We start from the raw sequence: 90,366 nt of genomic DNA on the forward strand, positions 1-90,366 counted from the left end.
CAGCGACCGCCAGGCGCTTGCCGCCTGCATCGCCACGTCGCGGGAATTGCTTGGTGAGGACGACATCGCCCGCATCGCACAGCCGACGCTGATCGCGGTCGGTACCATCGACGACATTGGTGGATCGCCGGACGAGCTCGCGGCGCTGATGCCCAACGCCAGGGCCTTCTACATCGAGAGCCGCGACCATATGCTGGCCGTCGGGGACAAGACCTTCAAGCAGCGGGTGCTGGAGTTCTACGCCGAAAATCCGCTTTGAGGCGCCGGTTCCTGGGACGAGCGCCTCGGATTCCGAAACTAAGCTAGGTCAAGGCCTGCAGCGAACGCGCCATGTTCAGCCTTGCCTGCGGCTCGAAGCGCTGCTGGAACTCCTGCGTGTGGAAGATATGCGGTCGGGCAAGGAAGGTCTTAAGCACCGCGCCGCGGCCAGCACGCCACATCGGCTCTTCAACCCAGCCATATTCACGGCGAACCGCCAATTCATAGGCATCGAACGCAACTGCGTCAGCGCCCAGGATCGACAGGTCCATATCGAGGAACAGGCTGGCGTCGCGCGTCGCCGCTGCGTCGTCGAACAGCGGCAACTGGTGCGTGGCGGTGGCGAGGATCATCGCGCTGACGCGGCTCAGGCGCCCGGCATCGGTGCGGCCGGCGAGCTTTTGCTCCGCAAGCGCGGCACTTTGCGCCTCATTGTCCTTGGCTCTGCTGTCGTAGATGACGTCGTGGAACCAGATCGCCGCTTCGACGGCTTCGGGGTCGTCCAGAAGCGTTCGATAGTCGCCGGCCAGCGTTAGCATCGCTTCGATATGGGCGAGGTTGTGGTAATGGCGGCCGGCGGCATGGTAGAGGACAGAAAGCTCGGTTTTCAGGGCGTCGTCGATCAAGGGTTCGTTTTCCATGGCTGCTTGAATTCCTGCGAACCAAATCCATTTGACACAGCACTAAGGAAAATTGAGTTCAATCGTGCTATGATCTGGCTTATATGTGCGGCCGGACAAGCAGGCAGACTAGCAGGACGCAGGATAAGACGTCGATGAACAGCATCAGCATTTCCCGCCACGGCGCGTTGCAGCCGGTCGATCCGATCTGGCGTTCGATCCGCGACGAAGCGATGGAAGCGGTCAACCGCGACCCGCTGCTGGCCGCGTTCCTCTATTCGACGATCCTCAACCAGGAAAGCCTGGAAGAGGCGGTCATTCACAGGATCGCGGAGCGGCTTGCCCATCAGGATATCGGCTCCGATCTCATCCGCCAGACCTTCAAGTCGATGCTTGCCGACGACAAGGACTGGCCAACCACGGTGCGCGTCGACATCCAGGCCTATTATGACCGCGACCCGGCTTGCGACCGGTTCATCATGCCGGTGCTCTACTTCAAGGGCTTTCACGCCATCCAGACCCATCGGCTGGCGCATTGGCTGTGGAACCACGGGCGCAAGGATTTCGCGCTCTACCTGCAGAGCCGTTCGTCCGCTGTCTTCCAGACCGATATCAATCCGGCCGCGCGCATCGGCAAGGGCATCTTTATCGATCACGCCACCGGCCTCGTCGTCGGCGAGACTGCGGTCATCGAGGACGACGTGTCGATCCTGCATGGCGTGACGCTGGGCGGTACTGGCAAGGCCGGCGGCGACCGCCATCCCAAGATCCGCTACGGCGTGCTGATTGGCGCCGGCGCCAAGATTCTCGGTAACATCGAAATCGGCCATTGCTCCAAGATTGCCGCCGGATCGGTGGTGCTGTCGCCTGTGCCGCACAACAAGACGGTCGCCGGCGTGCCGGCCCGCGTGGTCGGTGAGACCGGCTGCGACCAGCCTTCGCGCCAGATGGACCAGCTTCTGCCGTCGCAGAAGATGGATCACGTGATCAGTTTCGATATCTGATTTGCTGGCAGTGCCCGCATGATTGCGATTTGCCCGGCGGCATTGCCGCTTCCGGTGCAATAAGACCGGCTTGCCTTTACATCGCCATTGTCGACGTGCCAGAAGCGCCGTTCAAACGAGCAAGCCCGATGATCGGAGAAGACTGTTGAAGCCGGACGAAATCAGAAAGCTGGACGCCTATTTCAAGCGCGTCTTCCAGAACCCCAAGCTTGAGGTCAAGGCAAGGCCACGCAAGGAAGATTCGGCCGAGGTCTATGTCGGCGACGAATTCCTCGGCATCGTCTTCAAGGACGAGGACGACGGCGACTATAATTTCTCGATGGCGATCCTGGACATCGACCTGGCCTGAGCCCGCAATGCCACGGCAGGCCGCGTCGAGCGCGGCCGGCCCGCTTTCAGCCGTTCAATGTCTGGCCTTGAGGAGCAGCCCTGCCTCGGCCGTGATCGCCGCGTCCAGCGTCTGCCAGTCGCCGAGGAATTCCCTTGGGAAGCGGTAGGTAAGGCTGAGATCATCCCCGACATGGATGTCCCGCTCGCAGGGAGCCAGCGATTCGCTGGCGCTAGGACCGCTGAGGCAGCGGGCCACGAAGGGGTCCTTGCCCGCGCGCTTGCCGACGACCAGCACCTCGTTCATGTAGCCTGATTTTTCATTGAACCCATAGACCGTCGTGCCGCCAAGCCCTGGAATGCCGGGCTGGACGATCAACGCGCTGTAGATTGGCGCGAACCGGCCACTCATGTCGCGCGACATCATCTGCTGCTCGAAGGACAGGAAGATGATGTTCCTGTTGGCTCCGGCGTGATTGAAATCATCGCGCGACGCCTCGCTGTAGCCGTCCATCTGGGGATAGCGCAGATAGAGGTCGAGGCGCGAGGCGATGCCGTCGCGCCGGGCTGGCTCGAACCTGATGAAATTGGCCGGCACGGTGATGATGTTGTGGCCGATCACCACCTCGCGCACGGTCGCGTCGTCGGTGTATCCGGCCATGGCAATGGAACGGCCGAACCATTTACCGCCAAGGCTGATGGCTATCGACAGCAAGGCCAGAGCCGCGAACGCGTAGAACACCCGCTTCATCAGCTTGGAATCGACCACGGTGAGTTCTGGGCCGTCGGCGATCGCTGCCTGCTTCATCTCGGTCCTCGTCCATCACCATCCGGGTGCCCCGCGGCGGCACACATCGCACGGCACGGCTCTTGCAGCCTTCCTGAAACGACTGTGCGATTTCATGGTAAATGGAGGGTTAATATGGCCCAGATGGAACTCCTGCTGTTCGCTTTTGTCGTCGGGCTGACGGTTTGCGGCCTGACGGGCTCGACAATGGAACTGGTATCGGGTCGCAAGGTCGCCTTCGCTGAGCCTTATGTGTCGCCCTCGCATGTGCTGCGCTCGCTGGCTGTCACTGCCGGTGCCGGGCCGTTCATGCTGGTCAACGAAGCCCTCGATGCGCGGCGCCAGGACCGCATTTCGACAGTGGCGCTCCTGTCATGTGGCTGCACCGCTATTGCCTGGTCGCTGGCCCTGGGCAACGTCGTGCTCGCCATTGCTTCCTGGGCGGTCCGTCTCCTAGGGTTTCCAGCCTGAGACGATTCGGAGACCGACAATGCCGCTTTATGCGATCGATGGAACCGAGCCCAGCTTCGCCGATGCGGATTCGAACTGGATCGCGCCCGACGCCACGCTGATTGGCGACGTCAGGATCGGCCGCAATGCCGGCTTCTGGTTCGGCGTCGTCATCAGGGGCGACAACGAGCCCATCGTCATCGGCGCCGGCACCAATGTGCAGGAACACACGGTTATGCACACCGATCCCGGCTTTCCGCTGACCATCGGCGAAGGATGCACCATCGGCCATCGCGCCATGCTGCATGGCTGCACGATTGGTGACAACAGCCTGATCGGCATGGGCGCCATCGTGCTGAACGGCGCCAGGATCGGCAAGAATTCACTGGTCGGCGCCGGCGCCCTGATCACCGAAGGCAAGGAATTCCCGGACAATTCGCTGATCGTCGGTTCACCGGCAAAGGCGATCAGGGTGCTGGACGACGCGGCGGTCGAGCGGCTGCGTGGCTCCGCCGCGCACTACGTCGCCAACGCCGGGCGCTTCAAGGCGGGGCTGAAAAAGGTCTGAAGCCGGCTTTGGCGATGGGTGTCGCCCGGTTCGTCGCTGCAACTCATCGTCCCTTGGAGCGTCGCTTGGCCGTCGCATCGCGCAGCAACGAAGCTCCGGCTTCAAAGCCGGCTTTGTCGGCCTCCTCAAGGGCCGTCGTGTAGTCATCGATACGGGTTTCGAGCGTCGGGTCCGCGCCGGCGGCGAGAAGCAGGCGGATCGCCTCGACGCTGCGGATGGCCACCGCATAGTGAAGCGGCGTCCAGTCGTTGACGCCCCGCATGTTGGGATCGGCGCCGCCGTCGAGCAGCACCTGCATGATGTCCGTCCTGTCGGCCCGCTCGGTGGACAACGCCGCGATCAGTGCCGGAAACCCGCCATGATCCCGGTAGTTCGGATCCGTGCCGGCATCGAGCAAAGTCGAGATGAAGCCGACCGGGCTCCAGTAGATCGCATACTCCAGCGGATGCCCGAGCCCCAGTTCGAACGGCATGCGCTCGTCGAACCAGCGGGGCGAGTTGCCCAAGGCCTTGCCAAGAGCATTGAAGTCACCGGCCTTGAAGGCATCGTCGATGGCCTTGAACAGCCGAGGAAGCTCGCATCGATCTTCCGGGATTTCCAACATCGCCGTGATCCAGAGCGCAAACTAACCGGTCTATACTGCGCCGATCGCCATTGCGTCGGAAGCGGGAGCAGTGGACAATCTGATTGAAATTTAGACTACAGCACTGAGCCCATCGGCATTGCTGGCCGCGCACCTCATTACTGTTATAGTGTCTATCTGGTGCCAAAGAGGTGCCTTTCTGCATGCCACGAGAGCTTAGTGAGCAGGTGCAGCAAATGTTTTTGCTATTTGGCATTCTTTTGGCGGGTGTCCTCGCTGGGATGGGGTTGGAGCGTTTCCTATCGAGGAAGCGGAGGCAGGCATTGAGAGAAAGGAACCGCTTGCGCTGGGCGAGAGAGCGCAGTGGAGGCGACATCCTTGGCGGCCTGTGGGCCGAACCGAAGCCTGTTTCCCCGCCGCCGAAACCAACCGATCCCGCGGATCAGTTGCGGATTGTTATGGGGGCGACCTTCACGGTCCAGGCGCTCCTCAACAAAAGCGAGGCTCGCGTCTTCAAGGCGCTTGACCGTATGGTCATCGCTTGCAATCCTGGATGGCAGGTGATGGCGCAAGTGTCATTGGGCGAAATTCTGCGCAGCGCGGATGCCGACGCCTACAGTTGCATCAATTCGAAACGGGTGGACCTCCTTCTCGTAGACGAGAACTGTCAGCCTCGACATGCGCTCGAATACCAGGGCCATGCGCACCATCAGGGTTCAGCCGCCGCGCGTGATGCGGTGAAAAAGGAGGCCCTGCGTCGAGCTGGCATTAGCTATCATGAGATCGTCGGCGGCCATACGACGCCTTCCGAACTCAGGCGGCTAGTCGAGAAGCTGGTGGAAAGGCCCGCATCGGCCCAATAGCTGTCTTGCAGCTTCCTTGATCCCAGAAATGGCGGAGCCGGCCCGGGGACGGGGCCGGCTCCTTTGACCCGGTCGTTGGGGACGGGGAGGGTGGGGACTCGACCGGGTTTCTCGTTGAGCGCGTCGCAGCCGTGCAACGCGCCTGACCTTGTTGGCGTCCTCAGCGGACGCTGGCGACCGCATCGGAACGGCCGTCGTTGATCGTCACCCAAACGCCGGAGTTTTCCGTCGATTGACGCTTCAGATAGGTGTAGTCGGTGTCCGTCCAGGACAGCACCTTGGTTTCCAGATTGTCGAGGATGAACTCGCCGAGGCTGGTGCGCACGGTCAGCACCGCATGGCCGTCGCCGTTCGGCTGGCGTGCAACCGTCATCAAAAGGTCGCCGGCGGGCACGCCCACATTCATCAGCTCGCGCCGCTTTTCCAGCGCGTAGTCCTCGCAATCGCCATAGCCACTGTCCGGGTAGGCCCAGTATTCCTCGACACCGTAGTTTTCCATGTCGGTGCGCGGCTTGACGCGGGTGTTGACCGAATTGTTGATGCTGACGATCGACGCCCAGAGCTTGCGGGTCAGGTCGACCGGTTCTCCCTTGGGGGTCTTTTCGTTGCATTCGCCCGGGATGCGTTGGCAGAATTCATAGTGGCCAACAGGCTGCGTGGTGCGTCCGCCGGTATGCATGTAGGCCGGTCCCGCGGCATATGCTGATCCCCAGGCGGAAAGCTGCATCGCCATTGCCACCAGCAACAGCTTGCCCCTCGTTCTTTTCATTATTCAGTCTCCCCGTTCGAAGGAGACATTGCCACATGTGGATTTATTTGACGCAAAAGCGCGAAGTAGATTTTAAGTAAAACGCCCGTAGAATAAACATAAAATTTGAATCATTTGAGTATTGAATTGTTCGGATTGCGGGATTGGTTTTCGGCGAATTCGGCCGCGCGCGGACCATTCCTGACTATGGCGACCTGTCGCCCGAGGACGTATCGATCGTCGCACCCCGGAATCAAAAAGCCGGCCGTGAGGGCCGGCTTGACGGGCGTGCTTTGCGGCCTGATCAGGCGCGCGGCGTGTTGAATTCCGAATCGAGCGTTTCGGGGCGCTGGATGACGGCGAATTCGATGGCGACGCCATCTTCGAAATGCCGAACGATCTGGCCGCGCATCGTGCCGAGCATGACCTGGACGCCGATCGCCGGTTTGACCTCGATCTCGATCGCGGCGCCGGACAACGACAGATCGATGATCCGGCACTGATACTGACGGCCGTCGGTGAGCTGCAGCACGCTGGTCGGGTTGCGTGGCGAGACGCGCTCGTGTCGGCGGTCTTCCGGCAGGTCGAGCTCGTGCTTGTTGGCGAGCCATGTCAATTGCGCCGCGAGCTTGTCCTTCTTGCGGTCGGACGCAATCACCGTCATTGCGAAGCCGTCCGGCAACGTGCGCGTCAAGACACCTTCGATGCGACCGATATGATCGATATAGGCGATGACTTTCTCGCCGGGCATGCCGATGCGGTCGGTGCGAAGCGCGACGTTGCCAGGCGACATGTCCACGACCTGGCAGGGGTGCTCGGTGCGGTCCTCCAGCATGAAACGTCCGTATATCTTGACCCGGACGCGCTGAAAGTTACGCCTTTCAGCTTGGGACGGCGCATAGTCGACCGCCGCTGACCTCATGACTGCCTACACCCCGTTTGGCATCCCGCGCCTTAATGCGAGGGACTTCATCAGAGAAGTACAACAAAGCGGGTTAACAAAGGGGAAAAACAGGCCCGCGGGACTGTGTGATCATCAACTATCTTCGCGCCCGCCGTCGAAGACGACGAGGTGGCGGATGCGGCGCGCCCGGCCGAGCGCCGAGATCGTGTCGGGCGCCCCGATCTCGTCGGGAACGAGCGAGGGAACGTCGATCGCCGGACGGTTGTTCAGCAGCTCTTTCTCCGGGTCGATGACGCGTATTGAATCGATTAAGGCGTCCGTGATCGGATCCGCGCCTAGCCAGAACGGCTTCTCCGCGGCGCTGATCACGCCGAGGCAGCGCGGATTTTCAATGCCGCCATCGAGCGGCAGGGCGAGCAATTCGAACTTGTTGGAGCGGCCGTTGCGGCTGAAGCCCTCGAAAATGATCAGCACGACCGATTTCTGGTCGAAAACCCCGTGGATCAGCCGCGAAACCAGCCGCTGATCCTTTTCGCGCCACAGCGACGGGAAGGAAAACCCCTTGAGTTCGCGGCCGTAGCAGGCGCAGAGCCTGGTGCCGGCCAGACGAAACACGGGCTGACCACGCGTGTCCCTTTCCAGGATGAACGTATCGGCCAGCAGCGACTTGATGTCGGCCGGCTCGACTTCCGATCGCTTCGGAGCGGGGCGTCCGTCACGCAGGCGGTTCCAATAGTGGAACAGCGTGATCGATCCGTTTTGGTTCATACTAAAAAGCTCCGCGCATTCTGTCGTCTGATGTCCCATCGGTGAACAGAAGGGCGCCCTCCGATGACCTACATGCGTTCCGGAGCAGGAAGCGTGCCAGCGTCGTTAACACTTGTTCACGGGTCGGGGCCGTTAAGGTTAACAAGTGGTTTACGTTGCGGCCTGGCGAGCCGCGTGGCACACCAAAACCACTCCAGAAGCGGTCGTTTCGCGACGATCGGCAGCACTTCAGTCAAGAGTTTTAGGGGAGCAGGGGGCTCGACCGGCCGTTCAAGGGAAACCTTGGACGGCTTCTTTTTTGATTCGCACCTGTGATTCGGAGCGGGACGATTCGCCATTTGCGGTTCCATCGGCGGTGATCTAGATGCTGGCCAGACCGAACCAGCCCCAGACCGAACCGGCCCCGGACTGAACCAGCATCGAGTGCGATTGCAGATGAATGAACCGCAAAATCCGTCCCAGCCCGAACCGGCCGAAGCCATGCCGCCGCCGGCGCGTGAGCCGGTGTTCAACCTGCCGCCGATCGTGCTGGCGGTGATCGGCATCTGCGCGATCGTCTATCTGCTGCAGCAATATGTGCTGAACGACGCCCAGCAAATGACGCTGCTCTATGACGGGGCGTTCATTCCGGTCCTCTATACCGGCCAATACGGCTTCGACTGGTTCTCTTTCACCCGGCCTTTCACTTACGCTTTCATGCATGGCGGCTTTGCCCATATCGCCATCAATATGGTCTGGCTCGCCGCCTTTGGCTCGCCGCTGGCCAATCGTCTCGGCGCGCTCCGGTTCGCATTGTTCTTTGCCGCCACCGGACTGGCTTCGGTGGCGCTCTTCTGGGCCATGCATCCATACGGAGAAGCGCCGCTGGTCGGCGCATCGGGCGCCATATCGGGCATGACGGGGGCCGCGGCGCGCTTTGGCTTCCACACCGACCGCTCGGCCGGCAAGGCTGCTTTCGCCGGCCCGGTGCTGCCGGTCGCGATCGTGTTGCGCTCGCGCGGCGTCGTCATTTTCCTGGCCATGTGGATGATCATCAATCTCGCCACCGGCCTTCTCGGTTTCGCGCCGGGCGTGGACGGCCAGATCGCCTGGGAGGCCCATATAGGCGGCTTTGTCGCGGGCTTCTTCGGCCTGCGCTGGTTCGACAGGGGATGGCAAGCGCCTGAATGGGAAGCGCCCGACCACACTTGAAATGCAACCCATCACGGCGCACGATGTTCACTCTTATGCGAAAACCGGTCAGGTCAGGAACCGGTTGGCAAAGTAGAGGAGGACGCCATGACGGTTAAGGCAATTCTCGAGAGCAAGGGCCATGACGTGCTGACGCTCGGGCCCAACGAAAAACTCAGCGAAGCCATTCGCATCCTGACAGAACACAAGATCGGCGCACTGGTCATCACCAATGGCGATCGCAAGATCGTCGGCATCCTCTCCGAGCGCGACATCGTGCGGGTGATCGCCAAGGAAGGAGCCGCCGCGCTCGACATCGCGGTGCGCTCGGCCATGACGCCGAAGGTGAAGATCTGCAATGAGAACCACACCGTCAACGAGGTGATGGAGATCATGACCCGGGGCCGCTTCCGCCATCTGCCGGTGGAAAAGGACGGCCTGCTGGATGGCATCGTGTCCATCGGTGACGTGGTCAAGCGCCGCATCGAGGACGTCGAGCGCGAGGCAGAGGAAATCCGGGCCTACATCGCCACCGCCTGAGCGGTGACGGCTGCCGCCGACCGAATGCCGGCCGGCGGCACCAGGACTACCTGTTGTCGAGTTCAGAGCGGACGAGTGCGAGCCCGCGCCTTGTGATGCGGTAGGGCCCGCCGCCCGACGACGAAACCGCCTTCTTGCGTTTCAATTTTCGAAACAGGTCGAGATCGACGTCAGGATAATGCCAGCCGTCGCGGGTCAGGCATTTGACGGAAGCGATCCTTTTCTTGTCGTTCTTTTCGATTTCAATGCGTCCGCCCTGTGCGAGCAGGTGCAGGATGCGCTGTTCAGTACGCGAAATATCCATGTGAAGAGTTTCCGGGAAAACGAAAAATGCCGCCGCCGCGAAGCTTCGCGGCACGGGGTTTCAGGTTTTCTGCCCTGCCTCATCGAGAGGTCAGGGCCTTACCGGGACTGAGCGTAAGTGGACATCCACTCTCCATTGGGATGAGCGTCCTATAGGCAAAAATGGCTGGGAAGGCCAGACCGAGGCTTTGCGCTTGTCTCTTCTGGCGGTTTGCACTAGCGAAGCGGGTACGATTTGTACCTGCTGAATGTGCAGCGCATTCGGCAATCATCCGGAATTTGACGGCAGGCCATGAGCATCATCGATACCCGTACACCCGACGCAAAACGCCTGATATCAGGTGCCACCGGCGACTGGGAGATCATTATCGGCCTTGAGGTTCACGCTCAGGTCATCTCGGAGGCAAAGCTCTTCTCCGGCGCCTCGACCGCATTCGGGGCTGCGCCCAATGCCAATGTCAGCCTAGTCGATGCGGCAATGCCCGGCATGCTGCCCGTCATCAACGAGGAATGCGTCAAGCAGGCGATCCGCACCGGCCTGGGGCTGAAGGCGGCGATCAACCACAAGTCGGTCTTCGACCGGAAGAACTATTTCTATCCGGACCTGCCGCAGGGCTACCAGATCTCGCAGTTCAAACAGCCGATCGTCGGCGAGGGCACGGTCATCGTCTCGGTCGGTCCCGACCGCAAGGGCGAGTTCGAGGACATCGAGGTTGGCATCGAGCGCCTGCACCTGGAGCAGGATGCCGGCAAGTCGATTCACGACCAGCACCCGACCATGTCCTATGTCGACCTCAACCGCTCCGGCGTGGCGCTGATGGAGATCGTGTCGAAACCCGACCTGCGCTCCGGCGACGAGGCCAAGGCCTATGTGACCAAGCTGCGCACCATCATGCGCTATCTCGGCACCTGCGACGGCAACATGGACGAAGGCTCGCTGCGTGCCGACGTCAACGTCTCGGTGCGCCGGCCAGGGGGCGAATTCGGCACCCGCTGCGAAATCAAGAACATGAATTCGATCCGCTTCATCGGCCAGGCCATTGACTACGAGGCGCGCCGGCAGATCGCTATCCTCGAGGACGGCGGCAAGATCGATCAGGAAACGCGGCTGTTCGATGCCGTCAAGGGCGAGACGCGCTCGATGCGCTCCAAGGAAGAGGCGCACGACTACCGCTACTTCCCCGATCCCGATCTTCTGCCGCTGGAATTCGACCAGGCCTATGTCGACGCCCTGGCCAAGGCATTGCCGGAACTGCCCGACGACAAGAAGGCGCGGCTGATCTCCTCGCTCGGCCTCTCGACCTACGACGCAGCGATCCTGGTGTCGGAAAAGCCGATCGCCGATTATTTCGAGAAGGTAGCGGCCGGGCGCGACGGCAAGCTCGCCGCGAACTGGGTCATCAACGATCTGCTGGGCGCTCTCAACAAAGCCGGCAAGGACATTGAATCCGCTCCGGTTTCGCCCGACCAACTCGGTGCGGTCATCGACCTGATCAAGGAAGGCACCATCTCCGGCAAGATCGCCAAGGACCTGTTCGAGATCGTCTGGAGCGAGGGTGGTGATCCTCGCCAACTGGTCGAAAGCCGTGGCATGAAGCAGGTCACCGACACCGGCGCCATCGAGAAGGCGGTCGACGACGTGATCGCGGCCAATCCCGACAAGGTCGAGCAGGCACGCGCCAAGCCGACCATGGCCGGCTGGTTCGTCGGCCAGGTGATGAAGGCGACCGGCGGCAAGGCCAATCCGCAGGCCGTCAACGATCTCGTCAAGGCCAAGCTGGGTATCGAGTAAAGGCATGTTCGTCCGCACCGCCGGGGATCGCGACCTCGCAGCCGTCCGGGCGTTGCTGGTCGAGACTTGGCATGCCAGCTATGACGCGATCTACGGTGCCGAACGGGTCACCGAGATCACCAATGAATGGCACTCCATCGCTTCGTTGAAGGCCAGGCTGGTCAAGCCGAGCAGTGAGTTCCTCGTTGCCGATGACGGCAAGCGCATTGGCGGTATGGCGTTTGCCGAAGCCGTCGGCGACGGCGGCGTGGTTATGCTCAGGCAGCTCTATGTGCTTCCTGCGCTGCAGGGCCGAGGTATCGGCGGCATGCTGCTCGACGAAATCATCGAGAGTTTTCCGGAAGCCCATGGGATTCGGCTCGAAGTGGAAGAGAAGAACACCCGCGCCGTAGCCTTCTATCGGGCCAATGGCTTCGTCCAGGCCGGCCGCACCGACAATTGCGGCTCCGCCGGTTCGGCCATCCCGGCGTTGATCTATGAACGGGTACTTGCTGCCTGACCACCGTGGCGGCGTGATCACCTTCGCGCGAGTGCCCGTCCCGGGCTCCGTTTTCGTTTGACGGCCCTGATGTCCGCCACCAAAGGTGCTTAGGCCGACCCGCTCGAAGCCGGAATAAACCGACGCGCGCGGGACGGCTTGGGGGGAACCATGCCAAGCCTGCCGGAACTGATGCCGACCGAGGTGTCGGACGAAACCTTTGGCGGCGTCACCTATCACATAGCGGGCGAACTGGTGCCTGTGCTTTCCGTCGACGTGACGCGGATGCCTGTCTATTTCGAGCACCACATCCTGCTGTGGAAGAATTCCACGATCACCATCGGCCTGAAATCGCTGAAGGGTGCGCTGAAGCGCATGATGGCCGGCATGCAGATCTTCGTCACCGAGGCGTCGGGAGCGGGCATCATCGCCTTCAGCCGCGACGGACCGGGTCACATCGTGCCGATTCACCTGCGGCAAGGCGAGGAGATCCAGGTGCGCGAGCACCAGTTCCTCGCCGCCACAGGCAATGTCGACTACACGTTCGAGCGTGTACGCGGCCTGGCGACGATGCTGTTCGGCCAAAGCGGCTTCTTCATCGACCGGTTTCGCGGCGATAGCGGGGACGGCATCGTCTGGCTGCACGGTTACGGCAACGTTTTTGAAAAGACGCTCGCTCCGGGCGAAACCATCGACATCGAACCCGGCGGCTGGCTGTTCAAGGATGCCTCGGTCAGGATGGAAACCAAGATCGACCGGCTGTCGAGCGGCTTCTTCGGCGCCAACATGAATTTCATCGTCAACCGCTTCACGGGTCCGGGCAGGGTCGGCATCCAGTCAATGTACCTGCATATGCCGACCGAGGAGTAGGCTGGGAAAGCCGCAAGCGGGACGGGTGAAGGCCAGGATCAGCGCGACCGCAGCGGTGGCGACAGTTCGCGTATCAGCAATTCGAGTTCCCGCTGTGTGCTTCGCGCTGGCAGCGTTGAGACTGCAAACAGCAATCGAGAGTGCAGCCGATCAGGCGGTGGAAACGTCCACATTGTCGATCAGCCTGGTTTTTCCCAGCCAGGCGGCGGCGAGGACGCGGCCCATTCGGTCGTGCCGCCATGGCGCAAGGGTCAGGCTTTCGCGGGCTTCGACATAATCGACTTTCTGGAAGCCGGCGACGATCAGGGCTCGGCTTGCTTCGGCGATCGTTTCTTCCTGACCTGCGCCCGCCGCCAGCGCCGTTGCCGCCTTGCGCAGGATAAGGTTGAACTGGCGGGCGGTCTGGAGTTCGGCTTCATCGAGATAGGCGTTGCGTGACGACATGGCGAGGCCATGCGCGTCGCGAATGGTCGGTGCGCCGATGATCTCGACGGGCAGGTCGAGGTCGCGGCAAAGCTGCTTGACGACGCAAAGCTGCTGATAATCCTTTTCGCCAAAGATGGCGAAGTCGGGTACGGCCTGCAGGAGAAGCTTGGCCACCACTGTGGCGACGCCATCGAAAAAGGTGGGTCGAAAGTCCGTTTCGAGCCCGGCTGACGGGCCGCCGACCGAGATTTTCGTCGCAAAACCGGGGGGATACATCTCGTTGACATCAGGCGTGAAGGCGAGATCGGCCTTGGCCATCGTCAGCATATAGAGGTCGCGGGCCAACTGGCGCGGGTATTTGTCGAGATCCTCGCTCGGCGCGAACTGCGTCGGATTGACGAAGATCGACACCACGCATCGATCGGCTCTTTCGAGGGCGATCTTGATCAGCGAAAGATGCCCGTCATGCAATGCGCCCATGGTTGGCACCAAGGCGATGCGCTGCCCATCGCGCCGCCAGTCGCGGATGCGTGCGCGAAGCTCGGCAACGCTGTCGACGACGTCGGGCCGGCTCATGCTTCATCCCCGCCATTTGTTTTTGAAAAGACATGGGCACGGCCGGGGAATTCGCGGTCCCGTACCTCCGATGCGTAGCGCTCGGCGGCATGCGCGATCACGCTGCGCAGATCGGCGTATTGCTTGACGAATTTAGGCACCCGGTCGACGGTCAGCCCGACCATGTCGTCGATGACCAGGATCTGGCCGTCGCACTCGCTGCTGGCGCCGATGCCGATGGTTGGAATGGCGATGCGGCCGGTGATGTCCGCGGCGACCGTCTCGATCGTTCCTTCAATGACCAGGGAAAACGCACCGGCCTTCTCGACCGCGAGCGCGTCGGCGATCAGGGCGGCAACATTCTCGTCCGTCCGGCCCTTGATCTTGTAGCCGCCGTCTTTCTCGACCGATTGCGGCTGCAGGCCGATATGGCCCATGACCGGGATACCGGCGGCCACGATCGCCGCGATCTGAGCGGCCATGTCGACGCCTCCCTCGAGTTTCACCGCCTGGCAACCGGTCTCGCCAACGATGCGCCGCGCCGAGGCCACGGCTTGCGCGGCTGAATCCTCATAGGTGCCGGCCGGCATGTCGACGACGACGCAGGCCCTGGCCGAGCCCCGCATCACGGCTTGGCCGTGCGCGATCATCATCTCCAGCGAGGCGCCCAGCGTCGTCTCATGGCCATGCAGGACCATGGCGACGCTGTCGCCGACCAGGAGCAGGTCGACATGGGGATCGAGCAGGCGGGCGATCGGGTACGTGTAGGCGGTGAGGCAGACGATCGGCGTGCCGCCCTTGCGGCGGCGAATCAGGTCGGCACCGATGCGAATGTCGGTGGTCGGCAATTGCGTGGCCAATCGTCGCCTCCTTTAGTCCCCGAGGCGGAGAGGATTTCCGCCTGGGCGCGCAGAGCTTTAGAAAGAGCGGCAAGGCTTGGCAAGCGTGCATCCGGCCACCCCAGGGATCACAGGCCCAGGGATCACAGGCTTGTGTCGGGTCCCTGGCGCGCCATTTGCGCGCTCCCGCGGCAAAACCCTTGCCTTCCCGAGGGCCTGACGCCATAAGCAGGAAACGGGCGCCACCAGCGCGAGGGTTCTGAGATGAAGACTTTCCTGACGCAGTTTTTCACCTGGTGGAACAGCCAGACGCTGGGAACGCGCCTGCACACCTGGCGGTACGGCAAGAGGGTCGGCCAGGACGAGGCCGGCAATGTCTACTATGAAGGCGGTATCGATTCGGAAGGCCGTACGCGCCGTTGGGTCATCTACCGCAACTATTCGGAAGCGTCGGCCATTCCGCCGGGCTGGCACGGCTGGATTCACCATCGTGTCGATGTCGTTCCCCCCAGCGACGACTACCGGCCGCGCGACTGGCAAAAGCCGCACCTGCCCAATCTGACCGGCACGCCCGCGGCCTATCGCCCGAAGGGCTCGGTGCTGACCAACCAACATCGCCCGCAGGTCACCGGCGACTACGACGCCTGGACGCCGGGGTCGTAACGGCGCGGGTTTGTAACCGTAAGGTGCAGGCCGGTCCTTTATCGCCACAATTGGTGTTTAGCTGCTTGCTGATCAGAAAACGGCGACTAGCCTTGGCGATCGATGGAATCACCTGGGCGCGAACCACCGGTACCCCTGCATGAGCTTTTTCAACCTGATATCGACAGGCGGTCTGACGCTAGCCGCCAGCCTCGCCGTCAGCACCGTCGCCTTTGCGGCTTCACCCACACCTGCCGCCCCGGCGCCGCCAGCGGCAGCGGGATCGGATCGCATTGCCAACCCGGTCGCCGAGTTCGCCGGTATCGACAAGATCACCGGCCGCATCATCACCTTCGATGTCTATATCGACGAGACGGTGCAGTTCGGCGCCCTGCAGGTGACGCCACGCGTCTGCTATTCCCGGCCGGAGAACGAGGAGCCGAAGACCGATTCCTTCGTCGAGGTCGACGAGATCACGCTCGACCGCAAGATCCGCCGCATCTTCACCGGCTGGATGTTTGCCGAAAGCCCTGGCCTCAATGCCGTCGAGCACGCCGTCTATGACGTCTGGCTGAAGGAATGCAAGCAGAAGTCGGATGTACCGGCGCCTGATGCTGGCAAGGCCGACGGAGCGAAAGCCGACGCCTCGAAGCCGGCCGCGACCAAGCCCGCCTCGGCCAGGCCCAAGCCCCCGGTCACTCCGGACGCGGCACAGCCGGACGACGCCGCGGAACCGGACACGACCACCGCCAACTGATCTCTTGGAACCGCCATGGCGGGCGCGCGTTGGAGCACCAAGACGTGCCCGGAGGATATGCTATGTCGGACAGCAAGCGGATCATGGCCAACAAGGCCGAGTTGTTGGAACTCGAAAAGGGGTTCTGGACGGGTGACAGTGCCTACTACGCCGCCAACGCGGACACCGAATGCCTGGTGGCGTTTCCGCGGATGGCCAAGGCGATGGATAATGCCGATCTGGCCGAGACCGCGACCAAGCCCAACCGCTGGCGCGATCTCGACATCGAGCTCAAGGGCATAATCGAGCCGGGCAGCGACATCGTCATGCTGACCTACGAGGCGCATGCGACGCGCGAGAATGGCGAACCCTACGCCGCACTGGTCAGCACCGGCTATGTCCACCGCGTCAACGGTTGGAAGATGATGTTCCATGCGCAGACGCCGATCGAGGCTGCGCCCAAGTAGGGCTTGATCCCTACGGAAAGAAGATCGCTTCACCCTTGAGCGCGTCGGCCAGCATCTTTTCATACTTGCCGCGCGGCACGTCGACAGCGCCAAAGCGCTTGAGGTGCTCGGTGGTGAACTGCGTATCGAGGAGCGCGAAGCCGCGAGCCTTCAGGCGCTCGACGAGATGCACGAGACAGATCTTCGACGCGTCCGTCTCTTTGGAAAACATGCTTTCCCCGAAAAACACCCGCCCGAGCGAGACCCCATAGAGCCCGCCGACCAGACGCCCCCCCCGCCATGCCTCGACCGAATGGCAGTGTCCCATCCGGTGCAGTTGCACATAGGCTTCGCGGATCGGCGCGTTGATCCAGGTCGAGCGGCGCTCCTCGCGCTTTTCGGCGCAGCCGTCGATCGTCGCCTCGAAGTCGAAGTCGAAACGGATGTCGAACGGGTGCCTGCGGATCGTCTTCTGCAGGCTTTTGGGCGTGTGAAAGCCCTCGAGCGGAATGATGCCGCGCTTTTCCGGGCGCACCCAGAACACTTCCGGGTCACCAGCACTTTCGGCCATCGGGAACACGCCCGAGGCGTATGCCTTGAGCAGAAGGTCGGTGGGGATGCGATAGCCTGGCGCGTATGGACGGGTCATCGCGTCCCCGCGCTATTCGCCCTTGGCCAGATATTTTTCCAGCCAATGGATGTCGTAGTCGCCGTTGGCGATGTCGGCATTGCCGACGAGATCGCGAAACAGCGGCAACGTCGTCTTGATGCCGTCGACGACGAATTCGTCGAGCGCCCGGCGCAGCCGCATCATGCATTCGACTCGGTTGCGCCCATGCACGATCAGCTTGCCGATCAGGCTGTCATAGTAGGGCGGGATCTTGTAGCCGGAGTAGACACCGGAATCGACGCGGATTCCGAGGCCGCCGGGCGTATGAAAATGGGTGATCGTGCCGGGCGAGGGGGTGAAGGTGCGCGGATCCTCGGCATTGATGCGGCATTCGATGGCGTGGCCGTTGAACTTGATGTCTTCCTGCTTGACCGAAAGGCCGCCGCCGGAAGCGACGCGGATCTGCTCGTGGACCAGATCGATGCCGGTGATCGCTTCCGTCACCGGATGCTCGACCTGGAGACGCGTGTTCATCTCGATGAAATAGAACTCGCCGTTCTCGTACAGGAACTCGATCGTTCCGGCGCCCGAATAGCCGAGATCGGCAATCGCCTTGGCGCAGATGCCGCCGATGCGCGACCGTTCCTCGGCGTTGAGCGCCGGCGAATTGGCCTCTTCCCAGACTTTCTGGTGGCGCCGCTGCAGCGAGCAGTCGCGCTCGCCAAAGTGCACGCCGCCGCCGAAGCCGTCGCCAAACACCTGCACCTCGATGTGGCGCGGCTTCTCCAGGTATTTCTCGATGTAGACCGCGTCGTCGCCAAAGGCCGCGCCGGCCTCCGAGCGCGCCGTCTGCAGGGCGATTTCGAGGTCCGCCTCGGTATGCGCCACTTTCATGCCGCGTCCGCCGCCGCCGGCCGACGCCTTGATGATGACGGGATAGCCGATCTCGGCGGCGATCCGCCTGGCTTCCTTTTCCTCGGTCACCGCACCGTCGGAGCCGGGCACCACCGGAATGCCAAGGCGCTTTGCGGTGCGCTTGGCCTCGATCTTGTCGCCCATGACGCGGATATGGTCGCCGGACGGACCGATGAAGGTGATGTTGTGCGCCGCCAGGATGTCGGCGAACTTGGCGTTCTCCGACAGGAAACCGTAGCCCGGATGCACAGCGTCGGCGCCGGTGATCTCGCAGGCCGCGACGATCTGGTGGATGTTGAGATAGCTGTCGCGCGACGGCGGCGGACCGATGCACACGCTTTCGTCGGCCAGCCGCACATGCATGGCGTCGGCATCGGCGGTCGAATGCACCACCACCGTCTGGATGCCGAGTTCCTTGCAGGCGCGCAGCACCCGAAGTGCGATTTCGCCGCGATTGGCGATGAGGATCTTCTGGAACATCCGGCTCGCTCTACTCGATCACGACAAGCGGCATGCCGTATTCGACCGGCGTCGCGTCCTCGAACAGGATCGCCGTCACCGTGCCGGCGCGCGGCGAGGGAATCTGGTTCATCGTCTTCATCGCCTCGATGATCAAGAGCGTCTGTCCTTCCTTGACCTTCTGGCCGACCTCGATGAACGGCTTGGCGTCCGGCGACGGCGCCAGGTAGGCAGTACCGACCATGGGCGAAGGGACGGCGTTCTTGGACACGTCGACCGCGGCCGGGGCAGCCACGGCGGCAGATTGGGATGCCGCTGCCGGCGCGTAGGCCGGTTGCGGTGCGGCGATCGCATGGACGGTGGGCGCCTGCCGTGACACCCGTACCTTCAGGTCGCCGAGTTCAACCTCGATCTCGGTCAGGTTGGTGTCGTTCAGTATGCCCGCCAGATCGCGGATCAGTTGCTGGTCAACACCGGTCTTCTTTATCGACATTTTCGAGCCTTCTGTTTGTTGGCCGGTCATAGGCGTGCGGCCAGCGCTTGCAGCGCCAGCGTGTAGCCGAGCGGCCCAAAGCCACAGATCATGCCGACCGCGACCGGCGCGACCATCGAGACGTGGCGGAACGGTTCCCGCGCGTGGATGTTGGAAAGGTGAACTTCGGCGACCGGCAGCGGCGCGATCGAGCGGATGGCGTCGTGGATGGCAATCGAGGTATGGCTGTAGGCGCCTGGATTGATGACGATGCCGGCGGCCTTGTCGCCGGCTTCCTGGATCCAGTCGACAAGATCGCCTTCATGGTTCGACTGGCGGAAATCGATCTCGATCCCGAGCGCTTTGCCTGCCTGCTTGCAGTCGTCGGCGATGGCCGCGAGCGTCTTGCCGCCATAGATGCCCGGCTCGCGCTTGCCGAGCGCGTTGAGATTGGGACCGTTCAGGACGAAAACCGTTTTCAAAAAAGTCGACCTTTTCCGGCGCCGACGTCAAGCCGGCGCGCTGGGCCTCTATACCGGGCATAGTCGCCCGCGGAAAGAGCGCAAGTGCGTTCTTTCACTGTCCACAACAGGCCGAAACGTGCCCGTGAAGAAAACCACTCGCCGGTCAAAGCGCGGCTTTCGCCGCCTCGATCTTTTCGGCAAGCACTTCCTGCCCGAGCGCCCCGAACACGACCTCGTTGCCGACGACGTAGGAAGGGGTTCCGGTGATCTGAAGCTTGTTGGCAAGGTCGTAAGTCTTGGAGAAGGCCTCGGGGATCGACGCGTCCTTCATCTTCTCGCGCAGCGTCGCCTCGTCGGCGCCGAGCGAAAGTGCGATCTTGATCGCGGTTGCCTCGGTGGCGCGCCCCTGGCCGCCGAGCAGCGCATTGTGGAACTCGCCGTACTTCTCCGGCATCATCAGGTGGAACGCCATCGAAACGACGCTGGCCTTCTGCGAATCCGGGCCGAGGATCGGGAATTCCTTGAGCACGAAACGCAGATCCGGATCTGACTTGGTCAGGGCCCGCATATCCTCGATGGCGCGTTTGCAGAAGCCGCAATTGTAGTCGTAGAACTCGACGATCGTTACCTTGCCGTTCGGGTTGCCGACGACGCCGTCGAAGGTGGAGTTGAAGATCTGGTCCTTGGCGTTCTTGATGACGCCGAGCGCCGCGAGCCGCTGCTCCTCCTTCTGCTTGGCCTCGAGTGCGTCCTGCACTTCGAGCAGCACTTCCGGATTCTTCAGGAGATAGTCGCGGATGATTCCCTCGACCTCGGCGCGGTCGATTTTGGTATCGGCCACGGCCGACTGGGCAGGCTGCGCCGTCTGGACAGGCTGCGCCGTCTGGACAGGCTGCGCCGTCTGGGCAGGCTGCGCCGTTCCGGCCTTCGCAACCTGCGGATTGCCGGCCACGAAACCGAAAGCCAGCATGGCAAGGGCGACCGCAACCCCCGTGGTGCACAGCAGCAGTGCCTTCTTCATCGTTCTCGTTCCTTCTGCCTGTTTTCCGGTCTGGCTGTGTCGCAGCACACGGCCGGAGGGTTCATGAGTTTACTGGCTCTTGCCTGATGATTTGTAGTTTATGATGTCCTGGGCGCGTATCCAGCGCGGCTCGCCGCGCTTCATCTGCTGTTGCGCCCGCATGGCGAAGATCTTCGCATCCTTGTAGTTACCGGAATAGAAATGGCCTTCGGCGGTGGCAAGCTCGGCGCCCGGTATGTCTCCCAGCTCGCCGTAAGCCTGCGCCAGATAACGATAGCCGGTGGAGTTTTCCTTGTCGCGCCCCAGGCCATTGTTGATCTGCACGACAGCTTTCTTGAGCGAGTCGGGCGTGCCGACCGCCATCAGCGCCTGGCCAAGCGAGACAGGCAGCAGGCCGGACCGTGCCGGATCGAGGCTGACAGCCTTGGCGTAGGCGTCGGCCGCATCCCCAGGCTTGTTCGCCTTCATCAATATATCGCCGCGCAGTTCCTGGAAGTAGGCATTCTTGGGCTGCGCCTTGATCAGGGCGTTGGTCTTGGCGAGCGCCGCGTCGAGGTTGCCGTAGAGATAGGTCGACTGGGCATCGCCGTATAGCGCCGCCATGCCGCCGCGCATCTTTTGTATCAGCCGCGCCGCGGCGGCCTGGCCTTCCATGTAGACGGCAATCTTCACCCGCATCATGTCATGGCGCTGCTGCAGCGTCGGCGCGTCGAGCTTGTCGACATTGGGGCTCTGCTTGACCAGCACCTCGAGATTGGCGATGCGGTCCTGCGGCATCGGATGGCTGATCCGGTAGGGATCGACCTGCGCGCCCGACAGCGACAGCGCGGTCTGGAAGCGGTGGAAGGTCTTCAGCATGCCCATGCCGGACTGGCCGGTGGCATTGAGATAGGTGATAGCCGAGCGGTCGGCCGTGATTTCCTCGGTGCGCTGATAGGCGAGGATGCTGCGCTGCGCCATCTCGCCGCCGCCAGCCGCCACGCCCATGCCGGCCCCGGCAAGGCCGCGGCTGTTTGTCGTCGCGCCGGCGACCATGGCGCCGGCACCGAGCAAGGTGGCGATGATGGCCATGGTCTTGGCGCGTTCGAGTTGGTCTCGCAGTTTCTGCTGGTGGCCGCCGGCGATATGCCCGGCTTCGTGCGCGATGACACCAATGATTTCATTCGGTGTTTCAGCCGTCATCAGCGCGCCGGTGTTGATGAACAGCCGGCGCCCGGTGACGAAGGCGTTGAAGCTGGAATCATTGACCAGCACGATGTCGATGCCGTCATTCGCCAGCCCGGCCGCCTTGAAGATCGGCCGTGCATAATCGCGTACCAGAGCTTCGATCTCGGCGTCGCGTACCACTGGCACGCCCTGGGCGAAGGCGGTCACCGAACCGGCCACTGCAACCGCGGCGGCAAGCGAGATCGTCGCGAAGACACGCGCTGCCCGGGCAATCGTCGATCTGGGTCGGCTCAACATAATGTGTCCACTGGTAGACGAGCGGGCGAAAGATGAAAAGTCGGCGCCTGAAAAACTTCCTCAACTTGTGATCCTCACATCAATCGGGCATTTGTGCGGCGCATGCGTCAGGACCTGGCGCGCTCAATCCTCGCAACAGGGGTAAAAATGGTCATTTCGCTCTCCCATCGCGGCAATGTCGAGCCGTTCCACGCCATGGATGTGCTGGCCGAAGCGAACCGGCTGAAGGCACAGGGCGTGCCGGTGATTTCCATGGCGGTCGGCCAGCCATCCGATCCGGCGCCTGTCGGGGTTCGCGCCGCCGCGGCCAAGGCGCTGGAGGTTGGACGCATCGGCTATACCGACACCTTGGGCCTGGCCCCGCTGCGCAAAGCGATCGCGGGGCATTACGCGGATCACTACGGCCTCGATGTCGACCCTGGCCGGATCGCGGTGACCACGGGATCGTCGGCGGCCTTCAATCTCGCTTTCCTGGCGATGTTCGATCCCGGCGACCGGGTCGCCATCGCCGCGCCCGGCTATCCCGCCTATCGCAACATCATGGCAGCCCTTGGCATCGACGTGGTCGAAATCGAGCTCGGCGACGCGGCTTATTTGCATGCCGGCCATCTACAGGCCGCGCATCGGGAGAAGCCTCTGAAGGGCGTGCTGTTTGCAAGTCCGGCCAATCCGACCGGCGCCGTCATACCGGCCGATGAACTGGCGGCCCTGGTCACCACGGCGGAATCCCTCGGCATCGCCGTCATTTCCGATGAGATCTATCATCGGCTGGCCTATGGCGCCCCAGACACCACGGCACTCGCCTTTAGCAACAGCGTGACGGTGATCAACTCGTTCTCGAAATACTATTGCATGACCGGCTGGCGCATCGGCTGGATGGTGTTGCCGGAAGACCTCGTGCGGCCGGTAGAGCGCATCGCCCAGAGCCTCTACATCTCGCCGCCGGAGCTGTCGCAGATCGCGGCGATCGAGGCCTTTGCCGCAACCGAGGAATTGCAAGCGGTGAAGCGGCGCTATGCCTGGAATCGCGAGCTTCTGATGAAGCGCCTGCCGGAGCTGGGTTTTCCCCTGGCGGCGCCCATGGATGGCGCCTTCTATGCCTTTTGCGATGTCACCCGGCACAGCAATGACAGCATGGCCTTTGCCCGCAAGATGCTGGCCGAGGCGCATGTGGCGGCGACGCCCGGCCGTGACTTCGACACCCGGGCGGGCCACCGCACGATGCGGTTTTCCTATGCCGGCAGCCACGACGACATGGTCGAGGCGATGGCGCGCATCGAACGCTGGTTGAGGTAGCGCCATGCCGGAGCTCGAACAGGCGCTGGCGGAAGTCGCGGCGGAAATGGCTGAACGCACCGATCGCGGCGATGTCGCGACCTACATTCCCCAACTGGGCAAGATCGATCCAAAGAAATTCGGTATCGCGGCCGTCACCAATGACGGCGGCGTGCTGGTGGCTGGCGATGCCGACCAGGCTTTTTCGATCCAGAGCATCTCGAAGGTGTTTACCCTGACGCTGGCGCTCGGCAATGTCGGCGACGCGCTGTGGAAGCGGGTCGGGCGCGAGCCGTCCGGCAACCCGTTCAACTCGATTGTCCAGCTCGAGCATGAGAACGGCATTCCGCGCAATCCGTTCATCAATGCCGGCGCTATCGTCATTTCCGACATCCTCCTTGCCGGCCACCAGCCGCGCGAGGCGATCGGCGAGATCCTGCGCTTCATCCAGTTCCTCTGCGACGACGAGACCATCATCATCGACCGCGAGGTCGCGGCTTCCGAACGGGCCACCGGCTACCGCAACTTCGCACTCGCCAATTACATGAAATCCTTCGGCAATCTCCATCATGCGCCGGAATTGGCGCTGGGCGTCTATTTCCATCATTGCGCCATCGCCATGAGCTGCCGGCAACTAGCAATGGCCGGTCGCTTCCTCGCCAATGGCGGCAAGAACCCGGCGACCGGGTATCAGGTGGTGTCGGCGGAGCGGGCGCGGCGCATCGGCGCCATGATGCTGACCTGCGGCCACTATGACGGCTCCGGCGATTTCGCCTTCCGCGTCGGTATTCCCGGCAAGAGCGGCGTTGGCGGCGGTATATTGGGTATCGTGCCGGGGGTCGCCTCGCTTGCCGTTTGGTCGCCCGGCCTCAACGCCAACGGCAATTCCAAGCTGGGTTCGATCGCGCTGGAAAAGCTCGCCAGGATGATGAACTGGTCGATCTTCGCGCCATAGCGATCACGACCTGCCGGCTATGAAAAATCCCGCGCCGTTCGTTTCGATCGGCGCGGGATTCTTTTTGTCAGAAAATCAATTCAAGAATTTGAAAAGCCTAGAAAAAGCCTTTCCGCTGCCACCAGCCGGCACGCTTGGGCTTTTCTTCGGATTCGGCTTTGGCTTCCGGCTCATCGGCGACGGTCGAGGAAACCACCGGTACGACAGGTGTATCGGCGGCTGCCGCCTTGCGGCGTGATGGCCGGGCCTTCGGTGTCTCCCCGGCGACCGCTGCCTCGTCCGATGCCGTGGCTGGCGTCGCGGCGGCTGCCTGAACGGCTGCTTCCGCGGTCGGCTCCTCGGCCACAGCCTCGGCGGCTGCCTTCTTGGGCTTGGCTGCGCGCCGCGGCTTCTTTGGCTTTTCGGTGCTAGGCACCTCGTCGCTCACAGTAGCCGCCGGCTCTTCGGCGGCCGCCGCAGCCACCGGCTCGATCGACACAGGCTCGCTTAGCGAAGCGTCAGCCTCGGCAGGCTCGGTCGTTTCGCCGGCTGCCGCCTCCGTCTCGCCTTCACCGTCTTCGCGACGGTTGCGCTTGCCGCCGCGCTTGCCGCGCCGGCGCTTCTTGCCTTGGCCATCGTCGGATGCTTCCGCCGTTTCGACGGTCTCCGTTGCGGCGACCGCAGCTTCGTTGTCCAGCTCGGCATCGTCATGGTCCGCTGCGCTTTCCGACGCAGAGAGGCCGTCCTCCGAGGTGGAATGGGGCGCGCCGTCGGTCGGGGCTCCATGCTCGCGGTCGCGATCCTTGCCGCCGCGCCGCCTGCGACGCTTGCGGCGCTTGCGGTCGCGGCCTTCGCCTTCCTCGCCGGATCTGGGCTGCTGATGCTGCGCCGGCTGGGCGTGCCGTGGCTGCTCGGCCTGTACCGGCGCTTCGTCCTCCTCCTCGGCGACGACGATCTCGTCCTCGGGCTCTTCCGGCTCGACATAGGCCGGCAGGCTGCGCGCCTCGACGAAACCTTCCGGCTTTTCGGCCAGCGCGCCGCGGAAGATCGCGTAGTGCTGGGCACCAACCGTATCGTCGGCCTCGATGGTGACGGTCAGGCCGAAGCGGCTTTCCAGTTCCACCAGCGTGCCGCGCTTGTGGTTGAGCACGTAGAGCGCGGTCGCGGCCGGCGTGCGCACCGTGATGTGGCTGCGCGAATCCTTGAGCAGGAACTCCTCGATCGCCCTTACCACCATCAGCGCCACCGACGAATCGGAGCGCACATGGCCGGTGCCGCCGCAATGCGGGCATGGCTTCATGGTCGATTCCAGCACGCTGGCGCGGATGCGCTGACGCGACATCTCCATCAGGCCGAAATGCGAGATGCGGCCGACCTGGATGCGGGCGCGGTCGTTCTTGAGGTGATCCTTCAGCCGCTTCTCGACGGAGCGGTTGTTGCGGTTCTCCTCCATGTCGATGAAGTCGATGACGATCAGGCCGGCAAGATCGCGCAGCCGGAGCTGGCGGGCGACTTCCTCGGCCGCTTCCAGATTGGTGTGGAGCGCGGTGTCCTCGATCGAGTGCTCCTTGGTGGAGCGTCCCGAATTGACGTCGATGGCGACCAGCGCTTCGGTCTGGTTGATGATGATGTAGCCGCCGCTCTTCAGCGTCACTTGCGGCTGCAGCATGCGGTCGAGCTGCGCCTCGATGCCGTTGCGCACGAAGATCGGCGTCGTATCGCGGAACGGCTGAACCACCTTGGCGTGGCTCGGCATCAGCATGCGCATGAAGTCCTTGGCTTCGCGGTAGCCCTCGTCGCCGGAAACCAGGATCTCGTCGATATCCTTGTTGTAGAGATCGCGCACCGAACGCTTGATCAGGCTGCCTTCCTCATAGACGAGGGCAGGGGCGGTGGACTGGAGCGTGAGATTGCGCACGTTCTCCCACAGCCGCATCAGATATTCGTAATCGCGCTTGATCTCCGCCTTGGTGCGGCTCTCGCCGGCGGTCCGCAGGATGACGCCCATGCCTTGCGGCACTTCGAGATCGGCGACGACCTCCTTGAGGCGCTTGCGGTCGACCGCGCTGGTGATCTTGCGCGAAATGCCGCCGCCGCGCGCCGTGTTCGGCATCAACACCGAATAGCGGCCCGCAAGCGACAGATAGGTGGTGAGCGCTGCACCCTTGTTGCCGCGCTCTTCCTTGACGACCTGCACCAGCAGGATCTGCCGGCGCTTGATCACTTCCTGGATCTTGTATTGACGGCGCACCGGCTTGCGGCGGTTGCGCACTTCCTCGAGCGCATCCTCGGCGCCAACCGATTCGATCTCATGATCGTCCGGATGGGAAGAGGATACTTCCTCGAGCATCCCGCGGTCATTGTCGGCGGAAGTGGCTTCGCTGCCCTGTTCCGCCTGCGGCACGGGTTCGGAAATCACGTCGCCTTCGACGGAGGCGGCGATCGACTTGGGGCCACCGTCGCTGGTTTCGCCTTCATCCTGTTCGGAAGAACCCCCGTTATCTTCGGATGCCCCGTTAGCTTCGGATGCACCGTCACGTTCGGATGCACCGGCGTGTTCCGAGGCATCGGGTTCCATGGTTCCCGAAACGTTGGACATGTCCTCGGCGACGGCATCCGCGCCATTGTCGTTGTTTTCGTCTGTCTCGCCGGCGGCCTCGTTTGCCTCGCCGGAATCGGCCGTGCCGGCATCGCGCCTGTTTTCACCACGGTCGCGGCTCTTGCCGCCGCGCCGGCGACCGCGCCGCCCGCGATCCCGGCTCTGGCGATCGTCGCCTTCGCCGTCCTCGTTCTCTTCGTCCTCGGCCTCCTGCGCTTCCGCGCGCAGCAGTGCCTGACGGTCGGCGACCGGAATCTGGTAGTAGTCGGGGTGTATTTCACTGAAGGCGAGAAAACCGTGACGGTTGCCGCCATATTCGACAAAGGCTGCCTGAAGGGAGGGTTCGACGCGCGTTACGCGGGCGAGGTAGATATTTCCTTTGAGCTGCTTCTTGTCCTGCGATTCAAAGTCGAATTCTTCGATACGGTTACCGCGTACGACGACAACGCGTGTTTCCTCCGGGTGGGAGGCGTCTATCAGCATTTTGTTGGGCATTATTTCGTTTCCCCCCGGCAGCCGTCAGCCGCAGCTGGCGGGGCAAAGCCCGCTGCTGTGTGTCTGGATGAGAGTGGGTGCCGGATAATTGAACGTCCGCCGGACGGTGCCTGCGTGTCATGGCGGTGCCGCCCGCAGCCATATTGGCGCGGTTTGATGCGGACGTTTCCATGATTGCGCTTGAAGCCATCGTCACCAGCAGAACCTTTTGAACCAAAGCCCGGAAACCGGACCAGCTTGTTTGCTCATACAGAGCCGGCGCGGGAACAACCCGGCCGTTTTCCTCACGCAGGCGATTCCCCCGCCACGGGAGCACACCTGCGAAATTCGTCGCAATCACCTGAAGCCTTTTCGCGTGAAGCGAAAGGAGCCGCCTTTCATCTGACCCTGTAGCAGGAAGCTGCGGAGGAGGGCGGTTCCAGGATTGCAGTGATCCACCATCGCTTTTATGATTTGGCGGGTTGGAAGGCAACCCCGATTTCCGATGCCGGCAAAAAGTGGTTCCGTAGCGTAAGCCTGGTCCGAACCTTGCATGAAAAGGCTTGGTTAACCTTCTCTGGATACCAATCGTTAATCGAATTCGCGGCCTGACCGGCGCGTCGATAAAATGAACGGGCGCCGGGCGCCAAACCGGGAGCGACTGGAAGAGAGATGGGACTGGCGGACTTCACAGACAAGGGATGTCGTGTTGGCGGCCAGAGTCTCCGTGTTTTCTGCCTCGTGTTATTGGTGGTGTTTTCGTCTGCCTTTTCCACGCTTGCCAGCGCCGCCGACACGACGCTTGTGGCGAGGGGCTACAAAATGGCCGGCGATGCCACCAAGATGCGCATCGTCATGGATTTCGATCGCGAGCCTGACGTCAAATGGTTCCTGCTGCGCGGGCCCAATCGCCTTGTCATCGATCTTGCGAACACCCGATTTGCCGTAGATGCCAAGGATTTGAAGCCGCGTGGCCTGGTCAAGGGTGTGCGGCTGGGCGAACTCGGCGAGGGCGTCGCGCGGCTGATTCTGACCGGCAAGGGACCGTTCGCCGTCGACAAGCTCGATGTGCTCAAGAATGAGGACGGAACCGGCTTCCGCATTGCCGTCGACATGTCGGCGGCCTCCGAACGTGAATTTGATGCCGCCCTTGCCAACCAGGCGCTGACCACCGGTTCCACGGTTTCGACCGACAAGGGCGGCCGGGTCGGCACCGGACCTGTCTCCAATCCGGGCCACCGGTTCACCGTCGTCATCGACCCCGGCCATGGCGGCGTGGACGGCGGTGCCGAAGGCCTGAACGGCACCATCGAGAAGAACGTCACGCTGGCCTTTGCCACGGAACTGCGCGACAAGCTCGCGGCGGTCGGCAGATACGATGTCTTCATGACCCGTGATACCGATGAATACCTGCGCCTGGACGACCGCGTGCGCATCGCCCGCCAGCATGAGGCCGATCTGCTGATTTCGATCCATGCCGACACGATCAGCGTCAAGGGCATCCGCGGCGCCACTGTCTATACGGTCTCCGACAAGGCTTCCGATCCGGAAGCACAGGCGCTTGCCGACCGTGAAAACCTGTCCGACCAGTTCGCCGGCATGGTCATCAAGGACGACAACAAGGAAGTGACCGACATCCTGATCGACCTGATCCGGCGCGAGACGCACACTTTCTCGATGAGTTTTGCCCATACTTTGGTCGGTCAGCTCTCGACAAGCGTCGGCCTTATCAACAATCCGCAGCGTTCGGCCGGGTTCAAGGTGCTGAAGGCCCCGGACGTGCCGTCCGTGCTGGTCGAGCTCGGCTATCTCTCCAACGCCAAGGACGAGGCGCAACTGCTCGACACCGAGTGGCGCGGCAAGGCAGCGCAAAGCATCACCAACGCCGTCGCATTGTTCGCTTCCGCGCGCGCCGGGCCTGGAACCGGAGGTTGACGATGCCCGCGGCGCCTGCAACCAGAGGCGGCCTTGCGGGATGATAACACCCGGTGCTTTTATTTCAGGCTTGCGGCCTCGAAACGCGGCCCTGCCGTATTTTGTCCACATGGTGGCGACATGGGTTTTCGATTACGGATTGGGACCGGCTCGAAAGCTTGCGTGGAAGGCGGCTTCGTTTAGGAAATTCCCGAACCAAGGACTGGAGCGGGTATGATTCGTCTCATTGGCTATTTCTTCGGCATCGGCACGACGCTGGCCCTCCTGGCCGCGGCGGGCGTTGCCCTCTACATCGGCCATGTGGCAAAGGATCTGCCCGACTACGAAGTGCTGGCCAAGTACGAGCCTCCAGTGACCACCCGTATCCATGCCTCGGATGGCGCGCTGATGGCGGAGTATGCACGAGAAAGGCGCCTGTATTTGCCAATCCAGGCCATCCCGGATCGCGTCAAGGCTGCCTTCCTGTCCGCGGAGGACAAGAACTTCTACAGCCACCCTGGTGTCGACATTACCGGGTTGGGCAGAGCGGTGATGACTTACGTTTCGGGTGGCCCCATGCAGGGCGGCTCGACGATCACCCAACAGGTTGCCAAGAACTTCCTGCTCACCAACGAGCGCTCCCTGGAGCGCAAGGCCAAGGAAGCCATCCTTTCGTTTCGCATCGAGCAGGCCTATTCCAAGGATCGTATCCTTGAGCTCTATCTCAATGAGATTTTCTTCGGCTTCAACGCCTATGGCGTTGCCGGTGCGGCACTGACCTACTTCGATAAATCGGTGAACGAGCTGACCGTGGCCGAGGCCGCCTATCTGGCATCGCTCCCGAAAGGTCCGGCCAACTACAATCCCTTCAAGCACGCCGACCGGGCAATTGAACGGCGAAACTGGGTGATCGGCCAGATGGTCGAAAACGGTTACGTTACGCCCGAAGAGGGCGCGAAGGCGAAGGCCGAGCCGCTTGGCGTTGCTCCGCGCCGCACCGGCTCCTACCTTTTCGCCGGCGAGTATTTCACGGAGGAGGTTCGTCGGCAGATCATCGCCCGCTATGGCGAGAACGCGCTCTATGAGGGCGGGCTGTCGATTCGCACCACCCTTGACCCGAAGGTCCAGCTTATTGCCCGCAAGGCGATGCAGAACGGATTGATGAAATACGATACTCTGCGCGGCTATCGCGGGCCGGTGAAGACGATCGACGTCTCCGGCGACTGGGGTGTGCCATTGGGTGCCGTCAAGGGACTGGAAGACGTTCCCGAGTGGTCGCTTGCCGTCGTGCTCGACAGTTCGGCATCCGGCCTGTCGATCGGCCTCCAGCCCGCGCGCCAGGCGTCGGGCGACATCGTCAAGGACCGCGTCGAAGGCACCGTCAGCAAGGATGACATGGGTTTCGCCATGCGCCATCTGGTCGATGGCAAGACGGTCAAGGCAAAATCGCCGGCCGACGTGCTGAAGCCCGGCGACGTCATCTTCGTCCAGAAGAACGACGGTTCCGACAATGCCTACAGCTTGCGCCAGGTTCCCGAGGTGGAAGGCGGCCTGATCGCGATGGATCCGCACACCGGCCGCGTGCTGGCCATGGTCGGAGGTTTCTCTTATTCGCAGTCCGAATTCAACCGCGCCACCCAGGCCATGCGCCAGCCGGGCTCCTCGTTCAAGCCGATCGTCTATTCGGCCGCGCTCGACAATGGCTATACCCCGGCCTCCGTGATCATGGACGGACCGATCACCATCCAGAGCGGCAACACCACCTGGACGCCGAAGAACTATGACGGCACGGTCGCCGGTCCGGCAACGCTGCGCTCCGGTATCGAGAAGTCGCGCAACCTGATGACGGTGCGCCTTGCCAATGACATGGGCATGAAGCTGGTCGTCGAATATGCCGAGCGCTTCGGCGTCTATGATCATCTGGCGCCATATCTGCCGATGGCGCTGGGTTCGGGCGAGACGACCGTCATGCGCATGGTTTCGGCCTATTCGATCATGGCCAATGGCGGCAAGTCGATCAAACCGTCGCTGATCGATCGCATCCAGGACCGCTACGGCAAGACGGTGTTCAAGCAGGATGAGCGTGGCTGCGAAGGCTGCAACGCGCCTGAATGGAAGAACCAGCCGGAGCCGGAACTGGTCGACAATTCCGAGCAGGTGCTCGATCCGATGACCGCCTACCAGATCACCTCGATGATGGAAGGTGTCGTCCAGCGCGGCACCGGCGCCACCATCGGCGAGCTTGGCCGTCACATCGCCGGCAAGACCGGCACCACCAACGACGAGAAGGACGCCTGGTTCATCGGTTTCACGCCGAACCTCGTGGTCGGCCTCTACATGGGCTACGACACGCCGCGCGGCCTTGGCCATGGCGCCACCGGCGGTGGTCTTGCGGCCCCGATCTTCAAGGATTTCATGCGCGTGGCGCTGGACGGCACGCCCAATGTCGACTTCAAGGTGCCTGACGGCATGAACCTGATCGCCATCAACCGCAAGACCGGCATGCGCGCATCCTCGGGCGATCCCGGCACCATCATCGAGGCCTTCAAACCGGGCACCGGCCCCGCCGACAGCTACTGGGTGATCGGCATGGGCGCCGATGGCTCCAACGCTTCCGGCGGCGCCCTGTCGCCGCAGGCCAACCAGGCCATCCAGGACGGCGGCGGCGGCCTTTACTGACGAATTCAAACGTCCAAATGGGTCAGCCTCGGGCTGGCCCATTTCGCTTTACACATGGCGGCACCGTCCCTATGTATCGCGCCGACCGAAGCGTCATTCAGCAACAGGACAAAATATCAGGCCATGCGCGCGGAAACGCAGAATATTGTCGACGAGATCAGGCAGGCGATAACCCTGCTGAGGAGGCATCTTTGACTGGGATCAGGCCATAAAGCGGCTTGAATACCTGAACGTGCGAGCCGAGGACGCCAGCCTCTGGAACGAACCGCTGGAAGCGCAGAAGCTAATGCGCGAACGCCAGGGCCTCGAGGAAGGCATCGCGGCGGTCAAGGGCCTGACGCAGGCGCTGGAAGACAATATCGGCCTGATCGAGCTCGGCGAGGAAGAGGGCGACGAAGGCGTCATCGCCGAGGCTGAGGCCGCGATCCGTTCGATGCAGGGCGAGGCCAAGGCCCGCCAGGTCGAGACGTTGCTCTCGGGCGAGGCCGACGCCAACGACACCTATCTCGAAATCCATGCCGGCGCCGGCGGTACCGAAAGCCAGGACTGGGCCTCGATGCTGTTGCGCATGTATACGCGCTGGGCCGAGCGCCGCCGCTTCAAGGTCGAGGTGCTGGAAGTGCATGACGGCGAAGAGGCGGGCATCAAGTCCGCCACCTTGCTGATCAAAGGGCACAATGCCTATGGCTGGTTGAAGACCGAATCCGGTGTCCATCGCCTGGTGCGTATTTCGCCCTATGACAGCAATGCGCGCCGCCATACGTCCTTCTCCAGCGTCTGGGTCTATCCTGTCGTCGACGACAGGATAGAGATCGACGTCTCCGAATCCGACGTGCGCATCGATACCTATCGTTCGTCCGGCTCGGGCGGCCAGCACGTCAACACCACCGATTCGGCCGTGCGCATCACCCATATCGCCACCGGCATTGCCGTCGCATGCCAGGCCGAACGCTCGCAGCACAAGAACAAGGCCAAGGCCTGGGAGATGCTGCGCTCGCGCCTCTACGAGGAAGAGCTGAAGAAGCGCGAAGCGGTCGCCAACGCGACCGAGGCCTCGAAAAGCGATATCGGCTGGGGTCACCAGATCCGTTCCTACGTGCTGCAGCCCTATCAGCTGGTCAAGGATCTGCGCACCGGCGTCGAAAGCACAAGCCCGTCGAGTGTGCTCGACGGCGACCTCGACGACTTCATGGAAGCCTCGCTTTCGCAACGCATCGAGGGCGGCGCGGGAGAAGCGGTGGCGGATCTGGACTAGAATCCGGCATATCTTGAGGCGGGGATCGAACGGGATAAGTGCACCCTTGCCGAAGGGCCCCACAGGCTGATCCATTTCGGCGACGAGAGCAGCCATGATACGCATTGCAGCCGTTCCGGCTTGTTGCTCTATTCGCTCGTCTGCGACGGCGCCTATGTCCACGTCGCCATGGGCACGCTGGCTGACGATCCAACGATTCGGCCGACGGCGCATATTTAGTCGGCTCCAAGGCGCCGTGGTTCACCATCGCCGACGACCCGCCGCAATAGGAAGAGCACGCCGTCCCGGACGCATAGCCGGAACCAATCAGTCCCGGAATTCGTTGACTGCCATCTTGCAGACCCGGCGATGTCAACCTTCTGTTTACCAAGCCGGCGCACCCTTTAGAGCTGACTTATCGGCGCTCGGCTGCACCGTAGCCGAAGCAATTTCTTGCGCCGACCAAGGAATCAGCCCAGCATTCGGGCTGTAACAGAAGCATTTATGGCCGGACGCGGCATATCTGCGAGCTGACGATACGGCCACTGGGAAGACACGTTCCGGGAACGGGCAAGCGCAACGCTTGATGCTCGAAAGGAATGTTTCGATGTCTGCTGCCTCGTCTAGATCGGCCCAAGCCGTTCATCCGGCCGGCCGGCTGCTGTTTTCCTTGTTTGCGATGGCGGCGCTGACGGCGCCTGCCTTGGCCCACGATGCCAAGCCCAGCCCGGTCCTGCCGCAGGGCTGGAGTTATCCCTTTGCTTGCTGTGCAAACTACGATTGCCGCACGACCCATTCGGGCGAGGTGCTGGAGAAACCCGAAGGCTATGTGATCGCCGGGACAGGGGAGGTGGTCCCGATGACCGACAGGCGCGTGAAGGACAGCCCCGACGGCGAATTCCACTGGTGCGCGCATCAGGCGGGTCTCGACGCGGGCAAGACCATCTGCCTGTTCGTGCCGCCACGCTCGTACTGACAAAGCAAGTGCATCGTCGCTTCGAACGATGACGATGCTCAGTCGCGATGGAGCATGCTGACAGGCAGTTGCCAGGAGCGCTTCTTTATGTTGCCCTGCCGCATGGGCGGTGGACAATGGAGAAGACTTCATGGCCATCAAGGGAAGCTGCCACTGCAAGGCGACGATATTCGAGGTCTCGGAGGCGCCGCAAACGGTGACGCAATGCACCTGTTCGTTCTGCTCGAAACGCGGCTCGCTTTGGGCCTACTATACGCCATCGCAGTTCAAGCTCATCACGCCGCAGAAGAACGTTTCCTTCTACCAATGGGGTTCAAAGACCATAAAGCATGGGTTTTGCGCCACCTGCGGCTGCGGCACCTTCACCGAAACGCCGGACTGGTCGACCGGCGAGCCGGATTTCGACAATCCGAAGATCAGCGTCAACTCGCGGCTGTTCGACGATTTCGATCTCGACCAGGTCGAAGTGGTGGTCATCGACGGCAAGAATCTCTGGTAGCCCGTGATGGCGCTTCGTCACGCAACTGGCTCCGGGGAAAAGCTGCAACGGCCACTTTTCCCGTTCCGTTTTTCGCCGCATTTCATGGTACAAGTCGCGCCAAGGGCTGATTTGGCGCCATCGTAAGGCGTGACTTGGAGAGGGACCATTCTATGAAAAAGACCGTGCTCGTCGTTATGGCGACGGCTCTGCTCGTGACTGCCTGCACCACCACCGATCCGTATACAGGCGACCAGAAGATTTCCAACACCGCCGCGGGCGCCGGTCTTGGCGCTCTTGCAGGCGCCAGCCTTGGTCTGCTTGCCGGCGGCAATGATCGCCGCAATGCGCTGATCGGCGCCGGCATCGGCGCGCTGGCCGGCGGTGCGATCGGCGCCACTATGGACCAGAACGAGGCGGAACTGCGCCGGCAGCTCGAAGGCACCGGCGTCAGCGTTACCCGCAGCGGCGACCAGATCATCCTCAACATGCCATCGGATATCACCTTCAACACCGACCAGGACGCGGTGAAGCCCGGCTTCTACCAGGTGCTTAATTCCGTCGCCCTGGTGCTGAAGAAGTTCAAGCAGACCACGGTCGATGTTTTCGGCCACACCGATTCGACCGGTGGCGACCAGCACAATTTCGATCTGTCGCAGCGCCGCGCACTGGCGGTCGCCAACTACCTGTCCGGTCAGGGCGTCGATCAGCGTCGCTTCGCCGTCACCGGTTTCGGCAAGACGCGACCCGTCGCCTCCAATGCCACGGCCGAGGGCCGGGCCCAGAACCGACGCGTCGAGATCCAGCTTTCGCCGCTTACCTGATTGTTCGGCAAGAAATGCGAAGCGGCCCCACATGGGGCCGTTTTTTGTTGCGCGGACTCGACCCCCTTCAGTGTGGTACTGGAAAATTAGCTAATTCTAAATAATAGCTTTCCCGCGGTCATGGAAAGGAATAGCATCGATGCTGTTCCAGAGGGGATGAGGCGGTACAACTGGCCGCGAAATCAGCACTTTCCGCCTCGGTCTTGCACGGCCAGATCATGAAATCTGGGAGGAATGCATGACAAGAACAATCAGCCTTGGACGCTACGGCGTCCTCGCTTTGACAAGTGTTGTAGGTGCCTGGTTGAGCCTCGCTGCGGCTCATGCCGAGGACGCCAACAAGGCCGACATCGAGGCCTTGAAGAAATCGCTTGTCAAATATCAGGACTACACCGCCGCCGTCCGCGATCTCTATCTGTCGACCGTCGGCTGCGTCTACTACAGCGGCGAAAAGATACCTGGCTCCATGGACTATCCGAAGGGCGCCATGGGCATCCATTTCGTCAACGTCCCGAGCGTCGGCCAGAAACTCGACCCGATGAAGCCCAACGTCCTGATCTATGAGCCGACCAAGAAAGGCCTGAAGCTGGTCGGCGTGGAATGGCTGGTGCCGCTAACCCCGGACATCAAGGCGCCGCCGAAGCTGTTTGGCCAAACCTTCATGGGTCCGATGGAGGGACACTATCCGCTTATTCCAAGGGAGTTCGTACACTACGATCTTCACGCCTGGCTCGACGACAATCCGAACGGCATGTTCAGCCCGACGAATCCGAAGGTGAAATGCAACAAGGCCGAGTTTCCGATGCTGGAGAAACCGACCAAGATGATGCCCGGACCGATGTGACCTGGAGCGGACCAGCGTCCAAAAGAATCGCTGGCCCCCCAAAGCTTCGTTTCCAAGCAATTCACGACGGGAAAGCACCATACGGCTTTTCCTCGATTGCTCTTGGCTGCAGGGCGAAAAGGAAGGCAAGCCGGCTAGGCGGCTTGCTGGCTGGCGTCAGACCTTGGCGACGATGCGCATGAAGGCCGGCATGTCGTCGCCGAAGCCGACGGTGGTGTCATTGTCTTCCTGATGGTGGCGGGCAGGGCGGCTGTTGCCGCGCTGCGGCCTGGTGTCACCGCGCTCAGGTGCGCGCGGCTCATTGCGGTCGGACGATTTGCGCTCGGTGTTTTCCGAGCGGATCGCATCCTTGCGCGCGCGCCGTTCGACAATATCGGCCGTCTCGGCCACATCCGGCTGCGGTTGAGCAACCGCGGTCGCGGCATCTTCCTCGCTGCGTCTGCCGCGACGCTCGCCGCCCTTGTTGCGCGCGCCCCTGTCGTTGCGGTCCTCGTCCTTGCGGCCGGCGCGGCGCGGCGCGCCTTTGCCACGGCGCGGAGCATCGTCCTCGCCTTCGCTGGCAACCACTGTCGACAGGTCGCCGTCATGCCACTCGATCTTGTTGCCGATCAGCCGCTCGATGGCGTCGATATATTTGGTGTCGGACTTGGTCGCGATGGTGAAGGACTTGCCTGAGCGGCCGGCGCGGCCGGTGCGGCCGATGCGGTGGACATAGTCCTCGGCATGGATAGGCACGTCGTAGTTGAAGACATGGCTGACGTCGGGAATGTCGAGGCCGCGCGCGGCGACATCGGAGGCGACGAGATAACGCAGCTTGCCGTCACGGAAATTGGCCAGCATCTGCATGCGGGCGCGCTGGTCCATGTCGCCATGCAGTGCGCCGGCGTCGAAATCATATTTCAGCAGCGAGCGGAACAGCTCCGAAACCTCGATCTTGCGATTGCAGAAGATGATTGCGTTCTTCAGCTCCGCATCCTCGGCCTTGATCAGGTTGCGCAGCGTTTCGCGCTTGTCCCAAGGCTTGGATCCCGATTTGACCAGCCGCTGGATGATGTTGGTGGCCGCCGACGCCGCCTTGGAGACCTCGACGCGCACCGGCGCATGCAGGAATTTTTCCGTCAGCTTGGTGATCTCGGGCGGCATGGTCGCCGAGAAGAACAGCGTCTGCCGGGTGAACGGAATCATCTCGCAGATGCGTTCGATGTCGGGAATGAAACCCATGTCGAGCATGCGGTCGGCCTCGTCGATGACGAGGATCTCGACGCCGTTGAGTAGCAATTTGCCGCGCTCGCGGTGGTCGAGCAGACGGCCCGGCGTCGCGATCAGCACATCGGCGCCGCGCTCCAGTTTCTTGTCCTGCTCGTCGAACGACACGCCGCCGATCAGCAGCGCGATGTTGAGCTTGTGGTTCTTGCCGTATTTGGCGAAGTTTTCTTCGACCTGCGCGGCAAGCTCACGCGTCGGCTCGAGGATCAGCGTGCGCGGCATGCGGGCGCGGGCGCGGCCCTTTTCCAGCCGGGTCAGCATCGGCAGCACGAAGGAGGCGGTCTTGCCGGTGCCGGTCTGGGCAATACCCAGCACGTCCTTGCCGAGCAAGGCGTGCGGGATCGCACCAGCCTGGATCGGGGTCGGCTGGGTGTAGCCGGCATCGGTGACTGCGGAAAGCACCTTCGGCGACAGGCCGAGGTCTGAAAAGGTCAACGCTTCTTGAGCGATCGTCATGTCTGAGGACAAGTGTTGCTGTCTTTGGCTGGTTCGGGGAAGCGCAACGTCATTCGTCGCGGCAAGCGCCACGCGCCTGCAAGATTGGTATTGCGATTAGGCGCAAGCCCGCGATTTGTCAACAGAAACGGGCAGGGTTGGCGCGATTGTGAAGTTGTAACCTTAATCGCGATGCTTAATCCGGCCGCTTGTCTGTGTGCCGGCTCAGTAACGGAACTGTTCGGCCAGGATGCGCTCGTTCCAGGAGTGATTGGGATCGAACAGCAAAGTCGCCGTGGCCGTCGGCGATTCCCGCACCGTAACCGAGGTCACCGCCTTGACCTCCGTGTGGTCGGCGGCAGCGTTCACCGGCCGCTTTTCCGGCTCCAGAATGTCGAAGCGCACGCTCGCCTTGTTGGAAAGCAATGCGCCGCGCCAGCGTCGCGGACGAAACGGGCTGACCGGCGTGAGAGCCAGAAGTGGCGCATCGAGCGGCAGGATCGGGCCGTGCGCGGAAAGATTGTACGCGGTCGATCCGGCCGGCGTCGCGATCATGACGCCGTCGCAGCTCAATTCCTCCAGCCGCACCTGGTCATCGACGCTGATTCGGATCTTGGCCGTCTGATAGGATTGGCGCCACAGCGCAACTTCGTTGATCGCCACCGCCGTGAGGTGTTCGCCGTCCGAGGTGGTTGCCAGCATCTCCAGCGGGCGGATCGTTTCGGCGACCGCGGCCGCGATGCGCTCGGTGAGCCCGCCGGACCGATACTCATTCATCAGGAAGCCGATCGTGCCACGGTTCATGCCGTAGACTTTCTTTCCCGTACCCATCGTTTCGCGCAAGGTCTGCAGCAGGAAGCCGTCACCGCCCAGCGCCACCACGACAGTCGCTTCGGCGACAGAACATTGGCCGTAGCGCGCCGACAGGCTCTCCAGCGCCGCCTTGGCGTCCGTTGTGTCGGACGAGACGAAAGCGATGCTGTTGGCGGCTGTGCTCATGGCTTCCCGATCGCGACCGATTGGCGCCGGCAGGTTCTGGCCGCGCCAGCGCCGGGGTAGCATGGGGCGGGCGGGTCTGCAAAGAGACCCTCTGCCAGTTCACGAAGCGACGCGCGGCAGTGACGCCGCACCGGGCGGTCGCGGTTGATGTCGTGGCGCGATCGAATGTGATGGTTAAGGCCGGGCTTAAGGTCTCGTAAAGCCGGATCGATCATGTTAGCCGGCATGGGTGGCGTGGGGCGCCCGCGGCACCGCCTTATCCTTCGGGACGCAAAGGACGCTGCGGCACGTTAGATTTGTGTGCATGATCCCGCGGATCCTGATGCCAGGGGGACATGCGCCAGCCAGACGAGGCCGACATATTGCCGGTAGCACGCCTGATCATCGTCTTTGTCATGTTGGGAAGTTTCGCGCTTGTCTTCGCCGAACTGGTGCGCCAGTCGGAACAAATGAGCGCCAGACCGGTTCCCACCGCGTCACGCTGCGGTGATGCCGCCGGGATGCCTTGCCCGCAAAGGGCCCTGTAGGCCGCCAGATACGCTGACCGATCGCCACCATCCGAGTATCGCCGAGCTCGACAGGCACGCGCCGTTATCCTGAGGTGGCCGATCATCGGCTGGCGCAAGACCAGTTTATTTCGCTCCCCGGCCGCCCCGCTGGGTGATCGGCGCTGCTGTACCCCATTGTTCGCCTCGTACCTCCGCCGGCGTCGCGTCCACCATCACCTGCACGTTGGCGCTGCCGCAAAATGTACTATCTGGCCGAGTCGTCACAAAGATATTGACTGTACGTTTAGTTATAATTATCGCTTGTAACGAAAACAGAGTTGGCCAGCCGGTATGCGCCGGTGAATGGCTACGAAACAAAGGGGAATATCTTGGCAGTCATCCGGCAGGTTCCGGTGCGTCGAGGTGCTGTGCGCCGATGGTTCCGCCAGACCCTTGAGGTTGCGGTCGGCGGATACGGCTTTCTTTCGTCAGCAGGAATGGACCCGAGGCGACGCCGCCGCTGGTCCCAACAATGGGAGCAACTCGCATGAACTGGAAACTGACCGCGGCTGCCGTCGGGCTGTCGCTGTTCGCCGTAACCGGCGTTGCCCGCGCCGATGGCGAACTCAACATCTATAATTGGGGCAATTACACCAGCCCGGACCTCATCAAGAAGTTCGAGGAGACCTACAAGATCAAGGTCACCGTGACCGACTACGACTCCAACGACACCGCGTTGGCCAAGGTCCGCCAGGGTGCTTCCGGCTATGACATCGTCGTGCCCTCCGCCAGTGTCGTGCCGATCTGGATCAGTGAAGGCCTGCTGCTGGAAACCGACCCCAACGCAATGGAGAATTTCAGGAATGTCGATCCCAGGTGGGTCGACGTTCCTTTTGATCCGGGCCGCAAATACACCGTTCCCTGGCAGTGGGGAACGACAGGCATTTCGGTGAACAAGTCGGTCTATGCCGGGGACCCCAACACGTCGGCGCTGTTCCTCGACCCGCCGGCCGAGCTCGTCGGCAAGATCAATGTCGTGCCCGAAATGGGGGACATCATGTTCCTCGCCATCGCCTATGAAGGCGGCCAGTACTGCACCAACGACATGCAGGTGCTGAAGAAGGTGCACGACAAGCTGGTCGAGGCGAAGGCGAAATGGCTTTCGCTCGACTATGCGGCTGTCGATGGCCTGGGCAGGGGCGATATCGCCGCCGGCGTCAACTGGAACGGCATATCGCTGCGCCAGCGGCTTCAGAACGACAAGATCGTCTACGGCTATCCGAAGGAAGGCTTTCCCATCTGGATGGACAATGTCGCCGTCCTCAAGGATGCCAAGAACGTCGAGAACGCCAAGCTCTTCCAGAATTTCATCATGGATCCGAAGAACGCCGCGCTGATCTCGGGTTTCGCTCGCTACGCCAACGGCATCAAGGGCTCCGAGGCTTTCATGCCGGACGATATGAAGACCGCGCCTGAGGTGAATATCCCGGCGGAATTCGCCGCCAAGGGCCAGTTCATGCCGGCCTGCCCGCCGGATGTGCAGGCGCTTTACACGAAAATCTGGACCGACCTCCAGAAGTAGCGCCACCAGCCAAACCCAACAAAGAGGCACCGGGCCGCGATGCGCGGTCCGGTCACCTTCACGCCAAGTGCGATCACGTGATCGCGGGAGATTTTCGATGTCCGATCTCGACCTTTGCTACATGCCCGCCAGCGAGGCGTTGCGGCTGTTCAAGGCCAGGAAACTCTCGCCCGTCGAACTGATGCAGGCCACCATCCGCCGCGCCGAGGTCACCAAATCGGCGATCAACTGCTTCACCTTCACGCATTTCGAGGAGGCGATGAAGCTGGCCGCGAAAGCGGAGGCGAGATACGCCAAGGGCGCCAGGACCGGCGCGCTCGAGGGCCTGCCGATCGGCATCAAGGACGAGAGCTATATCAAGGGCAAGCCGACGTCGCATGGCTCGCTGCTGTCCAGGGATGCCATAAGCGGCCACACCTCGACGATGAATGAGCGCATCATCAAGGCCGGCGGCATCGTCCATGCGCGCACGGCTACGCCCGAATTCAGCTGCGCCGGTTATACCTGGTCGAAGCGGTGGGGCGTCACCCGCAACCCCTGGAACCGCGACTTCACGCCGGGTGGCTCGTCGGGAGGTTCGGCGGCAACGCTGGCTTCGGGCACTTCGTCGATCGCCACCGGCTCCGACATTGCCGGATCGATCCGCATTCCGGCGTCGGCCTGCGGTCTCGTCGGCTACAAGCCGCCTTATGGGCGCAACCCGGACGAGCCGCCCTTCAACCTCGATTTCTATTGCCACACCGGGCCGCTGGCCCGGAACGTCCGGGATGCGATCCTGCTGCAGAATGTCATGGCGGGGCCGAGTCCACTCGACATCGCCACGCTTCGCCCGAAGCTGCGGCTGCCGCTCGATTACCAGCCGATCAAGGGCTGGAAGATTGCCTTCTCGATGGACCTGGGCTCTTTCGAGGTCGACGCCGACGTCCGCGGCAACATGCTTGCCGCCTGCGACGTGTTCCGCTCGCTTGGGGCAACGGTCGAGGAAGTCGATCTCGGCTGGGATGACGGGGTGCTCAAGGCAGGAATGGCCTATCTGGAACATCTTTTCGGCGCTTCGCTGTCGCAACTGCTTGCCGAGCACGGCAGCGACATGACCAGCTATGCCAGGCGGTTTGCCGAGGATGGGCAAAAATCCAAGGCCACCGACTTCGTCGCGACACTGGATGTGGCAGCACGGATGTATCAGACGCTGGGTCCGCTGCTGGAGACCTACAATGTGCTGATCTGCCCGACGAACGCGCTTCCCGCGGTGCCGGCGGAGTTCGACCAGACCACGGGAACCGTCGAGATCAACGGTAGAGAGGTGAACCCTTCGCTGGGCTGGGTGATGACGACGCCGTTCAACATGATGAGCCGCTGTCCGGTGCTTTCCATGCCGTCGGGGCGGGCGGCAAGCGGCGTGCCGACGGGCTTCCAGATCGTCGGCCGCACCTATAGCGATGCCGATGTCTTCCGGGCCGCGATGGCCTATGAAACGGCACAGGGGCAATGGTACACAAGCGCCGGGACGCGCCCATCGCTTTGATCTGGCGATGCAAGGGAAATTGACGAAGATGGTGCAACGCAAAGCGACGGCAAAGCGCACGGTCGCGACAGCCAAGGGCAGGGCTTCGGCCAATGACGCCGCGCCCAAGGACCGCCGCCGCGAGCGCGGCGAAGCCAGCGTGCAGCGCATTCTCGACGCCACAATCGAGCTCATCGCTGAGGAGGGGCTGGCGAGCGTCACCATGCAGCGCATCGCCGAGCATGTCGGCTCGTCCAACGCCCTGGTGGTCTTTCACTTCCGCAGCAAGGAGAATTTGTTCAGGGCAGTGCTTCAGTATCTCAGCGATCAATATGACGCGCTGTGGCTCGCCCTGGTGCGGGCGCCCGGCCTGACGCCGGTCGAAAGGCTGCTGGGAGCAGTAGACTGCGCGCAACGCTTTGCCCGGCAGCATCCGAAATGGGTGTCGGTCTTTGTCGTGTTCTCCAGCGACCGCAAGAGCATGCAGATTTACAATGAAATCGGCCTGCCCAGCGATCTCGCCTACACCGCCGAAGCGCGGGAACTGCTGGTCGAGATTGCGCGCGACGGGGGTTACGGCGGCGTCGACATCCACACGCTGTCGGAGAGCCTGAATTACCTCGTTCACGGAGCATGGTACTGGGATCACCTCAACCCGTCCGGCCGCGACACCGACGTGCTGCGCAAGACCATGCTGCTGCTGCTGCATCAGGCCTTTCCACGGCATTTCGACTTGCTGCGGTAAACTCGCCCCTCAAGGGCTCTGCCGCAGATGGCAGCCGGCCTGCCGCTTCCGCGCCAGGTATTCGTCGATCAACTGGAGGTAGCGCACCTTGCCGAAGCTCGGGAAATGGCCGCCATGCACGACTGAGACGTCGAGATCGCGCATGGCGAGCAGTGTCGCCATGTAGTCGGAAATATCCGAGTGGTAGACATCATCGATCAGTGGGCCGTCATAGATGATGTCGCCGGACAGCAGGATGCCGGTCTTCTTCTCGTACAGCGCAATGCCGCCGGGCGAATGGCCTGGCGTGTGGACGACCTCGAAGGCGCGGTCGCCGAGATCGATGATGTCGCCATGCGCGAGCAGACGGCCGGCCGGCGCGGGCTGGATGCGGTAGCGTGCTGTTTCCCAGCCTTTTGGCTGGCGGTCGAACATGTCGTCGGTCGCATAGGTACCTGCAGCGGTCCATTCGTTGCGCGGATCGGCCAGGATTGCCGCTTCAGCCCCATGCACGCAGCGATCGGGGAATTCATGGTGGCAGCCGATATGGTCGAAATGCGTGTGGCTGGCGACGCAGGTCAGCTTGCGCTCGCTCACCAGGGGCACATGGGTGCGCAGGCTGAAATGGCCGAGACCACTGTCGAACAGGAGATCGCGGTCGCGGCCACGCACATGCCACATGTTGCAGCGGAAGAACGGCTTGATCCAGGGCTCGTGGATCAGCGTGATGCCGTCGGCTATGCGCATCGTCTCGTACCAGTCCGGTGCGTCGATGACCGCGAGCATGCCCATGTTCAATCCGCCAGCAGGATGATCTGGTCGGTATCGCACGAAATCGCCACCGTGTCGCCCGGCCGGACAGTGGCGGTAGCGGGCAGCTTGGCGATGAACTGCAAGGAGGGTTCTTCGACGGACGTCGCAAGCATGCGCTTGAAACTGCCCTGGAAGACGACGTCGCTCACGTCCGCCTTGCCGAGCTTCGTGCCACCCGAAGTCGTGCCCAGCACGAGGTGCTCAGGCCGTATGGCCAATGCGGCCGCCGACCCCAACGGCAACGCACTGGGCAGCAACACCGGTCCGACCGGCGTCGCGACGGTGCTCGTCCGGTCCCCGGTCTCCACGACCGTGCCGGCGAGGATCGTGCTCTCGCCCATGAAGGTCGCGGAAAAGCGGGTCGCCGGCCTGGCATAGACGCGCTCGGGCGGGCCTTCGTCCTCGATGCGGCCATCATTCATCACCACGCAATGGTCGGCCAGCGCCATCGCTTCTTCCTGGTCGTGGGTGACATGAATGAAGGCGGTGCCGACGCGCTTCTGGATCGCCTTCAATTCGTCCTGCATCTGGCGGCGCAGTTTGAGGTCGAGCGCGCCGAGCGGCTCATCGAGCAGGAGCACTGCCGGCTCGATGACCAGCGCGCGTGCCAGCGCGACGCGCTGGCGCTGGCCGCCGGAAAGCTGGTGCGGCTTCTTGTCGAAGGCGGCGGCCAGCCCCACGAGCGCCAGTGCTTCGTGTGCTTTTGCCGCCCGCGTCGCGCCGTCGACCCCCTGCATGCGCAGGCCGAAGCCGACATTGCCGCCGACGCTCATATGCGGGAACAGCGCATAATCCTGGAAGACCGTCGTCGTCGGGCGCTTGGCCGGCGGCACGTAGGTACAGTCCTGGCCGCGGATGAGAACCTTGCCTTCGCTGGGGTTGACGAACCCGCCGAGAATGGAGAGCAGCGTCGTCTTGCCGGAACCGGATGGTCCGAGCAGGATCGTATAGCTGCCGGAATCGATCGTCAGCGAGACGTTTTTCAGCACGGGATGCTGGCCGAAGCGGTGCGAGACGTCGCGGATATCGACCAGGGGCGCGTTCATGCCGGCTTTCTCCGCCGCAGCAAGGTCAGTTCGAACAACACCACCAGCACGATCGAGACGGCAAAGACCAGCGACCCGACGGCGTTGGTCTTGGGGTTGAGGCCGGAGCGCAGCAGGTTCCAGATTTCCACCGGCAGCGTGGTGTCGAAGCGGGTGAGCAGGAAGGAGATAACGAACTCATCCCAGGAGAAGGTCATCGACAGGAAGAAGCCGGCGAAAATGGCCGGCGCCATCACCGGCACGCTGATCAGCAGCAGCACCTTCCATTCAGGCGCGCCAAGATCGCGTGCGGCGCGCTCGATGTTGATCTGGTGGTCGCCCATCTGGCTGTAGATGATGGCAAAGCACAGCGGCAGGTTGATCACGACATGGCCGATGCCGGCGGCAAGCAGCGACTTCGGCACGCCGGCCCAGTTGAACAGCACCAAAAGCCCCATGCCGATGATGAGGTAGCTCACCGTCAACGGCAGTGTGATCAGCCCGCGCAGCAGACCCGAGCCGGGCAGCACAAAACGCGCGAAACCCCAGGCCGAAAGGAAGCCGAGCGTGACGGCCGTGGCCGAGGAAAGCACCGCGACCGACAGCGAATTGACGAGTGCCGACGTCAGCCGCCTATCTGAGAGAACAGCCTCGTACCAGCGCAGCGACGGGCCGGTGAACGGCGGAATCGGGAAGGAGGTCGATTGCAGCGAGAACAGCACCAGCACGACGACCGGCAGGAAGATGAAGCCATAGACGGCAAGCGCGTAAATCCACGAAGCGATGCGGACAATCCTGTGCATGCTCAGGCCCGCTCGATCTTCAGCCAGCGGGCGCAGGCGAGGTAGGCAATGGTGACGACCGCCATCAGGATGATCGACAGCGCCGAGGCCAGCGGAAAGTCGCCGCGACGGCCGATCTGCATCATCACCAACTGCGGCATCAGAAGCTCGTTGTTGCCGCCGAGGATTTGCGGTGTGATGTAGTCGCCGATGCACAGCACGAAGGTGAGGAACGCGCCCACCATGATGCCCGGCAAGGTCAGCGGCAGGATGACATGCAGGAAGGTGCGCACCGGCCCGGCGCCGAGATCGGCGGCGGCCTTGCGGTAGCTTGGGCTGAGCTGCTTCAGATTGGCGAAGATGGTCAGCGTCAAGAGCATGACGAAGAAATGCACGAAGCCGGTGACGGTGGCCAAGCGCGTATTGGCGAGTTGCAGCGGCTCGCTGATCAGGCCTGAGCCGGTCAGCGCGCGGTTGATGACGCCGTTCTGCGCCAGCACCAGCAGCCACGAATAGGAGCGCACGACATAGGAGGTCCAGAACGGCAGCACGGCCAGCATCAGCGCCAGCCGCTGCCAGCGCTCCGGCACCTGCTCGGCCAGGATCCAGGCGAAGGGATAGGCGAGCAGCACGGAGACCACGGTGACAATGGCGGTAACCTGCAGCGAGTTCACCATCGCCTGCCAGTAGGAGGGATTGCTGAAGAACTGGCTGTAGTTGGCAAGCGTGAAGCCGCCGTTCTCATGCGACGTGAGGCTCGAAAACCCCATGGCCACGAACGGGAGCACGAAGAACAGCAGCGTCCAGCCAAGTGCCGGCGTGACCAGCGCCCAGGGCAGGGCGCGTCCCGCCCGGTGCAGGGTACGCCCGCTGTTTCCCGCAGAGTTCATGAGCCGCGGTCGCTCATTTCGCCTGCAGCATTTCGGTCCACATGTCCTGCATCTTCTTGTCGAGGTCGGCATTGGGCGCCGGATAGGCCTGCGCACGGGCGAGGAAGCCAGGCTGCTCGTCGAAGCGCAAGACCTTCTTCTGGTCGTCGGTCAGTGTGGCCTTGGTGTTGGACGGCATGCCCCAATAGCAGGAAGAGGTGGCAAGCCGCGCCTGGCCTTCCGGGCTCATGATGTACTGGATGAATTTCAGCGCCATGTCCTTGTTCTTGGAATCCTTGAACATGGCGAGCGACTGCGACCACAGCACCGCACCCTCTTTCGGAATGGAGAAGTCCAGCGCCGGGTTTTCCTTCGCAAGGCCAGCCGTCACCCATTCGCCGCCGCCGACCAATATGTCGACCTCGCCGGTCGCCAGCGCCGTCTGGCTGGCGGTCACTTCACCGACCAGCTTCGCATTGGCCTTCATCTTGAGAAGCTCTGCCTTGAGGGCGGGCAGATCGGCTTCGCCGAGGTCGGCCGTCTTCTTGCCGATGGCGAGAGCGGCCATGCCGATCACGGGAAGATAGTAGTCGTAGATGGCGACCTTGCCCTTGTATTTGTCACTGCTCAGCGACGCCAAGGACTGCATGTCGGCCGGGTCGACCTTGGTCTTGTTGAAGCCGATCGTATTGTAGCCGAATTTTTCGGTGATGCCGTAGCGCTTGCCGCCGACGACGGTCGATCCGTCCATCTTCACCTGCGGGAAGAGGTCGGCGAAGGGCAGCTTGTCTTCCGGCAGCGGCTCGAACAGGCCCTTTTCGACGCCGCGCGGCACGTCGATGCTGTCGATCACCATCACGTCCCAATCGCCCGGCTGCGACTGCTCGACGATGGCGAGGCCGGCGCCGGTGCCTTCGAATTCCTTGACGTTGACCTTGACGTCGTTGGCGTCTTCGAACGGCTGCAGCAGCGCCGGATCGGAATGATCGCACCAGATCAGCGCGTTGAGATCGGCGGCCTCGGCAAGGCTGCCGGCCGCAAGCAGCAATGCCGTGGCGGCGCACGCGGCCTGCAGCCGGCGCTTCAGGACGGAAAGCGGATTTCCGGATTTGACGGACATCGAGTGTTCTCCCTTGCCTTTATGGCTTCTTGCAAAAAATTGAACCAATTCTAAAATTGAGTCAATTCGATTTTTGTGGCAAGAGGCTGATATGAGCGGATTGCGGGCACGGCAAAAGGCGGACCGTCACCGGCGCATCATCGATGCTGCTGCGGCACTTTTCCGCGAGGCCGGCTATGAGGGCGCCAAGATCGAGGCGATCGCCGCGCAGGCCGAAGTGTCGATCGGCACCATCTACAATTACTACCAGAACAAGGGCGACATCCTCGGCGCCATCGTCTCGCTGGAGGTCAATGAGGTGCTCAATGCCGGGCGCGGCGTGGTCGCCCGGCCGCCGGCCAATGTCGGCGACGCGCTGGACACGCTGATCGGCATCTATATCGAGCACTCGCTGCACTATCTCAGCAAGGAGATGTGGCGGCAGGCAATGGCGATCTCGACGCAACTGCCCGACAGCCCGTTCGGCCAGGCCTACACCGGCCTCGATCGCTCGCTCACCGAACAGATCCGCGCGCTGATCGCCCGGCTGCAGGAGATTGGCCTGGTGCGGCAGGACATCGACGGCACGGCGCTTGGCGAACTGATCTTCAACAACATGAACATGATGTTCATCGAATTCGTGAAACGCGAAGAGGCTAGGATACCGGAGCTGAGGGCGGCGATACGCAGGCAGAACAGGATATTGGTGGCGGCGATCGGAGTGTGAGGGAGTCATGAGCAGGCAGGAGAAGTCGTCGCTTCGGCGTCACACGTCGTCTTACCCAAAGCTTGGCCCTTGAGTTGAGCTTGAAATCTGATACAACTTAGAGGGGCATAAAAGGGAGGGGTAAATGGGGGCGTTTTCCATCTGGCATTGGGCGATCGTGCTGCTGTTGATCGGCGTGCCTGTTTTCTTTGCTGTTCGATCAGCCGCGAAGCCGTCACAGAATCCTGAGGCTCTTGTGGGCTTCGGCGGCTGGCTGATGCTGCTGGCTATCGGTCAGACATTGTCACCGCTGCGCACACTCGCCGACTTCGCCAGCTCGGCCGACGGCTACCAGCAACTCATGATCCTCCCGAATGGCTCCCTGGCCGTGTATGGCGAGGTTGCTCTTAATCTGGCATTCCTGGCGCTTCAGCTGGTTGTGCTGGTGGCAATGCTGCGGCGAAGCCGACGGTTCCCGCAATTGTTTCTGCTTCAGTGGCTTGCGATCCCCGTCGTTTTTATCCTGGACACGATCTGGATCGCATCAATTCTGGGGGTCCCGGTGAACCAGGTGCTCGCAGGCGATGCACTGGCGGCACCCGTGGCCTCGTTTGCGGGAACCGGACTCTGGGTTGCTTATCTCTATAAGTCTATGAGGGTGAGGAATACGTTCACCAGGACGAACGTGTCGGCCCAAATCGCGAGCGCCTCGTAAGGGTGCCCGCAATCGCGCTCGCAAGTCTTTGGCTCTCGGGGTAATCGTTGGTCAGAACTGGTGCCCCCGGACGGAATCGAACCGCCGACCTTCGGTTTACAAAACCGCTGCTCTACCAGCTGAGCTACAAGGGCACGGCGCTCCGGTTAGCATATTTGTTGCGCCAGTAAAGACAAAACTCCGTTTTTGGACCTCAGCCGTGGTGGATGATGCTCCGAGCCTGCGTGCTGAAATCCGCGAAGGCGCTTCCTACATAACGGGGCAGGTGCAAATGCGCTGAACGGAGTGTCGCATGATACGGCTTGTCATCATTCTCCCTATCGTTGTCGTGGCATGGATGCTGCTGGTGAAGCTCATCAGTGACGTGAAGAAGGCCAATGTTGACTGGACCGGCGTCACCACGATCATCGGCTTCATCGCGCTCGCTTTCTGGCTGCGCCATATCACCGGCATGGGGTGAGAAAATAGGGAATAGGGAATGGGGGTTGCATCGTTCGGATGCGCATGGTGCCGTTTCGCTACTGCCTACTGCCTACTGCCTACTGCCTACTGCCTACTGCCACAAAAAATCTCCTGATCCTGTCGAACCTTTCGCTGCCCAACGCCGACTGATCCTCAGAGGCGAATGGTCGCCTCGATCAGAGATCCAGGAGATCATCATGTTCAAGCGCAGTTTCGTTTCCGGCCTCCTCGCCATCGTCGTTGCAACCGGCGCGCTCGCCAGCACCGTTCAGTCTTCGTCGGCTCATGGCATGCATCGCCATCATCATTACGACGACTACCTCTACTACCAGGATTACCCGGACTACCCGGATTACTGGTGGGTCTATGGCCACCATCACCATCACCATCATCATCGCCACCACATCATCATCTACTGAGCGCAGTCTCGCGGCGTGATTGAAGACACCAGTGCAGGAAAGGGCGGCTTCGGCCGCCCTTTTGCATGGATACGGCGCTTCCTGTCGCCGCCACGGGCGATGACGCGATTGGCGCAATGTGCCGAAGCGCACGGGTCTCGATGATCAACGCCGGCGAGGGCCGCCGCGCCTTTTCAGGCAGCGGATTCCTGCTTGTTCGAAAAAAATCAAAACCCCGTCGAACCTTTTTCAATGCCGCGGCGACAGATGATCAAGAGGCGGATGGATCGCCTCGGTCAACGAAGCAAGGAGATCGTCATGTTCAAGCGCACACTCGTTTCCGGCCTCATCGCCACCACCGTCGCCGCCGCCGCTTTGGTCGGCACCGTCCAGCCCTCGGCGGCTCACTCGCATCACCACGACCTCGGCATCGGCATCGCCGCCGGCGTCGGCGGTTTCGTCCTGGGCAGCCTGCTTGCCCAGCAGCAGCCGCGCACTGTCTATGTCGACGAAGATGGCGGTTCCTGGCACGTCCGCCGCTGCTTCGAGCGCTACGCGAGCTACGATCCGGATTCCGACACCTATATCGGCCATGATGGCTACAGCCACTATTGCCGGCTCTGAGGGGAGGCAGACGACAGGAAAGTGGACCAACGACAGGAAAGAGGGGTTGCTAGGCAGCCCCTCTTTGTCGTTTGAACACCGTCTTTCTAGAGGTGCGTCTTCGTGTCGGTGTCGAGGGTCGGCAAACCGGCCGCGCGGCAGGAGCCGCCAATTTGAAGCCGGGCAGCCTCCGCCTCGTCGCCCATCGCCACCAGTTCAAAGCTGCTTGCGGCTTCCGGATAGACCTTGGCGATGAATGGCTTGTCGCCATGGACGCCGGGCGAGGCCTTGGCGCTGACGGTGCCGCAGACCACGATTTCCTGGCGGCCGTCCAGCGTTCGCTCGCCGGCGAGCATCGTCCCGAACTTGGCGGAGGCCGGATCCGGCAGGTGTTGGCGGACACCGGACGTGATGATCTCCTCCAGCGCCAGCGAGATCGGAATGGGATTGACGCGTTGGTCGCCGGCATCGGGTCGAGGTGCCGCCGCCACGCACCCGTAAAGTGAAGTCACAAGCAAAAGCTGAACCGGTTTCCTCATTCGCGCCCTTTCGCATGCATCCAGGCGCCACGGCAAGACGGTCAAATCCCATGCGGCCGGCGGTATACAGCGATTTTCGGAGCGTCTAGTCTTATCCCGGTGCCAACTGAGGGGAGGGTGGCTTGGACGAGCAGGACCCGAAAGAAGACCTGATCGAAACGGTTTTCCGCAACGGCACGGTCACCACTGTCGGCATCCTGCTGGCATTTTCGTTGGGCTTCATAACCCATTGGGCCGCCAACCCGATCCCGTGGCAGACCTACCACCTTGTCGCCGTTCTGCCGATCCTGGTCGGCATCGCCTTGCAGATGCGGGCACTGTCGCTGCTGCTCGACACAAGATCCCTGCAGCGGCGGGTCTATGAGCGTGCCAACCGCATCTTCATGGCCGGCCTCGTCTTCACCGCCTGCGGTGTCGGCATGGCGATCCTGCTCGATTTCTTCGACATAGCGGCCAAAAGCGCGCTGCCCGGCGCGGGTTGATCAGCCGGCTTGCACGCCGCCGATCATCCGCGTCACTTCGGTTGCCGCATTGCGCACCAACGGTCCGATCTCGGCCAGCCGCTCCGGCGTCACCCGGACCGTCGGCCCCGACACCGAAACCCCGCCGATCGGTTCGCCATACTCGTTGAAGATGGCGGCGGCGACGCAACGCATGCCGGGGTGGCGCTCCTCGTCGTCGACCGACCAACCGCGATGCTTGATAACAGCCAGATCGTGGGCGAGGGCGGAGATGTCGGACAGGGTCTTGTCCGTATAGCGCTGCAGGCCCGCCTTGCGCAGGATGGTTCCGACGCGCTCCGGTTCGAGATGCGCCAGCACCGCCTTGCCGATGCCGGAGGCATGGAAGGGGCTGCGCGTGCCGGGCCGGAAGAAGGCGCGGATCGCCTGATGCGTCTCGACCTGGCTGACGAAGACCACGCAGTCATCTTCGGCGACGCCGAGATTGGCGGTCTCGCCGGTATTCTCCATCAATTCCTGCATGACGACGCGGGCGCGGTCGACCAGCTTGCGGCGGCGCAGGAACGCCGCGCCCATGCGGTAGGTCTCGACACCGATCGACCAGAGCTGGTCTGACGTATCGAACTCGACCATGCTGTGGTTTTCGAGTGTCGTCAGCATGCGGTAGGCCGTGGAAGCGGCGAGCCCGCTTTGCGCCGATATCTCGCTCAGCGACAGGCCGCTGCCTTCCGCGACAATGGCCAGGATACGCAAGGCCCGGTCGAGCGATTGCACCGAGGAAGCTTCGGCTGGACCGTTGAAGGAGCGCGGGCGCCCGCGCTGACGTTTTTCGCTGGTTTCCATGGTCGGCATTTTCGGCTGTTTCTCCAAAGATGCAATGAAAAAGTTTTTCATGAAATTTCGGTGCAAATCCTGGAAAAGGGAAAAGGAAACAAAATCAGTTGGTAGAAGCTGTTTTCTAGAAATGAAAAAATATTCTGGAAAAATTGAAAAATTACCCGCCCGGTGACATCCTTAGCCATCCAACAATCATCTCGTGGAGGCTGGAAATGGCCAGGATGCGCGCTGTCGATGCCGCTGTTCTCGTTCTCGAAAAGGAAGGCATTTCCTGCGCCTTCGGCGTGCCGGGCGCGGCGATCAATCCGCTGTATTCCGCGATGAAGGCGAGGGGCACCATCCGCCATGTCCTTGCCCGTCACGTCGAGGGCGCCTCGCATATGGCCGAAGGCTATACCCGCGCCAAGACGGGCAATATCGGTCTTTGTATCGGCACTTCGGGGCCGGCCGGCACCGACATGATCACCGGGCTCTATTCGGCCGCGGCCGATTCCATTCCGATCCTGTGCATCACCGGACAGGCGCCGCGCGCGCGCCTCAACAAGGAGGATTTCCAGGCCGTCGACATCGCCGCCATCGCTGCGCCCGTCGCCAAATGGGCGGTGACGGTGATGGAGCCCTATCTGGTGCCGATGGCGCTGCAGAAGGCGTTCCACTTGATGCGCTCGTCGCGCCCAGGTCCGGTGCTGATCGACCTGCCGGTCGACGTCCAGCTGGCCGAGATCGAGTTCGACATCGATGCCTATGAGCCGCTGGCGCCGTTCAAGCCGGCGATGACCCGCGCCCAGGCTGAAAAGGCGCTGGCGATGCTCAATGGGGCTGAGAAGCCGCTGATCGTCGCCGGCGGCGGCATCATCAATGCCGACGCGTCCGACCTGTTGATCGAATTTGCCGAGATTGCGGGCGTTCCGGTCATCCCGACGCTGATGGGCTGGGGCGCCATCCCCGACGACCACCGGCTGATGGCCGGGATGTGTGGACTGCAGACCTCGCACCGTTACGGTAATGCGACGATGCTGGAAGCCGACTTCGTCTTCGCCATCGGCAACCGCTGGGCCAACCGCCACACCGGCTCGGTGGACGTCTATACCAGGGGAAAAAAATTCATCCATGTCGACATCGAGCCAACGCAGATCGGCCGTGTCTTCGCGCCCGATCTCGGCGTTGTCTCGGATGCGGGTGCGGCGCTGAAGATCCTGCTCGACGTCGCCACCGAGTGGAAGACGGCGGGCAAGCTGCGCGACTGGTCGGGCTGGGCCAAGGAATGCCAGGACCGCAAGAAGACCATGAAACGCAAGACCCATTTCGACCAGGTGCCGCTGAAGCCGCAGCGTGTCTACGAGGAGATGAACAAGGCGTTTGGCCGCGACGTCACCTATGTCACCACGATCGGCCTGTCACAGATTGCCGGCGCGCAGTTCCTGCATGTCTACAAGCCGCGTAACTGGATCAATTGCGGCCAGGCCGGCCCGCTCGGCTGGACCCTGCCGGCAGCACTCGGCGTGCGCGCCGCCGATCCCGACCGCACCATCGTGGCGCTGTCGGGCGACTATGATTTCCAGTTCATGATCGAGGAACTGGCCGTCGGCGCGCAGCACAAGCTGCCCTACATCCATGTCGTCGTGAACAACGCCTATCTTGGCCTGATCCGCCAGGCGCAGCGCGGCTTCTCGATGGACTATGAGGTGAGCCTGGCCTTCGAGAACATCAACCGGACTGACGATCCGGAGGCCGGCTACGGCGTCGACCATGTCGCCGTCGCCGAGGCGATGGGCTGCAAGGCGGTCAGGGTGCGCAAGCCGGAGGAATTCGCCGGCGCCTTCAAGCAAGCGGAGCGGTTGATGAAGGAACACCAGGTTCCAGTCGTGCTCGAATTCATTCTCGAACGCGTCACCAACATCTCGATGGGCACCGAGATCGACAAGATCACCGAATTCGAGGACCTTGCCGAACGTCAGGAAGACGCGCCGACCGCGATCGTGATGCTCGACTGATTTTGTTTGAGCATCGGATTGCCCCAAAACTGGTTTCCACTTTTGGGTCCGATACTCCAGGGAGAAAAAGAATGCCGCGTTTTTCAGCCAATCTGTCGATGCTCTTTGGCGAGGACGATTTCCTCGACCGCTTCGATGCCGCCGCCCGCGCCGGCTTCAAGGGTGTCGAATATATCGGCCCTTATGATCATGCGCCCGAGGTGGTCGCCGCCCGCCTGAAAAAGAACGGCCTGACCCAAGTGCTGTTCAACCTGCCTGCGGGCGACTGGGCCAAGGGCGAGCGCGGCATCGCCGTGCTGCCGGACCGCGTGCCGGAGTTCCGCCAGGGCATCGCCAAGGCGATCGCCTATGCGCAGGCGCTGGATTGCAAGCAGGTCAACTGCCTGGCCGGCATTGCGCCGCAGGGCATTGCACGGGACACGCTTGAAAATGTCTTCGCCGAAAACCTTGCCTTCGCGGCGGAGAAACTGGAGCAGGCCGGCATCAAGTTGCTGATCGAACCGATCAACACGCGCGATATCGAGGGTTTCTTCCTCAATTATTCCGACCAGGCGCTAGCGCTGATCGACCGCATCGGCTCCAAGAACCTGTTCCTGCAATACGACATCTACCACATGCAGATCATGGAGGGGGATCTCGCCCGTACCATCGAAGCGAACCTTCCCCGCATCGCGCATATCCAGCTTGCGGACAATCCCGGCCGTCACGAGCCGGGGACGGGCGAGATCAATTTTCCTTTCCTCTACGAACACATCGACCGGATTGGTTATTCCGGCTGGGTGGGTGCGGAATACAAGCCAAAGGCGGGTACGGACGCCGGGCTGGGCTGGTTTCGGGAATTAGCCGGGCAGGGAAGCGCGGCGGCTTAGCCGTCGGGAACTACCAACGTCGGCGCTGCTCCTCACCCTTGCCCTCTCCCCGTGAAGAACGGGGAGAGGGGATCGCCAGCGTCGGAGCGCTTCCCTTCTCCCCGTCACTATACGGGGAGAAGGTGCCGGCAGGCGGATGAGGGGCAGCGCCAGCCTTTCGACGAAGTCGAACGAGATATTCAGGAGAACCACAATGGAAACCATAGGCTTCATCGGCCTCGGCATCATGGGCGCGCCGATGGCGGGGCACCTGCTCGATGCCGGCTATAGGGTCATCGCCAGTGACCATCGCTCGAAGCCACCAGCCGATCTTGCCGCCAAGGGGCTGAAGACTGTCACCGGCCATGCCGCCGTGGCCAAGGCGGCCGACATCATCATCACCATGGTTCCCGACACACCGCAGGTGGCCGACGTTCTGTTCGGCGACAACGGCGTTGCCGTTGGCCTCTCCGAAGGCAAGCTCGTCATCGACATGAGCTCGATCTCGCCGATCGAGACCAAGGAATTCGCAAAAAAGATCAACGAGCTCGGCTGCGACTATCTCGATGCGCCGGTTTCGGGCGGCGAAGTCGGGGCCAAGGCCGCATCCCTCACCATCATGGTCGGCGGCGACGAAAAGACCTTCGAGCGCGCGAAACCCGTGTTCGAGAAAATGGGCAAGAACATCACTTTGGTCGGGCCGAATGGCGTCGGACAGACGACCAAGGTCGCCAATCAGATCGTCGTCGCGCTGACCATTGAAGCCGTCGCCGAAGCGCTTGTTTTTGCATCGAAAGCCGGCGCAGACCCGGCCAAGGTCAGGCAAGCGCTGATGGGCGGGCTGGCAGCGTCGCGCATTCTCGAAGTGCATGGCGAGCGCATGGTCAAGCGCACTTTCGCGCCGGGCTTCCGCATCGAACTGCACCAGAAGGATCTCAACCTGGCGCTGGAGGGTGCGAAGGCGCTCGGCGTGTCGCTGCCCAATACATCGACCACCCAGCAGTTGTTCAACTCCTGCGCCGCCAATGGCGGGGCGAAGGAGGATCACTCGGCGCTGGTCAGGGCGCTGGAGCGGATGGCCAATTTCGAGGTCGGCGGCGAGGCGGCTGAAGTGAAGGGCAAAGCGGCATAGGGCGGGGGAGGGCGGCACAATGTTCCCAGGCCGCCAGCTCTTGTCCTACACAAGAACGGGTTCCAGCGCTGTCGCTGGAACCCGTTTCTCGTTTCGAGATGTTTTGGCAGGCGGCTTGCCGCGGCTCAGCCGCGCTTCAGAAATGCCCGCGCCGCATAAAGGCTCACCGCCGCGGCGTTCGACACGTTGAGCGAGCGGATGGCGCCGGGCATGTCGAGGCGGGCCAGTGTCGTCACCGTCTCGCGCGTCTTCTGGCGTAGGCCCTTGCCCTCGGCGCCGAGTACCAGTGCTATCCTGTCGCCGGCAAAGCTGGTTTCGAGTTCCGCCTGCCCGTCCGAATCGAGCCCGATGGTCTGGAAGCCGGCCTCGTGCAGTTGGCCGAGCGCGTCGGCGAGGTTCTTCACCTCGATCTGGTCGATATGCTCCAGCGCGCCGGAGGCGGATTTCGCCAGCACGCCCGATTCTTGCGGGCTATGGCGCGCCGTGGTGATCAGCGCGCCGGCGCCGAAGGCGACCGCCGAACGCAGGATGGCGCCGACATTGTGCGGATCGGTGACCTGGTCGAGCACCAGCACCAGCCTGGTGTCGCCAAGCGCGTCGAGGCGCTTGGGCTTCAGCGGCTCGGCCTCTATCAGCACGCCCTGATGCACGGCGTCCGACCCGGTGACCTTGTCGATGTCCCTGGGTTCGACCAGTTCCGCCTTGAAGGGCAGGGCGGCAAGATCACCGATCTCGAGCCGTTCGGCGGCATTGCGTGTCACCAGCATTTTTTTGATCCGGCGGCGTGGATTGTCGAGCGCGGCTCGCACAGTGTGCAGGCCATAAAGGCGCACCAGGCCATCCCCGGCGTTTTCGCCCGGTGGTACGGGTTGGCGAGGCCTGAACGCCGGCGCGCCGCCGCTTTTCTCGTCGCGAAAGGCGCGGCGCAGCTTGGCGTAGTGGGTGTCTTTCGGGGTGTTGGAATTGTTGCTCATGGCCGGCTTCTATAGCCGTCTCCTCCCGCCAAGGATATGCCCTGTCGCCGCAGCCGGCGAACAACATCGAAAAACCCTTCCTGCGCGGTTGACACCCACTGGCCTTGCCGCCATAAGGCGCTTCGCTGATTTCGGAGAAGACAACTCGGGTCCGGATCGGCGTGAATGGCTCCGGCGGCAGACTGGAGAGGTGCCCGAGTGGTTAAAGGGGACGGACTGTAAATCCGTTAGCTTAGCTTACGTTGGTTCGAATCCAACCCTCTCCACCACTGCCGGCCCGGAAGCCCTGAAACGTGAAAAACATCGGATCGGAAAGGTGCATCGCGCTTTTCGGGTAAATCCGGCACCCCGGGGTGCCGATCACGTTGTCGTCTGGATGATCAATGTCAGCGTGCCATCACCATCGATGTTGGCGGCCACGACCTGTGAAGAGTTGAGCCCGTTCGCCCTCAGCGCCGTTGTTGCCTGAGGCGATGCGTCGATGGAGTTCTGCAGCCGCAGCAGATCTTCCGCACTTGTCTGGGTAATCACGGCTTCCGCCTGCGCTTTGATTTCCGCGGGCAGATCCTCGACGGCGACAATGGCAACACCGGTGAAATTCTGGTCGGCAGCCCCTTGCTCGGGCAGCGGTATCTGGTCCGGCTCGGGCTCCGAGGGTGCCGTCTGAGGAACGGGTGTCAGCAGAGGAACCTGCGGGCTGATGGCTTGCCCATGGAGGGGCTGCGTGACGCCCACTCCGGAAAGCACGGCAACTATCATCAACATCCGCATCGTCGTTCCCTGCTTTTTTCGAAACGTCGAGGACAACCCTTGTGCCGGGCGATGGTTCCGTACCACGGCAGCCGCTGCGCAATTTCAGTCGCCCGCTTGCCGCTGGAGCGGCTGGTTTGGAATCGTGCCTCCCTACGAAATCGACAATTGGTTCCAAATGCGCGATCATTGGAAAATGGGACGCCAATTGGACGACAAACTCGATTGCAAGGCTTGCGGGACGATCCAGATGGACATTCCCGACGATGCCAAGGAGTCGACGCCAATTTATTGCAGCAATTGCGGTGCCTTCCTCGGCGAATGGGGTGAATTGCAGGACGATTTCTACCGCCAGGCTCGCGGCACCGAAGCATTCGACCTGCGCGACGGGAACATTATCAAGAAGTAGGATGCGATAAACGCAACCTCCGGACTGCCCGCCGGGGTGCTAGGTCGCTATGGGAGACCGGCCCTCTATCAGCAGAGGCCCGCAGAGGTTCATAGAATGCGCGCCTTTCAGTGACCGCTGTCAGCGCATTTAGGATCCGGTCAGTCGCGTTCGGTGGCGCCGAATTCTTCCGGTTTCGCGCCTTGTCGAAGCACAGCCGCGCGATAATTTCCTTGAAGGCGTGGGCGCTTCTCCCTTCACGACAGGAGTTGACCATGAAACACCAGACACTCGACCAACTGCAGGCCGTCGCCAGGATTGAATCCTCGGCGCCACATTCGGAAATGATCCGAGAAGAGCGGATCGCGCGATGGGCCGAACTTCTCGATCAGAATCCCGAGCGATGCCTTGGCGCGTTTAGAGGGACCGAACATCTGCATCCGGAGGTACGCGCCATGGCACGCGGCGAAGGGTCGGCGATCGCTGTTGCCTTCGAAGACCCGGTGCTGCGCGCGTCGGGTCTAAGGGATGACACTTATGGCGAGGCCAAGCGCTTCTTCGAACTGAATGACTGGCAACTGCACGACATCGTTTGCGATTGTCACGTAGGCGCCACCATGAAAGCGGGGTGGGCCGCCGCTCGGGTCCGCGCGACAATTGGCGGCAACAGGTTTCTTGCCTGGTTGAGGCAAAGGATCATGTTCTGATGCGTGCCGGGCGGCTCAGGTGAGGACCGTCATCTGTTCGCGACCGCACGGTGCGACCCACCTGATCCGTCTTGTCGATCAGTCCCTGTGTTCGTGGCATAGCCGAACGGCTGCACGTTACTCCTTCTGCGTCCCGCCGGCGACGGCGGCGGCAGACGGGCACTGTGCGTCCTACAGACGTTGGTCCTGGACGCTGTCGGGGACTTCCAACACGTGAGGCCTCACAAGAGGTTTCGCGGCTGTTGATGTGCTTTCTCAACAGTTTCGGCAGCTGATAATCGCTGCTCAGCGGTCCATTCGGCTTCAATCGCACAAGCTGGAACCTGATGCATCACCGCGCATTTCGTCTCCATTGGTGGATCGAAACGATAGCCAGGGAGAATTCGGATGCAAACTTCAGCCGCAACTTCAGGACACGACTTTCGCCAACTGACCATAGAATCGTTTGCCGGAACGGTGACGGTGCGATTTTCCGACGCCGTGGTCGCGGCCACGGAGCACGCGAAAGTTCTCAGGGAAGAGGGACAGGAGCCGACATTCTTTGTCCCTTTCGAGGACATCTATTTCGACCTTTTCGAAAAGACCAACACCACAAGCAGCTCACCGCTCAAGGGAACCGCGAGCTATTGGCGGGTCCATGCTGTCGGTAGCTCGGCCGACGACTTCATGTGGACATACGAGACGCCCGATACTGCAGCGCGGGCCATTGCAGGTCATGGCGCTTTCGATCCGCGAAAGGCGCGCATCGATGTCGACCCGATGGAGGACAAACGGCACACCCCCCATGTCATGGAATAGGATTATCTTCCATGTCGATGCCGGGCTTGGCATATGGTCCGTTGGGGCGCCGATGCATGCATGTCTGCGTGGATATGCAAAGGCTGTTTGCCGAGCCGTCGCAATGGGCGACCCCCTGGATCACCCGTGTCCTTCCTCAAATCGAGAGCCTGGTCGAAAGACGAGCGCCAGAGACCGTCTTCACGCGCTTCCTGCCCGCGCAAAAGCCCGGGCAGGGCGTTGGCACATGGAAGCGCTATTATGAGCGCTGGGCCTCGATGGCGATCGAAAATATCGGGTCCGAAATGGTCGACTTGTTGCCGGCACTGGCCGCTTACTGCCCGCCGGCGGCCGTCATCGACAAGCACATATACTCGCCCTGGTTCGAAGGTCACCTCAGGGCCTTTCTGAACGAACGCGACATCGACACGCTGGTCATCACCGGCGGCGAAACCGACGTGTGCGTTCTGGCTACGGTGCTCGGAGCGATCGATTTCGGCTATCGCGTGGTTCTCGTTACGGACGCGCTGTGCAGTTCTTCTGATGCCACGCATGACGCGCTGTTGACCGTTTATCACCAACGGTTCGCACAGCAGGTGGAGACGGTCGAGATGGAGACGGTTCTCTCGAACTGGGTCTGACTTGCCGGTCGTCTGCCAGGCATTCGATGCCTACGACTTGCCTCAGCCATCGGGCCTTGCCTGCAATGTCGATTGGGTCGCGAGAGCTTCTTGACCTTCGCAACCTTGTCGAATAGCTAGGGCGTGCGTGCGCGGGTATGGTGAAATGGTATCACATGAGCCTTCCAAGCTCTTGGTGCGGGTTCGATTCCCGCTACCCGCTCCAGATTTTCAGCTACACATCGGCAAGCCGAAACACTGCGCGGCAGGCGCGCAGCGCTTCAGGCATTGGCGTGCGCCGCGCTAGCCGTTGAACGCGGACGCGACCTGGTGCTGCTGCGGCACCTGGCCGTTCGGCGTCAGCTTGTCGACGATGCCGGGCAAGGCAGCCGATAGTTGCTTGAGCAGCTCCTGTTCGTCGAGCCCCGTCCGTTGGGCGATCTCGCGAATGACTTGCGGTCCGATCGCGTTGCCCAGCTCATTGGGGTTGATCGATTGGTTCTGCCCGGTGCCGACCCACGAGTCGGCGACATTGCCATGGCCGGCATTCTTGAGCTTGTCGAGCAGGCCGCCCAGTCCGCCGAGCAGGCCGCCGTCACCAGATGCGGTTCCGGCGGCAGTGGGATCGGCCGGCACGGGTGCTTGAGGCTGGTCCGGCTGTTCGGCGCTTCTGCCGCTCAGCATCTTTCCGACCAGCAGCGCACCGAGCGCGATCATCAGCGGTTTGGTGATGTTGCCGCCGGGAACGGCGTTGTCAAAAAGTCCCATAGTGGATCCTCCATCTGGCCAAGCCCTGCCCATCGTCAACAATGGCGCAATCGGGCGGAATTTCAAGCTGGCTTGTGGTTTTGACATTCATATGAAAATGTCGGGTTGGCGGGGGATGGAGAGGAAAAAAATGGGTATCATCAGCTGGATCATTCTCGGCGTCATCGCCGGCTTCATCGGCAGCAAGATCGTCAACAAGACCGGTCAGGGCATGATCATGGATATCGTGCTCGGCATTGTCGGTGCCATTGTCGGCGGCCTGATCTTCAGTGCCTTCGGTGCTTCGGGCGTCACCGGCCTCAACATCTACAGCTTGATCGTCGCGGTCGTGGGTGCCGTCGTGGTGTTGTGGGCCTATCATCAGTTCTCGGGCAAGCGGACCATCTAGGCGTCGGCAGACTACCAGCTCTGCCGAATCCCGAATTGCGATAATCCGCCGTCGGTGCTGCCTGCGCTCACGGCATCGGAAGCCATATGCCGGCGTGCCGCCGCGGATCAGGCGACCACGGCCAGCCGACGCTTGCGCTGGTCCAGCGACACGATGGTCAGCCCGCTGCAGACGACCAGCAGGATGCCGCAGACCGCCAGTGCATTGGGGAATTGCCCAAACACCAGCAGGCCGGAAATGACGGCCCAGACCGTGAAGCAGTAGTAGAACGGCGCTACCGCTCCGGTCGGCCCGACGCGGTAGGCCATGAAGATGAAGAAGTGGCCGAAGATCAGGAAGAAACCGGCTCCCGCCATCAGCAGCAGGTGATGCGCCTCCGGCGCCACCCAGCGCTCGGAAACCAGATGCGCGGTGCCGGCGCCGATCAGGACCACGACGACCGCCGAGATCGCCACGATCATTCCTGGCACTTCGGCGGTGATCTTGCGGCCGGCCAGATCGCGGGCGGCGGCGAATGTCGCGTTGCCGAGCGCCAGCAAGGCGTAGACCGAAATGCCTTGCATGGTCGGCTGCGCCACCATCAGCGCGCCGATGAAGCCGAGCCCGATCAGCGCCATGCGTTGGCCGCCGATACGCTCGCCAAACAGGATCGAGGATCCGACCAGCATCAGGAGCGGCGTGATCTGCCCCAGCGCGGTGGAATCGGCGATCTGCATGTTGGCGAGCGCGACGACGTAACAGAGGATCGCCGCCAACTCGAGCAGGTTCCTTCCCAGCACCCGCTTGTCGAAGATCAGAGGGACTTGCTTGCCGTAGCCGAGCGCAAACAACAGCGGAAAGCCCCACAGCGTTGCCGCGGCACCACGCAGGAAGAGCACTTCGTAGGACGGCAAGCCGGCAGTGGCGAGCTTCATCATCGTGTCGTTGACCAGATACGACCCGGTCGAGACGATCATGAACAGCGGGCCGCGAATGGCAGTCGGGATGAAATGCATCTGCGCAGGAAATCAGACGCGGATCGTCGCCGCAATGGGCCATGGACCGCCAACAAACCCAACAGTGAGGGATGTAGAAGCCGCAGGAAACCCCGCATTGCTCCGTCGGCCTTCGCCCATTCCATTTTCAATGTCGCGTCCCTATATCGGTGCCATATCCCCGCAATCGGATCATGGGTTCTGGCCGAGTGAGATGGCGCCCGGGCAAAAGACGCTTGTGTTTTTTGGCCTTTCTCGCTAATCGCCCCGCATTCGACTGAACTGAAGGTCCAGGCCGTCCAAGGAAAGAGACTATGGCAAAAGGTAAATTCGAGCGCACTAAGCCTCATGTGAACATCGGCACGATTGGTCACGTCGATCACGGCAAGACGTCGCTGACGGCTGCGATCACCAAGTATTTTGGCGAATACAAGCGCTATGACCAGATCGACGCGGCGCCGGAAGAGAAGGCGCGCGGCATCACGATCTCGACGGCTCACGTCGAATACGAGACCGAGAACCGCCACTACGCGCATGTCGACTGCCCCGGCCACGCCGATTATGTGAAGAACATGATCACCGGCGCCGCGCAGATGGACGGCGCGATCCTGGTCGTGTCTGCCGCCGACGGCCCGATGCCGCAGACCCGCGAGCACATCCTGCTTGCCCGTCAGGTCGGCGTGCCGTCGATCGTGGTGTTCCTGAACAAGGTCGATCAGGTCGACGACGCCGAGCTGCTCGAACTGGTCGAGCTCGAGGTTCGTGAACTGCTGTCGAAGAACGAATTCCCCGGCGACGACATTCCGATCGTCAAGGGTTCGGCGCTTGCCGCACTCGAGGATTCGAACAAGACGATCGGCGAGGACGCGATCCGCGAGCTGATGGCTCAGGTCGACGCCTACATCCCGACGCCGGTTCGTCCGCTCGACAAGCCGTTCCTGATGCCGATCGAAGACGTGTTCTCGATCTCGGGCCGTGGCACGGTCGTGACCGGCCGCGTCGAGCGCGGCGTGGTCAAGGTCGGCGAGGAACTGGAAATCATCGGCATCCGTCCGACGACCAAGACGACCTGCACGGGCGTGGAAATGTTCCGCAAGCTGCTCGATCAGGGCCAGGCTGGCGACAACATCGGCGCGCTGTTGCGCGGCGTCGACCGTGAAGGCGTCGAGCGCGGCCAGGTTCTGGCCAAGCCGGGCACGGTGAAGCCGCACAAGAAGTTCGTGGCCGAAGCCTACATCCTGACCAAGGACGAAGGTGGCCGTCACACGCCGTTCTTCACCAACTACCGTCCGCAGTTCTACTTCCGCACGACCGACGTGACCGGCATCGTGTCGCTGCCGGAAGGCACCGAGATGGTGATGCCTGGCGACAACATCACGGTCGATGTCGAGCTGATCGTGCCGATCGCCATGGAAGAGAAGCTGCGCTTCGCCATCCGTGAAGGCGGCCGCACCGTCGGTGCCGGCATCGTCGTCACCATCAAGGAATAATCGAGACCGGCTGCTGCCGGTTCGACAAGGAAAGGGCGGCCTCGGGGCCGCCCTTTTTTCGTTTCGTGCGCTTGGCAGCGCAAGTATTGCGAGGGCCTCTCAAAGCTGTTGCAAGCGTCATGGCTGCAACTAGTATAGGTTGCACCAAGGGAGCTTTGCCAACAGTGGTCTCAAGGCGCCGTTTCGATGGGAAGGCATGGCGGTTGTGGGCACTGGTTTGCCTCGTCGTCGCCATGGCTCTGCCTATTGTGACAGCGCAAGCGGAAGATGGGCCTCCCGAAATCCCGCCGATGCGCTTCGTCGTCGTGCGCAGCAACGCTCCGGGATGCGAACCCAACTGTCCTGAATGGATATCGGCGGACGGCACCATCGCGGCGGACACGCCGTCGCTCCTCAAGCGCACGCTCAAGGCGCTCAAGGGAAGGCAATTGCCGGTGGTCGTCAATTCGCCCGGCGGTAATGTCGATGCGGCGCTGGCCCTGGGCCGGATGATCCGCAAGAACAAGCTCGATATCGCCGTCGGCGTGACGGTTTTTTCCGGTTGCCAGCCGGCAATGGGCGACTGCGAGGACAACAAGGGCAAGGGTGCCGACTATTTCGGGGTGGCCTATGACGACGGAGCCATGTGCAATTCGGCCTGTCCATTGATGTTTTCCGGCGGTGTCCGCCGCGTGGTTGGAGATTACGGCTATCTCGGCGTCCACCAGATCACCACCACGTTCCACCGCGAGAGGCTGCTCTACCGGACCACGTACCGGATCGTGAACGGCAAGAAGAAGATCATCAGCACCAAGGTGGTCAGCCGTAAAAACGCAGGCAGCTACAAAACCTACGAGATGAGCAGGACCGTCGAGAAGACGCTTTCGGTGTACCTGAGGGAAATGGGTATAGGCGATGGCGTGCTGGAAATCATGAAGGCCACGCCGGCGAGCGAGATTCGTCAGATTCCGCTCGACGCCATGTTGACGATGAAGCTGGTCACCAGCCGGGACGCGGTAGATTTGTTGACCACGGCAAGCCTGTGCAGGCTGAACCGGCCGGCCACGAACTGCCGGGAGATAGCTGGACCTGCAAACAAGACGACGCCATCGGCCGCGGAAAAATCCATGACTGCCGGACCCGTTCAACCGGACACCGCGAAGGCCGGCGGGGACATGCGCTTCATCGTGGTTCGCGGCAGCAACCCGCTGTGCAATCCCGACTGTCCGGAATGGATATCGGCGGAAGGTGCGATAACGAACCAGACGCCGCGGAAACTGCGGCAGTTGCTGGCCACGCTTGGCCATCGGCGGCTGCCTGTCGTCATCAGTTCACGCGGTGGCGACCTGCCCAGCGCTCTCGCAATGGGACGACTTATCCATGAAAGAAAGCTCGACATCGCCGTTGCCCGGACCGATTTCGTCGACTGCGACCCCGGCGCGTGGAATTGCCTGGCCACGGAGGGAGCCTATGCGGGGTTGACCATCGATGCCGGGGTGGAGTGTGATTCTGCCTGTGCGCTCATGGTCGCCGGCGGTGCCAGACGGCTTGTCGGGCCCCGGGCGCGGCTCAGCCTGTATCCGATGGGACAGAAGCTGGTGGTCAAGGCGTATCTCAACGAGATGGCGATCGGTCCAGCTCTGTTCGCGGCGATCGAGCGACGCTCGTCCGAGGGGCAACTTGACCCGGACACGATGCTGAAGGCTGGACTGACAACGGGACCGCAATCGGTCGACGCGCTGACCGGCTCCACGGTTTGCAAGGCCATTGCCAAGCCCGACAATTGCCAAGGCCTGCCAGCCGCCAATGCACAGGCTGATGCGCCTACCAAGCTGTAGAGCACGGCGACGTCGGCAAACTGCCCATCGAGGCAGGTTGAGCCATGCTCGATTTCCGCTATCGTCGCGGCTGCGGGGCCGGCGAAGGATCGAGAATGAGCCAGGACGTTCCGACACTCTACGAGTGGGCCGGCGGCAGCGAGGCGCTGAACCGGCTGACGCAAACCTTCTACGACAAGGTGGCAAAGGATCCGGTCGTTGGCCCGGTGTTCAAACACATGTCGCCGGATCACCCGGCCCATGTCGCCGCCTTCATCGGCGAGGTCTTCGGCGGACCTAAAACCTACAGCGAGGAATTCGGCGGCCACCGCGAAATGGTCATGCATCATCTGGGCAAGCATTTGACCGAGGAGCAGCGCCGCCGCTGGATCAATCTTCTCGCCGACGCGGCGGATCAGGTCGGCCTGCCGGACGATCCAGAATTCCGTTCCGCCTTCATGGGCTACGTCGAATGGGGGTCTCGACTGGCCAAGATGAATTCCAATCTCGGCGAGACCTGCGATCCCGAGGCCGAACCGATGCCCGCCTGGGGCTGGGGAGTGCCTGGCGGGCCGTACCGGGTGCCGGACGCAAAATAGCTTCCGCTTGCCAGGGAGGTCGATGATTGATGCCGCAAGATGCCAAGATCGTGCGCTGGCGCGAGTGGGATGGACCGGGCTTCGAACATCTTGTGCTGGGGGAGCAAGCGGGCCGGTTCCTGGCCGATTCAGTCGTCATCTGCTCGGGCGAGACGCCATTTGCGGTCCGCTACCGCATTACCTGCGATGCCGGCTGGCACGCGAAGAGTGTCACGGTCGATATGATCGGCGATGGCCGGACGCTTGTCCTGGCCTCCGATGGCGATGGTCATTGGACCAGAGACGGCCTGCCGATGCCCGAGCTGGCGGGCGTGCTCGAACCCGACCTCACCGTCACGCCCTTTACCAACACGCTGCCGATCCGCCGCCTGGCGCTTTCGGCCGGGCAGAGTGCCGAGATCGCCACTGCCTTCATCGATTTCCCGGCACTCACTGTCGTGCGCAACCCGCAGCGTTACACGTGCCTCGAAGAGGGCAGGCGCTACCTCTATGAATCGCGCGCGAGCGACTTCAGGCGGGAGCTGGAGATCGATGCCGAGGGGCTGGTCGTCGACTATCCCGATTTCTGGCGCAGGGGTTAAGGCATGTTTGCTTGCAAACCACTCTTTACAGAGCGTGCGGAAGCTTTTAGGAAGCGCCTGCGCCGAGGCGCACGTGTACGGGCATAGCTCAGTTGGTAGAGCGGCGGTCTCCAAAACCGCAGGTCGTAGGTTCGAGCCCTGCTGCCCGTGCCATTTTCTAAGGGAAATCAGGCACTTACAAATCGCCTTGCTGGGCGAGGAAGCCGAAACTAGCCGTACACATCTTGCACAAACTTGGACGCGCGCAGGGAGTGTCTTGCGGGTGGGCGGAAAGACACTCGATTCTGGAAGGCAAAGTTCACGTCTATCGGCGCAACGACAGCCCGATTTGGCACTGCTCGACGTTCACACGGTAGGGTCACAGGTTCGAATCCTGTACCGCCCACCAATCTTTTCAGTTGGTTAGAAGCATTCATGTCACTGAGCGAACACGGTCTCCGCCGCGAGATTGTGGGGGCTCACAGCGTCAGCACAATCTTGCCGAAGCCGCCGCCCGCTTCCACCCGGCGGTGGGCGTCTGCGGCTTCGGCGAGCGGGAATACGTGATCAATCAAGGGACGCAGTCTCCCCGCTGCGAATAGCGGCAAGGCGAGCGCCGCGAAGCGTTGGACCATGGCCCGCTTCTCTGCGGCTCTGCGTGACTTCATGACCGTGCCGACGAGACGCAGATGATTGTGCAGAACAAGATTGAGCGGAATGACAGCATCATTCTGGCCGCTCAAGATGCCTACCTGCACCAGTACCCCGCCCGGCCTCAGGCTGCGCAAATTCTTGGCGAGATAGTCGCCGCCAACAAAATCAATCACCGCATCCACTCCTGTGCCGCCTGTGCGCGCGGCAATCTCGGCTTCGAAATCGCCGGTCCGGTAATCGATGACGACATCTGCGCCAATGCTCAGCACATCATCGTGGCGGGACGCGGAAGCGGTGGCATACACCACCGCTCCCAAACTATGGGCAACCTGTACAGCAGCCGAGCCGATCCCGCCCGCCGCACTATGGACAAGCACCTTTTGGCCGGTGTTGATTTGAGCCAGATTTGAAACCGCCTCGACGGCGGTAACAAAGGATTCCATCACCGCCGCCGCTTCGTGAAAGGGCATACTCTCTGGAATGGGCGCCGCCATGGCGCGATCGACGCGGGCAATCTCGCCGTAACCGCCGCCGCCGACAATCGCCATCACCCGCGCGCCAATCTCGACGTCTGTTACGGCATCGCCGACTGCAATCACCTCGCCCGCCACTTCCAACCCGAGAAGCGGACTCTCGCCGAAGTGTTGCGCGCCGTAAAAGCCGGTGCGCTGCAGGAGATCGGCGCGATTGACACCCGCCGCAGCAACCTTGACCAAAAGATCGGTGGGACGGATGTGGGGTACAGGAACCTCGGCCACATGCAGAACCTCTGCCGCACCGAACTCTTCATAGACGATAGCGCGCATGGCTCTGAACCTTATTTGCGGTTGGCAAGCGCGCGCCGGGCAATGCTGGCGGCAAACATAGGGGTTTCGCGGCTGTTGTGATCGCCACCCGCGTCTTGGCGTGCCTTGGCGGCATCTTCATAGGAGAGGCCATGTTCAGCGAGGAAAGCCATGAACACATCGGTGGGATGCGCAGTGACGCGATTGGTGTAGCGGGTGCGCCCGTCGTCCATGGCTTCAGCGATCAATTCCCACACCACATTGACCTGGGTGCGGCCATTGGCGGTGAAGACATCGGAGATCGAATTCATCCGGCAATAGTTCTTCTCGGCAACCTCGGCGATATAATGCTGGACGACCAGGCCCGAGCCGATTTGCTCGACATTGATGGACATGCGGCGACCATCATCCGTCGTGGTAACACCGGCCGCGATATGGTCAGGAACGCAGCAGCGCTGGTATTCGGCTTCCGGCAGGGTGAACAGCCAATCGGCGATGTCGATAGCCTCTAGCGGCACATCGATCTCGGCGCTATAGGCAGACTGCGACAGAATACGGTCTTCGAGAACGGCAACCATGTGTTTTTCCTTCGGTTTTGGGGGCGGAAGCATCCCGCCCGACGCGAGAAAATATGCGCTGCCGGTGCGCCGATGATAATGTCCGCTGTCTTTCAAACCGTTTTGCGCTGGCCGCACAAATGACCGATCCTCGTTTCGCCGAGCAGATGGCCATTTTTGTCGATGTCGTCCGCGGCGGCAGCTTCTCCAGTGCAGCGCGGCGCCGGGCGGTGACCCCATCCGCCATCATGCGTCAGATCGGAGCCATGGAGGAGAGCCTGGGCGTACCGCTCCTCATCCGCTCCACTCGCGCCTTGGCGCTGACCGATGCCGGTCAAAGGCTGTTTGAGCGCGCGCAGCATCTTCTGGATGCGCTGGCCGATACACGGGCGGAAATCGCTGCCTTTGATGGCGCAATAGCAGGGGTGGTGCGGATAGCCTGCTTTCCTACATTCGGGAGGCGCTATGTAATTCCGGCCCTTGGATCGTTGATGGCAGAGCACTCCGCTATCACGGCAGAAATTGATCTCACTGAAAAACTCGCGGATCCTGTTGCGGACCGTTTCGATGCCGTGATCCGCATCGGCGAATTATCCGACAGCAGCTTGATCGCCACCAAACTCGCCGACCAGAAGCGGCTTCTGGTCGCTAGTCCTTCTTATTTGGACAGCAAAGGGACGCCTGCGGACGTGGCCTCGCTCTCAAAACATGCGCTCATCGACAAACTGCATGGCGCTGACCTTCTCGGCTGGAGCGATGTGCTGGGCCGCCCTGCGGGTAGCGATGCGCTGGACAGAGTTGCTTTTCGCTCGGACGATTTCGAGGCCATGCGCTTGGCCACACTCGTAGGCATGGGTATTGGCCTATTGGCGGACTGGGTTGTTGGTCCAGACGTGCGAAGCGGAGCGCTGATCCGCCTTGGCCTTGGCGGCGAGAGTTGGAACAGGCGCCCCACCGGCATTTATCTACTGCGGGCACTCGCCAAGCCATCCGCAAAACTTGGTGCGTTCATGACAGCATTGCGCAAACAGATCGGGACGCCGCCGACTTGGGAGCAGTAACGCGCCTGTAGACGCAACACTCTGATTTCAGAACATAGCTTTCGTTCACGTTCCAATCCCGGCCTATCCGGCGAGCGCCATTTGGCAGCCGTTCATGCGGAATTCGCATCGGCTTACAGGAGGGCTATAGCGTAGACGTAGCTCTCATCATCATCCGGCGCGGTGCGCCAAGTTCTTCAAATAGTTACCTAGGCAACCCTTGTCATTGACCAAACGATCTTCACCACGCTGGATGATGTGGTGAAGGCGCTCACATCGGGCATGCCAACGACATTGCCGGACTTTGAGGGCAAGCTGTCGGGAAAGCTTGCGCCCGCCGTGTCCCTTCTACTTCCCGCCCCACCGATCGTGCCGCCAGGATTTACTGAACGCGCCGCGTAGCAGGCATTTGGATTGACGATTTCTTACACAAATCTTTGCACATCGAATGCCGATATGTCGTAAATTGCTGGTAAAACAATCGGATGAGTGAAGCTATTCGGTCTCCAAAACCGCAGGTTCGAGCCCTGCTGCCCGTGCCATTTTCCAAGATGGCATCACAACGATTTTTGCGGGCTGCCTTTGAAAATCGGCGACCCGCTTGCCATATTAGCCCGATTGGGGCATAAGGGCGCCATAGCCGGGACGGAACGACTGGATGGTTCCGAGGCGGCGTTTGGTCATAAAGCGGACACTTGCCACTTGCGTGGATCAAGAATCGGTTTTATGTAGATGGAACAGACACGCGACGCGTGAAGCTGGGAAGCCGGCTTTACGCGTCTGATTTGCATGGGCGAAATGATTGCGCTGATTCGGCGCGAGGTTGGGCTCAGGCGGCACGTCCCGGTCAGCGGGATCATCCAGGGGGCCCGGCCAACGGGTCTTGAAGACAGGCGGCATATGGCTTCGAAAACCACAAATCCTTTCGTCTTTCTCCAGCAGGTGCGCGCGGAGACAGCCAAGGTGACTTGGCCGTCGCGCCGCGAGACGATGATCTCGACGGTCATGGTCCTGGCTTTTGCTGTGATCGCGATGATCTTCTTCTTCACCGCCGATCAGCTCATGGGCCTCGCGGTCGAGCAGATTCTGGGCATTGGACGCTAAGTCCGGCGATTACGGAGAAGTCGTAAAAATGGCTACGCGCTGGTACATCGTCCACGCCTATTCGAACTTCGAGAAGAAGGTCGCCGAGGACATCGAGAACAAGGCCAAGCAGAAGGGCCTGTCTGCCGATATCGAGCAGATCGTGGTGCCGACCGAGAAGGTCGTCGAGGTTCGTCGCGGCCGCAAGGTCGACGCCGAGCGCAAGTTCTTCCCGGGCTATGTGCTCCTGAAGGCCAACCTGACCGACGCCGTGTTCTCGCTGGTCAAGAACACGCCGAAGGTCACCGGTTTCCTCGGGGACTCCAAGCCGGTGCCGATCACCGAGGCGGAAGCGCAGCGCATCCTGAACCAGGTGCAGGAAGGCGTCGAGCGGCCGAAGCCCTCGGTCACCTTCGAGATCGGCGAGGCGATCCGCGTTTCGGATGGTCCCTTCGCGTCGTTCAACGGTTTCGTCCAGGAAGTGGACGAGGAGCGGGCACGGCTCAAGGTGGAAGTTTCGATCTTCGGGCGCGCCGTGCCTGTCGATCTGGAATTCGGACAGGTCGAAAAGGGCTGATCCGAAATCCCTGGCGTCGGTTCGGCGGTCAGGGGAGGCGGCGCGGAAGCGCGTGGCCTGAGAACGGTGGGAGGCGAAGGCGGCTTTAGCCGGCCGCAAGAACCGCACCACCAGACTGCAACCGCCGGTGTTTCCCATAGTGGGGCCGGCATAGACAAAGGCAGGAAAAGAGATGGCTAAGAAAATTGCAGGCCAGCTCAAGCTCCAGGTCTCCGCGGGATCGGCTACGCCGTCGCCCCCGATCGGCCCGGCGCTTGGTCAGCGCGGCATCAACATCATGGAGTTCTGCAAGGCGTTCAACGCGCAGACCCAGGAAATGGAAAAGGGATCGCCGGTTCCGGTCGTCATCACCTATTACCAGGACAAGTCGTTCACCTTCGTCATGAAGACGCCGCCGGTGAGCTATTTCCTGAAGAAGGCCGCGAACCTGAAGTCGGGCTCGAAGGAGCCGGGCAAGGTCAAGGCTGGCACCGTTTCGCGCGACAAGGTTCGCGAAATCGCGACCGCCAAGATGAAGGATCTGAACGCGAACGACGTCGAAGCGGCCATGCGTATGGTCGAGGGCTCCGCCCGCTCGATGGGTCTGGAAGTGGTGGGCTGAGATCATGGCAAAGATTGCAAAGCGAGTTTCGAAGACCCGTGAAGGCATCGATCCCAACAAGGCTTACTCGCTCGGTGACGCGCTGAAGCTGCTCAAGGATCGTTCCTCGGTCAAGTTCGACGAGACCGTCGAAGTCGCCATGAACCTCGGCGTCGACCCGCGTCATGCCGACCAGATGGTCCGCGGCGTGGTCAACCTGCCGAACGGTACCGGCCGCTCGGTCCGCGTCGCCGTGTTCGCCCGTGGTGACAAGGCTGAAGAGGCCAAGGCCGCCGGCGCCGACATCGTCGGTGCCGAGGATCTGGTCGACATCGTCCAGAAGGGCACGATCGATTTCGATCGCTGCATCGCCACGCCGGACATGATGCCGCTCGTCGGCCGCCTCGGTAAGGTGCTCGGCCCGCGCGGCATGATGCCGAACCCGAAGGTCGGCACCGTCACCACCGATGTCGCCGCGGCCGTCAAGGCCTCCAAGGGTGGCGCGGTCGAGTTCCGCGTCGAGAAGGCCGGCATCGTTCATGCCGGCGTCGGCAAGGTCTCGTTCGACGTCAAGGCGCTGGAAGAGAACATCCGTGCCTTCGCCGATGCGGTGACCAAGGCAAAGCCGGCTGGCGCCAAGGGCAACTACGTCAAGAAGGTGTCTGTCACCTCGACGATGGGCCCGGGCCTCAAGCTCGACGTCTCGACGCTCGCCGCGTCCTGATTAGACCATTTGGATCGGCCTCGCGAAGGCTGATCCGTGACTGAATTCCGGGCCTTGGATTTATCCTGGGCCCGGTACCGGAAGCCGGAAGGCTTCCGGACATCCTGTCCGAGATTGCGGGCGGCCCGAGTCTTGATTCAAGAGGAGGGCCTTAATTCATGTGGGCCTGCATGAGACGGGTGAAAACCGGACAACGGAGCGACAAGCTCCAATGAAAGGTTCGAACCGTGTTTGCCTTTTGTCTGCGCATCGCCGGCTTGACCGTCGATGTGGCGAAAGGGGGCAGGATCCTCGAGCGTCGTTCGGGAGATCCGTTACTGGATGGCCCGGCCGGCAAAAAGGCAACCCGACGCCTGTCCTCGCAAATGGGAATGTTCCCATTGACGGGGCAGGGGTCAACTGGAGATAGGCAGTGGACAGAGCGGAAAAACGCGAACTCGTCACGGGCCTGAATGATGCGTTTTCGGGCGCAGGTTCAGTCGTCGTGGCCCACTATGCCGGTATCACCGTCGCGCAAATGAACGACCTTCGGTCGAAAATGCGCGCCGCCGGTGGCACCGTTAAAGTCGCGAAGAACCGTCTCGCCAAAATCGCTCTTCAGGGCACGGACTCCGCATCGATCATCGACCTGTTCAAGGGACAGACCCTGATCGCCTATTCGGAGGATCCGATTGCGGCGCCGAAGGTCGCGTCCGATTTCGCCAAGGGGAATGACAAGCTCGTCATTCTCGGCGGCGCAATGGGCACCACCTCGCTCAACGCCGACGGTGTGAAGGCACTCGCCACACTTCCGTCGCTCGATGAGCTGCGCGCCAGGTTGGTTGGCATGATCGCCACGCCGGCAACCCGGATCGCCCAGATCGTCAATGCGCCAGCGGCCTCGGTCGCGCGCGTCATCGGCGCTTACGCCCGGAAGGACGAGGCGGCATGAGGCCGTTCCTCGCTATCAAAAACACACGTTCGAACCTAACGAAGGAATACAACAATGGCTGATCTCGCAAAGATCGTAGACGACCTTTCGAAGCTGACCGTCCTCGAGGCGGCTGAGCTGTCGAAGCTTCTGGAAGAAAAGTGGGGCGTTTCGGCTGCTGCTCCGGTCGCGGTTGCCGCTGCTGGCGGCGCTGCCGCTGCTGCTGCCCCCGTCGAGGAAAAGACGGAATTCGACGTCGTCCTCACCGACGCCGGCGCTCAGAAGATCAACGTCATCAAGGAAGTCCGCGCCATCACCGGTCTTGGCCTCAAGGAAGCCAAGGACCTGGTCGAAGCGGCTCCGAAGCCGGTCAAGGAAGGCGTTTCCAAGGCCGACGCCGACAAGTTCAAGGCCCAGCTGGAAGCAGCCGGCGCCAAGGTCGACCTGAAGTAAGCGTAAAAGCGGCGGGCGGCCTCGCGCCGTCCGCCACTCCCTTGGGTGACCAGGGGAGGCTGCGTGACGCGAGATGTACGAAAACCTCTTTCCTGAGGGCCGTAAACCGGCCTTCAGGAAACGGGTTTTCTCCCGTTTTAGCCGGTAGCCGCCAAGTAATTGGAAAAGGCGGCCGGAGAACAGACAGAGAGCCGCCGGCCAGGTGGCTCAGTATGCAAGACGAGCCGCGGCGAGGTTCGTCCCGAGTTTAGAGCTAAGGAGCGACGATGGCCCAGACCCAGACTTTCAATGGCCGCAGACGCGTACGCAAGTTTTTCGGGAAGATCCCGGAAGTTGCGGAGATGCCGAACCTCATCGAGGTTCAGAAGGCATCCTATGACCAGTTCCTGATGGTGGACGAGCCCAAGGGCGGACGTCCCGACGAAGGGCTGCAGGCTGTTTTCAAGTCGGTCTTCCCGATCTCCGATTTTTCCGGCTCCTCCATGCTGGAGTTCGTGAAGTACGAGTTCGAAGGACCGAAATTCGACGTTGACGAATGCCGTCAGCGCGACCTGACCTATGCCGCGCCGCTGAAGGTGACGCTGCGCCTCATCGTGTTCGATATCGACGAGGATACTGGTGCCAAGTCGATCAAGGACATCAAGGAGCAGGACGTCTACATGGGCGACATGCCGCTCATGACCTTGAACGGCACCTTCATCGTCAATGGCACCGAGCGCGTCATCGTCTCGCAGATGCATCGCTCGCCGGGCGTCTTCTTCGATCACGACAAGGGCAAGTCGCACTCGTCGGGCAAGCTTCTGTTTGCCGCCCGTGTCATCCCCTATCGTGGCTCGTGGCTCGACATCGAGTTCGATTCCAAGGACGTCGTCCACGCCCGCATCGACCGCCGCCGCAAGATCCCCGTGACGTCGCTGCTGATGGCGCTCGGCATGGACGGCGAGGAGATCCTGTCGACCTTCTACAACAAGATCACCTACAAGCGCGCCGGCGACCATTGGCGCATTCCGTTCAACGTCGAGCGTTTCCGCGGCCTCAAGGCCGTCGGCGACCTGGTTGATGCCGACACCGGCGAGATCGTCGTCGAGGCGGGCAAGAAGATCACCGCCCGCCAGGCGCGTCAGCTCGGCGAGAAGGGCCTCAAGGCGATCAAGGCGACCGACGAGGATCTGCTCGGCAACTACCTGGCCGAGGACATCGTCAATTATGCCACCGGTGAGATTTTCCTCGAGGCCGGCGACGAGATCGACGACAAGACGCTCAAGGTGCTGCTCGGCACCGGCGAGCAGGAGATCCAGGTCCTCGACATCGACCATGTCAATGTCGGCGCCTATATCCGCAATACGCTCGCCGTCGACAAGAACGAGAGCCGCCAGGACGCGCTGTTCGACATCTACCGTGTCATGCGCCCGGGCGAGCCGCCGACGCTTGAGACCGCCGAAGCCATGTTCAACTCGCTGTTCTTCGACAGCGAGCGCTACGACCTGTCCGCCGTTGGCCGCGTCAAGATGAACATGCGCCTGGAGCTCAAGGCCGAGGACACCGTGCGCGTGCTGCGCAAGGACGACATCCTGGCCGTGGTCAGGACGCTGGTCGAACTGCGTGACGGCAAGGGCGAGATCGACGACATCGACAATCTCGGCAACCGCCGCGTGCGTTCGGTCGGCGAGCTGATGGAAAACCAGTACCGCGTCGGCCTGCTTCGCATGGAGCGCGCGATCAAGGAACGCATGTCCTCGATCGAGATCGACACCGTCATGCCGCAGGACCTGATCAACGCCAAGCCGGCGGCCGCCGCCGTGCGCGAGTTCTTCGGTTCCTCGCAGCTGTCGCAGTTCATGGACCAGACCAATCCGCTGTCGGAGATCACCCACAAGCGTCGTCTCTCGGCGCTTGGACCGGGGGGTCTGACCCGCGAGCGTGCCGGCTTCGAAGTGCGCGACGTGCACCCGACGCATTACGGCCGCATCTGCCCGATCGAGACGCCGGAAGGCCCGAATATCGGTCTGATCAACTCGCTGGCGACTTTCGCGCGCGTCAACAAGTACGGCTTCATCGAAAGCCCCTACCGCAAGATCGTCGACGGCAAGCTGACCAATGAGGTCGTCTATCTCTCGGCGATGGAAGAGGCCAAGCACCATGTCGCGCAGGCCAATGCCGAGCTCGACAAGAACGGCGGCTTCGTCGACGAGTTCGTCATTTGCCGCAGCGCTGGCGAAGTGATGATGGCGCCGCGCGAAAACGTCGACCTGATGGACGTGTCGCCCAAGCAGATGGTGTCTGTTGCCGCGGCGCTCATCCCGTTCCTCGAGAACGACGACGCCAACCGCGCTCTGATGGGCTCGAACATGCAGCGTCAGGCCGTGCCGCTGGTGCGCGCCGAAGCGCCGTTCGTCGGCACCGGCATGGAGCCGATCGTCGCCCGTGACTCGGGCGCCGCCATCGGCGCCCGCCGCGGCGGCATCGTCGACCAGGTGGACGCGACGCGTATCGTTATCCGCGCCACCGAGGATCTCGACCCGGGCAAGTCCGGCGTCGACATCTACCGGTTGATGAAGTTCCAGCGTTCGAACCAGAACACCTGCATCAACCAGCGTCCGCTGGTGCGCATGGGTGACAGGGTCAACAAGGGCGACATCATCGCCGACGGTCCGTCGACCGAACTCGGTGATCTGGCGCTCGGCCGCAACGTGCTGGTCGCGTTCATGCCTTGGAACGGCTACAACTACGAGGACTCCATCCTCTTGTCCGAGCGCATCGTCGCCGACGACGTCTTCACCTCGATCCACATCGAGGAGTTCGAGGTCATGGCGCGCGATACCAAGCTCGGTCCGGAGGAAATCACGCGCGACATTCCCAACGTCTCGGAAGAAGCGCTGAAGAACCTCGACGAAGCCGGCATCGTCTATATCGGCGCCGAAGTTCAGCCGGGCGACATCCTGGTCGGCAAGATCACGCCGAAGGGTGAAAGCCCGATGACGCCGGAAGAGAAGCTTCTGCGCGCCATCTTCGGCGAAAAGGCTTCCGACGTGCGCGACACTTCCATGCGCATGCCTCCGGGCACCTTCGGCACCGTCGTCGAGGTGCGCGTGTTCAATCGCCACGGTGTGGAGAAGGACGAGCGCGCCATGGCGATCGAGCGCGAGGAGATCGAACGCCTCGCCAAGGACCGTGACGATGAACAGGCGATCCTGGACCGCAACGTCTACGCGCGTCTTTCCGACGTTCTCGTCGGCAAGGAAGCGATTGCTGGACCGAAAGGTTTCAAGAAGGGCTCGACGCTGTCCAAAGACACGCTCGACGAGTATCCGCGTTCGCAGTGGTGGCAGTTTGCGGTGGAGAACGAAAAGCTCCAGAGCGAACTGGAAGCCCTGCGTGGCCAGTACGACGATTCCAAGAAGGCGCTCGAACAGCGCTTCATGGACAAGGTCGAGAAGGTGCAGCGCGGCGACGAAATGCCTCCGGGCGTCATGAAGATGGTCAAGGTCTTCGTGGCGGTGAAGCGCAAGATGCAGCCCGGCGACAAGATGGCCGGCCGTCACGGCAACAAGGGTGTCGTGTCGCGCATCGTTCCGGTCGAGGACATGCCTTTCCTCGAGGACGGCACGCATGCCGATATCGTGCTCAACCCGTTGGGTGTGCCGAGCCGCATGAATGTCGGCCAGATCCTGGAAACGCATCTGGGCTGGGCTTGTGCCGGCATGGGCAGGAAGATCGGCGAGCTGATCGACACGTATAAGGCTGCCGGCGACATCAAGCCGCTGCGCAAGACGTTGGAAAGCTTCATGCCCGCCAACGACCGCAACGAACCGGTCCGCGAGTATGACGACGAGAGCATCGTTCGCCTCAGCGAGCAGATGCGCCGCGGCGTCTCCATCGCGACCCCGGTGTTCGACGGCGCACATGAGGCTGACATCAACATCATGCTGGAGCAGGCGGGCCTGCACACCAGCGGTCAGTCGCAGCTCTATGACGGCCGCACCGGCGAGCCGTTCGATCGCAAGGTGACGATGGGCTATATCTACATGCTCAAGCTTCACCACCTGGTGGACGACAAGATCCACGCGCGTTCGATCGGTCCGTACTCGCTCGTCACCCAGCAGCCGCTGGGCGGCAAGGCGCAGTTCGGCGGCCAGCGCTTCGGCGAGATGGAGGTCTGGGCGCTGGAAGCCTACGGCGCCGCCTACACGCTGCAGGAAATGCTGACGGTGAAGTCGGACGACGTCGCCGGCCGCACCAAGGTCTACGAGGCGATCGTGCGTGGCGACGACACGTTCGAGGCAGGCATTCCCGAGAGCTTCAACGTGCTCGTCAAGGAAATGCGGTCTCTCGGCCTCAATGTCGAATTGGAGAACACCAAGCTCGACGACAATCCTGTCCGGCTGCCCGACGCGGCCGAGTAAACAAGACATCCGGTCGCGGGAGAGGCTCCCGCGACCGGATGCTTCGATTTCTTCGGCCGGTGGGCCGACCACTCAGCGGGCGTTTGGCCCGCGTTAGATGCAAGGGGTTTTCGAGGACCCCGAAAAGGAGAACGGCATGAACCAAGAGGTCATGAATCTCTTCAATCCGCAGGCGCCGGCGCAGGTGTTCGATTCCATCCGGATATCGCTCGCCAGCCCTGAGAAGATTCTGTCCTGGTCGTTCGGCGAGATCAAGAAGCCGGAGACCATCAACTACCGCACCTTCAAGCCGGAGCGTGACGGTCTGTTCTGCGCGCGCATTTTTGGCCCGATCAAGGACTATGAGTGCCTGTGCGGCAAGTACAAGCGCATGAAGTACAAGGGCGTCATCTGCGAGAAGTGCGGCGTCGAAGTCACGCTGTCGCGCGTCCGCCGCGAGCGCATGGGCCATATCGAGCTGGCGGCACCGGTAGCCCATATCTGGTTCCTGAAGTCGCTGCCCTCGCGCATCGGCACGCTGCTCGACATGACCCTTAAGGACATCGAGCGCGTCCTCTACTTCGAGAACTACATCGTCACCGAACCTGGCCTCACCGCGCTGAAGGAGCACCAGCTGCTCAGCGAGGAAGAGTACATGATCGCCGTCGACGAATATGGCGAGGATTCCTTCACCGCCATGATCGGCGCCGAGGCCATTCATGACCTTCTGGCCGGCATGGATCTGGAGAAGATCGCAGGCGACCTGCGTTCGGAACTGGCTTCGACCACGTCCGAGCTGAAGCAGAAGAAGTATCTGAAGCGTCTCAAGGTCGTCGAGAACTTCATGGAGTCCGGCAATCGTCCGGAATGGATGATCATGAAGGTCGTTCCGGTGATCCCGCCGGACCTGCGCCCGCTGGTTCCCCTGGACGGCGGCCGCTTCGCCACGTCCGACCTGAACGATCTCTATCGCCGCGTGATCAACCGCAACAACCGCCTGAAGCGGCTGATCGAACTGCGCGCCCCCGGCATCATCGTGCGCAATGAAAAGCGCATGCTGCAGGAAGCCGTCGATGCGCTGTTCGACAACGGCCGTCGCGGCCGCGTCATCACCGGTGCCAACAAGCGTCCGCTGAAGTCGCTGTCCGACATGCTCAAGGGCAAGCAGGGCCGGTTCCGTCAGAACCTGCTCGGCAAGCGCGTCGACTATTCCGGCCGTTCGGTCATCGTCACCGGTCCGGAGCTCAAGCTGCATCAGTGCGGCCTGCCGAAGAAGATGGCGCTCGAACTGTTCAAGCCCTTCATCTATGCCCGCCTCGACGCCAAGGGTTACTCCTCGACCGTCAAGCAGGCGAAGAAGCTTGTCGAGAAGGAGCGTCCGGAAGTCTGGGATATCCTCGACGAGGTCATCCGCGAGCATCCGGTCCTGTTGAACCGCGCGCCGACGCTGCACCGCCTCGGCATCCAGGCGTTCGAGCCGATCCTGATCGAAGGCAAGGCGATCCAGCTTCACCCGCTGGTCTGCACGGCCTTCAACGCCGACTTCGACGGCGACCAGATGGCCGTTCACGTGCCGCTGTCGCTGGAAGCGCAGTTGGAAGCCCGCGTGCTGATGATGTCGACCAACAACATCCTGCACCCGGCCTCCGGCGCGCCGATCATCGTGCCGTCGCAGGACATGGTCCTGGGTCTCTACTACCTCTCGATCGTCAACCAGAACGAGCCGGGCGAGGGCATGGTGTTTGCCGATATGGGCGAGCTCCAGCACGCGCTCGAGACCAAGGCCGTGACCTTGCACGCCAAGATCAAGGGTCGCTTCCGCACGGTCGACGCCGAAGGCAAGGTCGTGTCGAAGATCCATGACACCACGCCTGGCCGCATGATCATCGGCGAACTTCTGCCGAAGAACGTCAACGTGCCCTACGAGACCGCCAACCAGGAGATGACCAAGAAGAACATCTCCAAGATGATCGACACCGTCTACCGCCATTGCGGTCAGAAGGAGACGGTCATTTTCTGCGATCGCATCATGGCGCTCGGCTTTGCTCATGCGTGCCGTGCCGGCATCTCGTTCGGAAAGGACGACATGCTGATCCCGGACACCAAGATCAAGCTGGTGTCGGACACCGAGGCTTTGGCCAAGGAGTACGAGCAGCAATACAATGACGGTCTGATCACGCAGGGCGAGAAGTACAACAAGGTCGTCGACGCCTGGGCCAAGTGCTCGGAAAAGGTCGCCGACGAAATGATGGCCCGCATCAAGGCGGTCGAGTTCGAGGACAATGGCCGTCAGAAGCCCATGAACTCGATCTACATGATGTCGCACTCCGGTGCGCGCGGCTCGCCCACCCAGATGCGCCAGCTCGCCGGCATGCGCGGCCTGATGGCCAAGCCCTCGGGTGAAATCATCGAGACGCCGATCATCTCGAACTTCAAGGAAGGCCTGACCGTGCTCGAGTACTTCAACTCGACCCACGGTGCCCGCAAGGGTCTGGCCGACACCGCCTTGAAGACGGCGAACTCGGGTTACCTCACCCGTCGTCTGGTCGACGTGGCGCAGGACTGCATCGTCAACTCCGTGGATTGCGGCACCGACAAGGGCCTCACCATGCAGCCGATCGTCGATGCCGGTCAGGTCGTCGCTTCGGTTGGCCAGCGCGTGCTGGGCCGTACATCGCTCGACGACATCACCCATCCGGTGTCGGGCGAAGTCCTGGTCAAGGCCGGAACGCTGATGGACGAGCGGGACGTGGAACAGATCGAAAAGGCCGGCGTGCAGTCGGTCCGCATCCGCTCGGCCCTGACCTGCGAAGTCAGGATCGGCGTCTGCGCGGTCTGCTACGGACGCGATCTGGCCCGTGGCACCCCGGTCAACCAGGGCGAAGCCGTCGGCGTCATCGCGGCGCAGTCGATCGGCGAGCCGGGCACGCAGCTCACCATGCGTACCTTCCACATGGGCGGTACCGCGCAGGTGGTGGACTCTTCGTTCCTTGAAGCCTCGTATGAGGGCAAGGTCGAGATCCGCAACCGCAACGTGGTGCGCAACTCGGACGGCCAGCAGATGGTCATGGGCCGCAACATGGCGGTGCTGATCCTCGACGAGGCCGGCAAGGAGCGTGCAACGCACCGTGTCACCTATGGTTCGCGCATCTTCGTGGACGATGGCGACAAGGTGAAGCGTGGCCAGCGTATCGCCGAGTGGGATCCCTATACCCGTCCTGTCCTCACTGAAATCGAGGGCAAGGTGTCGTATGAGGATCTGGTCGACGGTATTTCCGTCCAGGAAACGGCCGACGAGTCGACCGGCATCACCAAGCGTGAGGTCATCGACTGGCGTTCGACGCCGCGCGGCAACGACCTCAAGCCTGCGATTGCCATCCTGGACACCAAGGGCAAGGTCGGCAAGCTATCGAAGGGCGGCGATGCCCGCTTCCTGCTCTCGGTCGAGGCCATTCTCTCGGTCGAGCCGGGTGCCCAGGTTCGCCCCGGCGACGTGCTGGCGCGTATCCCGATGGAAAGCGCCAAGACCAAGGACATCACCGGCGGTCTGCCGCGTGTTGCCGAACTGTTCGAGGCACGTCGTCCGAAGGATCACGCCATCATCGCCGAGATCGACGGCACGATCCGCTTCGGCCGCGACTACAAGAACAAGCGTCGCATCATTATCGAGCCGCATGACTCGACGCTCGAGCCGGTCGAATACCTGATCCCGAAGGGCAAGCCGTTCCATCTCCAGGACGGCGACGTCATCGAGAAGGGCGACTACATCCTCGACGGCAATCCGGCGCCGCACGACATCCTGGCGATCAAGGGCGTGGAGGCGCTTGCGTCCTACCTCGTCAACGAGATCCAGGAAGTCTACCGTCTGCAGGGCGTGTCGATCAACGACAAGCACATCGAGGTGATCGTTCGCCAGATGCTGCAGAAGGTCGAGATCACCACGCAGGGCGACTCGACCTACATCCCGGGCGACCACGTCGACGTGATCGAACTGGAAGAGGTCAACGAGCGCCTGGTCGAGGACGGCAAGAAGCCGGCTGAAGGCCAGCCGGTGCTCTTGGGCATAACCAAGGCTTCGCTGCAGACGCCGTCCTTCATCTCGGCCGCCTCCTTCCAGGAGACGACCAGGGTGCTGACGGAGGCCGCGGTTGCCGGCAAGACCGACATGCTGCAGGGCTTGAAGGAAAACGTCATCGTCGGCCGGTTGATCCCGGCCGGTACCGGCGGCACGATGAGCCAGATCCGGCGCATTGCCACCTCGCGCGACGAACTCATCATCGACGAGCGCCGCAAGGCCTCCGGTGTTGAAGTGGCCGAGCCGATGCTCGCCGACATGACAACCGCCGCGCAGTAAGCGCGACGGCAAGAAATCTCAGGCAACAGAAGCCGTCGGGGCAACCCGGCGGCTTTTTCGTTTCAACGATCGGAGGAAAGCAGATGAGCACGAAGACCTGGACGGCTGTCGACGACTACATCGTCTGCTCGCTCTTCGAGGCGGATCCCGTTCTCGACGCGGTTCTGGCGGCCAACCGCGACAATGGCCTGCCGGCGATCGATGTCTCGGCGGCGCAAGGAAAACTGCTCTCGCTGCTGGCGCGCATCGGCGGCGCGAAAAAGGCGCTCGAGATCGGCACGCTGGGCGGCTATTCGACCATCTGGATGGCGCGGGGACTGCCCGCCGACGGCAAAGTCGTGACGCTCGAACTCGATCCGCATCATGCCAAGGTCGCACGCTCGAATTTCGAGCGGGCAGGGGTAGCGGACCGGGTGGAACTGCGCGTCGGTCCGGCGCTCCAGTCGCTTGCCGCACTCGGCAATGAGAATGCCGGCCCGTTCGATCTGATCTTCATTGATGCCGACAAGCCGAACAACCCGAACTATCTGTCCTGGGCCTTGCGGCTGTCACGCTCCGGGACGGTCATCGTCTGCGACAACGTCATCCGTGACGGCGCCGTGCTGGATGAGGATGGCCGCGATGCCAATGTCGAAGGCGCCCGCGCGGCGTTTTCCTTTATCGGCGGCGAAAAACGGCTGGACGGCACAGCCATCCAGACCGTGGGCGCCAAGGGCTATGACGGCTTTGCCATCGCGATTGTCGACTGACGTCGGGGCGCACCTGGCGATCTTCAGTCGAAAAACGCCTCGACCACATTGCGCTTGCCGAGCATGAAGGCGTCGGCGACGTGCTGCAGCGGTGCAAGGTCCACATCGGATACGCCGGCATGCACAATCTCGGCAAATCGCCGGTAGAGCATCGGATATTCCGCTTCCGGTTCCTCATGGACGACGCGGCCGTCGACGGCGAGCTTCGAGCCGCCACCCGAGAGCACCATCTGCCCGGCATCCGTGTCGGCCAAAATGTCCCAGCTCTGCGGTCCGGTCTGCAACCAGTCGAGATCCATGGTCACATCGAATCCGTTCGCCGCGTGGAACGCGACCTGGGCCGCGATCGGTGCGTCGCGATTCTCCGGAAAATCGAGTACGGCCGAAGTGATGTACATGGCCGGCAGGATATAGGTTGCAATCGACAGCGCGTTGATGCCGGGATCGAAGACGCCGAAGCCGCCAGGCTGCCAGATCCAGTCCTGGTTCGGATGCCAGCGGCGCACATCTTCCTTCCAGACGATCGCCGCCGATTTGATTTTGGTCGAAGCCAGGAATGTCCGTGCCGCTTCGACAGCCGGCGCGTAGCGCGAGTGCCAGCTTGCGAACAAGGAGACGCCTTGTTTCGCCGCTAACGCCTTCAGGTCCTCGACTTCGCTGACCGTGGCACCCGGCGGTTTTTCCAGGAAGACGTGCTTCCCGGCCTCGAGCGCCTTGCGCGCGGCGTCATAGCGGAACTGCGGCGGCATGCACAGCGACACCGCGTCGAGTTCGGCAACCGCGCCAAGCATCGTCTCTATATCGGGGAAATTCGCGATGCCGTCGACCTTGCCGTGCCGGCTGGCCGCTGCGATCAGCTGGTAGTCTCGATCCTTGGCCAGTGCCGGAAGGTGCTGGTCGCGGACGATCTTGCCGACACCGACAATGCCGATTCTTATGGGCGAGATGGATGAGGACATGAGGCTCCGCCGGGTTGGGACGTCTGCGCGTCTCTTAGCAGATCGGCCATGACGGGCAAGCGTCGGCCATGCCGGCTATTCGAACGAATCGGCATCATGACGCTGGGCAGGCGAGGGGCGCCACGCTGCGATCAGATCGGCACGTCGAAGGTCACGATCGACACTTCGCCTTCAAGCGCGCCCTGGAAGGCCGACAGATGCGGCTCATCGTCGGGCTCGCCCTCCATGTCGCCGATCTGGTCGAGTTCGGCCTCGGCGTAGCCTTCGGCAGCCAGCGATTCGAGCGCACGGCGCACCGCCGAATCGTCATCGGGCGCCACCAGCATGACATGCACACCTTCCGGCTTGCCGCCTTTCTTCTTCCACACCCGGCCGGTGATGATGGTGACCGGGCGTTCTTCATTGTCGTTCACGGGCCGATTCCTTCGCGGCGAGGGATTGTCAGTGTTCATGCGGCCTTTTCGCATGAAGCAAGGCCCCGCAACAGCCAAAAGCCATTCACTTTGCTAGAGGCTTGGCACTTTGCTAGAGGCTTGGCACTTTCTTCCTCGTCCTTGCCAAACGGCGAAAGAAAATTACATGCGGTTTTCGCATGGCTGCCAGGCCCCGGCTTCAATGCAATATTTGCCTCTGCGGGGTTGACGGTTCGCGGGCTTACGAGTAGAAGCCGCCCAGTCAGAACCGATGTGAGGCTCTCCCTTCCGAAGCGACACGCTTTGGAGTTTGCCTCAAACAGGGTTCGTTTTACGAGCGAAAAGACATTTCCGGCGTGCACGAAGCGGCTTCCGCTTCCTCTGCGATTTGTTCGGGCAAGACCGCGAGGCGCGGTTTGTGGCCCGAATTTGCGTATGGAAATGACGCTTTGAGCGAGCCTTGACCGGCACGAGACACGGAATTGAGAGACAAGAGGGTTTAATGCCTACCGTCAACCAGCTGATCCGCAAGCCGCGCATTGCGCCGGTGAAGCGCAACAAGGTCCCGGCCATGCAGCAGAACCCGCAGAAGCGGGGCGTCTGCACGCGCGTCTATACGACGACGCCGAAGAAGCCGAACTCGGCGCTGCGCAAGGTGGCCAAGATCCGCCTGACCAATGGTTTTGAAGTGATCGGTTATATCCCCGGCGAAGGTCACAACCTTCAGGAACACTCCGTGGTCATGATCCGCGGCGGCCGCGTCAAGGATCTTCCGGGCGTGCGCTACCACATCATCCGCGGCGTGCTCGACACGCAGGGCGTGAAGAACCGCAAGCAGCGCCGTTCGAAGTACGGCGCCAAGCGTCCGAAGTAAGATTTTCCGGCCTTGGCGCTGCTTGAACGCGCCGGGCTACGAGATTGAGAGACAAAAGCCATGTCGCGTCGTCACAGTGCAGAAAAGCGTGAGATCAACCCGGATCCCAAGTTCGGCGATCTGATCGTCACCAAGTTCATGAACGCCGTCATGTATGACGGCAAGAAGTCGGTTGCCGAGACCATCGTCTACGGCGCGCTGGACCAGGTCCAGTCGAAGACTAAGCAGGAGCCGGTCACCGTCTTCCACCAGGCGCTCGACAATGTCGCGCCGCATGTGGAAGTGCGTTCGCGCCGCGTCGGCGGCGCCACCTACCAGGTTCCGGTCGACGTTCGTCCCGAGCGTCGCCAGGCATTGGCGATCCGCTGGCTGATCGCCGCGGCCCGCAACCGCAACGAGACCACCATGGTCGATCGCCTCTCCGGCGAGCTGATGGACGCGGCCAACAACCGCGGCACCGCCGTGAAGAAGCGGGAAGACACCCACAAGATGGCTGAAGCCAACCGCGCTTTCGCGCACTACCGCTGGTAAAGCGCGAACAGGACTGAGAGGCAGCTACGATGGCCCGCGAATACAAAATCGAAGACTACCGCAATTTCGGTATCATGGCGCATATCGACGCCGGCAAGACGACGACCACCGAGCGCGTCCTCTATTACACGGGCAAGTCGCACAAGATCGGCGAAGTGCACGACGGCGCTGCCACCATGGACTGGATGGAGCAGGAGCAGGAACGCGGCATCACCATCACGTCCGCCGCGACCACGACCTTCTGGAAGGGCCGTGACGGCAAGATGCACCGCTTCAACATCATCGACACCCCCGGACACGTCGACTTCACCATCGAGGTCGAGCGTTCGCTGCGCGTGCTCGACGGCGCCATCGCGCTGCTCGATGCCAATGCCGGTGTCGAGCCGCAGACGGAAACCGTCTGGCGCCAGGCCGACAAGTACCGCGTGCCGCGCATGATCTTCTGCAACAAGATGGACAAGATCGGCGCCGACTTCTACCGCTCGGTCGAGATGATCGGCTCGCGCCTCGGCGCGCAGGCTGTCGTCATGCAGCTGCCGATCGGCGCCGAGACCGAATTCAAGGGTGTCGTCGACCTCGTCGAGATGAACGCGCTGGTCTGGCGCGACGAGACGCTGGGCGCTGCCTGGGACGTCGTCGAGATCCCGGCCGACCTCAAGGCGCGTGCCGAGGAATACCGCGAGAAGATGATCGAAGCCGCCGTCGAAATGGACGAGACGGCGCTCGAAAACTACCTCGAAGGCAAGATGCCGTCGAATGACGAGATCCGTTCGTTGATCCGCAAGGGTACGATCGCGGTCAAGTTCTACCCGATGTTCTGCGGCTCGGCCTTCAAGAACAAGGGCGTGCAGCCGTTGCTCGACGCCGTTGTCGAATACCTGCCGTCGCCGGCCGATGTTCCGGCCATCAAGGGTGTCGATGCCAAGACCGACGCCGAGATCGAGCGTCATGCGGACGACAACGAGCCGCTGTCGATGCTCGCCTTCAAGATCATGAACGACCCGTTCGTCGGTTCGCTGACCTTTGCCCGCATCTATTCGGGCAAGCTCACCAAGGGCGTCTCTGTCGACAACACCGTGAAGGGCAAGAAGGAGCGCATCGGCCGCATGCTGCAGATGCATGCGAATTCGCGCGCCGACGTCGAAGAAGCTTTTGCGGGCGACATTGTCGCCTTGGCCGGCCTCAAGGACACCACCACCGGCGACACGCTGTGCGATCCGCTGCACCCGGTCATCCTCGAGCGCATGGAATTCCCCGATCCGGTCATCCAGATCGCCATCGAGCCGAAGACCAAGAACGACCAGGAAAAGATGGGTCTCGCCCTTCACCGCCTGGCTGCCGAGGATCCGTCCTTCCGCGTCAAGACCGACGAGGAAAGCGGCCAGACCATCATCTCCGGCATGGGCGAACTGCACCTCGACATCATCGTCGACCGCATGCGTCGCGAGTTCAAGGTCGAAGCCAATGTCGGCGCGCCGCAGGTGGCTTATCGCGAGACGATCACCCGCAAGCACGAGCAGGACTACACGCACAAGAAGCAGACCGGCGGTACCGGCCAGTTCGCGCGCGTCAAGGTTGTGTTCGAGCCGAATTCCGAGAGCGAGGACTTCGTGTTCGAGTCCAAGATCGTCGGCGGCGCGGTGCCGAAGGAATACATTCCGGGCGTCGAAAAGGGCATCCAGAGCGTCATGGGCGCTGGTCCGTTCGCCGGCTTCCCGATGATCGGCGTCAGGGCGACGCTCATCGACGGTGCCTACCATGATGTCGACTCCTCGGTCCTGGCCTTCGAAATCGCGTCCCGCGCGTGCTTCCGTGAAGCTGCTCCCAAGCTTGGCGTGCAGTTGCTCGAGCCGATCATGAAGGTCGAGGTGGTGACGCCGGAAGACTACGTCGGCAGCGTCATCGGTGACCTGAACGGCCGTCGCGGCCAGATCCAGGGCCAGGAAGCGCGCGGCGTGGCCGTCGTCATCAACGCGATGGTGCCGCTCGCCAACATGTTCAAGTACGTCGACAACCTGCGCTCGATGAGCCAGGGCCGCGCGGCTTACACGATGCAGTTCGATCACTATGAGCCGGTCCCGACCGCGGTCGCTCAGGAAGTCCAGAAGAAATACGCGTAACTCGAAAGAGCTGCCGCGGTAACGCAATTCAAAGCCCGCATGGGCGAGCAGGAAATGGAGACATCACATGGCAAAAGGTAAATTCGAGCGCACTAAGCCTCATGTGAACATCGGCACGATTGGTCACGTCGATCACGGCAAGACGTCGCTGACGGCTGCTATCACCAAGTATTTTGGCGAATACAAGCGCTATGACCAGATCGACGCGGCGCCGGAAGAGAAGGCGCGCGGCATCACGATCTCGACGGCTCACGTCGAATACGAGACCGAGAACCGCCACTACGCGCATGTCGACTGCCCCGGCCACGCCGATTATGTGAAGAACATGATCACCGGCGCCGCGCAGATGGACGGCGCGATCCTGGTCGTGTCGGCCGCCGACGGCCCGATGCCGCAGACCCGCGAGCACATCCTGCTTGCCCGTCAGGTCGGCGTGCCGTCGATCGTGGTGTTCCTGAACAAGGTCGATCAGGTCGACGACGCCGAGCTGCTCGAACTGGTCGAGCTCGAGGTTCGTGAACTGCTGTCGAAGAACGAATTCCCCGGCGACGACATTCCGATCGTCAAGGGTTCGGCGCTTGCCGCACTCGAGGATTCGAACAAGACGATCGGCGAGGACGCGATCCGCGAGCTGATGGCTCAGGTCGACGCCTACATCCCGACGCCGGTTCGTCCGCTCGACAAGCCGTTCCTGATGCCGATCGAAGACGTGTTCTCGATCTCGGGCCGTGGCACGGTCGTGACCGGCCGCGTCGAGCGCGGCGTGGTCAAGGTCGGCGAGGAACTGGAAATCATCGGCATCCGTCCGACGACCAAGACGACCTGCACGGGCGTGGAAATGTTCCGCAAGCTGCTCGATCAGGGCCAGGCTGGCGACAACATCGGCGCGCTGTTGCGCGGCGTCGACCGTGAAGGCGTCGAGCGCGGCCAGGTTCTGGCCAAGCCGGGCACGGTGAAGCCGCACAAGAAGTTCGTGGCCGAAGCCTACATCCTGACCAAGGACGAAGGTGGCCGTCACACGCCGTTCTTCACCAACTACCGTCCGCAGTTCTACTTCCGCACGACCGACGTGACCGGCATCGTGTCGCTGCCGGAAGGCACCGAGATGGTGATGCCTGGCGACAACATCACGGTCGATGTCGAGCTGATCGTGCCGATCGCCATGGAAGAGAAGCTGCGCTTCGCCATCCGTGAAGGCGGCCGCACCGTCGGTGCCGGCATCGTCGTCACCATCAA

Annotated in this window: 92 protein-coding genes and 4 tRNA genes (1 of these 96 only partly in view); 62 read left to right on the top strand and 34 right to left on the bottom strand. The window is 62.1% G+C overall.

Annotated elements, in window-relative coordinates:
* Positions 1–259: the 3' portion of an alpha/beta hydrolase gene (locus EN850_RS03980; RefSeq protein ID WP_135864210.1), read on the top strand. 509 nt of this gene lie to the left of the window's left edge; the window shows 259 of its 768 coding nt (coding positions 510–768); its start codon lies off the left edge, out of view; its stop codon occupies positions 257–259.
* A gap of 43 nt (positions 260–302) precedes the next feature.
* Here EN850_RS03980 and EN850_RS03985 read toward each other — a convergent pair whose 3' ends face one another.
* Positions 303–899 carry a hypothetical protein gene (locus tag EN850_RS03985; RefSeq protein WP_136090669.1) on the bottom strand — a complete coding sequence of 199 codons (597 nt, stop codon included), beginning with the start codon at positions 897–899 and terminating at the stop codon, positions 303–305.
* Positions 900–1,033: 134 nt separating this feature from the next.
* Between EN850_RS03985 and cysE the strand changes: the two genes are divergently transcribed.
* Together cysE and EN850_RS03995 are read left to right on the top strand one after the other, a co-directional pair.
* A complete protein-coding gene (gene cysE / locus EN850_RS03990) occupies positions 1,034–1,882 on the top strand; it encodes a serine O-acetyltransferase (protein ID WP_127280041.1) in 849 nt (282 codons plus the stop codon).
* 145 nt (positions 1,883–2,027) lie between these two features.
* Positions 2,028–2,231, top strand: a complete 204-nt coding sequence (locus tag EN850_RS03995; RefSeq protein WP_006200852.1) for a DUF3126 family protein — start codon at positions 2,028–2,030, stop codon at positions 2,229–2,231.
* Between the two features lie 54 nt (positions 2,232–2,285).
* On the opposite strand, the gene EN850_RS04000 is transcribed toward EN850_RS03995, so the two are convergent.
* Entirely contained in the window at positions 2,286–3,017 is a 732-nt protein-coding gene (locus EN850_RS04000) for a hypothetical protein (RefSeq protein ID WP_127869423.1), read from the bottom strand.
* A 114-nt stretch (positions 3,018–3,131) separates the two neighbouring features.
* Between EN850_RS04000 and EN850_RS04005 the strand changes: the two genes are divergently transcribed.
* Together EN850_RS04005 and EN850_RS04010 are read left to right on the top strand one after the other, a co-directional pair.
* The gene (locus EN850_RS04005) at positions 3,132–3,467 is read left to right on the top strand and encodes a hypothetical protein (protein ID WP_135928790.1); all 336 of its coding nucleotides are present in this window, start codon (positions 3,132–3,134) and stop codon (positions 3,465–3,467) included.
* A 19-nt stretch (positions 3,468–3,486) separates the two neighbouring features.
* On the top strand, positions 3,487–4,014 hold the full coding sequence (locus EN850_RS04010; RefSeq protein WP_135928789.1) for a gamma carbonic anhydrase family protein: 528 nt from the start codon (positions 3,487–3,489) through the stop codon (positions 4,012–4,014).
* A gap of 43 nt (positions 4,015–4,057) precedes the next feature.
* Here the strand turns inward: EN850_RS04010 and EN850_RS04015 are convergent, their stop codons facing one another.
* Complete coding sequence (locus EN850_RS04015) at positions 4,058–4,618, bottom strand: ankyrin repeat domain-containing protein (protein WP_135928788.1); 561 nt, start codon at positions 4,616–4,618, stop codon at positions 4,058–4,060.
* 215 nt (positions 4,619–4,833) lie between these two features.
* Here EN850_RS04015 and EN850_RS04020 point away from each other — a divergent pair, with 215 nt between their 5' ends.
* Positions 4,834–5,460: a DUF2726 domain-containing protein gene (locus EN850_RS04020; protein WP_245520697.1), complete on the top strand. Its 627-nt coding sequence runs from the start codon at positions 4,834–4,836 to the stop codon at positions 5,458–5,460.
* A gap of 160 nt (positions 5,461–5,620) precedes the next feature.
* Here the strand turns inward: EN850_RS04020 and EN850_RS04025 are convergent, their stop codons facing one another.
* From EN850_RS04025 to EN850_RS04035, 3 genes are all read right to left on the bottom strand, one after another.
* On the bottom strand, positions 5,621–6,229 hold the full coding sequence (locus EN850_RS04025; RefSeq protein ID WP_135928786.1) for a transglutaminase-like cysteine peptidase: 609 nt from the start codon (positions 6,227–6,229) through the stop codon (positions 5,621–5,623).
* A 283-nt stretch (positions 6,230–6,512) separates the two neighbouring features.
* Positions 6,513–7,130 (bottom strand): PilZ domain-containing protein, encoded by a 618-nt coding sequence (locus EN850_RS04030; protein WP_127281204.1) that lies wholly within the window; start codon positions 7,128–7,130, stop codon positions 6,513–6,515.
* A gap of 114 nt (positions 7,131–7,244) precedes the next feature.
* The gene (locus tag EN850_RS04035) at positions 7,245–7,880 is read right to left on the bottom strand and encodes a PAS domain-containing protein (protein ID WP_127869418.1); all 636 of its coding nucleotides are present in this window, start codon (positions 7,878–7,880) and stop codon (positions 7,245–7,247) included.
* Positions 7,881–8,315: 435 nt separating this feature from the next.
* On the opposite strand from EN850_RS04035, the gene EN850_RS04040 reads away from it, so the two are divergent.
* Positions 8,316–9,071 carry a rhomboid family intramembrane serine protease gene (locus EN850_RS04040; RefSeq protein WP_136090670.1) on the top strand — a complete coding sequence of 252 codons (756 nt, stop codon included), beginning with the start codon at positions 8,316–8,318 and terminating at the stop codon, positions 9,069–9,071.
* An 87-nt stretch (positions 9,072–9,158) separates the two neighbouring features.
* The gene (locus EN850_RS04045) at positions 9,159–9,590 is read left to right on the top strand and encodes a CBS domain-containing protein (RefSeq protein WP_127280953.1); all 432 of its coding nucleotides are present in this window, start codon (positions 9,159–9,161) and stop codon (positions 9,588–9,590) included.
* A gap of 46 nt (positions 9,591–9,636) precedes the next feature.
* Here EN850_RS04045 and EN850_RS04050 read toward each other — a convergent pair whose 3' ends face one another.
* The gene (locus EN850_RS04050) at positions 9,637–9,894 is read right to left on the bottom strand and encodes a YjhX family toxin (protein WP_127280952.1); all 258 of its coding nucleotides are present in this window, start codon (positions 9,892–9,894) and stop codon (positions 9,637–9,639) included.
* Between the two features lie 291 nt (positions 9,895–10,185).
* Here EN850_RS04050 and gatB point away from each other — a divergent pair, with 291 nt between their 5' ends.
* The 3 genes from gatB to EN850_RS04070 all read left to right on the top strand — a co-directional run bounded on the left by gatB (position 10,186) and on the right by EN850_RS04070 (position 13,033).
* The gene (gene gatB / locus EN850_RS04060) at positions 10,186–11,685 is read left to right on the top strand and encodes an Asp-tRNA(Asn)/Glu-tRNA(Gln) amidotransferase subunit GatB (protein ID WP_136090671.1); all 1,500 of its coding nucleotides are present in this window, start codon (positions 10,186–10,188) and stop codon (positions 11,683–11,685) included.
* 4 nt (positions 11,686–11,689) lie between these two features.
* The gene (locus tag EN850_RS04065) at positions 11,690–12,184 is read left to right on the top strand and encodes a GNAT family N-acetyltransferase (RefSeq protein WP_127869415.1); all 495 of its coding nucleotides are present in this window, start codon (positions 11,690–11,692) and stop codon (positions 12,182–12,184) included.
* A gap of 150 nt (positions 12,185–12,334) precedes the next feature.
* A complete protein-coding gene (locus EN850_RS04070; RefSeq protein ID WP_136090672.1) occupies positions 12,335–13,033 on the top strand; it encodes an AIM24 family protein in 699 nt (232 codons plus the stop codon).
* Between the two features lie 150 nt (positions 13,034–13,183).
* On the opposite strand, the gene panC is transcribed toward EN850_RS04070, so the two are convergent.
* Positions 13,184–14,035 (bottom strand): pantoate--beta-alanine ligase, encoded by an 852-nt coding sequence (gene panC / locus EN850_RS04075; protein WP_136090673.1) that lies wholly within the window; start codon positions 14,033–14,035, stop codon positions 13,184–13,186.
* A complete protein-coding gene (panB, locus tag EN850_RS04080; protein ID WP_127869413.1) occupies positions 14,032–14,874 on the bottom strand; it encodes a 3-methyl-2-oxobutanoate hydroxymethyltransferase in 843 nt (280 codons plus the stop codon). Before panB ends, panC begins: the two co-directional genes overlap by 4 nt.
* Positions 14,875–15,117: 243 nt before the next feature.
* Here panB and EN850_RS04085 point away from each other — a divergent pair, with 243 nt between their 5' ends.
* The 3 genes from EN850_RS04085 (at position 15,118) to EN850_RS04095 (ending at position 16,698) form a co-directional block, all read left to right on the top strand.
* Positions 15,118–15,516: an NADH:ubiquinone oxidoreductase subunit NDUFA12 gene (locus EN850_RS04085; protein ID WP_136090674.1), complete on the top strand. Its 399-nt coding sequence runs from the start codon at positions 15,118–15,120 to the stop codon at positions 15,514–15,516.
* Between the two features lie 139 nt (positions 15,517–15,655).
* On the top strand, positions 15,656–16,252 hold the full coding sequence (locus EN850_RS04090) for a DUF2155 domain-containing protein (protein WP_127280304.1): 597 nt from the start codon (positions 15,656–15,658) through the stop codon (positions 16,250–16,252).
* Positions 16,253–16,314: 62 nt separating this feature from the next.
* The gene (locus EN850_RS04095) at positions 16,315–16,698 is read left to right on the top strand and encodes a hypothetical protein (RefSeq protein WP_127280303.1); all 384 of its coding nucleotides are present in this window, start codon (positions 16,315–16,317) and stop codon (positions 16,696–16,698) included.
* 10 nt (positions 16,699–16,708) lie between these two features.
* Here EN850_RS04095 and aat read toward each other — a convergent pair whose 3' ends face one another.
* The 6 genes from aat to EN850_RS04125 form a co-directional block, all read right to left on the bottom strand.
* Positions 16,709–17,326 (bottom strand): leucyl/phenylalanyl-tRNA--protein transferase, encoded by a 618-nt coding sequence (aat, locus tag EN850_RS04100; protein WP_135864227.1) that lies wholly within the window; start codon positions 17,324–17,326, stop codon positions 16,709–16,711.
* Positions 17,327–17,338: 12 nt separating this feature from the next.
* The gene (gene accC, locus EN850_RS04105) at positions 17,339–18,682 is read right to left on the bottom strand and encodes an acetyl-CoA carboxylase biotin carboxylase subunit (protein WP_127280307.1); all 1,344 of its coding nucleotides are present in this window, start codon (positions 18,680–18,682) and stop codon (positions 17,339–17,341) included.
* A gap of 10 nt (positions 18,683–18,692) precedes the next feature.
* Entirely contained in the window at positions 18,693–19,154 is a 462-nt protein-coding gene (accB, locus tag EN850_RS04110) for an acetyl-CoA carboxylase biotin carboxyl carrier protein (RefSeq protein WP_127279917.1), read from the bottom strand.
* Positions 19,155–19,180: 26 nt separating this feature from the next.
* Complete coding sequence (gene aroQ, locus EN850_RS04115) at positions 19,181–19,615, bottom strand: type II 3-dehydroquinate dehydratase (protein ID WP_127279916.1); 435 nt, start codon at positions 19,613–19,615, stop codon at positions 19,181–19,183.
* A 145-nt stretch (positions 19,616–19,760) separates the two neighbouring features.
* A complete protein-coding gene (locus EN850_RS04120) occupies positions 19,761–20,618 on the bottom strand; it encodes a DsbA family protein (protein ID WP_136090675.1) in 858 nt (285 codons plus the stop codon).
* 69 nt (positions 20,619–20,687) lie between these two features.
* Positions 20,688–22,082: a M48 family metalloprotease gene (locus tag EN850_RS04125; protein WP_136090676.1), complete on the bottom strand. Its 1,395-nt coding sequence runs from the start codon at positions 22,080–22,082 to the stop codon at positions 20,688–20,690.
* Positions 22,083–22,229: 147 nt separating this feature from the next.
* On the opposite strand from EN850_RS04125, the gene EN850_RS04130 reads away from it, so the two are divergent.
* Entirely contained in the window at positions 22,230–23,378 is a 1,149-nt protein-coding gene (locus tag EN850_RS04130; protein ID WP_136090677.1) for an aminotransferase class I/II-fold pyridoxal phosphate-dependent enzyme, read from the top strand.
* Positions 23,379–23,382: 4 nt separating this feature from the next.
* A complete protein-coding gene (locus EN850_RS04135) occupies positions 23,383–24,312 on the top strand; it encodes a glutaminase (RefSeq protein WP_135880264.1) in 930 nt (309 codons plus the stop codon).
* A 97-nt stretch (positions 24,313–24,409) separates the two neighbouring features.
* Here EN850_RS04135 and EN850_RS04140 read toward each other — a convergent pair whose 3' ends face one another.
* Entirely contained in the window at positions 24,410–27,385 is a 2,976-nt protein-coding gene (locus EN850_RS04140; RefSeq protein ID WP_135864234.1) for a ribonuclease E/G, read from the bottom strand.
* A gap of 651 nt (positions 27,386–28,036) precedes the next feature.
* On the opposite strand from EN850_RS04140, the gene EN850_RS04145 reads away from it, so the two are divergent.
* The 7 genes from EN850_RS04145 to EN850_RS04175 all read left to right on the top strand — a co-directional run bounded on the left by EN850_RS04145 (position 28,037) and on the right by EN850_RS04175 (position 36,313).
* Positions 28,037–29,299 carry an N-acetylmuramoyl-L-alanine amidase gene (locus EN850_RS04145; RefSeq protein WP_136090678.1) on the top strand — a complete coding sequence of 421 codons (1,263 nt, stop codon included), beginning with the start codon at positions 28,037–28,039 and terminating at the stop codon, positions 29,297–29,299.
* Positions 29,300–29,512: 213 nt separating this feature from the next.
* On the top strand, positions 29,513–31,957 hold the full coding sequence (locus EN850_RS04150; protein WP_127869405.1) for a penicillin-binding protein 1A: 2,445 nt from the start codon (positions 29,513–29,515) through the stop codon (positions 31,955–31,957).
* 123 nt (positions 31,958–32,080) lie between these two features.
* Positions 32,081–33,212 (top strand): peptide chain release factor 2 gene (gene prfB / locus EN850_RS04155; RefSeq protein ID WP_127279146.1). Its coding sequence is split into 2 segments (ribosomal slippage): positions 32,081–32,146 and positions 32,148–33,212, totalling 1,131 coding nucleotides; the frame shifts between segments, so codons are not numbered across the junction.
* 586 nt (positions 33,213–33,798) lie between these two features.
* The gene (locus EN850_RS04160) at positions 33,799–34,167 is read left to right on the top strand and encodes a hypothetical protein (RefSeq protein WP_127279145.1); all 369 of its coding nucleotides are present in this window, start codon (positions 33,799–33,801) and stop codon (positions 34,165–34,167) included.
* Between the two features lie 130 nt (positions 34,168–34,297).
* Positions 34,298–34,666, top strand: a complete 369-nt coding sequence (locus EN850_RS04165; RefSeq protein ID WP_127279144.1) for a GFA family protein — start codon at positions 34,298–34,300, stop codon at positions 34,664–34,666.
* A gap of 152 nt (positions 34,667–34,818) precedes the next feature.
* Positions 34,819–35,469 carry an OmpA family protein gene (locus tag EN850_RS04170; protein ID WP_015318025.1) on the top strand — a complete coding sequence of 217 codons (651 nt, stop codon included), beginning with the start codon at positions 34,819–34,821 and terminating at the stop codon, positions 35,467–35,469.
* 238 nt (positions 35,470–35,707) lie between these two features.
* The gene (locus EN850_RS04175) at positions 35,708–36,313 is read left to right on the top strand and encodes a hypothetical protein (protein WP_127869402.1); all 606 of its coding nucleotides are present in this window, start codon (positions 35,708–35,710) and stop codon (positions 36,311–36,313) included.
* Between the two features lie 156 nt (positions 36,314–36,469).
* Here EN850_RS04175 and EN850_RS04180 read toward each other — a convergent pair whose 3' ends face one another.
* Together EN850_RS04180 and EN850_RS04185 are read right to left on the bottom strand one after the other, a co-directional pair.
* Complete coding sequence (locus EN850_RS04180) at positions 36,470–38,035, bottom strand: DEAD/DEAH box helicase (protein ID WP_246689143.1); 1,566 nt, start codon at positions 38,033–38,035, stop codon at positions 36,470–36,472.
* Between the two features lie 204 nt (positions 38,036–38,239).
* The gene (locus EN850_RS04185; protein WP_127280995.1) at positions 38,240–39,013 is read right to left on the bottom strand and encodes an NAD kinase; all 774 of its coding nucleotides are present in this window, start codon (positions 39,011–39,013) and stop codon (positions 38,240–38,242) included.
* 335 nt (positions 39,014–39,348) lie between these two features.
* Between EN850_RS04185 and EN850_RS04190 the strand changes: the two genes are divergently transcribed.
* The 4 genes from EN850_RS04190 (at position 39,349) to EN850_RS04205 (ending at position 43,332) form a co-directional block, all read left to right on the top strand.
* The gene (locus tag EN850_RS04190; protein ID WP_127869399.1) at positions 39,349–39,540 is read left to right on the top strand and encodes a hypothetical protein; all 192 of its coding nucleotides are present in this window, start codon (positions 39,349–39,351) and stop codon (positions 39,538–39,540) included.
* Positions 39,541–40,048: 508 nt separating this feature from the next.
* Complete coding sequence (locus EN850_RS04195) at positions 40,049–41,083, top strand: extracellular solute-binding protein (protein ID WP_136090679.1); 1,035 nt, start codon at positions 40,049–40,051, stop codon at positions 41,081–41,083.
* A gap of 97 nt (positions 41,084–41,180) precedes the next feature.
* A complete protein-coding gene (locus EN850_RS04200; protein ID WP_136090680.1) occupies positions 41,181–42,608 on the top strand; it encodes an amidase in 1,428 nt (475 codons plus the stop codon).
* Positions 42,609–42,636: 28 nt separating this feature from the next.
* Complete coding sequence (locus tag EN850_RS04205) at positions 42,637–43,332, top strand: TetR/AcrR family transcriptional regulator (RefSeq protein ID WP_127280421.1); 696 nt, start codon at positions 42,637–42,639, stop codon at positions 43,330–43,332.
* Positions 43,333–43,341: 9 nt separating this feature from the next.
* Here EN850_RS04205 and EN850_RS04210 read toward each other — a convergent pair whose 3' ends face one another.
* Genes EN850_RS04210 through EN850_RS04230 form a run of 5 tightly spaced genes read right to left on the bottom strand, consistent with a single transcriptional unit; the run spans position 43,342 to position 47,920 of the window.
* Positions 43,342–44,103, bottom strand: coding sequence for an MBL fold metallo-hydrolase (locus EN850_RS04210; RefSeq protein ID WP_136090681.1), 762 nt, complete (start codon positions 44,101–44,103; stop codon positions 43,342–43,344).
* 2 nt (positions 44,104–44,105) lie between these two features.
* Entirely contained in the window at positions 44,106–45,170 is a 1,065-nt protein-coding gene (locus tag EN850_RS04215; RefSeq protein WP_135928779.1) for an ABC transporter ATP-binding protein, read from the bottom strand.
* Positions 45,167–45,952, bottom strand: coding sequence for an ABC transporter permease (locus tag EN850_RS04220; RefSeq protein WP_136090682.1), 786 nt, complete (start codon positions 45,950–45,952; stop codon positions 45,167–45,169). Before EN850_RS04220 ends, EN850_RS04215 begins: the two co-directional genes overlap by 4 nt.
* 2 nt (positions 45,953–45,954) lie before the next feature.
* Positions 45,955–46,821 (bottom strand): ABC transporter permease, encoded by an 867-nt coding sequence (locus tag EN850_RS04225; protein ID WP_136090683.1) that lies wholly within the window; start codon positions 46,819–46,821, stop codon positions 45,955–45,957.
* Between the two features lie 13 nt (positions 46,822–46,834).
* The gene (locus tag EN850_RS04230) at positions 46,835–47,920 is read right to left on the bottom strand and encodes a spermidine/putrescine ABC transporter substrate-binding protein (RefSeq protein WP_136090684.1); all 1,086 of its coding nucleotides are present in this window, start codon (positions 47,918–47,920) and stop codon (positions 46,835–46,837) included.
* Positions 47,921–48,011: 91 nt separating this feature from the next.
* On the opposite strand from EN850_RS04230, the gene EN850_RS04235 reads away from it, so the two are divergent.
* A complete protein-coding gene (locus EN850_RS04235) occupies positions 48,012–48,626 on the top strand; it encodes a TetR/AcrR family transcriptional regulator (RefSeq protein ID WP_136090685.1) in 615 nt (204 codons plus the stop codon).
* A 124-nt stretch (positions 48,627–48,750) separates the two neighbouring features.
* The gene (locus EN850_RS04240) at positions 48,751–49,320 is read left to right on the top strand and encodes a DUF2569 family protein (RefSeq protein ID WP_136090686.1); all 570 of its coding nucleotides are present in this window, start codon (positions 48,751–48,753) and stop codon (positions 49,318–49,320) included.
* Between the two features lie 58 nt (positions 49,321–49,378).
* Here EN850_RS04240 and EN850_RS04245 read toward each other — a convergent pair.
* Positions 49,379–49,454: transfer RNA gene (locus EN850_RS04245), tRNA-Thr, on the bottom strand.
* 158 nt (positions 49,455–49,612) lie between these two features.
* Between EN850_RS04245 and EN850_RS04250 the strand changes: the two genes are divergently transcribed.
* The 3 genes from EN850_RS04250 to EN850_RS04260 all read left to right on the top strand — a co-directional run bounded on the left by EN850_RS04250 (position 49,613) and on the right by EN850_RS04260 (position 50,804).
* The gene (locus tag EN850_RS04250) at positions 49,613–49,780 is read left to right on the top strand and encodes a hypothetical protein (protein WP_127279640.1); all 168 of its coding nucleotides are present in this window, start codon (positions 49,613–49,615) and stop codon (positions 49,778–49,780) included.
* Between the two features lie 199 nt (positions 49,781–49,979).
* Positions 49,980–50,201: a hypothetical protein gene (locus EN850_RS04255; RefSeq protein ID WP_127279641.1), complete on the top strand. Its 222-nt coding sequence runs from the start codon at positions 49,980–49,982 to the stop codon at positions 50,199–50,201.
* Positions 50,202–50,498: 297 nt separating this feature from the next.
* Positions 50,499–50,804: a BA14K family protein gene (locus tag EN850_RS04260; RefSeq protein ID WP_127279642.1), complete on the top strand. Its 306-nt coding sequence runs from the start codon at positions 50,499–50,501 to the stop codon at positions 50,802–50,804.
* An 86-nt stretch (positions 50,805–50,890) separates the two neighbouring features.
* Here the strand turns inward: EN850_RS04260 and EN850_RS04265 are convergent, their stop codons facing one another.
* Positions 50,891–51,322 carry a hypothetical protein gene (locus EN850_RS04265; RefSeq protein WP_136090687.1) on the bottom strand — a complete coding sequence of 144 codons (432 nt, stop codon included), beginning with the start codon at positions 51,320–51,322 and terminating at the stop codon, positions 50,891–50,893.
* A gap of 122 nt (positions 51,323–51,444) precedes the next feature.
* Here EN850_RS04265 and EN850_RS04270 point away from each other — a divergent pair, with 122 nt between their 5' ends.
* Positions 51,445–51,804: a hypothetical protein gene (locus tag EN850_RS04270; RefSeq protein ID WP_127279644.1), complete on the top strand. Its 360-nt coding sequence runs from the start codon at positions 51,445–51,447 to the stop codon at positions 51,802–51,804.
* On the opposite strand, the gene bhcR is transcribed toward EN850_RS04270, so the two are convergent.
* The gene (gene bhcR, locus EN850_RS04275) at positions 51,805–52,626 is read right to left on the bottom strand and encodes an HTH-type transcriptional regulator BhcR (protein WP_135929163.1); all 822 of its coding nucleotides are present in this window, start codon (positions 52,624–52,626) and stop codon (positions 51,805–51,807) included.
* Positions 52,627–52,832: 206 nt separating this feature from the next.
* Between bhcR and gcl the strand changes: the two genes are divergently transcribed.
* From gcl to EN850_RS04295, 3 genes are all read left to right on the top strand, one after another.
* Positions 52,833–54,614, top strand: coding sequence for a glyoxylate carboligase (gene gcl / locus EN850_RS04280; RefSeq protein ID WP_136090688.1), 1,782 nt, complete (start codon positions 52,833–52,835; stop codon positions 54,612–54,614).
* A gap of 71 nt (positions 54,615–54,685) precedes the next feature.
* Positions 54,686–55,483, top strand: a complete 798-nt coding sequence (gene hyi, locus EN850_RS04285) for a hydroxypyruvate isomerase (protein ID WP_127280220.1) — start codon at positions 54,686–54,688, stop codon at positions 55,481–55,483.
* A gap of 136 nt (positions 55,484–55,619) precedes the next feature.
* A complete protein-coding gene (locus tag EN850_RS04295; protein WP_127280218.1) occupies positions 55,620–56,594 on the top strand; it encodes a 2-hydroxy-3-oxopropionate reductase in 975 nt (324 codons plus the stop codon).
* 125 nt (positions 56,595–56,719) lie between these two features.
* On the opposite strand, the gene EN850_RS04300 is transcribed toward EN850_RS04295, so the two are convergent.
* Positions 56,720–57,568 (bottom strand): RNA methyltransferase, encoded by an 849-nt coding sequence (locus tag EN850_RS04300; protein WP_135864256.1) that lies wholly within the window; start codon positions 57,566–57,568, stop codon positions 56,720–56,722.
* A gap of 184 nt (positions 57,569–57,752) precedes the next feature.
* Here EN850_RS04300 and EN850_RS04305 point away from each other — a divergent pair.
* Positions 57,753–57,837 (top strand) — tRNA-Tyr (locus EN850_RS04305).
* Positions 57,838–57,928: 91 nt separating this feature from the next.
* Here the strand turns inward: EN850_RS04305 and EN850_RS04310 are convergent.
* Positions 57,929–58,315, bottom strand: coding sequence for a hypothetical protein (locus tag EN850_RS04310; RefSeq protein ID WP_246689144.1), 387 nt, complete (start codon positions 58,313–58,315; stop codon positions 57,929–57,931).
* On the opposite strand from EN850_RS04310, the gene EN850_RS36255 reads away from it, so the two are divergent.
* From EN850_RS36255 to EN850_RS04335, 5 genes are all read left to right on the top strand, one after another.
* Positions 58,293–58,727 (top strand): hypothetical protein, encoded by a 435-nt coding sequence (locus EN850_RS36255; protein ID WP_189521830.1) that lies wholly within the window; start codon positions 58,293–58,295, stop codon positions 58,725–58,727. The genes EN850_RS04310 and EN850_RS36255 overlap by 23 nt on opposite strands.
* 254 nt (positions 58,728–58,981) lie before the next feature.
* Positions 58,982–59,413 (top strand): hypothetical protein, encoded by a 432-nt coding sequence (locus tag EN850_RS04320; RefSeq protein ID WP_136090742.1) that lies wholly within the window; start codon positions 58,982–58,984, stop codon positions 59,411–59,413.
* 387 nt (positions 59,414–59,800) lie between these two features.
* Complete coding sequence (locus EN850_RS04325) at positions 59,801–60,211, top strand: DUF427 domain-containing protein (RefSeq protein WP_136090691.1); 411 nt, start codon at positions 59,801–59,803, stop codon at positions 60,209–60,211.
* A gap of 11 nt (positions 60,212–60,222) precedes the next feature.
* A complete protein-coding gene (locus tag EN850_RS04330) occupies positions 60,223–60,831 on the top strand; it encodes an isochorismatase family cysteine hydrolase (protein WP_127869378.1) in 609 nt (202 codons plus the stop codon).
* A gap of 131 nt (positions 60,832–60,962) precedes the next feature.
* Positions 60,963–61,036: transfer RNA gene (locus EN850_RS04335), tRNA-Gly, on the top strand.
* 77 nt (positions 61,037–61,113) lie between these two features.
* Here EN850_RS04335 and EN850_RS04340 read toward each other — a convergent pair.
* On the bottom strand, positions 61,114–61,578 hold the full coding sequence (locus EN850_RS04340) for a YidB family protein (RefSeq protein WP_127869377.1): 465 nt from the start codon (positions 61,576–61,578) through the stop codon (positions 61,114–61,116).
* A 130-nt stretch (positions 61,579–61,708) separates the two neighbouring features.
* Here EN850_RS04340 and EN850_RS04345 point away from each other — a divergent pair, with 130 nt between their 5' ends.
* Positions 61,709–61,966: a GlsB/YeaQ/YmgE family stress response membrane protein gene (locus EN850_RS04345; protein ID WP_127279958.1), complete on the top strand. Its 258-nt coding sequence runs from the start codon at positions 61,709–61,711 to the stop codon at positions 61,964–61,966.
* Between the two features lie 107 nt (positions 61,967–62,073).
* On the opposite strand, the gene EN850_RS04350 is transcribed toward EN850_RS04345, so the two are convergent.
* Entirely contained in the window at positions 62,074–62,961 is an 888-nt protein-coding gene (locus EN850_RS04350; protein WP_127869376.1) for a DMT family transporter, read from the bottom strand.
* A gap of 293 nt (positions 62,962–63,254) precedes the next feature.
* On the opposite strand from EN850_RS04350, the gene tuf (EN850_RS04355) reads away from it, so the two are divergent.
* The 5 genes from tuf (EN850_RS04355) to EN850_RS04375 all read left to right on the top strand — a co-directional run bounded on the left by tuf (EN850_RS04355) (position 63,255) and on the right by EN850_RS04375 (position 67,559).
* Positions 63,255–64,430 (top strand): elongation factor Tu, encoded by a 1,176-nt coding sequence (tuf, locus tag EN850_RS04355; protein ID WP_127869375.1) that lies wholly within the window; start codon positions 63,255–63,257, stop codon positions 64,428–64,430.
* A 164-nt stretch (positions 64,431–64,594) separates the two neighbouring features.
* The gene (locus EN850_RS04360; RefSeq protein ID WP_136090692.1) at positions 64,595–66,247 is read left to right on the top strand and encodes a hypothetical protein; all 1,653 of its coding nucleotides are present in this window, start codon (positions 64,595–64,597) and stop codon (positions 66,245–66,247) included.
* 95 nt (positions 66,248–66,342) lie between these two features.
* Positions 66,343–66,825, top strand: a complete 483-nt coding sequence (locus tag EN850_RS04365) for a group II truncated hemoglobin (RefSeq protein ID WP_127280487.1) — start codon at positions 66,343–66,345, stop codon at positions 66,823–66,825.
* Between the two features lie 29 nt (positions 66,826–66,854).
* Entirely contained in the window at positions 66,855–67,406 is a 552-nt protein-coding gene (locus EN850_RS04370) for a putative glycolipid-binding domain-containing protein (protein WP_135915619.1), read from the top strand.
* Between the two features lie 77 nt (positions 67,407–67,483).
* Positions 67,484–67,559 (top strand) — tRNA-Trp (locus EN850_RS04375).
* Between the two features lie 305 nt (positions 67,560–67,864).
* Here the strand turns inward: EN850_RS04375 and EN850_RS04380 are convergent.
* Positions 67,865–68,845, bottom strand: a complete 981-nt coding sequence (locus tag EN850_RS04380) for an NAD(P)H-quinone oxidoreductase (protein ID WP_136090693.1) — start codon at positions 68,843–68,845, stop codon at positions 67,865–67,867.
* An 11-nt stretch (positions 68,846–68,856) separates the two neighbouring features.
* A complete protein-coding gene (locus EN850_RS04385) occupies positions 68,857–69,402 on the bottom strand; it encodes a hypothetical protein (protein ID WP_127279519.1) in 546 nt (181 codons plus the stop codon).
* 119 nt (positions 69,403–69,521) lie between these two features.
* Between EN850_RS04385 and EN850_RS04390 the strand changes: the two genes are divergently transcribed.
* The 10 genes from EN850_RS04390 to EN850_RS04435 all read left to right on the top strand — a co-directional run bounded on the left by EN850_RS04390 (position 69,522) and on the right by EN850_RS04435 (position 84,233).
* The gene (locus EN850_RS04390; protein ID WP_135867794.1) at positions 69,522–70,442 is read left to right on the top strand and encodes a LysR family transcriptional regulator; all 921 of its coding nucleotides are present in this window, start codon (positions 69,522–69,524) and stop codon (positions 70,440–70,442) included.
* 879 nt (positions 70,443–71,321) lie between these two features.
* Positions 71,322–71,525, top strand: a complete 204-nt coding sequence (gene secE / locus EN850_RS04395) for a preprotein translocase subunit SecE (RefSeq protein ID WP_013531408.1) — start codon at positions 71,322–71,324, stop codon at positions 71,523–71,525.
* Positions 71,526–71,553: 28 nt separating this feature from the next.
* Positions 71,554–72,081 (top strand): transcription termination/antitermination protein NusG, encoded by a 528-nt coding sequence (gene nusG, locus EN850_RS04400; protein ID WP_015317996.1) that lies wholly within the window; start codon positions 71,554–71,556, stop codon positions 72,079–72,081.
* A 172-nt stretch (positions 72,082–72,253) separates the two neighbouring features.
* A complete protein-coding gene (rplK, locus tag EN850_RS04405) occupies positions 72,254–72,682 on the top strand; it encodes a 50S ribosomal protein L11 (RefSeq protein WP_010909262.1) in 429 nt (142 codons plus the stop codon).
* A 4-nt stretch (positions 72,683–72,686) separates the two neighbouring features.
* Positions 72,687–73,385 carry a 50S ribosomal protein L1 gene (rplA, locus tag EN850_RS04410; protein ID WP_136090694.1) on the top strand — a complete coding sequence of 233 codons (699 nt, stop codon included), beginning with the start codon at positions 72,687–72,689 and terminating at the stop codon, positions 73,383–73,385.
* A 412-nt stretch (positions 73,386–73,797) separates the two neighbouring features.
* Entirely contained in the window at positions 73,798–74,316 is a 519-nt protein-coding gene (gene rplJ / locus EN850_RS04415; protein ID WP_027146631.1) for a 50S ribosomal protein L10, read from the top strand.
* 54 nt (positions 74,317–74,370) lie between these two features.
* Positions 74,371–74,748: a 50S ribosomal protein L7/L12 gene (gene rplL, locus EN850_RS04420; protein ID WP_006202136.1), complete on the top strand. Its 378-nt coding sequence runs from the start codon at positions 74,371–74,373 to the stop codon at positions 74,746–74,748.
* Between the two features lie 266 nt (positions 74,749–75,014).
* Entirely contained in the window at positions 75,015–79,151 is a 4,137-nt protein-coding gene (gene rpoB, locus EN850_RS04425; protein ID WP_135867795.1) for a DNA-directed RNA polymerase subunit beta, read from the top strand.
* 136 nt (positions 79,152–79,287) lie between these two features.
* On the top strand, positions 79,288–83,484 hold the full coding sequence (rpoC, locus tag EN850_RS04430) for a DNA-directed RNA polymerase subunit beta' (protein WP_127277965.1): 4,197 nt from the start codon (positions 79,288–79,290) through the stop codon (positions 83,482–83,484).
* 83 nt (positions 83,485–83,567) lie between these two features.
* Complete coding sequence (locus EN850_RS04435) at positions 83,568–84,233, top strand: O-methyltransferase (protein WP_136090695.1); 666 nt, start codon at positions 83,568–83,570, stop codon at positions 84,231–84,233.
* Between the two features lie 23 nt (positions 84,234–84,256).
* On the opposite strand, the gene EN850_RS04440 is transcribed toward EN850_RS04435, so the two are convergent.
* On the bottom strand, positions 84,257–85,180 hold the full coding sequence (locus tag EN850_RS04440; protein WP_189591002.1) for a Gfo/Idh/MocA family oxidoreductase: 924 nt from the start codon (positions 85,178–85,180) through the stop codon (positions 84,257–84,259).
* Between the two features lie 143 nt (positions 85,181–85,323).
* The gene (locus tag EN850_RS04445) at positions 85,324–85,605 is read right to left on the bottom strand and encodes a transcriptional regulator (protein ID WP_127277968.1); all 282 of its coding nucleotides are present in this window, start codon (positions 85,603–85,605) and stop codon (positions 85,324–85,326) included.
* A 502-nt stretch (positions 85,606–86,107) separates the two neighbouring features.
* Here EN850_RS04445 and rpsL point away from each other — a divergent pair.
* The 4 genes from rpsL to tuf (EN850_RS04465) all read left to right on the top strand — a co-directional run.
* Positions 86,108–86,479 carry a 30S ribosomal protein S12 gene (gene rpsL, locus EN850_RS04450; protein ID WP_006333356.1) on the top strand — a complete coding sequence of 124 codons (372 nt, stop codon included), beginning with the start codon at positions 86,108–86,110 and terminating at the stop codon, positions 86,477–86,479.
* Positions 86,480–86,539: 60 nt separating this feature from the next.
* Positions 86,540–87,010, top strand: a complete 471-nt coding sequence (gene rpsG / locus EN850_RS04455) for a 30S ribosomal protein S7 (RefSeq protein WP_008875664.1) — start codon at positions 86,540–86,542, stop codon at positions 87,008–87,010.
* A gap of 29 nt (positions 87,011–87,039) precedes the next feature.
* A complete protein-coding gene (gene fusA, locus EN850_RS04460; RefSeq protein ID WP_127869367.1) occupies positions 87,040–89,130 on the top strand; it encodes an elongation factor G in 2,091 nt (696 codons plus the stop codon).
* A gap of 67 nt (positions 89,131–89,197) precedes the next feature.
* Positions 89,198–90,366 (top strand): elongation factor Tu (gene tuf / locus EN850_RS04465; RefSeq protein ID WP_127279960.1); only part of this gene is annotated, 1,169 nt, incomplete at its 3' end.

It is taken from the genome of Mesorhizobium sp. M8A.F.Ca.ET.207.01.1.1, assembly GCF_004794715.1.
Lineage (GTDB): Bacteria > Pseudomonadota > Alphaproteobacteria > Rhizobiales > Rhizobiaceae > Mesorhizobium.

Excerpts from the sequence above, each read along its gene's own strand:
- secE (WP_013531408.1), top strand. The coding sequence starts at position 71,322 with ATGGCTTCGAAAACCACAAATCCTTTCGTCTTTCTCCAGCAGGTGCGC.
- EN850_RS04385 (WP_127279519.1), bottom strand. The coding sequence starts at position 69,402 with ATGGTTGCCGTTCTCGAAGACCGTATTCTGTCGCAGTCTGCCTATAGC.
- EN850_RS04025 (WP_135928786.1), bottom strand. The coding sequence starts at position 6,229 with ATGAAAAGAACGAGGGGCAAGCTGTTGCTGGTGGCAATGGCGATGCAG.
- EN850_RS04215 (WP_135928779.1), bottom strand. The coding sequence starts at position 45,170 with ATGAACGCGCCCCTGGTCGATATCCGCGACGTCTCGCACCGCTTCGGC.
- hyi (WP_127280220.1), top strand. The coding sequence starts at position 54,686 with ATGCCGCGTTTTTCAGCCAATCTGTCGATGCTCTTTGGCGAGGACGAT.
- rplA (WP_136090694.1), top strand. The coding sequence starts at position 72,687 with ATGGCAAAGATTGCAAAGCGAGTTTCGAAGACCCGTGAAGGCATCGAT.
- EN850_RS04125 (WP_136090676.1), bottom strand. The coding sequence starts at position 22,082 with ATGTTGAGCCGACCCAGATCGACGATTGCCCGGGCAGCGCGTGTCTTC.
- EN850_RS04140 (WP_135864234.1), bottom strand. The coding sequence starts at position 27,385 with ATGCCCAACAAAATGCTGATAGACGCCTCCCACCCGGAGGAAACACGC.
- tuf (WP_127869375.1), top strand. The coding sequence starts at position 63,255 with ATGGCAAAAGGTAAATTCGAGCGCACTAAGCCTCATGTGAACATCGGC.
- rplK (WP_010909262.1), top strand. The coding sequence starts at position 72,254 with ATGGCTAAGAAAATTGCAGGCCAGCTCAAGCTCCAGGTCTCCGCGGGA.
- EN850_RS04340 (WP_127869377.1), bottom strand. The coding sequence starts at position 61,578 with ATGGGACTTTTTGACAACGCCGTTCCCGGCGGCAACATCACCAAACCG.
- EN850_RS04030 (WP_127281204.1), bottom strand. The coding sequence starts at position 7,130 with ATGAGGTCAGCGGCGGTCGACTATGCGCCGTCCCAAGCTGAAAGGCGT.
- EN850_RS04170 (WP_015318025.1), top strand. The coding sequence starts at position 34,819 with ATGAAAAAGACCGTGCTCGTCGTTATGGCGACGGCTCTGCTCGTGACT.
- EN850_RS04230 (WP_136090684.1), bottom strand. The coding sequence starts at position 47,920 with ATGTCCGTCAAATCCGGAAATCCGCTTTCCGTCCTGAAGCGCCGGCTG.
- EN850_RS04145 (WP_136090678.1), top strand. The coding sequence starts at position 28,037 with ATGGGACTGGCGGACTTCACAGACAAGGGATGTCGTGTTGGCGGCCAG.
- EN850_RS04435 (WP_136090695.1), top strand. The coding sequence starts at position 83,568 with ATGAGCACGAAGACCTGGACGGCTGTCGACGACTACATCGTCTGCTCG.
- EN850_RS04070 (WP_136090672.1), top strand. The coding sequence starts at position 12,335 with ATGCCAAGCCTGCCGGAACTGATGCCGACCGAGGTGTCGGACGAAACC.
- EN850_RS04135 (WP_135880264.1), top strand. The coding sequence starts at position 23,383 with ATGCCGGAGCTCGAACAGGCGCTGGCGGAAGTCGCGGCGGAAATGGCT.
- gcl (WP_136090688.1), top strand. The coding sequence starts at position 52,833 with ATGGCCAGGATGCGCGCTGTCGATGCCGCTGTTCTCGTTCTCGAAAAG.
- rplL (WP_006202136.1), top strand. The coding sequence starts at position 74,371 with ATGGCTGATCTCGCAAAGATCGTAGACGACCTTTCGAAGCTGACCGTC.
- EN850_RS04190 (WP_127869399.1), top strand. The coding sequence starts at position 39,349 with ATGCGCCAGCCAGACGAGGCCGACATATTGCCGGTAGCACGCCTGATC.
- EN850_RS04240 (WP_136090686.1), top strand. The coding sequence starts at position 48,751 with ATGGGGGCGTTTTCCATCTGGCATTGGGCGATCGTGCTGCTGTTGATC.
- EN850_RS04065 (WP_127869415.1), top strand. The coding sequence starts at position 11,690 with ATGTTCGTCCGCACCGCCGGGGATCGCGACCTCGCAGCCGTCCGGGCG.
- EN850_RS04050 (WP_127280952.1), bottom strand. The coding sequence starts at position 9,894 with ATGGATATTTCGCGTACTGAACAGCGCATCCTGCACCTGCTCGCACAG.
- EN850_RS04370 (WP_135915619.1), top strand. The coding sequence starts at position 66,855 with ATGCCGCAAGATGCCAAGATCGTGCGCTGGCGCGAGTGGGATGGACCG.
- EN850_RS04045 (WP_127280953.1), top strand. The coding sequence starts at position 9,159 with ATGACGGTTAAGGCAATTCTCGAGAGCAAGGGCCATGACGTGCTGACG.
- EN850_RS04210 (WP_136090681.1), bottom strand. The coding sequence starts at position 44,103 with ATGGGCATGCTCGCGGTCATCGACGCACCGGACTGGTACGAGACGATG.
- EN850_RS04325 (WP_136090691.1), top strand. The coding sequence starts at position 59,801 with ATGCAAACTTCAGCCGCAACTTCAGGACACGACTTTCGCCAACTGACC.
- EN850_RS04120 (WP_136090675.1), bottom strand. The coding sequence starts at position 20,618 with ATGAAGAAGGCACTGCTGCTGTGCACCACGGGGGTTGCGGTCGCCCTT.
- EN850_RS04175 (WP_127869402.1), top strand. The coding sequence starts at position 35,708 with ATGACAAGAACAATCAGCCTTGGACGCTACGGCGTCCTCGCTTTGACA.
- gatB (WP_136090671.1), top strand. The coding sequence starts at position 10,186 with ATGAGCATCATCGATACCCGTACACCCGACGCAAAACGCCTGATATCA.
- EN850_RS04200 (WP_136090680.1), top strand. The coding sequence starts at position 41,181 with ATGTCCGATCTCGACCTTTGCTACATGCCCGCCAGCGAGGCGTTGCGG.
- rpsG (WP_008875664.1), top strand. The coding sequence starts at position 86,540 with ATGTCGCGTCGTCACAGTGCAGAAAAGCGTGAGATCAACCCGGATCCC.
- EN850_RS04160 (WP_127279145.1), top strand. The coding sequence starts at position 33,799 with ATGTCTGCTGCCTCGTCTAGATCGGCCCAAGCCGTTCATCCGGCCGGC.
- EN850_RS04295 (WP_127280218.1), top strand. The coding sequence starts at position 55,620 with ATGAGGGGCAGCGCCAGCCTTTCGACGAAGTCGAACGAGATATTCAGG.
- EN850_RS04260 (WP_127279642.1), top strand. The coding sequence starts at position 50,499 with ATGTTCAAGCGCACACTCGTTTCCGGCCTCATCGCCACCACCGTCGCC.
- EN850_RS04015 (WP_135928788.1), bottom strand. The coding sequence starts at position 4,618 with ATGTTGGAAATCCCGGAAGATCGATGCGAGCTTCCTCGGCTGTTCAAG.
- EN850_RS04020 (WP_245520697.1), top strand. The coding sequence starts at position 4,834 with ATGTTTTTGCTATTTGGCATTCTTTTGGCGGGTGTCCTCGCTGGGATG.
- EN850_RS04390 (WP_135867794.1), top strand. The coding sequence starts at position 69,522 with ATGACCGATCCTCGTTTCGCCGAGCAGATGGCCATTTTTGTCGATGTC.
- EN850_RS04035 (WP_127869418.1), bottom strand. The coding sequence starts at position 7,880 with ATGAACCAAAACGGATCGATCACGCTGTTCCACTATTGGAACCGCCTG.
- EN850_RS04085 (WP_136090674.1), top strand. The coding sequence starts at position 15,118 with ATGAAGACTTTCCTGACGCAGTTTTTCACCTGGTGGAACAGCCAGACG.
- EN850_RS04220 (WP_136090682.1), bottom strand. The coding sequence starts at position 45,952 with ATGCACAGGATTGTCCGCATCGCTTCGTGGATTTACGCGCTTGCCGTC.
- fusA (WP_127869367.1), top strand. The coding sequence starts at position 87,040 with ATGGCCCGCGAATACAAAATCGAAGACTACCGCAATTTCGGTATCATG.
- nusG (WP_015317996.1), top strand. The coding sequence starts at position 71,554 with ATGGCTACGCGCTGGTACATCGTCCACGCCTATTCGAACTTCGAGAAG.
- aat (WP_135864227.1), bottom strand. The coding sequence starts at position 17,326 with ATGACCCGTCCATACGCGCCAGGCTATCGCATCCCCACCGACCTTCTG.
- accB (WP_127279917.1), bottom strand. The coding sequence starts at position 19,154 with ATGTCGATAAAGAAGACCGGTGTTGACCAGCAACTGATCCGCGATCTG.
- rpoB (WP_135867795.1), top strand. The coding sequence starts at position 75,015 with ATGGCCCAGACCCAGACTTTCAATGGCCGCAGACGCGTACGCAAGTTT.
- EN850_RS04330 (WP_127869378.1), top strand. The coding sequence starts at position 60,223 with ATGTCGATGCCGGGCTTGGCATATGGTCCGTTGGGGCGCCGATGCATG.
- EN850_RS04040 (WP_136090670.1), top strand. The coding sequence starts at position 8,316 with ATGAATGAACCGCAAAATCCGTCCCAGCCCGAACCGGCCGAAGCCATG.
- cysE (WP_127280041.1), top strand. The coding sequence starts at position 1,034 with ATGAACAGCATCAGCATTTCCCGCCACGGCGCGTTGCAGCCGGTCGAT.
- EN850_RS04185 (WP_127280995.1), bottom strand. The coding sequence starts at position 39,013 with ATGAGCACAGCCGCCAACAGCATCGCTTTCGTCTCGTCCGACACAACG.
- EN850_RS04090 (WP_127280304.1), top strand. The coding sequence starts at position 15,656 with ATGAGCTTTTTCAACCTGATATCGACAGGCGGTCTGACGCTAGCCGCC.
- EN850_RS04250 (WP_127279640.1), top strand. The coding sequence starts at position 49,613 with ATGATACGGCTTGTCATCATTCTCCCTATCGTTGTCGTGGCATGGATG.
- panC (WP_136090673.1), bottom strand. The coding sequence starts at position 14,035 with ATGAGCCGGCCCGACGTCGTCGACAGCGTTGCCGAGCTTCGCGCACGC.
- EN850_RS04300 (WP_135864256.1), bottom strand. The coding sequence starts at position 57,568 with ATGAGCAACAATTCCAACACCCCGAAAGACACCCACTACGCCAAGCTG.
- EN850_RS04235 (WP_136090685.1), top strand. The coding sequence starts at position 48,012 with ATGAGCGGATTGCGGGCACGGCAAAAGGCGGACCGTCACCGGCGCATC.
- EN850_RS04095 (WP_127280303.1), top strand. The coding sequence starts at position 16,315 with ATGTCGGACAGCAAGCGGATCATGGCCAACAAGGCCGAGTTGTTGGAA.
- accC (WP_127280307.1), bottom strand. The coding sequence starts at position 18,682 with ATGTTCCAGAAGATCCTCATCGCCAATCGCGGCGAAATCGCACTTCGG.
- bhcR (WP_135929163.1), bottom strand. The coding sequence starts at position 52,626 with ATGGAAACCAGCGAAAAACGTCAGCGCGGGCGCCCGCGCTCCTTCAAC.
- EN850_RS04265 (WP_136090687.1), bottom strand. The coding sequence starts at position 51,322 with ATGAGGAAACCGGTTCAGCTTTTGCTTGTGACTTCACTTTACGGGTGC.
- EN850_RS04150 (WP_127869405.1), top strand. The coding sequence starts at position 29,513 with ATGATTCGTCTCATTGGCTATTTCTTCGGCATCGGCACGACGCTGGCC.
- EN850_RS04380 (WP_136090693.1), bottom strand. The coding sequence starts at position 68,845 with ATGCGCGCTATCGTCTATGAAGAGTTCGGTGCGGCAGAGGTTCTGCAT.
- EN850_RS04000 (WP_127869423.1), bottom strand. The coding sequence starts at position 3,017 with ATGAAGCAGGCAGCGATCGCCGACGGCCCAGAACTCACCGTGGTCGAT.
- EN850_RS04255 (WP_127279641.1), top strand. The coding sequence starts at position 49,980 with ATGTTCAAGCGCAGTTTCGTTTCCGGCCTCCTCGCCATCGTCGTTGCA.
- rpoC (WP_127277965.1), top strand. The coding sequence starts at position 79,288 with ATGAACCAAGAGGTCATGAATCTCTTCAATCCGCAGGCGCCGGCGCAG.
- EN850_RS04165 (WP_127279144.1), top strand. The coding sequence starts at position 34,298 with ATGGCCATCAAGGGAAGCTGCCACTGCAAGGCGACGATATTCGAGGTC.
- EN850_RS04350 (WP_127869376.1), bottom strand. The coding sequence starts at position 62,961 with ATGCATTTCATCCCGACTGCCATTCGCGGCCCGCTGTTCATGATCGTC.
- EN850_RS04180 (WP_246689143.1), bottom strand. The coding sequence starts at position 38,035 with ATGACGATCGCTCAAGAAGCGTTGACCTTTTCAGACCTCGGCCTGTCG.
- EN850_RS04320 (WP_136090742.1), top strand. The coding sequence starts at position 58,982 with ATGAAACACCAGACACTCGACCAACTGCAGGCCGTCGCCAGGATTGAA.
- EN850_RS04205 (WP_127280421.1), top strand. The coding sequence starts at position 42,637 with ATGGTGCAACGCAAAGCGACGGCAAAGCGCACGGTCGCGACAGCCAAG.
- EN850_RS04345 (WP_127279958.1), top strand. The coding sequence starts at position 61,709 with ATGGGTATCATCAGCTGGATCATTCTCGGCGTCATCGCCGGCTTCATC.
- EN850_RS04365 (WP_127280487.1), top strand. The coding sequence starts at position 66,343 with ATGAGCCAGGACGTTCCGACACTCTACGAGTGGGCCGGCGGCAGCGAG.
- EN850_RS04130 (WP_136090677.1), top strand. The coding sequence starts at position 22,230 with ATGGTCATTTCGCTCTCCCATCGCGGCAATGTCGAGCCGTTCCACGCC.
- rpsL (WP_006333356.1), top strand. The coding sequence starts at position 86,108 with ATGCCTACCGTCAACCAGCTGATCCGCAAGCCGCGCATTGCGCCGGTG.
- EN850_RS04225 (WP_136090683.1), bottom strand. The coding sequence starts at position 46,821 with ATGAACTCTGCGGGAAACAGCGGGCGTACCCTGCACCGGGCGGGACGC.
- EN850_RS04010 (WP_135928789.1), top strand. The coding sequence starts at position 3,487 with ATGCCGCTTTATGCGATCGATGGAACCGAGCCCAGCTTCGCCGATGCG.
- EN850_RS04195 (WP_136090679.1), top strand. The coding sequence starts at position 40,049 with ATGAACTGGAAACTGACCGCGGCTGCCGTCGGGCTGTCGCTGTTCGCC.
- EN850_RS04005 (WP_135928790.1), top strand. The coding sequence starts at position 3,132 with ATGGCCCAGATGGAACTCCTGCTGTTCGCTTTTGTCGTCGGGCTGACG.
- EN850_RS03985 (WP_136090669.1), bottom strand. The coding sequence starts at position 899 with ATGGAAAACGAACCCTTGATCGACGACGCCCTGAAAACCGAGCTTTCT.